At 72.2% G+C, this 115,343-nt stretch carries 80 protein-coding genes, 2 pseudogenes and 3 riboswitches (1 of these 85 running past the window's edge); of the genes and pseudogenes, 22 read left to right on the top strand and 60 right to left on the bottom strand.

The features are described 5' to 3' along the window. From ACFYOU_RS22040 to ACFYOU_RS21940, 21 genes and pseudogenes are all read right to left on the bottom strand, one after another. A protein-coding gene (locus tag ACFYOU_RS22040) for a glutamate-1-semialdehyde 2,1-aminomutase (RefSeq protein ID WP_391307806.1) crosses the window boundary here: on the bottom strand, positions 1-267 show its 5' portion. It extends 1,059 nt beyond the left edge of the window; 267 of the gene's 1,326 nt are visible here — the first part of the coding sequence; its start codon is at positions 265-267; its stop codon lies off the left edge, out of view. A 7-nt stretch (positions 268-274) separates the two neighbouring features. Continuing rightward, positions 275-826, bottom strand: coding sequence for a dTDP-4-dehydrorhamnose 3,5-epimerase (rfbC, locus tag ACFYOU_RS22035; RefSeq protein WP_389769784.1), 552 nt, complete (start codon positions 824-826; stop codon positions 275-277). Beyond that, positions 823-2,085: a polysaccharide pyruvyl transferase family protein gene (locus ACFYOU_RS22030; RefSeq protein ID WP_391307804.1), complete on the bottom strand. Its 1,263-nt coding sequence runs from the start codon at positions 2,083-2,085 to the stop codon at positions 823-825. The genes rfbC and ACFYOU_RS22030 overlap by 4 nt, the downstream gene beginning before the upstream one ends. Further along, positions 2,082-3,038: a glycosyltransferase gene (locus tag ACFYOU_RS22025; protein WP_391307802.1), complete on the bottom strand. Its 957-nt coding sequence runs from the start codon at positions 3,036-3,038 to the stop codon at positions 2,082-2,084. Before ACFYOU_RS22025 ends, ACFYOU_RS22030 begins: the two co-directional genes overlap by 4 nt. Continuing rightward, a pseudogene (locus ACFYOU_RS22020) lies at positions 3,035-4,350 on the bottom strand (hypothetical protein). Before ACFYOU_RS22020 ends, ACFYOU_RS22025 begins: the two are co-directional and overlap by 4 nt. After that, positions 4,347-5,627, bottom strand: coding sequence for a DUF4910 domain-containing protein (locus tag ACFYOU_RS22015; RefSeq protein ID WP_391307801.1), 1,281 nt, complete (start codon positions 5,625-5,627; stop codon positions 4,347-4,349). Before ACFYOU_RS22015 ends, ACFYOU_RS22020 begins: the two are co-directional and overlap by 4 nt. Next, complete coding sequence (locus ACFYOU_RS22010) at positions 5,624-6,649, bottom strand: NAD-dependent epimerase/dehydratase family protein (protein ID WP_391307799.1); 1,026 nt, start codon at positions 6,647-6,649, stop codon at positions 5,624-5,626. The genes ACFYOU_RS22015 and ACFYOU_RS22010 overlap by 4 nt, the downstream gene beginning before the upstream one ends. 3 nt (positions 6,650-6,652) lie before the next feature. Beyond that, entirely contained in the window at positions 6,653-7,300 is a 648-nt protein-coding gene (locus ACFYOU_RS22005) for a PIG-L family deacetylase (RefSeq protein ID WP_391307797.1), read from the bottom strand. Continuing rightward, entirely contained in the window at positions 7,297-8,124 is an 828-nt protein-coding gene (locus ACFYOU_RS22000) for a glucose-1-phosphate cytidylyltransferase (protein WP_389769799.1), read from the bottom strand. Before ACFYOU_RS22000 ends, ACFYOU_RS22005 begins: the two co-directional genes overlap by 4 nt. 13 nt (positions 8,125-8,137) lie before the next feature. Further along, positions 8,138-9,373, bottom strand: coding sequence for a class I SAM-dependent methyltransferase (locus ACFYOU_RS21995; protein WP_389769801.1), 1,236 nt, complete (start codon positions 9,371-9,373; stop codon positions 8,138-8,140). Then, entirely contained in the window at positions 9,370-10,644 is a 1,275-nt protein-coding gene (locus ACFYOU_RS21990) for a glycosyltransferase (RefSeq protein WP_391307795.1), read from the bottom strand. The genes ACFYOU_RS21995 and ACFYOU_RS21990 overlap by 4 nt, the downstream gene beginning before the upstream one ends. A 2-nt stretch (positions 10,645-10,646) precedes the next feature. Further along, positions 10,647-11,939: an O-antigen ligase domain-containing protein gene (locus ACFYOU_RS21985; RefSeq protein WP_391308027.1), complete on the bottom strand. Its 1,293-nt coding sequence runs from the start codon at positions 11,937-11,939 to the stop codon at positions 10,647-10,649. Position 11,940: 1 nt separating this feature from the next. Then, complete coding sequence (locus ACFYOU_RS21980) at positions 11,941-13,419, bottom strand: right-handed parallel beta-helix repeat-containing protein (protein WP_391308026.1); 1,479 nt, start codon at positions 13,417-13,419, stop codon at positions 11,941-11,943. 43 nt (positions 13,420-13,462) lie between these two features. Beyond that, the gene (locus ACFYOU_RS21975) at positions 13,463-15,412 is read right to left on the bottom strand and encodes a heparinase II/III family protein (protein ID WP_391307793.1); all 1,950 of its coding nucleotides are present in this window, start codon (positions 15,410-15,412) and stop codon (positions 13,463-13,465) included. Further along, positions 15,409-17,598 carry a Gfo/Idh/MocA family oxidoreductase gene (locus tag ACFYOU_RS21970; RefSeq protein ID WP_391307791.1) on the bottom strand — a complete coding sequence of 730 codons (2,190 nt, stop codon included), beginning with the start codon at positions 17,596-17,598 and terminating at the stop codon, positions 15,409-15,411. The genes ACFYOU_RS21975 and ACFYOU_RS21970 overlap by 4 nt, the downstream gene beginning before the upstream one ends. 90 nt (positions 17,599-17,688) lie before the next feature. Then, positions 17,689-19,608 carry an asparagine synthase (glutamine-hydrolyzing) gene (gene asnB / locus ACFYOU_RS21965; protein WP_391307790.1) on the bottom strand — a complete coding sequence of 640 codons (1,920 nt, stop codon included), beginning with the start codon at positions 19,606-19,608 and terminating at the stop codon, positions 17,689-17,691. 2 nt (positions 19,609-19,610) lie between these two features. Next, entirely contained in the window at positions 19,611-21,140 is a 1,530-nt protein-coding gene (locus ACFYOU_RS21960) for a Wzz/FepE/Etk N-terminal domain-containing protein (protein ID WP_391307787.1), read from the bottom strand. After that, on the bottom strand, positions 21,137-22,537 hold the full coding sequence (locus ACFYOU_RS21955; RefSeq protein ID WP_391307785.1) for a Wzz/FepE/Etk N-terminal domain-containing protein: 1,401 nt from the start codon (positions 22,535-22,537) through the stop codon (positions 21,137-21,139). The genes ACFYOU_RS21960 and ACFYOU_RS21955 overlap by 4 nt, the downstream gene beginning before the upstream one ends. After that, positions 22,534-23,814, bottom strand: coding sequence for a glycosyltransferase (locus ACFYOU_RS21950; RefSeq protein ID WP_391307784.1), 1,281 nt, complete (start codon positions 23,812-23,814; stop codon positions 22,534-22,536). The genes ACFYOU_RS21955 and ACFYOU_RS21950 overlap by 4 nt, the downstream gene beginning before the upstream one ends. Then, complete coding sequence (locus tag ACFYOU_RS21945) at positions 23,804-25,123, bottom strand: nucleotide sugar dehydrogenase (RefSeq protein WP_391307782.1); 1,320 nt, start codon at positions 25,121-25,123, stop codon at positions 23,804-23,806. Before ACFYOU_RS21945 ends, ACFYOU_RS21950 begins: the two co-directional genes overlap by 11 nt. Before the next feature lie 82 nt (positions 25,124-25,205). Next, complete coding sequence (locus tag ACFYOU_RS21940) at positions 25,206-26,684, bottom strand: exopolysaccharide biosynthesis polyprenyl glycosylphosphotransferase (protein ID WP_391307780.1); 1,479 nt, start codon at positions 26,682-26,684, stop codon at positions 25,206-25,208. A gap of 1,285 nt (positions 26,685-27,969) precedes the next feature. Here ACFYOU_RS21940 and ACFYOU_RS21935 point away from each other — a divergent pair. Continuing rightward, positions 27,970-28,941, top strand: a complete 972-nt coding sequence (locus ACFYOU_RS21935; RefSeq protein WP_391307778.1) for an NAD(P)-dependent oxidoreductase — start codon at positions 27,970-27,972, stop codon at positions 28,939-28,941. A gap of 115 nt (positions 28,942-29,056) precedes the next feature. Here ACFYOU_RS21935 and ACFYOU_RS21930 read toward each other — a convergent pair whose 3' ends face one another. The 4 genes from ACFYOU_RS21930 to ACFYOU_RS21915 form a co-directional block, all read right to left on the bottom strand. Further along, the gene (locus ACFYOU_RS21930) at positions 29,057-29,257 is read right to left on the bottom strand and encodes a hypothetical protein (protein WP_391307776.1); all 201 of its coding nucleotides are present in this window, start codon (positions 29,255-29,257) and stop codon (positions 29,057-29,059) included. Between the two features lie 50 nt (positions 29,258-29,307). Then, complete coding sequence (locus ACFYOU_RS21925; protein WP_391307774.1) at positions 29,308-30,663, bottom strand: MFS transporter; 1,356 nt, start codon at positions 30,661-30,663, stop codon at positions 29,308-29,310. Between the two features lie 109 nt (positions 30,664-30,772). After that, positions 30,773-31,123, bottom strand: coding sequence for an ArsR/SmtB family transcription factor (locus ACFYOU_RS21920; protein ID WP_385495437.1), 351 nt, complete (start codon positions 31,121-31,123; stop codon positions 30,773-30,775). A 130-nt stretch (positions 31,124-31,253) separates the two neighbouring features. Continuing rightward, positions 31,254-32,666 (bottom strand): hypothetical protein, encoded by a 1,413-nt coding sequence (locus ACFYOU_RS21915; protein WP_391307772.1) that lies wholly within the window; start codon positions 32,664-32,666, stop codon positions 31,254-31,256. A gap of 128 nt (positions 32,667-32,794) precedes the next feature. Continuing rightward, positions 32,795-32,874: riboswitch (cobalamin riboswitch) on the bottom strand. 106 nt (positions 32,875-32,980) lie between these two features. Next, positions 32,981-33,109, top strand: a riboswitch (cobalamin riboswitch). 114 nt (positions 33,110-33,223) lie between these two features. On the opposite strand from ACFYOU_RS21915, the gene ACFYOU_RS21910 reads away from it, so the two are divergent. From ACFYOU_RS21910 to ACFYOU_RS21890, 5 genes are read left to right on the top strand one after another with little or no spacing between them, the layout of a single operon-like run. Then, entirely contained in the window at positions 33,224-36,001 is a 2,778-nt protein-coding gene (locus ACFYOU_RS21910) for a prenyltransferase/squalene oxidase repeat-containing protein (RefSeq protein WP_391307770.1), read from the top strand. Then, positions 35,998-36,969 (top strand): hypothetical protein, encoded by a 972-nt coding sequence (locus tag ACFYOU_RS21905; RefSeq protein WP_391307769.1) that lies wholly within the window; start codon positions 35,998-36,000, stop codon positions 36,967-36,969. The genes ACFYOU_RS21910 and ACFYOU_RS21905 overlap by 4 nt, the downstream gene beginning before the upstream one ends. A 29-nt stretch (positions 36,970-36,998) precedes the next feature. Beyond that, a complete protein-coding gene (locus ACFYOU_RS21900; protein ID WP_391307767.1) occupies positions 36,999-38,162 on the top strand; it encodes a CbiQ family ECF transporter T component in 1,164 nt (387 codons plus the stop codon). Further along, entirely contained in the window at positions 38,159-39,805 is a 1,647-nt protein-coding gene (locus tag ACFYOU_RS21895) for an ATP-binding cassette domain-containing protein (protein WP_391307765.1), read from the top strand. The genes ACFYOU_RS21900 and ACFYOU_RS21895 overlap by 4 nt, the downstream gene beginning before the upstream one ends. Continuing rightward, positions 39,802-40,680 (top strand): ECF transporter S component, encoded by an 879-nt coding sequence (locus ACFYOU_RS21890; protein WP_391307763.1) that lies wholly within the window; start codon positions 39,802-39,804, stop codon positions 40,678-40,680. The genes ACFYOU_RS21895 and ACFYOU_RS21890 overlap by 4 nt, the downstream gene beginning before the upstream one ends. Before the next feature lie 64 nt (positions 40,681-40,744). Here ACFYOU_RS21890 and metE read toward each other — a convergent pair whose 3' ends face one another. Beyond that, positions 40,745-43,069, bottom strand: a complete 2,325-nt coding sequence (metE, locus tag ACFYOU_RS21885; protein ID WP_391307761.1) for a 5-methyltetrahydropteroyltriglutamate--homocysteine S-methyltransferase — start codon at positions 43,067-43,069, stop codon at positions 40,745-40,747. A 187-nt stretch (positions 43,070-43,256) separates the two neighbouring features. Continuing rightward, positions 43,257-43,476, bottom strand: a riboswitch (cobalamin riboswitch). 135 nt (positions 43,477-43,611) lie between these two features. On the opposite strand from metE, the gene ACFYOU_RS21880 reads away from it, so the two are divergent. Beyond that, positions 43,612-43,971, top strand: coding sequence for a tetratricopeptide repeat protein (locus ACFYOU_RS21880; protein WP_391307759.1), 360 nt, complete (start codon positions 43,612-43,614; stop codon positions 43,969-43,971). A 91-nt stretch (positions 43,972-44,062) separates the two neighbouring features. Here ACFYOU_RS21880 and ACFYOU_RS21875 read toward each other — a convergent pair whose 3' ends face one another. From ACFYOU_RS21875 to ACFYOU_RS21865, 3 genes are all read right to left on the bottom strand, one after another. Then, complete coding sequence (locus ACFYOU_RS21875) at positions 44,063-45,361, bottom strand: MFS transporter (protein WP_391307757.1); 1,299 nt, start codon at positions 45,359-45,361, stop codon at positions 44,063-44,065. Continuing rightward, entirely contained in the window at positions 45,358-46,056 is a 699-nt protein-coding gene (locus ACFYOU_RS21870; protein ID WP_391307756.1) for a helix-turn-helix domain-containing protein, read from the bottom strand. The genes ACFYOU_RS21875 and ACFYOU_RS21870 overlap by 4 nt, the downstream gene beginning before the upstream one ends. Before the next feature lie 394 nt (positions 46,057-46,450). After that, the gene (locus ACFYOU_RS21865; RefSeq protein ID WP_391307754.1) at positions 46,451-46,975 is read right to left on the bottom strand and encodes a MarR family transcriptional regulator; all 525 of its coding nucleotides are present in this window, start codon (positions 46,973-46,975) and stop codon (positions 46,451-46,453) included. Positions 46,976-47,126: 151 nt separating this feature from the next. Here ACFYOU_RS21865 and ACFYOU_RS21860 point away from each other — a divergent pair, with 151 nt between their 5' ends. Beyond that, on the top strand, positions 47,127-48,806 hold the full coding sequence (locus ACFYOU_RS21860; RefSeq protein ID WP_391307752.1) for a DHA2 family efflux MFS transporter permease subunit: 1,680 nt from the start codon (positions 47,127-47,129) through the stop codon (positions 48,804-48,806). 86 nt (positions 48,807-48,892) lie between these two features. Here the strand turns inward: ACFYOU_RS21860 and ACFYOU_RS21855 are convergent, their stop codons facing one another. Next, entirely contained in the window at positions 48,893-49,324 is a 432-nt protein-coding gene (locus ACFYOU_RS21855; RefSeq protein WP_391307750.1) for a DUF4440 domain-containing protein, read from the bottom strand. Positions 49,325-49,693: 369 nt separating this feature from the next. On the opposite strand from ACFYOU_RS21855, the gene ACFYOU_RS21850 reads away from it, so the two are divergent. Continuing rightward, the gene (locus ACFYOU_RS21850; protein WP_391307748.1) at positions 49,694-49,969 is read left to right on the top strand and encodes a hypothetical protein; all 276 of its coding nucleotides are present in this window, start codon (positions 49,694-49,696) and stop codon (positions 49,967-49,969) included. Between the two features lie 81 nt (positions 49,970-50,050). Here the strand turns inward: ACFYOU_RS21850 and ACFYOU_RS21845 are convergent, their stop codons facing one another. Further along, positions 50,051-50,728, bottom strand: a complete 678-nt coding sequence (locus tag ACFYOU_RS21845; RefSeq protein WP_391307746.1) for a methyltransferase domain-containing protein — start codon at positions 50,726-50,728, stop codon at positions 50,051-50,053. Positions 50,729-50,901: 173 nt separating this feature from the next. On the opposite strand from ACFYOU_RS21845, the gene ACFYOU_RS21840 reads away from it, so the two are divergent. From ACFYOU_RS21840 to ACFYOU_RS21830, 3 genes are all read left to right on the top strand, one after another. Continuing rightward, complete coding sequence (locus ACFYOU_RS21840) at positions 50,902-52,317, top strand: hypothetical protein (protein ID WP_391307745.1); 1,416 nt, start codon at positions 50,902-50,904, stop codon at positions 52,315-52,317. A gap of 94 nt (positions 52,318-52,411) precedes the next feature. Continuing rightward, positions 52,412-53,674, top strand: coding sequence for an AAA family ATPase (locus ACFYOU_RS21835; RefSeq protein ID WP_391307743.1), 1,263 nt, complete (start codon positions 52,412-52,414; stop codon positions 53,672-53,674). After that, a complete protein-coding gene (locus tag ACFYOU_RS21830; RefSeq protein WP_391307742.1) occupies positions 53,671-54,927 on the top strand; it encodes a VWA-like domain-containing protein in 1,257 nt (418 codons plus the stop codon). The genes ACFYOU_RS21835 and ACFYOU_RS21830 overlap by 4 nt, the downstream gene beginning before the upstream one ends. A gap of 277 nt (positions 54,928-55,204) precedes the next feature. Here ACFYOU_RS21830 and ACFYOU_RS21825 read toward each other — a convergent pair whose 3' ends face one another. Continuing rightward, the gene (locus tag ACFYOU_RS21825; RefSeq protein WP_391307740.1) at positions 55,205-56,650 is read right to left on the bottom strand and encodes an FG-GAP-like repeat-containing protein; all 1,446 of its coding nucleotides are present in this window, start codon (positions 56,648-56,650) and stop codon (positions 55,205-55,207) included. 331 nt (positions 56,651-56,981) lie between these two features. Here ACFYOU_RS21825 and ACFYOU_RS21820 point away from each other — a divergent pair, with 331 nt between their 5' ends. After that, positions 56,982-57,533: a TIGR03086 family metal-binding protein gene (locus ACFYOU_RS21820; protein WP_391307738.1), complete on the top strand. Its 552-nt coding sequence runs from the start codon at positions 56,982-56,984 to the stop codon at positions 57,531-57,533. A gap of 54 nt (positions 57,534-57,587) precedes the next feature. On the opposite strand, the gene ACFYOU_RS21815 is transcribed toward ACFYOU_RS21820, so the two are convergent. The 6 genes from ACFYOU_RS21815 to ACFYOU_RS21790 all read right to left on the bottom strand — a co-directional run bounded on the left by ACFYOU_RS21815 (position 57,588) and on the right by ACFYOU_RS21790 (position 76,827). Then, on the bottom strand, positions 57,588-58,859 hold the full coding sequence (locus ACFYOU_RS21815; RefSeq protein ID WP_391307736.1) for a DUF5933 domain-containing protein: 1,272 nt from the start codon (positions 58,857-58,859) through the stop codon (positions 57,588-57,590). A 422-nt stretch (positions 58,860-59,281) separates the two neighbouring features. After that, positions 59,282-62,653 (bottom strand): S8 family serine peptidase, encoded by a 3,372-nt coding sequence (locus ACFYOU_RS21810; protein ID WP_391307735.1) that lies wholly within the window; start codon positions 62,651-62,653, stop codon positions 59,282-59,284. A 262-nt stretch (positions 62,654-62,915) separates the two neighbouring features. Beyond that, positions 62,916-64,019, bottom strand: coding sequence for a pyrimidine utilization protein A (gene rutA, locus ACFYOU_RS21805; RefSeq protein ID WP_391307733.1), 1,104 nt, complete (start codon positions 64,017-64,019; stop codon positions 62,916-62,918). 185 nt (positions 64,020-64,204) lie between these two features. Continuing rightward, positions 64,205-70,105, bottom strand: a complete 5,901-nt coding sequence (locus tag ACFYOU_RS21800) for an amino acid adenylation domain-containing protein (RefSeq protein ID WP_391307731.1) — start codon at positions 70,103-70,105, stop codon at positions 64,205-64,207. Next, entirely contained in the window at positions 70,105-73,230 is a 3,126-nt protein-coding gene (locus ACFYOU_RS21795; protein ID WP_391307729.1) for an amino acid adenylation domain-containing protein, read from the bottom strand. Before ACFYOU_RS21795 ends, ACFYOU_RS21800 begins: the two co-directional genes overlap by 1 nt. A gap of 417 nt (positions 73,231-73,647) precedes the next feature. Beyond that, positions 73,648-76,827: an AMP-binding protein gene (locus tag ACFYOU_RS21790; RefSeq protein ID WP_391307727.1), complete on the bottom strand. Its 3,180-nt coding sequence runs from the start codon at positions 76,825-76,827 to the stop codon at positions 73,648-73,650. Positions 76,828-77,365: 538 nt separating this feature from the next. Between ACFYOU_RS21790 and ACFYOU_RS21785 the strand changes: the two genes are divergently transcribed. Then, positions 77,366-78,433, top strand: coding sequence for a polysaccharide deacetylase family protein (locus ACFYOU_RS21785; protein ID WP_391307726.1), 1,068 nt, complete (start codon positions 77,366-77,368; stop codon positions 78,431-78,433). A 131-nt stretch (positions 78,434-78,564) separates the two neighbouring features. Beyond that, positions 78,565-79,089: a hypothetical protein gene (locus ACFYOU_RS21780; protein ID WP_391307724.1), complete on the top strand. Its 525-nt coding sequence runs from the start codon at positions 78,565-78,567 to the stop codon at positions 79,087-79,089. Between the two features lie 43 nt (positions 79,090-79,132). On the opposite strand, the gene ACFYOU_RS21775 is transcribed toward ACFYOU_RS21780, so the two are convergent. The 11 genes from ACFYOU_RS21775 to ACFYOU_RS21725 all read right to left on the bottom strand — a co-directional run bounded on the left by ACFYOU_RS21775 (position 79,133) and on the right by ACFYOU_RS21725 (position 90,982). After that, on the bottom strand, positions 79,133-79,912 hold the full coding sequence (locus tag ACFYOU_RS21775) for an ATP-binding cassette domain-containing protein (protein ID WP_391307722.1): 780 nt from the start codon (positions 79,910-79,912) through the stop codon (positions 79,133-79,135). Then, on the bottom strand, positions 79,909-80,709 hold the full coding sequence (locus ACFYOU_RS21770) for an ATP-binding cassette domain-containing protein (protein WP_391307720.1): 801 nt from the start codon (positions 80,707-80,709) through the stop codon (positions 79,909-79,911). The genes ACFYOU_RS21775 and ACFYOU_RS21770 overlap by 4 nt, the downstream gene beginning before the upstream one ends. Further along, positions 80,706-81,614: an ABC transporter permease subunit gene (locus tag ACFYOU_RS21765; RefSeq protein ID WP_391307718.1), complete on the bottom strand. Its 909-nt coding sequence runs from the start codon at positions 81,612-81,614 to the stop codon at positions 80,706-80,708. Before ACFYOU_RS21765 ends, ACFYOU_RS21770 begins: the two co-directional genes overlap by 4 nt. After that, entirely contained in the window at positions 81,611-82,576 is a 966-nt protein-coding gene (locus ACFYOU_RS21760) for an ABC transporter permease subunit (protein ID WP_391307716.1), read from the bottom strand. The genes ACFYOU_RS21765 and ACFYOU_RS21760 overlap by 4 nt, the downstream gene beginning before the upstream one ends. Next, positions 82,576-84,099 (bottom strand): ABC transporter substrate-binding protein, encoded by a 1,524-nt coding sequence (locus tag ACFYOU_RS21755; RefSeq protein ID WP_391307715.1) that lies wholly within the window; start codon positions 84,097-84,099, stop codon positions 82,576-82,578. Before ACFYOU_RS21755 ends, ACFYOU_RS21760 begins: the two co-directional genes overlap by 1 nt. A gap of 50 nt (positions 84,100-84,149) precedes the next feature. Then, positions 84,150-84,890: a DUF1684 domain-containing protein gene (locus tag ACFYOU_RS21750; RefSeq protein ID WP_391307713.1), complete on the bottom strand. Its 741-nt coding sequence runs from the start codon at positions 84,888-84,890 to the stop codon at positions 84,150-84,152. 591 nt (positions 84,891-85,481) lie between these two features. Continuing rightward, on the bottom strand, positions 85,482-85,754 hold the full coding sequence (locus ACFYOU_RS21745; protein ID WP_391307711.1) for a hypothetical protein: 273 nt from the start codon (positions 85,752-85,754) through the stop codon (positions 85,482-85,484). Between the two features lie 227 nt (positions 85,755-85,981). Further along, complete coding sequence (locus ACFYOU_RS21740; RefSeq protein ID WP_391307709.1) at positions 85,982-87,532, bottom strand: ATP-binding cassette domain-containing protein; 1,551 nt, start codon at positions 87,530-87,532, stop codon at positions 85,982-85,984. After that, entirely contained in the window at positions 87,529-88,431 is a 903-nt protein-coding gene (locus ACFYOU_RS21735) for an ABC transporter permease subunit (RefSeq protein ID WP_391307708.1), read from the bottom strand. The genes ACFYOU_RS21740 and ACFYOU_RS21735 overlap by 4 nt, the downstream gene beginning before the upstream one ends. After that, positions 88,428-89,447 (bottom strand): ABC transporter permease subunit, encoded by a 1,020-nt coding sequence (locus ACFYOU_RS21730; protein ID WP_391307706.1) that lies wholly within the window; start codon positions 89,445-89,447, stop codon positions 88,428-88,430. The genes ACFYOU_RS21735 and ACFYOU_RS21730 overlap by 4 nt, the downstream gene beginning before the upstream one ends. Then, a complete protein-coding gene (locus tag ACFYOU_RS21725; RefSeq protein ID WP_391307705.1) occupies positions 89,432-90,982 on the bottom strand; it encodes an ABC transporter substrate-binding protein in 1,551 nt (516 codons plus the stop codon). Before ACFYOU_RS21725 ends, ACFYOU_RS21730 begins: the two co-directional genes overlap by 16 nt. Before the next feature lie 234 nt (positions 90,983-91,216). Between ACFYOU_RS21725 and ACFYOU_RS21720 the strand changes: the two genes are divergently transcribed. Both ACFYOU_RS21720 and ACFYOU_RS21715 read left to right on the top strand, forming a co-directional pair. Next, a complete protein-coding gene (locus tag ACFYOU_RS21720) occupies positions 91,217-91,486 on the top strand; it encodes a hypothetical protein (protein WP_391307703.1) in 270 nt (89 codons plus the stop codon). A gap of 4 nt (positions 91,487-91,490) precedes the next feature. Next, positions 91,491-92,888: an MATE family efflux transporter gene (locus ACFYOU_RS21715; RefSeq protein WP_391307701.1), complete on the top strand. Its 1,398-nt coding sequence runs from the start codon at positions 91,491-91,493 to the stop codon at positions 92,886-92,888. A gap of 80 nt (positions 92,889-92,968) precedes the next feature. Here the strand turns inward: ACFYOU_RS21715 and ACFYOU_RS21710 are convergent, their stop codons facing one another. Further along, entirely contained in the window at positions 92,969-95,719 is a 2,751-nt protein-coding gene (locus ACFYOU_RS21710) for a hypothetical protein (protein WP_391307699.1), read from the bottom strand. 825 nt (positions 95,720-96,544) lie between these two features. Here ACFYOU_RS21710 and ACFYOU_RS21705 point away from each other — a divergent pair. Continuing rightward, positions 96,545-97,096, top strand: a complete 552-nt coding sequence (locus ACFYOU_RS21705) for an RICIN domain-containing protein (RefSeq protein ID WP_391307697.1) — start codon at positions 96,545-96,547, stop codon at positions 97,094-97,096. Positions 97,097-97,141: 45 nt separating this feature from the next. Here the strand turns inward: ACFYOU_RS21705 and ACFYOU_RS21700 are convergent, their stop codons facing one another. From ACFYOU_RS21700 to ACFYOU_RS21685, 4 genes are read right to left on the bottom strand one after another with little or no spacing between them, the layout of a single operon-like run. Continuing rightward, complete coding sequence (locus ACFYOU_RS21700) at positions 97,142-98,773, bottom strand: FAD-dependent oxidoreductase (protein WP_391307695.1); 1,632 nt, start codon at positions 98,771-98,773, stop codon at positions 97,142-97,144. Next, positions 98,770-100,269 (bottom strand): glycerol kinase GlpK, encoded by a 1,500-nt coding sequence (locus tag ACFYOU_RS21695; RefSeq protein WP_391307693.1) that lies wholly within the window; start codon positions 100,267-100,269, stop codon positions 98,770-98,772. Before ACFYOU_RS21695 ends, ACFYOU_RS21700 begins: the two co-directional genes overlap by 4 nt. 58 nt (positions 100,270-100,327) lie before the next feature. Further along, on the bottom strand, positions 100,328-101,725 hold the full coding sequence (locus tag ACFYOU_RS21690; RefSeq protein ID WP_391307691.1) for an FAD-binding protein: 1,398 nt from the start codon (positions 101,723-101,725) through the stop codon (positions 100,328-100,330). Positions 101,726-101,766: 41 nt separating this feature from the next. Next, entirely contained in the window at positions 101,767-102,675 is a 909-nt protein-coding gene (locus tag ACFYOU_RS21685; protein WP_391307689.1) for a hypothetical protein, read from the bottom strand. A 204-nt stretch (positions 102,676-102,879) separates the two neighbouring features. On the opposite strand from ACFYOU_RS21685, the gene ACFYOU_RS21680 reads away from it, so the two are divergent. The 3 genes from ACFYOU_RS21680 (at position 102,880) to ACFYOU_RS21670 (ending at position 105,513) form a co-directional block, all read left to right on the top strand. Further along, positions 102,880-103,827: a YhfZ family protein gene (locus ACFYOU_RS21680; RefSeq protein WP_391307687.1), complete on the top strand. Its 948-nt coding sequence runs from the start codon at positions 102,880-102,882 to the stop codon at positions 103,825-103,827. 105 nt (positions 103,828-103,932) lie between these two features. Further along, positions 103,933-104,058 (top strand): hypothetical protein, encoded by a 126-nt coding sequence (locus ACFYOU_RS21675; protein ID WP_391307686.1) that lies wholly within the window; start codon positions 103,933-103,935, stop codon positions 104,056-104,058. A 132-nt stretch (positions 104,059-104,190) separates the two neighbouring features. Next, complete coding sequence (locus ACFYOU_RS21670; RefSeq protein WP_391307684.1) at positions 104,191-105,513, top strand: glycosyl hydrolase family 18 protein; 1,323 nt, start codon at positions 104,191-104,193, stop codon at positions 105,511-105,513. 1,433 nt (positions 105,514-106,946) lie between these two features. On the opposite strand, the gene ACFYOU_RS21665 is transcribed toward ACFYOU_RS21670, so the two are convergent. Both ACFYOU_RS21665 and ACFYOU_RS21660 read right to left on the bottom strand, forming a co-directional pair. Beyond that, on the bottom strand, positions 106,947-107,456 hold the full coding sequence (locus ACFYOU_RS21665) for a hypothetical protein (protein ID WP_391307682.1): 510 nt from the start codon (positions 107,454-107,456) through the stop codon (positions 106,947-106,949). Between the two features lie 410 nt (positions 107,457-107,866). After that, the gene (locus ACFYOU_RS21660) at positions 107,867-109,000 is read right to left on the bottom strand and encodes an alkene reductase (protein ID WP_391307680.1); all 1,134 of its coding nucleotides are present in this window, start codon (positions 108,998-109,000) and stop codon (positions 107,867-107,869) included. A gap of 196 nt (positions 109,001-109,196) precedes the next feature. On the opposite strand from ACFYOU_RS21660, the gene ACFYOU_RS21655 reads away from it, so the two are divergent. Then, positions 109,197-110,135, top strand: a complete 939-nt coding sequence (locus tag ACFYOU_RS21655; protein ID WP_391307678.1) for a LysR substrate-binding domain-containing protein — start codon at positions 109,197-109,199, stop codon at positions 110,133-110,135. A gap of 417 nt (positions 110,136-110,552) precedes the next feature. Here the strand turns inward: ACFYOU_RS21655 and ACFYOU_RS21650 are convergent, their stop codons facing one another. From ACFYOU_RS21650 to ACFYOU_RS21635, 4 genes and pseudogenes are all read right to left on the bottom strand, one after another. Then, the gene (locus ACFYOU_RS21650) at positions 110,553-110,963 is read right to left on the bottom strand and encodes a hypothetical protein (protein WP_391307676.1); all 411 of its coding nucleotides are present in this window, start codon (positions 110,961-110,963) and stop codon (positions 110,553-110,555) included. A gap of 93 nt (positions 110,964-111,056) precedes the next feature. Beyond that, positions 111,057-111,419 (bottom strand): hypothetical protein, encoded by a 363-nt coding sequence (locus ACFYOU_RS21645; protein ID WP_391307674.1) that lies wholly within the window; start codon positions 111,417-111,419, stop codon positions 111,057-111,059. Continuing rightward, positions 111,406-111,918, bottom strand: coding sequence for an Imm50 family immunity protein (locus tag ACFYOU_RS21640; RefSeq protein ID WP_391307672.1), 513 nt, complete (start codon positions 111,916-111,918; stop codon positions 111,406-111,408). Before ACFYOU_RS21640 ends, ACFYOU_RS21645 begins: the two co-directional genes overlap by 14 nt. Beyond that, a pseudogene (locus ACFYOU_RS21635) lies at positions 111,908-115,249 on the bottom strand (RHS repeat-associated core domain-containing protein); the annotation flags it as partial. The pseudogene ACFYOU_RS21635 and the gene ACFYOU_RS21640, both read right to left, overlap by 11 nt. Positions 115,250-115,343: the final 94 nt, after the last annotated feature.

The following is a 115,343-nucleotide window of genomic DNA, read 5'->3' as shown; positions in this document are numbered from 1 at the left end:
GCGGTCGAGTTGCCGTCGCACCGCCTCGATGACGCGCGGGTGGGCGTGGCCGAGGCTGACCGACCGCAGTCCGGAGCCGTACTCGACGTAGCGGTTGCCGTCGACGTCCCACACATGGGCACCGCGGCCGTGGCTGATGACCGGGGCCAGGTCCTCGGGGTACTGGTCGTCGCCCTTGGCGTAGGTGTGCGCGCCCCCGGGGACCAGGGCGTGCAGTCGTTCGTTCGCCCGTCGTGACCGGGGCAGGGGGAACTTCTCGGTGTCCACGTCGACTTCACTTCTCCCCGTGCTTCAGGGCCTCGGCGAGGCTCGGTGCCTTCCGGTCCCGCTCGGACATCGACGTGGCCGGCAGTGGCCAGGGAATCGCGAGCTCGGGGTCGTCGAAGGCGATCGTGACGTCCTCGGCGGGGTCGTGCGGGCGGTCGATCCGGTAGGAGACGTCGGCGGTTTCGGTCAGTGCCTGGAAGCCGTGTGCGCACCCCGCCGGGACGTACAGGGTCTGCTGGGTCTCGCCGGACAGGGTGAAGAAGGCGCGGTTGCGGTAGGTCGGGGAGTCCGCCCGCAGGTCCACGACGACGTCGAAGACCTCCCCGTACGAGCAGCGCACCAGTTTGGCTTCACCGGCTCCGGAGCGCAGGTGCAGTCCGCGCAACACCCCCCGGACCGAGCGGGAGACGCTGTCCTGGACGAAGGAGTCCGGGTCGAGGCCCACCGAGCGGGCCACGTCGGCGTCGAAGGTGCGGCAGAAGAAGCCGCGTTCGTCGGCGTACGACGGGGACGCGAACAGGTACGCGCCGGCGATCGCCGGGATTCCGGTCGCCTTCATGGAGTCTCCCGCAGGGCGTGGGTGTGGGTGGGGTCGGGTGCCGGGAACAGGGCCGCGGTCAGGGCGGTGAACTGGTGTTCAAGGAGCCGGGTGGCGACGAGGTTCCGCTCGGTGAGGGTGCGCCGTAGCTCCGCCGCGTTCCGTTCCAGCGCCCGGAACTGGGCGAGCAGCCGGTCGGCGTCGACCTCACGGGCCGGGTGGCAGTACGCGTCCAGGCCCATCCGGGCCATCAGCGCCTCGCTCTTGGCCGCGTAGCTGAGGGCGAGCGTCGGCGTGCCGACCTTCAGCGCGCAGACCAGGTTGTGGTACCGGGTGGCCACCACGGCGTCGGCGGCCGCCGTCTCCTTCATCAGGTCGGCGAGCGAGGACGCCCCGGCGGCGGTGACCAGGGGTGAGTCCACCGCCTCGCGGATCGCGGCGACCACGGCGTCGTCGATGCCGTCGCCGGTGAGCAGGCGGACCGGCCGGCCGTCCTCGACCAGTGCGCGGACGAAGCGGATCGTCCCGTCGAGGTAGCGCCGGTGGATCTCCTCGGCGCGGGCGCGGTCGTCGTTGCCGCCGTGGAAGGCCATGACGCCGACGCAGACGGGCCGCGGCCGCTCGGCGTCTGCGTCTGCGTCTGTGTCGGCTGGGTGGTCGTCCGGTGGCGTCGGCAGGGCGAACGCGAGGTCGGGGTAGATCTCGTCGCGCGCGGTGTCCACGCCCATCGCCCGCATCGCGTCGCGGGACGGGGCGTCCCGGTACGAGCGGTAGGCGGCCAGGCGCGCCGACCAGCGCACCAGGGCCCGGGTGGGGCGCCCGCTGATCGGTCCGGCGCCGACGCTGACCAGGGCGACCCGGGTGCCGAACAGCCGGCCGGTCGCGCAGAGCAGGAACAGCGCGTACGGGAAGCCCCACGGCCTCAGCGGCAGGGTGGCCTCCAGGACGCCCATGCCCGGCACGATCACCACGTCGTGGCGGCGCACCCAGGCGGCGGTGCGGACGACGTCGACGAGTTTACCGAGGCCCTTGCCGGCGATCGCGCCGCCGCGCGACGCGGTCCGGTACTCCCCGCGGTACCAGTGCAGTCGGGTCGCGGGGATGCCGTACCGGGCCGTGACGGCCGCGGGGCCGCCGCACAGTGCGTCCACGGTCGCGTCCGGGTGCTCGGCACGGAGGTAACCGAGTACGGCCTCCAGGGACCCGTCGTTGCCGAGGTTGCCGGAGCCGAGCAGGCCGAACACCCCGACGCGCACCGGGGTCCCGTTCCGGGGCTTCATGGCCGCCCGCCGTCACGGCCGGCGACGAGGGCGTCCACGGAGACGGTGAGCCGGGCCGGGTCGACCGGGGCGCGGTCCTCGACCCGCTCGCCGGCGCCCGGCCGGACCCGGCTGGTCATCCAGGCGACCAGGTGGCGGTAGCAGGCGCGCCGGTCGGCCGGGGACAACGGGGCCCGGCGGACGGCCGCGACGAAGCCCCAGACGTACTCGGCGAGCAGGCGGGGCGTCGGGTGCAGCGGGCCCGCCCGGCGCGGGTCCAGGTTGACGCAGCGGGAGCGCTTGCTCGGGTTGGCCCGTTCGGCGCGGGTGGGGTGGTCGCGGCGGAAGTACAGCAGCTCCGGCACCTGGTGGAAGGGCCCGTGCAGGGTGATTTCGGCAACGAAGGTGCGGTCGGCGTGGTGGTAGCTGTCGTGCGGCTTCACCCGGCGCAGCACCTCGGCCCGCATCACCCCGTAGAAGTCGTCGCCCCCGGGCTCGAACAGCAGGCTGCGGAAGCGCTCCGGCGGGTGCGGCGAGTCGGTGGCGAGCCCGTACGCGTAGGGGACCTTCAGTTGGCCGTCGCCGTCGATGACGGCTTGGCCGCTGTGCGCGAGGATCACGTCCGGCCGTTCGTCCAGTGCCTGGACGCAGCTCCGCAGCAGGTCCCGGGCGTACAGGTCGTCGTGCGAGGCCCATTTGAAGAGTTCGCCGCGGCACTCGGTGAACACGCGGTTGTGGTTGGGTGCGGCGCCGATGTTCCGGGGCAGGCGCAGGTACCGGATGCGGGAGTCCTGCGCGGCGTACCGGCGGCAGACGTCCTGGGTCCCGTCGGTCGAGGCGTTGTCGGAGATGACCAGCTCGAAGTCCTCGTAGGTCTGGCCGAGCAGGGCTTCGAGCGATTCGGCGAGGTACTCCTCGCCGTTGTACACGGGCAGGCCGATGCTCAGGCGCGGCACGCGGCGTGGTGCGGTCATGGGGTCCTCACTTCGCGGATGGGTTCTGGTGGTGCTCGCGCAGGGCGGACCGCAGGTGCAGCCACCACACGGCCGAGCCGCTGACGGTCGCGGCGGCCACGCCCCAGGCGGAGCCGACGGTGCCGGCCGCGGCCGCCCCGCCGAGCCCGCCGCTGACGTAGCAGGCGGAGGCGATGAGTTGGCTGCGCAGGCTGCGCCGGGCCGCGGCGAGGGCGCGCAGTCCGGCCGCAGCGCCGACGCCGAGGCCGGCGCCGGCGACGCCGAGCGTGGCCGGGACGATGAGCTCCGAGGCGGGGTGCCAGACGCCGCCGAGCACGAGCGCGCCGAACCGGTCCGGCACCAGCAGCAGCGCGGCGCCCCAGAGCAGGGCGGCGGCGGCCTGCCCGCCGCCGAGGAGGAAGCAGAAGCGGCCCAGTCGGTGCGGGGCGCGCCGCAGCACCCGGGCCGCCTCCGCGACGGTGACCAGGGACAGTCCCATCAGCACGGCGAGGAACGGGCCGAGGAGGAGTTCGGCGCCCCGGACCACGCCGACCGCGCTGACCCCGACGATCGCGCCGAGCCCGTACGCCCGCAGTTGGGCCGCGCCGCTGACGCTGACGTTCTCGACGAGGTAGCGGTAGCCGAGGTCGCGGTGTTCCCGGACCCATGCGCGCGCTCCGGTCAGCCGGGGTCGGATGCCGGACTGGAGGCAGCCGTACGACGCGGCCACGGAGGCGGACGCGCCCCAGGCGAGCACGAAGGCGGCGACGCTGCCCACCTGGGCCGCCACAACCATGGCGGGCACGAGTGCGACGCCCCCGAGCAGGTCGTTCACGAACGCCTTGTGCCCGGTGCCGGCGGCGAAGAAGGAGTACCGCCAGGCGTCCTGGAGCAGCAGTCCCGGCAGGACGAGGCCGAGGGCGGCGAACGCGGGGCCCACCCGGCCGCCGAGGCCCAGCCCGACCGCCAGGGACACCGCGCCGACTACGGCGCCGACGGCGAGCGCGGCGCCGGAGGACCGGGCGGCCGCCGCGCGCCAGGACGCGTCCGGCACGCCGCTGAAGCGCACCACGAGCGGGTCGGTGGCCAGCCCGCGGGAGACGCTGAGCAGTACGCCGTAGGTGACCCAGGCCAGGCTGAACACACCGAACGCGGCCAGCCCCAGGGAGCGGGCGACGTAGATCCCCACCGCGAAGTTGGTGAGGCTGCAGACCGCCTGGTCGGCGAGTCCCCAGGACAGTCGGCCGGCCAGGGCCCGGCCGGTCCTCGGGGCGGGTCCGGCCGGGGCCGTCGGGGTCGTCGCCTCCTCCTTTCCCTTGCTCATCGGCGTCATGCCTTGATCAGTCCGGCGCCGTGCAGGGCGTCGGCCGCGCCGGCGACGGTGTCGAAGGGCAGCCCGGAGCGTTCGGCGACGTCCAGCAGGCTGTGTGTGCCGTCGGAGAGGTTGAGCACCCAGAGCATGGCCATCTGGGCCTGCTTCGCGTCGCTGCGCCCGCCGAGCGCGTCGTAGAGTCCGCGCCGGCCCAACTGGGGTTCGCCGTAGGGGTTGAGGTTGAGGTAGCGCCGGTTGCGGTCCAGCAGGGCGAACGCCTCGCGGCAGACGGCGAGCGTGTCCGCCATCGCCTCCGGGGAGACGAAGGCGGGGTCGTCCGCCGAGGTGTGGTACTCGGGGTAGCCGGCGTACGGGGTGCGGGTGAGCGAACCCACGCCGAGGTCGAACCCGGGTGAGCAGAACTGCCGCTCGTCGTATCCGTACGGGGTGAACTCGGTGATCCGGTGGGGGCGTTCGGAGGTGCGGAGCACATGGCGCAGCACCCGGTCGATCTCCGCGTCGCCGCGTCTGCTCTGCTTGTACGTCAGCTGGCCCCGGTCGCCGGCGCAGGCGAGCACCAGTCCGTGTTCGACCCGTCCCCCGGGTTTCGGCTCCGTGTTGCGGGCCAGCCAGGTGATCGCGCCGATGGTGCCGGGCGCGAACAGGAACCGGTACGTGTACCAGGGCGTGCGCTCCGCCAGGGCCCGTGCCAGGAACGTCGCCACCGCGATGCCGGCCAGGTTGTCGTTGGCGAGCGACGGGTGGCAGACGTGGCAGGAGACGATCACCTCGTCCGGCACCTGTCCCGGGACCACGTGTTCGGCGTAGGTGAGGTGGCCGTCGGCGAGGGTGGAGTCGATGTGCACCTCGTAGTCGCCGTCCGGCAGCGCGTCCAGGGTCTCCTGGGCGAGGCAGAACCCCCAGTCCGGCCGGTAGTAGCTGGTGCGGTACGGCACCCACGTCGGATGGTCGGGCAGGGTGTGCAGGTGGGCCCGGAGTTCGGCGAGCGGCAGGGTCGTCGACACCGGCAGGCTGTAGCCGAGCACGTGCAGGCTGGACGCGGCGAAGTCGACGACCCGGTTGCCGGCGGGGTCGGCGATGTACGCGTCCCGGATGTTCCACTCCTGCGGCACCGTCCAGTCGAGCACCTGCGTCCCGGTCGGCACCTCGTGCACCGTGAGCGGAAGGTACTCGCCGACGATGTCCAGGGTGGCGCGCACCCCGTCGCCGGTGATGCTCCGGCACAGCGGGTACAGCCGCTCCACCAGTGCGTGCATCTGTTCGCCGGTCGTGGTCATCGGCTCCGCCGCAGGGTGTCGTCGACGGTGCCGGCCTCGGAGGCCGCTCGCAGCACGGCGAGCCGGGTGAAGCGTCGTTCGAAGCCCTCCCGGGTCAGTCCGTGCTTGCGGTAGGCGTCGGCGAGTTCGAGGGCGCCCTGTTTCACCGTCCACTCGCAGTCGAAGCCGGGGATCGCGGCGCGGAAGCGGGAGAAGTCGACGCGGTAGGACCGCGGGTCGGCCCCGGTCTCCCCGGTGATCACCACCCGGGCGTCGGACACCGCCTCGGCGACCTGCTCGGCGATCTCGGCGACCGTGACGTTGTTGGTCTCGCTGCCGATGTTGAACGCCCGGTCGTGCACCGCATCGCGGGGCGCGACCAGTGCCGCGGCGAAGGCCCGCGCGATGTCGACGGCGTGCACCAGCGGACGCCAGGGGGTGCCGTCGGAGAGCACCAGCACCTCGCCGGACAGGAGTGCGTGGCCGACCAGGTTGTTCAGCACGATGTCGGCGCGCAGCCGCGGTGAGTACCCGAAGGCGGTGGCGTTGCGCAGGTACACCGGGCTGAAGTCGTCGTCGGACAGGGCGTGCAGGTCGTCCTCGACGCGCACCTTGGACTCGGCGTACGGGGTCACCGGGCGCAGCGGGGCGTCCTCGGTCACCAGCTCGCCCCCGCCGGCGGCGCCGTAGACGGAGCAGGTCGACGCGTACAGGAAGCGCCGCACTCCGGCGTCGCGGGCGAGTCGGGCCAGCCGTACGGACGCGTGGTGGTTGATGTCGTAGGTGAGGTCCGGGGCCAGGGCTCCCAGCGGGTCGTTGGACAGTGCGGCCAGGTGGATCACCGCGTCCACCCCGGCCACGTGGTCGGCCGTGACGTCGCGCAGGTCCACCCGGTGCCCCGGCGGGTCCGCGGGCGGCGGGCCCAGCACGCAGTCGGCGAAGAGGCCGGCGTCCAGCCCGACGACCTCGTGGCCCGCGGCGGTGAGGATCGGGGCCATCACGGTGCCCAGGTAGCCCTGGTGTCCGGTCAGCAGCACGCGCAAGGTTCATTCCCCCAGGTCGAGAGTGAGTTTGGTGACGGCGAACGCCTCGGCGTAGCGCGTGTGGCATTCGATGCCGCGGATCCGTGCCAGCCCGAGGAACGCCTCGCGGTCGTACCAGGGCCGGTGTCGTTGCGAGGGGTAGTGCTCTTGGAGCAGCCGCACCTTCCGTTCGGCGATCTCCGGTGTCAGCGGCTGGTACCCCACCGGGCGGCCGAGGTCGCCGTCCCACTTGACGATCTCGTAGCCGAGGACGAGGTGGTCGCGGAACGCGGTGGACGCCAGCTTCGCCAGGCCGCGGTGGTCCTGGTGCGCGTCTTCGGTGCGCGGGGCCAGGACCAGGTCCGGGTCGGTCTGGGTGCGCAGGTGCTCGACCGCGGCCTTGGCCTCGTCCCACCGGGCCGGCAGCCGGCCGTCGGGCAGCTTGAGCACGGTCAGGTGGAGGTCGGCGCCCGGGCAGAAGGCGGCGAGCGCGGCCTGCTCCTCCTGCTCGCGTTCGCTGCCCCCGCCGGAGAGCACCAGTGCGTCGACGCGGATGCCCGGCCGGGCGAGGCACGTCGTCAGCAGGGTGCCGCCGGCGCCGATGGCGATGTCGTCGCAGTGCGCGCCCAGGGCGACGATCCGGTCCAACGGCCCGGTCCCGAGCCGGATCACGCGGTCCTCACCCGGGCGCCGCCGCGGCCGCCGGGCGGGTGCGGCCCGCCGTCCCGTTCCCACACGGCCCACGGGCGCTCGCCCCGGGCGTAGGAGGCGTCGAGCGCGGCGCGTTCCTTGACGGTGTCGGTCGGCTTCCAGAAGCCGCGGTGCTGGTAGGCCAGCAGCCGCCCGCGTTTGGCGAGCCCGGCGCATCCGTCGGCGACCAGGTCCCCGTTCTCCGGGATGTGGTCGAAGACCTCCTGACGGAGCACGAAGTAGCCGCCGTTCTCCCACAGCGGCAGTTCGCTGACCGCGGTGATGCCTCCCACCAGGCCGTCCTCGCCCAACTCCACGCAGTGGAACGAGGACTGGGGCGGCACCACCGTCATCGACGCGCCGGCGTCGCGCCGGGCGAACTGCTCGATCATCTCGGGCAACGGGGCGTCGGTGAGCACGTCGGCGTAGTTGGCGAGGAACATCTCGTCGCCGTCCAGGTGGGGCCGTACCCGGCGCAGCCGCTCCCCGATCGGCGACTCGATGCCGGTCTGCACGAACGTGATCGTCCAGCTGGCGATGTCGGTGGACAGCAGTTCGGTCTGTCCGCCGCGCAGCACGAAGTCGTTGGACGTCGTCTCCTCGTAGTGGAGGAAGAAGTCCTTGATGTGGTGGGCCCCGTAGCCGAGGCAGAGGATGAACTCCGTGTGGCCGAAGTGGGCGTAGTAGCGCATGACGTGCCAGATCAGCGGTCGGGGGCCGACCATCGCCATCGGCTTGGGTATGTCGTCGGACGCTCCGCTGCGCATGCGCAGCCCGTAGCCGCCGCAGAACAGTACGACCTTCATGCTGCGATCTCCTTCACGACGCGACCTCGACGATGTTCAGTTCCGGGATGGGGAAGACCAGCCGGCCGCCCCAGGCGTGCACGAAGGACAGTTGCTCGACCAGTTCGGCCCGCAGGTTCCAGGGGAGGACGAGCACGTAGTCCGGTCGGTCGACGGCGATCTGTTCGGGCGGCAGGATCGGGATGCGGGTGCCCGGGGTGAACCTGCCGTGTTTGTAGGGGTTGCGGTCGACGGTGTACGGGAGCAGGTCGGGCCGGATGCCGCAGTGGTTGAGCAGCGTGTTGCCCTTGCCCGGGGCGCCGTAGCCGACGACCGTCTCGCCGCGTTCGGCCGCGTCGACGAGGAAGCGCAGGAGGTCGCGGCGCACCTTGGCCACCCGGGCGGAGAACTCGGTGTACCCGGACAGTTCCTGGAGCCCGGCGGCCTTCTCCCGGTCCAGTGCGTCGGCGACCCGGCGGCTCGGTTCGCCGGCCGCCTCGGCCGGTCGGGCCCACAGGCGGACGGAGCCGCCGTGCGTGGGCAGCAACTCGACGTCCACGAGGGTGAGTCCACCGCTCGCCAGCGCCCGGATCGCGGAGGCGACCGTGTAGTACTGGAAGTGCTCGTGGTAGATCGTGTCGTACTGGTTCTCCTCGATCAGGGTCAGCAGGTGCTGCACTTCGATGGAGACCCAGCCGTCGTCGGCGACCAGGGCGCGCAGCCCCCGGGTGAAGCCGACCACGTCGGGGATGTGCGCGTACACGTTGTTGGCCACCACCAGGTCCGCCGGACCGTGCTCGGCGCGGACGGTGGCGCCGGTGGTCGGGCTGAGGAACTCCGTGAGCGTGGGCACCCCCGCTTCCCGCGCCGCGGCGCCGACGTTCACCGACGGTTCGATGCCCAGGCAGCGGACGTCCCGGTCCACCAGGTGCTTCAGCAGGTACCCGTCGTTGCTGGCGACCTCGACCACGAAGGCGTCGGAGCCGAGGTCGAGCCGCTGGACGGCGTCGCTGACGAAGGTGCGGGCGTGCTCCACCCAGGAGGTCGAGTAGGAGGAGAAGTACGCGTACTGGGTGAACGTGTCCTCCGGGGTGATCAGCGGAGGGATCTGTGCGAGCCAACAGTCGGTGCAGACCCGCAGGTGCAGCGGGTACGTCGGTTCCGGTTGGTCCAGTTGGTCCGCGGCGAGGAAGCTCTCGCACGGCGGGGTCGCGCCGAGGTCGACGACGCTGACCGTCGCCGCCGAACCGCAGAGTCGGCATCCTGTCATCTACTGCCCCCATCCCTGCCCGCGCGGGTGTCCCGCTGCGAGCCGGTGCTGTCGTCCCCAACCGGCGGCGGGCCGTCCCCGCCGCCGGACCGTCCCGCGATCGCGGTGCGGTATCCGTCCACCAGGCGCTCCAGCCCGACGGTCGGGCTGAAACCCTGTTCGTAGCGGCGCCGGGCCGCCCGGCCCAGCTCCCGGTTGCGGGCCGGCTCGGTCGCGATCCGGCGCAGGCAGGACGCGAGCGAAGCGGGCTCGCCCGGCTGGTGCAGCAGCCCGGTCACCCCGTCCTCGACGAGTTCGACGAAGGCGCCGTGGCCGGCGGCGACCGCCGGGACGCCCGCCGCCATCGCCTCCACGACCACCAGGCCGAACGCCTCCAGCCAGGTCGAAGGGGCCACCACGGCGACCGACCGGGCGATGGCCTGCCGGCACTGGGCCGGGTCGTACAGGCCGACGTACCGCACGTCGTCGCGGCCCGCCGCCCAGGCGCTCACCTCCTGCTCCAGGGGCCCCGCGCCGGCGATCACGAGCGGTACGCCCACGCCGCCGTCCGCGGCGATCCGGTCCCATGCGGCCATGAGGGGCCGCACGCCCTTGGTCTCGGCGAGCCGGCCGAGGTAGAGCAGGTGTTCGCCGTCGCCCGACCGGCGGGCGTCCGGGTCGGGCACGAAGTTGTGCTTCACCGCCAGCCGCTCGGGCGGCATGCCGGAGCGCACCAGGACGTCGCGCTGTGCCGCGGAGATGCAGAAGAACCGCTCCACGCCGGACCACCACCGCCGTCGGTTGGCCGACAGGCTGATCGCGAGCGGTACCGTCGCCAGCCGGGAGTTGCGGTAGCAGCCGTGCCGCACGGCGGGCAGCGGCGCCCGGCCGATGCACTCGGTGCACGGTCGGCCGTTGCGTTGCAGGGTGCCGGGCGGGCAGACCTGGGTGTAGTTGTGGAGGGTGGCGACGGCGGGTACGTCGGCGTCGGCGCAGGCGGCCAGTACCGCGGGCGACAGGAGCGGGAAGACGTTGTGGACGTGCACCACGTCCGGCCGCCCGGCGCGCAGTCGGGCGGCCAACTCCGAGCGGACCGACGGGTTCCACGGCACCAGCAGCGGCAGCGCGGCCTTGCCCGGCAGGGACCGGGCGGCGATGTCGTCGCTGCGCCGCTCGAACAGCTCGACCCGGTGGCCGGCGGCGCGCAGCAGCGCCACCTCCTGGTCGACGACGTTGTTCTCCCCGCTCGGCTGCGCCGAGGAGTAGCGGTTGTGCACCACGAGGACGTGCATGCTCAGTTCACCTCCGGTTCCCGGGTCCCTCGCGGGCGGAGCCGCCGCGGGGGTCCGGGGGTCGTGGGCGGGGTGGTCGCGGCGGGTGCCGCCAGCAGGGAGGCGGCCACCGCCAGGTGCAGCAGGTAGGGCGAGGCGTCGCCCAGCCCGGCTTCGGTGTACGAGGCGATGGCGCAGTAGGCGATCAGGAAGATCGCGCACGCCCGCGGCAACGACGGTGGCCGCAGCAGCGCCACGCCGCCCAGCACGAGGAAGATCGCCGCCACGACCGCGGTGCCGGTCAGGCCCTGCTCGTGGTAGACGGCCAGCCAGCTGTTGTCGATCGGCAGCCCGCCGAAGGACTTGTCGCCCAGGCCCACGCCGAACAGGTGCTCGGAGGCCGTCCGGGGGGCTGCCAGCAGGGCGTCCCAGACCTTGGCGCGACCGGTGAGGTTGGAGAAGTTCTCCTGGCTCTGGCCGCGCAGGAACCAGGCCTGGAGCGCGGAGCTGAGCGCCAGCGCGGCCACCGCGGCGCAGAGCACCGCCCAGGCGAGGAACCGGCGGGCGGCGGCGCTGGTCAGGACGAGCGAGCTCACCGCCAGGGCCAGCCCGACGAGCAGGCCGAGGGTGGCCGTGCGGGTGTGGGTCAGGGCGAGCAGGACCAGGGAGGGCACGATGACCACCACCGCGCTGGTCCGGTCGGTCCGGCGGCCCAGGAGGAGCAGCGCGGTGAGTCCGATGATCACCGCGGCGTACTGTCCGATCTGTGGCGGGGTGAGCGGCCACAGCGCGCCGACCAGCCGCCCGCCGTAGAGTTCGGGCACGGCCGCGCCCGGGGAGACGGCCGCGCCGGCGGCCACCGATCCGAGTACGGCGAAGTACATCCGGACGTGGTGCCGGACGAAGGCGGTACCGCCGTCCCACCAGCGGCTCAGGAGCCACAGGGTGCCGACGAAGAGCGCCAGCCGGGCGCAGCGGAACAGCGCGCCGAACCCGGATTCCAGGTGCACGCTGGAGATCACGCTCGGCACCAGCAGCAGGGTGAGCAGGAAGACGTAGGCGCTGGGCCGGACGCGCAGCCGGAGGTTGAGTGCCAGCGCCAGGGCGAAGGCGGCGACCAGTGCGCCCATGGTGACGAGTTGGATGAGGGAGCGGGGCAGCGGGACGATGGTCTTCGCCCCGGCGGAACCGAGCGTGTTGAGGACCAGCAGCCCCCAGACCAGCCCGACGGCCTTGGGCGTGCCGGCGGGGCGCGGTTCGGCGTCGGGCCGGGTGCCCGTGGTCTCCCGGTCACCGTCGTGCGGGTGTCCGCCCATCTCAACCACCGGCCCGTGGGTCGAGGGTGCTGCCGGTGTCCTGGTGGTAGGGGGTGCCCTGCCACTGCCCGAAGTCGAGCACCCGGCTCGGGTCGTGGGCGACGAACTTCCACGGGCCGACGTAGACGTTGTCGTGCCAGCGGTTGCGCTGCTTGTGGGTGATCGCTTCGGCCACCCGTTCGCCCTGGTACGGCGACCAGTCGGGATAGGTGCCGTAGTTGGCGAGCACCGCCATGCGGTCGCACTTCACCGTGCACCCGACGACGGAGGTGTCCAGCACGAAGCGGTTGTGGTGGACGTCCACGCGCTGGGTCCTCCACCGGCAGTCGGTGTAGAGGGGTGCGGTGGCGATCCCGGGCCGGGCGCAGCGGTCGGGCTGCCGCACCAGCAGCGTGCAGGTGCCGGAGGAGGTGTTGGCCGGGCTGTTGCAGAACCGGTCGGCGTTCTCCCACAGGGTGATTCCGGACCAGTTGTCCTCCAGCACGTTCCGGTAGATCTCGATCTTGTCGGTGCGGGCCCGCACCCGTGGTTCGCCGCCGGACTCGGACAGGTAGACGGTGGCGAACGGGAAGCTGTCGCCGCGGTCGGCGTACCTGCGGCCCTCGACCCAGTTGTTGCGCCGGATCGTGTTCTCCCGGATGACCGCGTTGTAGCTGATCTCGTAGATCAGTGCGGCGCCGTCGTTGGCTTCGAGCACGTTGCCCTCGATGCGGAAGTCGTTGTTGTTGGTGTCCGCCCACAGCCCGGCGCCGCGGTTGTCGTGCACCCAGTTGCCGCGTACGTCGGCGCCGTCGACCGCCCAGAACTTGATGCCCGCGGTGCAGCCGCAGCCGGGCCGTCGCCGTTCCCAGTCGTCGGTGTTGTTGGCCACGATCTCGTTGCCCTCGACCAGCAGCCCGCTGAGCCGTCCGCCGGCCTGGTACGCGTTCATGCCGTACTGGCCGTTGCCGCGCAGACAGCTGGCGCGCACCCGCTGGCGGTCGCCGGCCATCAGTCCGGCGCCGGAGTTGTACTGGATCTTCGCGTGTTCGATCACCCATCCGTCGGCCGAGTCGTGGTTGACCACGCCCTCGTTGTGCGGTGCGACGAAACCCTGCACGGTCAGGTGGCGGAGGGTGACGTCGGGCGCGGAGCCGCCGAACGCGTACTGGTTGGTCTTGCGGCCGTCGAGCACCGCGCCGGGCGCGCCGAGGTAGCGGTTGCCCTTCTTGGGGATGACCTGGGAGTAGCGCTCCGGGGGGAGTCGGTGCGTGCCCGGTCGCAGCCAGAAGGTGGTGCCTCGGGGGTGGCTGCGGGTCTTCGCGGCCAGGTCACCCACGACCGCGGGGTCGACGGTCACCGCGCCCGGGGGCGCCGTCGCCGGGCCGGCCGTGGGCTCGGCGCACACCCGGGCCGGGGGCGTGGCGGGTGCGACGGTCGGCTCCGCCCGGGCTTCCTGCGTGCCCGCGCAGCCGGTCGCCAACAGGGCCAGCGTCGCCATGGGCGACGCCCACGTCCGCCAGGTGATCCCCACGCGCCCTCCCCTAGTCGCGGAACCTGAGTACGGTGGTGAACCCCTGCGCGCCGTCGGCGGATCCGGTGCCGAGCAGCACGGTGGTGGGTTCCTTGCGTCCGAAGCCGGCGGAGTACCAGCCCAGGGGCGGGTCGCTCGCGCCGCGGTGCGCCCGCCAGGTCAGCTGTTCCGGTAGGTCGAGCGCCGCGGAGCGGTCCTCGCCGTCCCGGGTCCAGGTGAGGTGGGCCCGGTTCCCCACCAGGTCCGCGGTGATCGTCGGCCCGAGGTGGAACGCCAACTGCGCGGCGCGGCGCGGGCCGCGCACCTCGTCGATGACGCGCAGTTCCCGGGTCTGTGCGGTCAGCTCCACGCGGCGGCGGTGCACGGAGCGCGGGTAGCCGTGGTGTTCGGCGCACCAGCGGCTCACCCGCTCGTCGGTCGTGTCCACGGCCAGGACGCGGCTGCGGGCGTGCCGGGTCCACAGGAAGGGGCCGCCGGAGACGGACTGGTCACCGCCGTCCAGTTGCAGGGTGTTGTGGCCCAGGGTCGAGCGGAAGTACTGCCGCCACTCGGGTTGCCCGTGGTAGCAGAACGTCCCGGGGTCGGCGAGCACGTCGACCCCGTCGTGGCGGACCTCCACGGCGAGGGCGTCCGCGTGGGCGTGCGCGGCGATGGACAGGAAGCCGTGCGGACCGCCGTCGCAGCGGCACCAGATCTCCCCGGGGCCGCGCAGGACGGTCAGGCCGGCGTCGGCGAAGTGGGCCGGTCGGCTCGTCGGGCGGGTGACGGCCGGTGCCGCGGGTCGGACGAGGGCGGCCAGCAGCGGGGTGCGCACACTGGTGGCGGTCACGTCCGGCCACCAGTCGAGGCGCCCGAACACGGCGTCCCCGGTGGCCAGCAGCGAGGCCCAGCGGTCGGTGCCGGCGCCGTCCACGACGAGACCGTGCCCGTCGTCGGCGTCCCCCTGGCGGGGCGGCCGCAGTCGGTCGTCGACGACGGCGGCCAGCGCGTCGGTCATGCGCAGCAGCACCAGCCGGACGGACGCGGGGACCGGCACTGCGGCGGCGTCCGCCTCGGCCACCGCGGCCAGGCCGAGTTCCAGGACGAGTCCGTGGTACTCGGTGGCCAGCTCGCGGTTGAGGCCGGAGCGGAAGGTGTTGCTGCGCAGGTGCCGCTCCAGGGACCGCAGAGCGTCGGCCCGCCACCGTGCGGAGGAGGGGAACCAGCCGAACGCGCAGGCCGCGGCGAACTGTCCGGCGGCCTCGGCGATGACGTGGTTGTTCGCCGAGGAGCCCCGGCTGGGGAAGGCGGCCAGCCAGCGCTGGTGGTGCCAGATCTGGTGCAGGGCCGCCGGGTTGCCCTCGAACAGCCCGGGCGCACCCGACCAGCCGTCGAGCAGCCGGCGGATCCACACCCAGGACAGCAGCCTGATGCCCAGTTCGATGCCGCTGATCCAGTGCACCCCGTGCAGCGGCGGGTTCGCCGCCCACCAGGACCGCAGGTGCTCGGCCACGCGCTCGGCGTACCGCTCGTCCCCGGTGACGGCGTAGGCGGCGGCGAGCACCGTGAGGTACTGGTGCCGGGACGGCTCCCAGATCTGCTTGACGTCCCCGATGGCGTCCTCGTCGCGGTAGGGCACGTCGAAGGCGTGGACCCCGGGGGCCCGGCGTCCGGTCTTGGGGTCGTACCACCAGTCCGGGTCGACCAGGTCGTCGCGTTCCACCCCGAAGTACTCGACCCGCCCGGCCATCAACCGGTCCGCCGCGGCGACCAGACGTTTCGCGGCGTCCGGGGGCACTGCGGTGGTCGCCCGGGCGGGCAGCAGCGCGGTGAACCGGGCGCCGGTCACGCTCGGGGCGTCCGGCAGCGGTGACCGCCACCGCCGTCTGCGCACCGCGTCACCGAGCCGACCGCCGACCTCCTGCGGTCCCATCCGGGACAACCGTCGCAGGTACCAGCCCACGGACGTGCTCCGGGTCATCGCGTCCTCGTCAAGGTCACCGGGGCGCCGCTGACCAGGCCGGTCTGCACGGCGAGGGTGGCTGCCGTGGTGGCGACCAGCGACTCCAGCGGCACCGGCATCGGCCCGCCGGTGCGCACGGCCTTGAGAAACGCGTCCAGTTCGGCGCGTTGGCCCTTGTCCCGGGTGTGGGACAGCCGCGGGCTGCTCCACCGCTTGCGGCCGTGCACCGAGGCGCGGACGAAGTCGTCGAACCGCAGCACCTTGCCGTCCGCGATCAGGTCCAGCGTCTCCTTGGGGAAGCCGGGTGAGCCGGTGGTGACGTAGCTGAGGGTGGCGGTGGAGCCGCCCGGGTAGCGCAGCACGATCTGGAGGTCCTCGTTGCCGGGCGTGGCGACCGCGTACACCGAGGTCGGGTCGGCCCCGAGCAGCCAGCTGACGGTGTCGATGAAGTGACCGCCCTCGCCGGCGAACCGGGAGCCCTGGCTGTCTTGTTGGAGGTACCAGCTGCCGTGCTGCAACCGGCCGGCGTTGACCAGGTAGCGGACGTTCGCCGGGCCGCTCCGGGTGCCGAACCGCTTGCGGGCCTGCCGCAGCAGTGGCGCGAACCGCCGGTTGAAGCCCACTTGCAGCCGGTCGTTGCCGGACTCGTCCACCGCCGCGAGCACGCCGGCCAGTTCGTCCTCGGTGAGCGCCAAGGGCTTCTCCACGAAGACCGCCTTGCCGGCCAGCAGCGCCCTGCGGGTGAGTTCGGCGTGCGAGTTGTGCCGGGTGACCACGAACACCGCGTCCACGGAGGGGTCTTCGAGTACGGCGTCGAGCTCGGTGGTCGCTTCGGCGAAGCCGAACTTCCGCTTCGCGTTGACCGCGGACAGCGCCGTCGTGGTGACGACGGTGGACAGCTCGACGCCGTCGCGCCGGGCCAGGTGCGGCAGCAGCATCGACGTCGCGTAGTTGCCCGCGCCGACGAACGCCAGCCGCACCGGCGAGGTGGCGGACCGGGTCGGGGTGGACGCCCCGCCGCTGCGTCGCACCGTGGGCACGGCCACCGCCGGTGCTTCCGCTTCGATCGGGTGTTCCGCGGCGTCGGGGTAGCGGAACAGCACGGCCACGGCCTTCAGTTCGCCGTCCTTCAGGCGCTGGTAGGTCTTGACGGCGTCGTCGAAGTCGGCGATGTGGGAGATCAGGGGGTCGGTGTCGACGCGGCCGCGGGCCAGGAGGTCCAGGAAGCACGCCAGGTTGCGCCGCTCGGTCCAGCGCACGTAGCCGATCGGGTAGTCCCGCCCTTCGAGTTCGTACTCCGGGTCGTAGCGCCCGGGGCCGTACGAGCGGGAGAACCGGACGTCGAGTTCCTTCTCGTAGTACGCGTTCCACGGCAGGTCCAGGCGGCACTTGCCGATGTCGACGACCCGGCCGCGGTCCCGACTGAGTCGGGCGGCCAGTTCGACGGGCTGGTTGCTGCTGCCGCCCGCGGCCAGGTACACCTGGTCCACGCCGTGACCGTCGGTGAGTTCGGCGACGGAGCTCTCCACGGCCGCGGACCCGGGGTCGCCGCAGGCCGCGGCGCCGAGGCGGGCGGCGAGTGCGCAGCGCACCGGGTCGGGGTCGACGCCGATGACGCGGACCCCCGAGGCGGTCAGCAGTTGCACCACCAACTGCCCGATCAGTCCGAGGCCGATGACCAGGGCCACGTCACCGAGCTGCGGCTCGCCGCGGCGGACGCCCTGCAAGGCGATCGACCCGACGGTGCCGAAGGCCGCGTGGCGCGGTGCGAGGCCGTCCGGCACCGGGGTGTACAGGTTCTTCGGCACCCAGTTCAGTTCGGCGTGCAGCGCGTGTTCGTTGCCGGCGCAGGCCACCAGGTCGCCGACCGCCACGTCGTCGATGCCGGCGCCGACCTGCTCGACCACCCCGCACAGCGAGTAGCCGAGCGGCGTGTAGGAGTCCAGTTGGTTGATCACCTTGCGGTAGGTGGCGGACATCCCGTTGGTGGCGACGCTCTGCATGACCTTCGCCACCTGGTCCGGTCGGGAGCGGGCCTTGCCCAGCATCGACATGCCGGCCTCGGACACCTTCATGAGCTCGGTCCCGGTGGAGATCAGCGAGTAGGCGCTGCGGACCAGCACACCGTTCGGCTTGCACCCCGGCACCGGCACGTCGAGCAGCGCCAGTTCGCCGCTCTTGTAGTTCTGCACAACCTGCTTCACCCGAACTCCTCTTGTTTCTACGCCGTCACGCCGTCTAGCCCTGTATCCGTCTAGCCCTGCATCCGTGTAGCCGTACAGCCGTGTGTTCGTTCAGCTCCGGCCGGAGCCGGAGGTCGCGCCGCGGTACCAGTACTCAAGGGTCAGCACGTGCCACAGGTGTTTGGAGAAGTCCTGGTGCCCGGCGGCGTCCTCGGCGACGAGCCGGGCCAGCGCCTCGCGGCGCAGGAACCCGGAGCGGACGAGCACCCCGTCGTTCACCACCTCGCGGACCAGCGGCGCCAGATCGCGGCTCATCCAGGCCCGCAACGGGGCGCTGAACAGGCCCTTGGGCCGGTACACGATCTCCCGGGGCAGGATCGAGGAGGCCGCCTCCTTGAGGACGGCCTTGCCCTGACGTCCGACGATCTTGCGGTCACCGGGCACGGCGAACGCCGCCTTGACCACCTCGACGTCCACGTACGGGACCCGCACCTCGGTCGACGCGGCCATGCTCGACCGGTCGGTGTAGGCGAGGTTCAGGCCCGGCAGGAACATCCGGGCGTCGCCCAGGCACATGCGGTTGACGAAGTCGTCGAGGTCGTTGTCCCGGTAGACGTCCGCGTGTTCGGTCAGCACGTCGTCGACCGTCCCCGCGAGGTCCGGATCGATCAGGTCGAGCAACTCGGCCCGGTCGTACATGGTGTAGCTGCGCCGGAACGCGGTCTCCTCCGGCAGATCGGCGAAGGAGAGGAACCGCTTCGCGAAGCGCACCGACCGGTACCCCCGGCGGGACGTGGCGACCGGCAGCCGGTCCACGGCCGCGGACAGCCCCCGCCGCAGGGGCCGCGGAACGCGCTGGTAGCGCACCGCGAGCAGGTTGGCCAGGTGTTTGCGGTACCCGGCGAACAGCTCGTCGGCGCCCATGCCCGAGAGCATCACCTTGACCCCGGCCTCACGGGCGGCCGAACAGATCAGGAAGGTGTTGATCGCGGCCGGGTCTCCGATCGGCTCGTCCAGGTGGTACGTCATCTGCGGCAACAGGTCGAGCACGTTCGGAGCGATCTCGATCTCGTGCAGGTCGACGCCGAACCGCTCGGCCACCTGACGGGCGTAGCGCAGGTCGTCGGGCATCGCCTCGAACTTGGCGTCCTCGGCGCGGAACCCGATCGTGTAGGCGGAGATCCCGGGTCGGTGCCGGGCCGCCAGCGCGGTCAGATAGCTGGAGTCCAACCCGCCGGAGAGGAAGGTCGCCACCGGTACGTCGGAGAGCAGGTGCCGCCGGTTGGACTCCTCGACGACCGCGGCCAGATCCGGCTGGTCGCCGCCGCGGGCCTGCTCCCGGGCCTCGGCGGCGACGTCGCGGAGGTTCCAGTACCGGCCGCGCTCCACCCGGCCGTCGGGCCGGATCCGCAGCCAGCTCCCCGGCGGCAGCTTCTCCGCTTCGCGGTAGGCGCAGCGCGAGTCCGGCACCCAGTAGTAGAGCAGCGAGGCCACCAGTGCCGCGTGGTCCACTTCCAGCGAGCCACCGGTCACGGCGGCGAGCGCCTTGAGTTCGGAGGCGAACACCAGGCCCGGGCCGCGCCGGAGCAGGAACAGCGGTTTGATGCCGAGCTGGTCGCGGGCGAGCACCAGCTCACCGGTGCGCTCGTCGAAGACCGCGAAGGCGAACATGCCGCGCAGCCGCGGCAGGCAGTCCGTGCCCCAGCGCCGCCACGCCTCCAGCAGCACCTCGGTGTCGGAGGTGCCGCGGAAGCGCGCCCCGGCCGCGGTCAGCTCGGTCCGGAGTTCGGGCGCGTTGTACAGCTCGCCGTTGTAGGTGAGGGCGAGGCCGTCGGAGACCATCGGTTGGGCGCCGGTCTCGGACAGGTCGATGACGGCCAGCCGACGGTGCCCGAGGTGGACGTCACCGCCGCCGGCGGGGTGGCTGTACCGGCCCGCCCCGTCCGGTCCGCGGTGGGCGAGGACATCGGTGAGCCGGTCGGTGACGACCTTCCCGTCCGGCCACGCGTAGGTGCCTGCGATGCCACACATGTCTACCGCGCCTCCTGGTCGTTGTCCGGGACCAGTGCGGCCGGTTTCGACGGCCGCTCCGTCCGCGGCTGGCCGGTCCCGTTCTGCCGGGCCAGCCGCTCGTCGTGGCCGCGCAGTGCGGTGTGCAGCCCGTCCCACAGCGTGCCGTCGGTGCGGTCGCGCGGATCGGGGTCGATCAGCACCACGCCGATCACCTCGATGTGTTGGTCGGCGAGTTGCCGCGCCACGGTGTGCAGCCAGGCGGCGCTGCCGTGCCCGGCCCGCACGACGAGCACGGTCCGGCCGCCGAGGTGCCGCAGGTCGGTCCACGCCGTGCCGGGCGCGACCGAACCGACGCCGAGCCGGCGCGCCAGGGGCGGCACGGCCTCGGCGCCCTCGCCGCTGACGACGGTCGGACCTCCTGGTTTCCTGCTGCTGGGGGCGAGCTGCGGGCCGGGCAGCCCGTCGACGACGACCACCTGTCCGTCCGCCGTGAGTGCCGTGGCGACGTCCAGGGCGATCGCGCCGGTGCTGCGCGCACAGCCCAGTTCCAGCAACGACACGGGTTCCGCGGAGCCCCGCACGGTGCGGGCCAGGGTCGTGGCGAGCCGTTCGCGGGCCACCCGGGTCCGACGGCGCTGCCACCGCCCGGCCGGCCGACGGGGCACCCGGCGCAGTTCCGCGATGACCGAGGCGCCCAGGTTCGCCGCGATGTCCCGGCGGAGCACGGGACGGTCCGCCACCACCGCGCCGACCGCGGCCAGTGCGAGTCCGGCGAAGAGCCCGAGGACGAGTCCGATCACGGCGTTGGTGACCGCGGTCCTGGGCAGGGAGTGGGGCACCGCGCGCGGTGCGTCCACGATCTGCGTGCCGGCGACGAGCCGGGGCGTGCCGGTGCGCGCATCGGCGGCCCGCTGGTCGAAGTCGGCGATCCGCGAGTTGAGTTCGGCCCGGCGGGCGTAGAGCGATTCGATGCTCGCCGACGCCTTCGGGTCGCTGCCCTGCGTGCGCTCTCCGATGGCCTCGTTGACCTGGGCGAGCTCGTCGCGCATGCGGTCGCGCTGGTCGAGCAGGGCCTTGGCCTCGGCCTTCGCGGTTCCCCACATCCGCTTCACGTGGTCCGCGACGAACGCTTCGGCCAAGGCCCCGGCCCGGGCCACCGCTTGCGCGTCGCTGTCCCCCGTCACTTCGATCTGGAGCAGGTTGTTGGTCAAGCCGGTCCCCCGGTACTCCTGCATGAAGTCGGCGGGTTTTTCCGGGGACTTGAGGATGCGCAGCGCCTGGCCGGCGATCCGTGTGGTCTGGAGGAGCGCGACGTCGGTACGGATCAGCGTGCCGGTGTCGTTCGGCTGGTCGTCCTGATGGGCGACCAGCACCTTGGTCGTGGCGGTCGGCGGCGGCTGCATGAGGACCGCCAGTGCCGCGCCGGCCAGCAGCCCCAGGAGTGCCACGGAGCACCAGAGGCGGCGGCGTCTGCGCACGGCCACCACCAACGACTGGAGGTCCAGCAACGGCGCGCTCGCCGAGGGCTCCGCGGTCGTGTGCGGTGTCATGCGGAACCCCCCGTCGCCCGGCCGTGGGCCGCGAGGGCGCCGGCGGCGTCGTCCGGGGTGCGCTCGGCCGGCTGCGCGGGGCGGGCCCGCACCGCGTCGGCGAGGACGATGCCGATGACTTCGTGGCCGCCGTCCGCACACGCCCCGGCGATGCCGGTGAGCTCTCCCGCGGTCCAGTGGCCCGTGCTGAGCACGACCAGGGCTCCGGACTCGGTGTCGCGGTCCGGCACCACCGGCCGGGCCACCGACACGTCCACCACCCGCAGTCCGGGGTGCCCGGTCGTCGACGAGTGCGGGGCAGGATCGTCCTCGGCCTCGGTGACGAGCTGCGCGGCGGCCCGGCGGGCGATCTCGTCGCCCTCCGGTACGACCACCAGCACGCTCCGGGAGCCCGGTAGCAGTCGGTCCCGGAGGCGAGCGCGCACCCGTCCGTAGCGGATCCGGCGGCCGGTCTCGTCGCCGGAGGTCTGCGGGGTCGGCGCGTCCCACGGCGTGTCGAGGCGCAGGAGCCGGCGGATCCGGGCCCGCGGGCCTCGGCCCTCCGGTCGGCGCGCGGGCCCTTCGGCGGGTACGTCGACGGTGCCCAGCAGCATGGAGCCGAGCGCCGCGCTGATCTCGTGTTCGGTGCGCAGCCGGCGGTCCACCCGCGCGGCGGCGAGGTGGCCGATGACCCCGAGCAGGAGGAACAGCAGTGCCCCGGCGGCGATGAGCTGGGGCCGCGTCGGCGGCACCTCTGCGGTCGGTCGGGCCGCCGGCCCCATCACGACCATGCCGGCCTGGTTGCTCGCCGGGTCGGCCTGGTCCAGCTTCTTCATGGCCTCCTCCAGCGCGAGACGCAGCTTTTCGAGCGCGGTGCGGGCCTGCACGCTCTCCACGGTCCGCCCCGGATCGGTCGCATCGGCCAGGTCGCTGATGCGGCGGTTGGTCTCCACCACCTTCTGCCGCAGGGCCTCGGGCCCGGTGGCCGCTTCGGACTCGGGGCCGTCGCCCGCGATGCGGGCGACGAACGTGACGAACTGCTGGGCCATCCGGTCGGAGAGCTGCTGCGCCCGCTCCGGGGCGTCGGCCGTGCCCGAGATCGTGATGATGTTCCCGTCGGCCGCCTCGGCGCTCACCCGGTCCCGTAGCTCGCTGGCGCTGACGTCCGTCCAGCCGAGGGTGGCGGCCGCCCGGTCGACCACCGCGGAACTGGTCGCGATCTCCACCTGGGTGAGCAGTTCGCGTTCCTCCCACTGCCCCGGCAGCAGCACCGAGGCCGAGGCCGTGTAGCGCGGCGGGAACAGCACCGAGGTGCCGTAGCCGACGAGGGCGCCCAGCAGGGCGAGGAGGGTGAGGAGCCGCCAGCGCCGACGGAGAATCCGCCCGATGGTGACCAGGCGTATCGCTTCATCGCTCAACGACGCGGCCTCTTCCCTGTGCGTGTCGTGGTGCCCGACGGCACCGAGGTGCGGTCACGGCCGGTGGCGGCGTAGGCGGCGAGCAGCGACGCTTGGGAGTTCCGCCAGGAGAGTTCCCCGCTGATGCGTTCCTGGCCGGTCTTGCCCATCCGGGCCCGTTTCTCCGGATCGTCCAACAGCTGCGCGATGAGCTCGGCGAAGGCGGCCTCGTCGTTGGCGGGCGCGTAGACGGCGGCGTCACCGGCGGAGACCCGTGCCTCCCGGAGGTCGAACGAGACGATGGGGCGACCCATCGCCATGTACTCCAGGACCTTGTTCATGGTCGAGACGTCGTTGAGCGGATTGCGCGGGTCGGGTGAGAGGCACACGTCCGCGGTGGACAGGTAGCGCACCAGGTCGGCGTCGGGAATGCGCCCGGTGAACTGCACCTGCTCGTGCAGCCCGAGCCGTCGGGACAGTTCCACCATCGCGTCGAAGGCGTCGCCGGAGCCGACGAACACGGCGTGCCAGTCGGTCCGCCCGAGTTCGTCACGCAGCTTCGCCAGGGCCCGCAGGGCGTAGTCGACGCCGTCCTGGGGGCCCATGACGCCGAGGTAGCACAGCAGATGGGGCTTGCCGTGCTTCAGCTCCGGCTCGGGCGGTACCGGTCGGAACCGGTCGGTCTCGGGTGCGCTGCGCACCACGAACACGTCCTGCGGCCGCTGGCCGCCGCGGCGGATCGCGACGTCCCGGTAGCTCTCGTTGGTGGCGAGCACGACGTCCGCGGCCCGGTAGGTGAACCGTTCCAGCGCGCACACCGCCCGGTAGAGCAGGTCCTCACCGCGGTCGAACCGGGAGAGGTACAGCTCGGGCACCAGGTCGTGCTGGTCGAAGACGAACCGCGCGCCGCGGCGTTTGAGCCACAGGGCCGGTAGGAACAACAGGTCGGGCGGGTTGCAGGCGTGGACCACGTCGACCGGGCCGACCTTGCGGGCGAGCCGGGCCGTGTGCCACAGCGCCGATCCGTACTCCCGCAGGTAGCCGGCCGGTCCGCCGGTGGCCGCGCGCAACGGGTAGCGGTGGATGCGCACCCCGTCGATCTCCACTTCCGGCTCGGTGTCCCGTTTGCTTCCCCGCGGGCAGATGACGTGCACCGTCCAGCCCGCGTCGCGCAGCGTCTTGCACTCCTGCCACACCCGCCGGTCGAACGGCACCGACAGGTTCTCCACCAGGATCAGCGCGCGCCGGTCGGACCGGTCGCCGCTGGTGGTGCCGTCGAACGATGTGTCACCAAGCAAGGCCCACGTACCCCGGTTCGGCCCGGCGCGCATCGGCGTCGGGAAGATGGATGAGATCGATCAGTACCGGACCCTCGCCGCCGTGCGGCAGCGCCGACAGCACGGCCGGCTCCCTGGTCCCGACCAGGCACACCTCGGCGTGTTCGAGCACCTCGTCGACGGAGTCCGCGAGCAGCTGCGCGAGGTGCGGCAGCCGGGTCTCGATGTACTCGCGGTTCGCGCCCAGCAGCCGGGAGAGGCTGACGTTGGCGTCGTGGATGCGCAGGTCGTAGCCCTTGCCGAAGAGGCGTTCCGCCAGCTCGACGAGCGGGCTCTCGCGGAGGTCGTCGGTGCCGGGTTTGAAGGACAGCCCGAACAGGCCGACCCGGCGTTTCCCGGTGCGTTCGACCAGCTCCACCGCGCGTTGCAGATGGGCGGAGTTGGAGGGCAGCACATTGGCGAGGATGGGCACCGCGACATCGGCCCGCTGCGCCGCGTGGACCAGGCTGCGGAGGTCCTTCGGCAGGCAGGACCCTCCGAAGGCGAAGCCGGGCCGTAGGTAGGCGGGGCTGATGTTCAGTTTGTGGTCGGCCAGGAACACGTCCATCACCTGGTGCGAGTCCACCCCGAGCGCCTGGCACACCGCGCCCAGCTCGTTCGCGAAGCCGATCTTGAGGCCGTGGAACGCGTTGTCCGCGTACTTGATCGCCTCGGCCGTCGGGACCGGTACCCGGAACACCTCGCCGGGCAACCCCTCGTACAGTGCCGCCACCGTGTCGCCGCTCGCCGGGTCGAGCTCGCCGATGACGGTCTTGGGCGGGTCGAAGAAGTCCCGCACGCTCGTGCCCTCGCGCAGGAACTCCGGGTTGACCGCGACCCCGAAGTCCGCCCCGGCCGTGCCGCCGACGTACTTCTCCAGGATCGGTACCAGCAGGTCGAGGCAGGTGCCCGGGAGCATGGTGCTGCGGAACACGACGGTGTGCCGCCCGCCGCCCTCGGCCAGCACGGCGCCGATCTGCTCGGTGACCCGCTCCAAGTACGTGGTGCACAGGCTGCCGTTGGGCTCCGACGGCGTCCCCACGCAGACCAGCGACACCTCGGTGTCGTTGATCGCTTCGCGGACGTCGTCGGTGGCGCGTAACGCTCCGCTGCGCACGACCTCGGCGATGAGTTCGCCGATCCGTTCCTCGACCACCGGGGCCTTGCCGTCGTTGACCAGGTCGACCTTGACCTGGTTCACGTCCACCCCGATGACCTCGTGGCCCATGCTGGCCAGGCACGCGGCCGACACGCAGCCCACGTAGCCGAGCCCGAAAACACTGACCCTCATGACTCGTCCCTCCCCTCGGGCAGGCCCTTCGGGCCTGCGGTCCGCACGTCTTCGGGCCCCTTGAGCCGCAGTTCCCCGCACATCAGTAGGCCCCCCGCCCGTAGGCCACCGCACGGAGCGTCTTCCACAAGATCACCGTGTCCAGGGCGAGCGACCAGTCCTCGACGTACCGCAGGTCCAGTCGGACGGCCTCCTCCCACGGCAGGTCGCTGCGCCCGCTGATCTGCCACAGGCCGGTGAGGCCGGGCTTGACCAGGAGCCGTCGCCGGATGTCCGGGCCGTAGGCAGCGGACTCCTCCGGCAGCGGGGGGCGCGGGCCGACGAGCGACATCGACCCGGTGAGCACGTTGAAGAGTTGCGGAAGCTCGTCGACCGAGTACCGGCGCAGCACTGCTCCCAGTCGGGTCACCCGCGGATCGCGGCGGAGCTTGAACAGCACGCCGGCGCCCTCGTTGCGGTCGGCCAGTTCGGCTCGGGCCCCGTCGGCCCCGGCGACCATGGTGCGGAACTTGAGGATCGTGAACTCGCGTCCGTCCTTGCCCACCCGGCGCTGCCGGTAGAACGCCCCGCCGCGGCTGTCCATCAGGACGAGCAGCCCGACCAGCACCATCAGCGGCGCGAACAGGACCAGCAGCAGCGCCGCGCCCAGCCGGTCGACGACCGCCTTGACCGCCCGGCTGCCTCCGGTGAAGGTCGGCATGCTGACCCGTAGCAGCGGGATCCCGAGCACCGCGTCGACGTGCAGCCGCGGGCCGGCCACCTCCATCAGTACGGGGGCCACGACCATCTCGGCATCGCTGCCTTCGAGGTTCCACGCCAGGCGCTGCAACCGGTCCGGTGACCAGTGCGCGTCCGGTGTGACCGCGACGACGCGGTAGCCGTCGCGGCGGACGTGGTTGGCGACGTCCGCCAGTCGGCCGACGACGGGCACTCCGTCCAGCTGGTCGCCTTCGAGCCCGCGGCCGTCCGTCGTGCACACCCCGTCCACCCGCCAGCCGAGGTGCGGGAACCTGCGGGCCCGGGAGATCAGGTCGCGCACGGTGGCCGGGCTTCCGGCGGCGAGCACCGGTCGCAGACACCGTCCTTCCTTGCGCCGTTTGTGCAACCGGAGGCGGAGCAGGTACCGCGCGGTCATGGTGACGAGCGCGATCGCGGGGATCGCGACGAAGATCCAGAGTTTGATGTTGCGCGAGGTGAGGGCGATGCCGCCGAGCGCCAGGACGACGGCCGCTGTGAACAGGGAGCGTCCCAGGCGGCGGAACTCCTCGGCGCCCTGGCCGAGTACGGCCGGTGCCCAGGCACGGCTCACCGCGAGCGCTCCCAGCACCAGCAACTCGGTGCCGAAGGCGAGGATGCCCCACTTCTCGTGCCAGTTGGCCGCGTCGCGGGCACCGAAGAAGTTGCCGATCGCCGCCACGACGAAAGCGGTGGCCACGGTGTCGCTGGTGATCACGGTACGGCGGTACCGCTCCTCCCAGTCGATCGCGGGTTGACTGATTGCCCCGTTCGCCAGGCGCCCGCGCGCCGACGGAAACGGGTCGACTAACTCCCCCTGCTGCACAGAACCCCCCAGGTCGCCAGCGGTTCGCCGTCTTCGCCTAAGACTGTTCCTCGCCACGGAGGGGCCCGCCCCCCGCGCCGCACCGTTCCTCCCCCCGGGAGGCTCCGCCCCCCGCGCATGACATCTCGGCTCTTTCAGCGTTACTTGAACGACTCACCCTGGCCACGGCGGACCCATCCGTTCCGCCGAGCCCTTTTCGAGGTGCGCGGAATCCCGCCGGGAAACCTCGACCGCTCCCCGCAGCCGAGGACCCCTCGCGGGCTCCAAGAATTGATCACCCCCGCGACCAGCGCGGGAGCCGCAACTGCTAGCTGTCCGTGGCGCCCCACCTATAGATCATTTAACGGAGTCCTCGCGTCCGATCAGCTGAAGCACGGTCAATCTAGACCATCGGGGCGACTATGGAGAGGGGATGTGTGGAATTCGTGCTCAACCTTTGAGCCCCGAGACACCGGCCGGCCATCTTCCACGGGTGCGTCGACGGCGAAGAAATACCGGTTGACCTGTACTGATAGGCATTCTCCAGGGTGTCGCCACGGGCATTTCCAGGGCTTCACAACACTGACATCCGGGCCGTCGGAAGGGCCCCTCACGCCGTCCGGCGGCGACTCCCGGCGGGGCCACCCGCCGCCGGCCGGGCGGGGACGGCGAACCACAACAGGCTTTTGAAGGCGGCCAGTTCGCCGGGCTTCAAGATGGTGATCTTGCGCGACTCCGCGACGAACCCGGGTCAGGACGGTCCTGCGCCACACTTTGCTTGATCCATCTCCGGTGTCCGGCCGAGCCGAACCGCACGGAGCGTCCACTCGTGAACGGTCAAACGACCGACACGTCATCGTTCAGACAGGGCGAGGGAACCGTGAATTTCCGCACGACCGGGTCGCCGCACCATTCCCGGGCGCGAAACCGACGGCTGAAAGACCACGTCGACACCAGGCGAATGCGGACACCGCTGAAGCCCGGGTGATCAAGGATTCGCCCGTACCGACACAACAGGTCAGGTCCCGATAACAGGAGTTCGGTCGGAAAGGAACCGGAGCACGCCTTTGAGACAGATTCGCCCGCCGGGGTTTCACGCCAACGGCGGGGCGTACGGAATTCGATACCGAGGGGGATTCGACCGGCGGGCCGTCCGCGGCGGGTGGGAGCCGGCCACGGGTCCGTCGACGCGAACGCCTCGGCGCACGGCCCTTCGGGCACGGCTTCAGCAGGGCGGACCCGCCAGGTACTGTCGGCGCACACCGGCCCCGGTCGAGGGGGCCGGGCTTCCTGGAGAGGGCTTGCCGTGACGAAGCTGCGCTGCGTGGTGCTGGACGACTATCAGGGCGTCGCCCGTTCCCTGGCCGACTGGACGAGGATCGCTCCCCAGGTGGAGACGGAGTTCCTGGACACGCACATCACCTCGACCGACGCCCTGGTCGAAGCGCTGGAGCACAGCGAGATCGTCGTGGCCATGCGTGAGCGGACCCCGTTCCCCGCCGCCCTCTTCGCCCGGTTGCCCCGGCTCCGGCTGCTGGTGACCTCGGGGATGCGCAATGCGGCCATCGATCTGGAAGCGGCTGCCCGGCACGGGGTCACCGTGTGCGGCACGGCCAGCAATTCGGAGCCGCCGACCGAGCTGACCTGGGCGTTGATCCTGGGCCTGGCACGACAGACGGTGCCCGAGAACGCAGCGCTGCGTTCGGGCGGGCCGTGGCAGCACACGGTGGGGGCCGACCTCCACGGCAGTCGCCTCGGGCTGCTGGGACTGGGCAAGATCGGCCGCAAGGTGGCACGCATCGGCGCCGCGTTCGGCATGGAGGTGGTGGCGTGGAGCCAGAACCTCACCCCGGAGCTAGCGGCCGAGGGCGGGGCGGTCGCCGCGGCCTCCAAGGAGGAGTTGCTGGAGACCAGCGACTTCGTCTCGGTGCACCTGGTGCTCAGCGACCGCACCCGGGGGCTGATCGGCGAGGCGGAGCTGCGCCGGATGCGTGACAGCGCCTACCTGGTCAACACCTCACGGGCGGCGATCGTCGACCAGACGGCACTGTTGCGGGCGCTCCAGGAGGGGTGGATCGCCGGAGCGGGCACCGATGTCTTCGAGACGGAACCCCTGCCGCTGGACGATCCGTTGCGCACGGCACCCCGTCTGCTCGCACTGCCGCATCTGGGCTACGTGACCCGTCGCAACTACGCGGGGTACTTCGGCCAGGCCGTCGAGGACATCGAGGCGTTCCTCGCGGAGAAGCCGGTGCGGGTACTGGCCGGGGGGCGTTAGCGCTCCGACCGACGGGGGTCCGCGGCGAACCCCGCGGGGCGGGCCGCGTCGACCAAGCCGGAGGCGACCCGTCCGAGGGGCCGCAGCCGCGCGACGTCGATGCGGCCGGTGGTCGTCAGCAGTTCCTCGGCGACGTGGAGGGCGACGACCTCACCCCGGTGAGGTCCATCTGCCGGGCCCGGGCGACGGAGACGGTGTTGACGACGAACTCCCCGGTCGTCCTGATGTTGCGCAGGGTGTCCTTCGCTCCCCCGCCCGGGGCGGCTTCGATGGTGAGCGCCAGCCTCGGCGGTTCGGTCGAGCTGGAACCCGTCATGCGGATCCGCGCCTCGTCCCTCACCTCACCGGGGGCCTGACCCCGGCGCGTCAGATCCCGACCCGCGTCCGGCGCGGCCAGCTGTGGTGGTGACCGTCGATGACGTAGTGGTGGTCGTGCTGCCAACCGTCGGCGCAGGGGCGGGCGTCGACGAGGTGCGGGTGACCGGCGGGGAGGTCCGGGTGGACGTGCCTGAGCCGTGCGGGGTCCCGGGCGGGCCAGATCGCGAGGGCGCACCCTGCGGCGCCCAGCGCGAGGACGGCGAGCACCGTGGTGGTGACCGGGAGGCCCGCGGCCGCACCCAGCCAGCCGGCGAGGGGGTACGTCAGCAGCCAGCACGCGTGGGAGAGGGAGAACTGGGCGGCGAAGGCCGCGGGCAGGTCCGTGTCGGAGGTGGACCGGCGTATCAACCGGCCGGCGGGGGTCAGGACGAGGGAGCAGGCCGCGCCGATCGCGGTCCAGGCCGCCAGGAGCAGGGGCCAGGACCAGGCGTCCGGCCGCGCGGCGCCGACCGCCACGACGGCGACCAGGGCGACCGGGAGGGCGAAGGCGGCCGGCAGCATCACCGTGCGGTCGGTGCGGTGACGCAGCAGCCGGGGCAGGATCAGCGCGGCGAGGACGGAGCCCGTGCCGTAGGCGCCCAGGGCGAGGGGTACGGCGCCGGCGGGGCGCTGGAGGTGGTCCCGGACCAGGACGACGGTGTGCACGAGGACGACGGATCCGGCGGCGGCGACCGCGAGGTCGAGGGCGATCAGGGCCCGTAGCCGGGGGGTGGCCCGGAAGAGTCGGGTGCCGGAGGTCGCCCGGGCGGCCGAGCCCCCGCGTTCGACGGGTTGCGGTGCGGGCAGGGCGGTCGAGACGACGAGGAGCGCGGAGGCCACGAATCCCGCAGCGGTGCCGGCGAACAGCCAGTCGTAGGGGATGAGGGTGAGCAGCGCCGCCGCGAGCACCGGGCTCAACAGGCTCTCCCCGTCGTAGGCGAGGCGGGACATCGACAGGGCCCGGGTGTAGTCGCGCTCGTCGGGCAGCACCTCGGGGACGGTGGCCTGGAAGGTCGGGGTGAAGGCGGCCGAAGCCGCTTGGAGGAGGAAGACCAGGACGTACACCTGCCAGACCGTCGAGACGAACGGCAGGCTCAGGGCGACCCCGGCCCGGGTGAGGTCCGTGGAGACCAGCAGGGCGCGGCGGGGTACCCGGTGGGCGAGTGCGCCGACGACGGGGGCGATCGTGACGTAGGCGATCATCTTGATCGCCAGCGCCGTCCCGAGCACGGTCGACGCCCGGTCCCCGGCGAAGTCGTACGCGAGCAGGGCGAGTGCGACGGTGGCGAGCCCCGTGCCGACCAGGGCGACGACCTGTGCGGTGAACAGACGGCGGTAGGTGCGGTTGCGCAGCACGGACAGCATGAGGTCCCGTCCCGTTCGGCGGGTGGGTGCGACCGGTTCATCGTAGCCAATGGGTGCGCACCTATGCACCTATTGGTGAAAGGCGGCCCGCAGGCGACGCGGGTGGCGGTCAGTCGTGGGGCGGCAGCGCACCGATCTGGTGGTCGGCGACGTTCAGGGCCTCGTCCACCAGTCGCCGCAGATGCCCGTGGCGCAGGGCGTACACGACGCGACGGCCGTCCTTGCGGGCGGTGACCAGTCCGGCCAGTCGGAGTTTGGCCAGGTGCTGGCTGACGGAAGGCCGGGCGGCCCCGCATGCCTGGGTGAGCGTGGTGACATCGGCTTCGCCGCGGCCGAGCCGCTCCAGCAGTGCCAGTCGGGTCCGGTCCGCGAGCAGGGCGAGGACGGACGCGGCGACGTCGAGCCGCTCGGCCGACTGCTGCGCATGGTGTGCACCTGCTGGGTGCGTGCCCTTGCTCATGCGCCCATCGTAGGGCGGGGCGCACCCGATCAGTGCATCCGTGCGTACGGATCGCTGTTCCATGGGTGGCCCGGGGAGGCGGTCCGACGGTACGGGCCCGTGGAGGTGACGGGCCCGTACCGGTTCGGGGTCAGGCTCCCCAGCGCAGGGCGACGGTGTCCCCGACACCGATCGTCCGGCCGCGGGAGGCGGCGGCGAAGGCGGAGCCGTCCACACTGACCTTCCAGGTCTGGGAACCGCTGTTGGACGTGCCGTTGAGGGAGGTGATCGTGCCGGTGCCCGACGACGGGGTCACCCCGGTCACACAGCCCGACGGGGTCGCCGAGGTGGCGGCCGCGTCCAGTACGTCGCCGAGGGTGGCCGTGGCGGCCGTGGGGGTGAAGGCGACGGAGCACACCTTCAGGTTCCCCATTCCGTCATCGACGGTGAGGGCGAGTTCGGTGGCCGTACCGGGGGCGAAGGCGCTCGCGGCCACCCACTTCGGGGCGCCCGCGGTGACCGGGGTGGGCGGGGCGGCGGTGAAGCCGCCGCCGGCGACGGCACGGAGGGCGTCGATGGAGGCGTAGGCGGAGGGGACGGTGTCGGTGGACTTGTACTTGAAACCGCCACCGGGGTTGTACTGCTGGGCTATCAGGAAGTCCACCGGGGTCTTGCCCAGGGTGGTGAGGAAGTCGCCGGTCTGCGGGTTGATGCCGCAGGCGTTGAGCCCGGCGACGGCCCATCCGTTGGAGTTGGTGTTGACTCCGTACAGGGCGTTGAACGCGCCGTTGGCCGCGACCAGTTTGCTCTTGAGGAACGCCTTCGCCTGGACGACGTCGGCGTCCGTGTTCGGCACTCCCGCGGCGCAGAGCGCGGCCATCGAAGCGCCGGTCATGTCGATGTCGCCGGGGGCGCTGAGGCGGGTGGGGTTGCCCTCGGCCTTCTGGAAGTCCCAGCCGCCGTCGTGGTGTTGGTTGGCGCGGATACGGGTGACGACCTTGTCGAGGAGCGCCTGGGGGACGCGCCGCACCCCGGTCTGCGTCTTGGCCCCGGCCAGGGCCAGCCCGGCGAAGACGGTGCCGTTGTAGGTGGCCGAGGGGCCGAAGTAGCCGGCCTCGGCGTTCTGCCAGTAGCCGTAGACGTCGGCGATCAGGTTCCGCGAGGCGGACACCCGGGCCGGGTCGATGCCCGCCGCGTAGGCGTTGAGGGTGGCGCGCTCGTAGTCGGTGACGACCGGGGTGGCGGACGGCCAGCCGGCCGTGGAGAGCAGGGTGCGGTAGACGGTGCGGGCGTTCTTCGTCGTGTCACCGCCGGGCGCCACGTCGACGACCGCGGTCCCGGCCGCGGCGAAGGCGCTGAAGGCCCATTCGTTGGACAGCCCGGTGCCCGCGTAGGAACCGTCCGCGGCCTGGAGCGACTTGAGGTAGGCGACGCCGTTGGTCTTGGAGGTGGCGATCTGGGCGGGCGTCGAGGTCGCTGCCGCGGGGAGGGCGGTCAGGGCGAAGGCCCCGAGGGCGGCGGGAACGGCCAGCGCGAGGCGGCGGGTGGTCGGGGGACGGGACATGGCCTGCTCCTGTGGTGGACCGGGGACACCGGCCGGGCGCACCGCGCCGCGGGGACACGTGGCGGCGCTGGCGGGTTCGGGCCGTCGTCCCCTCGCGTGGTACGGCTTCGAAGGTGACGTCACCGCATGGGCATTCGGGCTCGGGTGCGGCACCGTGCCGCCCCACACCGCTGCGCGTCAGCCCCGGTCTCGCACCGGGTTCCCCCATGTGGCAGCCCTGGACGCTACCCGAGGGAGCACGCGCGCACCAGATGGGGAGCTTGAGCAACAGCGCACGTTCAGCGGGTAGTTCATGCCTCCTTGACGGTTTCTTCGGCCGCGTGTTCCAATCCGGCTGATACGCACTGCACTTCAGGGGAAGCCGGTCGAAATCCGGCGCTGACCCGCAACCGTGGGCCCGGTGACACCGGGCGAGCCGGACTGCCTGGAGCGCCAGATCTCAGCGAGAAGCGCCGTCGCGGACTACGGCGTGGTCGACCGGCACGTCGGTGACGCCCAGGCGTCCCTGCGGGCCCTTCAGCCACGTCTGGCCGCCCGGATGACACGGGGGAGCTCGGGTGGACAGGGACAAGCGGAGACGGTTCGCGGGGCTGGCCGCCCTGCTGTCGGCCGTGCTCCTGTTCGGCGGAACCAGTGCCGTGCTCGTCACCGCCTCCCCGGTGCTCGCCGACCCGATCGACCGGTGCACCGCCAGCAGGGGAGCCGTGGTCGCCGTGGACTTCGGCCCCTTCGGCGGCACGGTCGAGCGGGGCTGCGACACCACGCCGACCACCGGCTACGAGCTGCTGCACGAGGCGGGTTTCAGCACGGCCGGCACCGGCCACGACGGCGATGCGTTCATCTGCCGCATCGGCCACGGCTCGTTCCACTCCGGCACCCCGTACCCGACTCCCGCCACCGAGGACTGCGTCCTCACCCCGCAGGCCACCGCGTACTGGTCGTACTGGGTCGCCTCCCCCGACGAGGAGGACTGGAAGTACAGCCAGTACGGGGCGATGGACCGCAAGCCCAACGCGGGTGACGTGGACGCCTGGGTCTTCGGCGGCACCGACGTCGGCGGCACCACCGGCCGGCCGACGTTCACCCCCGACGAGGTGCGGGCGGGCGGCGGCACACCGGGTCCAGGGCCCGAGGAGCCGAACGTCCCGCCGGCCGAAGTGGACCTCGCCCAGGCCGCCGCCTGGGTCCGGGCCGCACTGACCGACGGGGAACGGGTGGTGGACGAGGGCGCCGAAACCCCCAACCACTTCCTGACCACGGAGGCCGCGTACGCGCTGGCCACCCGGGGCAAGAGCCGGGCGCTGACCAAGGTGACCGCGTTCCTCCGTGCCCAGACCGGCGCCTACGCCTACGCCGCGGGACGGGACGGGGCACCGGACGCCACGGCCGCCGCCCGGCTCGCCCTGCTCGCCGCCGTCACCGAGGGCGACCCGCGTGACTTCGGCGGACACGACCTCGTCGGCGATCTGGCGGACCACGTCTGTCCTGCCGGCGGGCAGCCCGGCTGCACCGCCGAGGGCGACTTCCGCAACGCGTCCTACACCGACGGGCAGGCCCTGGGGGTGCTCGCCCTGCTGCGGGGCGGCGTGCGGCCCCCGACCGCGACGCTGACCCGACTCACCCGGCTCCAGTGCCGGGACGGCAGTTTCACCAGTGTCCTGATCGGCCCCGGGGAGAACTGCGAGGGCGACCCCCTCGCCACGGGCCTCGCCGTGCTGGCCCTGCACCAGGCGGGCGGTCACCGGGCGGTGGTGGCGAAGGCCCGCGACCACCTGCGGAAGGCCCAGCTGAGCAACGGCGCGTTCCCCGGCTACACCGGTGGCACCACGGGCAGCGTGATCGGCACCGGCTACGCCGCCCAGGCGCTACGGGTCCTCGGCGAGAAAGTGCGCGCCGACGCCGCCGTGTCCTGGCTGGCCGGGCAGCAACTCGCCGACGGGGGCTTCGGTTTCGAGGAGGGCGCGACGGACCCGGTGTTCTACGCGACCGGGGTGGCCGTCCTGGCGGGGGCGGACACCAGCCTGGCCTCGCTGACCACGAAGAAGCCCGATCGCCCGCAGCCCCCGAGCACCACTCCCCCGGCCTCACCGCCCGCCTCGCCGCCCGCCTCGGGCCACGGTCGGGGCCCGGACCTGAAGAAGGGGGTCGCGTACCTCACCGACGCGGCCCGACTGCGACAGGGCCACTACTACGACATCGGCGCCGGGTCGACGCGGGCGGACTTCGGACTCACCATCGACGGCGCTTACGCACTCGCCGCGACCGGTCACGACGACGACGCGTTGCGCGGCATCGTCGACTTCCTCGACCAGGGGGGCGAGGACGGCGAGGGACGCACCGTCCACGACTGGACCAAGGTGGGCACCCGGTACGCCGGAGGCGGTTCCCTCGGCAAGACCGCCGTCCTCGCCCAGGCCGTCGGCCGCGACCCGCGCGACTTCGGCGGACAGGACCTGATCGCGGGGCTGGCGACGGCCGTCTGCCGGGGTCCCAGTACCGCGCCGGACCGCAGTTGCGCGGCGAAGGGCGCGTACACCTACGCCCCGTCCGTCTTCGCCCACGCGCTGGCGGTGATGGCCCAGATGCGGGCCGGGGAGGAGGGTGCGGCGTCCGACCCCGTCGCCTATCTCAAGAGCCTCCAGCACGACTCCGGCGCCTTCCCCAGTCTGGTGCCGGCGACCGGGGACTCCGATGTGGACTCCACCGCCATCGCCGCGATGGCCCTGGACCTCGTCGGGGACGACGAGGCCGATGCGGCCGTCGACCGGGCGCTGCGCTGGATCGCCGCGCAGCAACTCGACGACGGCGGCTTCCCCGGCGCTGCCGGGAACTCGGTCAACTCCGCCGCCCTCGCGGTGCAGGGCCTGTCCCTGGACGCCCCGGGGTACGAGCGGCAGATCGCCGGGGCCCGGAAGTTCCTGGCCGCACAGCAGAACCCCGACGGGGGGTTCAACGTTGCCGAGGACGGCCAGCGGGGCTCTGACCTGCGGGCTTCGACCCAGGCCGTCGGCGGCTCCACCGGCGTCTCCTTCGGCGTGCTGACCCGCGATCTGACCGGCACCCGACCGCAGCCCGACGCCACTCCCACGCCTACTCCCACGCCCTCCGCGTCGGCGTCCACACCGGCGATCGTCACGCCGGGCAGCGCGGGCGGAAGCCCTGCGGGCACCGGGGGCGCCGGCGCTTCGGGGGGCGGCTCCGGAGGCGGGTTGGCCTCCACCGGAGGCGGGGTCGCGGTACTCGCCGCCGGCGCCGCAACGCTCGTCCTGGCGGGCTGCGCGGTGACCGCCGCGGTCCGCCACCGCAGCAGGGCCCTACGAGGGGGACAGTCGTGACCAGGACCGCCGCACGCGTGGCACGGACCGCCGCAGCCCTGGGCACGGCAGGCGCCCTCCTCGGGGGCACCACGGGTCCCGTGTCCGCGGCCCCCCAGCCGATGGGTCGGTGCACCACCTCCTCCGGCGTGGTGCTGGCCGTCGACTTCAGCAGGTGGGGCGGCCCGGTGTACCGCTCCTGCGGCACCACCCCGACGACCGGGTACGCACTGCTCAACCAGGGCGGTTGGCGCACCAGCGGGACGGGCCACGACGGTCCGGCGTTCATCTGCCGGATCGGGTACAGCGGCCACCGGGGCGGCAAGCAGTTCCCGCCGCCGGACCAGGACGACTGCGTGCTCACCCCGCCCGCCTCCGCGTACTGGTCGTACTGGCACGCGGACCCCGGGGAGAACACCTGGGAGTACAGCCAGCTCGGTGCCATGCTCTACCGGCCGAAGCCGGGCAGCGTCGACCTGTGGATCTTCGGCGGCACCGACATCGAGGGCACCAGGGGCCGTCCGACCGTCACCCCCGACCAGGTGCGGGCCCGCAACACCGAGCCGACCGGGGGCGGCAAGCCCACCGGGACGCCGCCCCCGCGCACGGCGGACCCCCTGCCGCCCGGCACCGACACCGGCCCCACCCCGACCCGGACCCGATCCGCTGCGCCGCCGCCCCGCACCACTCCCCCGCCGACCGGGGAGGCTCCCTCCCCCACCCGTTCGGCCGAGCCCTCCGCGTCCCCGCCCCCGCGCACCTCCCCGAGCGCTCCGTCGACGTCGCCGTCACCCACGCCGTCCGTTTCCTCGGCGCCGGCCCGGGCGGGCGGCGGGCCGAGCCCCGCGCAAGTGGTCGAGGCGGCCCCGGCGGCGGACGCCGCCCATGACTCCGGCTCCTTCGCCCCCGCCGCGGCCGCCGGCGGACTGGTCCTCCTCCTCGTCGGTGCGGCCGTGTTCGCGGCCAAACGCCGCAAGCGCACGGAGTAGGCGCCCCGGTGGCTCCCTCCCCTTCCCCCGTGGCGCCTCCGTCCGCGCCCGCGCCCCGGACGGACCCGGGTGGACGTCGGCTGCCGCGTGCCCTGCACCCGGTGGCCTGGTGGATCTGGGCGCTCGCCCTCGCCACCGCCGTCAGCCGCACCAACAACCCCCTGTTGCTGTTCCTCGTCCTGGCGGTGCTCGGTTACGTCGTCACCGCGCGCCGTACCGAGGCGCCCTGGGCCCGCGGTTTCGTCTACTACCTGTACCTCGCGCTGTTCGTCGTGGCGATCCGGGTGGTCTTCCGCGCGGTGTTCGCCACCGGGATCACCCCGCACGACCACTTCCTGTTCTCGCTGCCGCGCGTGCCGACCCCCGACTGGTACGCCGGCATCGAGATCGGCGGACCGGTCTCCTTGGAGGCCCTGCTCTCCGCGGCCACCGACGGACTGCGGCTCGCCTGCATGCTGTGCTGCATCGGGGCGGCCAACACCCTCGCCAATCCCAAGCGCGCCCTGCGCGTGCTGCCCGGCGCCCTGTACGAACTCGGGGTCGCCGTGACCGTCTCCCTCAGCGTCGCCCCGCAACTCGTGCAGAGCGTGCAGCGGGTCCACCGGGCCCGGCGGCTGCGCGCCGGGCGCACCAAGGGTCTCGGCGCCCTGCGCGGCATCGTGGTCCCGGTGCTCGAAGACGCGCTGGAACGTTCCCTGCGGCTCGCCGCCGCGATGGACTCGCGCGGCTACGGCAGGGCCGGCACGGCCACCCGTGCCACCCGGCGGATCACCGGGGCGCTGATGCTCACCGGCATGTGCGGTCTGTGCGCCGGGGCCTACGGTCTCCTCGACGCCACCGCGCCCCGGCTCCTCGGCACGCCCACGATGGTGGCGGGCGCGCTCCTGTGCGTCGCGGGGCTGCGCCTGGGCGGGCGCAGGATCACCCGGACCACCTACCGCCCGGACCCGTGGCGGTTCGCGGAGTGGGCGGTCGCCGGTTGCGGGGTGGTGTCGGCGGTCGTCCTCTTCAGCAACGCCGGCTTCCACGCCGCCGACCTCAACCCGTCGATCTACCCGCTGAGTTGGCCCACCCTGCCGCTGGTGCCGACCGCCGCGATCCTGCTCGCCGGCGCCGCCGGCTTCCTCTCGCCACCGCCCCGGGCTCCCGCCCCTGCGTCCGTCCCTCCCCCGCGCACCGAGGCGGTCACGTGATCACCTTCGACCAGGTCAGCGTCCAGTACGAGGACCGGGCCGACCCCGTACTGCGGGAGGTCGACCTGACGGTGGAGGAGGGCGAACTGTGCCTGGTCGTCGGGCACACCGGGGTGGGCAAGTCGACGCTCCTGGGAGCCGTCAACGGCCTGGTGCCGCACTTCACCGGGGGCACCCTGTACGGCCGGGTCACCGTCGACGGCCGTGACACCGCCGACCATCCGCCCCGTGAGCTCGCCGATGTGGTGGGCGTGGTGGGTCAGGACCCGCTCGACGGGTTCGTCACCGACACCGTGGAGGAGGAACTCGCCTACGCCATGGAACAACTGGCGGTCCCGCCGGCCACGATGCGCAAACGGGTGGAGGAGACCCTCGACCTGCTCGGCCTCGCCGACCTCCGGCACCGGGCGCTGTACGAACTCTCCGGCGGCCAACAGCAGCGCGTCGCCATCGGTTCCGTCCTCACCGCGCATCCCCGGGTCCTCGTGCTCGACGAGCCCACCTCCGCCCTCGATCCGTCGGCGGCCGAGGAGGTCCTGGCCTCCGTGACCCGCCTCGTCCACGACCTCGGGGTGACCGTCCTCATCGCGGAACACCGTCTCGAACGCGTCGTCCAGTACGCCGACCGGGTCATCCACCTGCCCGGCGACGGCAAGGTGGTCAGCGGCCGGCCCGCCGAGGTCTTCCGCACCTCGTCCATCGCCCCGCCGATCGTGGAACTGGGGCGGGCCGCCGGCTGGTCCCCGCTGCCGCTGTCCGTCCGGGACGCCCGCCGCGCGGCCGCTGCGCTGCGCGCACGGCTCGACCGGACGCCGCCGTCGCCGGCGAGGGGGCGCACGCCGGACGCGGGCGAACCGCTGCTGACGGCACGTCGGGTCACGGTCAGCTACCAGCGCGTTCCCGCGGTCCGTGAGGTCGACCTCGATCTGCACCGCGGGGTCGTCACCGCCCTGATGGGCCGCAACGGCTCGGGCAAGTCCTCGTTGCTGTGGGCGCTCCAGGGCTCGGGGCCCCGGGCGGGCGGGACCGTCCGGGTCGGGAACGACGGAGCGGGGAAGGCCGACGACCCCCGTGACCTGTCGGCGGCCGACGCCCGTCGACTGGTCGGGCTGGTCCCCCAGACGCCCACCGACCTGCTGTACCTGGAGAGCGTCAAGCAGGAACTCGACCAGGCCGACACGGAATCCCTCGGCGCGGGCACGAACCGCCCGGCCCGCGCGGTCCTCGACCGGCTCGCGCCCGGGATCGACGACGCCACGCACCCGCGCGACCTCTCCGAAGGGCAGAAGCTCGCCCTGGTCCTGGCGATCCAACTCACCGCGGCACCGCGGGTCGTACTGCTCGACGAGCCGACGCGGGGACTCGACTACCGGGCCAAGAGCCAACTGATCCGCATCGTCGACGAGCTCGCCGCCGAGGGGCGCACCGTGGTGGTCTCCACCCACGACGTGGAGTTCGTGGCCCGGGCCGCCGACCGGGTCGTGGTGATGGCCGAGGGCGAGGTCGTCGCCGACGGGCCCACCCCGGAGGTCATCGTCGCCTCCCCCGTCTTCGCCCCCCAGGTCGCGAAGATCCTCGCGCCGCTCCCCTACCTCACCGTCGCGCAGGTCGCGGGGGCGCTCACCGGCGGGGCGGGTTCATGACCCTCCCCGCCGCCACGACCGCGATCCGCATCCGGCCCCGCGCCGCGGTGGTCATCACCCTGGCGGCCCTCCTCGGCGTGGTCGCGTTCTTCTGGCCCTTCCTCGTCGCCCCCGGTGCCTTCGCCTCGCACTACGCGCCGCCCCTGATCTTCGGGGTGCTGCTCGTCCTGGTGCTGAGCGTGGTGATCTCGGAGATGGCCGAGGGCGGCATCAGCTCCAAGGCCCTCGCCATGCTCGGGGTGCTCTCCGCCGTGAACGCCGCCCTGCGTCCGCTCGGTGCGGGCACCGCCGGCATCGAGACGGTGTTCTTCGTCCTCGTCCTGGCGGGCCGCGTCTACGGGCCCGGGTTCGGCTTCGCGCTGGGCTGCACCTCGCTGTTCGCGTCCGCCCTGATCACCGGGGGCGTCGGCCCGTGGATGCCGTACCAGATGTTCGGCTGCGCCTTCGTGGGCCTGCTCGCGGGGCTCCTGCCGAGGGCCACCGGACGGCAGGAGGTGCTGTTGCTCGCCGTCTACGGCTCCTTCTCCGGCTACCTCTTCGGCTTCCTGCTCAACCTGTCCTTCTGGCCGTTCTCCCTGGACCCGGGCAGTTCGATCGCCTATCTGCCCGGTCTCCCCTTCACCGAGCAGTGGCAGCGCTACGTCGCCTTCGACCTCGCGACGTCGCTGGGCTGGGACACCGGGCGGGCCGTCACCAACTTCGTGTGCATCGTCCTCGCGGGTCCGGCGGTGCTGACGGTGTTCCGTCGAGCGGCCCGCAAGGCCCGCTTCCAGGCCCCGGTGCGCTTCGCCGCGCCCCGCGACGGTGCGCCGCCGGACTCCCCGCCGCCCGGGTCCGGGTCCGGGGCGGGAGCGGGGCAGGACGGACCGGTCTGAGCGTCCTGGGCTGGGGTGGGGGAACCTCGGTCGGGGGCGGGGTGTCCGCCCCCGACCGGTGGCGTCAGGCGTTGTGGGACGTGAGACCGGAGCGGACCTCGCGGGCTGCGGCGACCAGGTTCTCCAGGGAGGCCCGGGTCTCGGGCCAGCCGCGGGTCTTCAGTCCGCAGTCGGGGTTGACCCAGAGACGTTCGGCCGGGATGGCCTCCAGCCCCTTGCGCAGCAGGGTGACCGCTTCCTCCGCGCTGGGCACCCGCGGGGAGTGGATGTCGTAGACGCCGGGTCCCGCCTCGCGCGGGTAGCCGTGGGCGGCGAGTTCACGTGCGACCTGCATGTGGGAACGCGCTGCCTCCAGGCTGATGACGTCGGCGTCGAGGTCGTCGATCGCCTGGACGATGTCACCGAACTCGGCGTAGCACATGTGGGTGTGGATCTGGGTGGCCGGTCGAACCCCGCTGGTGGTGAGGCGGAACGACTCCGTGGCCCAGTCGAGGTAGTCAGCGTGGTCGGCGGAGCGCAGCGGCAGGGTCTCGCGGAGTGCGGGTTCGTCGACCTGGATGACGGAGGTCCCGGCGGCTTCGAGGTCGTCGACCTCGTCGCGCAGGGCGAGGGCGACCTGACGGGCGGTGTCGCCGAGGGGCTGGTCGTCGCGGACGAAGGACCAGGCGAGCATGGTGACCGGCCCGGTCAGCATGCCCTTGACGGGCCGCTCGGTGAGCGACTGGGCGTAGGCGGTCCAGCGCACGGTCATCGGCTCGGGGCGGGAGATGTCCCCGGCCAGCACCGGCGGCCGGACGTAACGGGTGCCGTAGGACTGGACCCAGCCGTGTTGGGTGGCGAGGTAGCCGGTGAGCTGCTCGGCGAAGTACTGCACCATGTCGTTGCGTTCGGGCTCGCCGTGCACCAGCACGTCGATGCCCGCCTTCTCCTGGAAGGCGATGACCTCCCGGATCTCGTCCTTGATGCGCTCCTCGTACCCGGCGGTGTCGAGGCGTCGCGCCCGTAGGTCGGCGCGGGCGGTACGGAGTTCGCCTGTCTGCGGGAAGGAGCCGATGGTGGTGGTGGGCAGCAGTGGCAGGCCCAGGTGGGACCGCTGGGCGGCGGTGCGTTCGGCGTAGGGCAGGGAGCGGCGGCCGTCGGCGTCGGTGACGGCGGCGGTGCGGGCCCGGACCGCCGGGTCGTGGGTGAGGGGGGATCCGGCGCGGGAGGCCAGGTCGGCCCGGTTGGCCGCGAGTTCGGCGGTGATGGCGCCGGTGCCCTGGGCGAGCCCCTTGGCCAGGGTGACGATCTCGGTGGTCTTCTGCTGGGCGAAGGCGAGCCAGCGGGCGATCTGCGGGTCGACGTCCCGTTCGGCGGTGGCGTCCAGCGGGACGTGGAGCAGGGAGCAGGAGGCGGCCACGTCCACCCGGTCGGCGAGGCCGAGCAGGGTGCCGAGGGTGGCGAGGGACTTCTCGTAGTCGTTGATCCAGATGTTGCGGCCGTTGACGACCCCCGCGACCAGGCGCTTGGCCCGCAGGCCACCGACGGCGGCGAGGTCGTCGAGGTTTCCGGCGGCGCGCTCCGTGAAGTCGAGGGCGAGGCCCTCGACGGGGGCCTTGGCGAGGACGGGCAGGGCGTCGCCGAGGCGGTCGAAGTACGAGGCGACCAGCAGCTTGGGCCGTGCGGTGAGTCCGCCGAGGTCACGGTAGGCGCGGGCGGCGGCGTTCAGGTCGGCCGGGGTGCGGTCCTGGACCAGGGCGGGTTCGTCGAGTTGGACCCACTCGGCGCCGGCGGCACGCAGGTCGGCGAGGACCTCGGCGTACACGGGCAGCAGCCGGTCGAGCAGGGTCAGCGGTTCGAAGTCGGGGGCGACGCCGGGGGCGGGCTTGGCCAGCAGCAGATAGGTGACGGGGCCGACGAGGACCGGGCGGGCGGTGAGCCCGAGGGCGAGGGCCTCCTCCAGTTCCAAGACCTGCTTGGTCGAGTCGGCCCGGAAGACGGTGTCGGGGCCGAGTTCGGGGACCAGGTAGTGGTAGTTGGTGTCGAACCACTTGGTCATCTCCAGCGGTGCGACGTCCTGGGTGCCGCGCGCCATGGCGAAGTAGCCGTCGAGCGGGTCCGCCGTAAGGGCACCGCGGTGCCGTGCGGGGACGGCGCCGACCATGACGCTGGTGTCCAGCACGTGGTCGTAGTACGAGAAGTCACCGGTCGGCACTTCGTGGACGCCGGCGTCGGCCAGTCGTCGCCAGTTCGTCCGACGGAGTTCGGCGGCGGTCCGGCGGAGGGCGTCGGCGGTGACGCGGCCCTTCCAGTAACCCTCCACGGCCTTCTTCAGTTCCCGGTGCTGGCCCTGGCGGGGGTAGCCGTACACGGTGGCTCGTGCTGCCGCGGCTGCGGGCTGGGCTGTCACGGAACTCTCCTTCGCGAGATGTGTCCTGAGGATCCCGGGGACGGGACGAGGACGCGAAGGGTCGACAGACCTGACGGGTCCGGTGGTGCGCGCGGGGCGCAGCGGTCCGTCTGGTGTGCACTCCTCGGACGGGTGTCCGAGGTTCCTCCGACCCGCCCACGAGGTCACCGGGATGCCGTGCGCGATCGGTCGGGCACGGGCAGCGGGCAGGTCTTCGGACTCGCGGGCACGTCCGTCGGGACGGACACCTACTGGCCGTCGCTTCCCAGATCCGTTGGCCGGATCCAGTGCGTATGACGGCGGTCGTTCCCACTCACCGCTGCGGGGCAGTCCCGGATTCCCACCGGGTTCCCTCTTGCGACGCGTCTGTCTGGCGGACAGGGCGAACCAGCTGCGTCGATCAGCTTAGAGGGACCTTCCGGGTTCGGACAGTGCCGCCCACATTCCGGATGGTGAGGTGAGACGTCCGCCGGCCCGCGGACTCGGGGAATATCCACCCGTCCGACCCGGTTGGGGCGGGTGTCACATCGTCCAAGGAGGTCATGGTGAGCACGGCGTACTACGAGTTCGGCACGGCGGCGGAGCGCTGGGACCGGGCCCGCATGTTCTTCGACTCCAAGGAGTACCTGACGGCCGCGCGCATCCTGGTCGGTCTGGTCGAGGAGGAGCCGGAGCAGGTCGCCCCGCGTCTGTTGCTCGCCCGTGCCTACTACCACTCCGCCCAGCTGGGTCGGGCGGAGGAGCAGCTCCGCGCGGTCCTGGAGCGGGACCCCGTCGAGGGGTACGCGCGGCTGATGCTGGGCCGGACGCTGGAGCGTCAGGGGCGCGACGCCGAGGCGGCACCGCAGCTGCGGATGGCGGCTGCGTTCGCCGGTGAGTTCTCGCCGACCGACGGCGTCTGAATCCGGACGCACCCGTCGCCCGGGCGGGTCGCGACGCGACGCGTGCCGGTCGTGGTGCGGCGGCGGGGACAGTACCTGGTGCGGCGCGCGGTCAGAGTTGCGCGCGCCGCACCGGCGCGGTGAGCGACAGCGCCACCGCGGCCGTGCAGACGGCCCCGCAGCCGAGGAAGAACGCACCGATGCCCCACCGTGCGGTGACGACACCCGCCAGGGGGTAGAGGGCGGGCGCGAGTCCGAGGGTGCCCAAGGTGGTGACGGAGGTGATCCGCCCGAGGTACCGCGGTTCGGTGGCCCGTTGCACCAGCGCGTGCGCGAGGGTTCCCGCGGTACCGGACGCCGCACCCACCAGGCCGCACCACAGCAGCGCGGTCGACGTGGTCTGCGTCCGGCCCAACGCCGCCACGGCCACCCCGCTGAGCAGGAGCGCCACGGCCATGACGGCGGGCGCGCGGGGAACCCGGGACACGGTGGCCAACGTCAGCCCCGTCGCCGCCCCGCCGATGCTGAACGCCGCGAGGAGGCCGCCCAGTTCGGCGGGCCCCCAGCCCCGGTCCTGGGTGAACAGGACGAGGCCGGCGGCGAGCGGGCCGCTGAAGCACATGTCACCGAGGGCGAGGACGGTGACCAGGCGCGCCAACCTCCGGTCACCGCGCAGCAGTTGCCACCCCTCACGGAGGTCGTCCCGGAAGGTCGTGGCCGGACGGTCCCGGCCTGAACGTCCCGCCGGCCCGCCGGCCGGGGGCGGCGCCAGTGGTGCGATGCGCACGAGGACGATCAGCACCAGCGACACGACGAACAGCACCCCCGCCACCGCGAACCCGGCCGCCGCGCCGCCCGCGCCCACCACGGCCGCCGCGATCAGCGGGCCCACCGCGTTCGCCAGTCGCACGGCGAGCCCCCGCAGGGCCTGCACCCGCGCCAGTTGGGCGACCGGGGCGATGCGCGGGGGCAGCGCGCCGACCGCGGGCATGAACACGGCGTCGACGATGCCGAAGGCCAGGGCGAGCAGGCACAGGGACCACAGTCCGGGCCCGGCGATCCAGGTCACCCCGGCGACCGCGGCGACCGTCGCGGTGCGGACGGCGTCGCTGGCGATGAGGACGCGGCGGGGTCCGAACCGGTCGGCCAGCACGCCGCCGCCCAGCATCAGGACGGCTCGGGGCGCGGCGCCCACCGCCAGGACCAGGCCCACCTGGGCGGCGCCCGCGACCCGTGAGGCCGCCCAGGTGAGGACGAAGTAGTAGGCGACGTCGCCGGTCACCGATGCGGTGTACGCACCGAGCCAGCGCAGCACGTTGGCGTCGCGGTAGACGGGTCGCCCGTCCCGTTCCGCTTCGGCCGGGGTTCCTGGTTCCGGTCGTGCGCGGACGTGACCGGATCCGTCGCTCACCCGGCTCCTTCCGTTCCCGTCGCCCCGCCCCTCGCTCCGCCCGTCGATTCGTCCGTCGAGCTGGCACCGCGCGCGGTCGTCGTACGGGGCCCTCCGGAGGTGGCGTAGATCTGTACGTGGGCGGCGACCGGCCCCGCGGCTCCCGCCCCGTCGGCTTCGGTGCGGCGGGCGTCGCCCCGGGCCCCGTACCGTGCGATCACCTCCGCCAGTTCGTGCTGCATCCGACGGGCCTCGTCCGGCGTCAGCCACAGCTGGTGGTCGGTGAAGGCCACCGCCCCGAACCAGGGATCGGGCAGCGCGGGCACCGTCTCGGTGGCCACCCGGCGCAGGGTCTCGCTCTGGGCGAGGGCGACGGCCTGGACGTAGGCGCGTTGGCCCGTTCCGTCGGCACCGGTGCGGGCGGGGTCGTGTTCGGTCGTGGTGTGCCGCGGTCGCCACCACCGCTCCCGCTTGCTGCCCCGCTCCCGGTCCTCCTCGATGAGTCCGCCGGCCGCGAGCCTGCGCAGGTGGTAGCTGGCCGCACCCGAGTCCAGGTCGAAGTGGCGGGCGAGCTGTCGTCCGGTGGCGGGCCCGTGCCACCGCAGACGGGTGAGCAGGGCGACGCGAACGGGATGGGCGAGGACGCGCAGGGCCCGGGGGTCGAGGGACAGGTCCAGCACGGATCGATCGGGGTCGGGTGCCGCCGTGTCGTTCATGAAGGACACGATAGGTGCGAAGAACTCTTCGCGAAAGACTGTTCGCGAAGAGTTCTTCGCATCCGAGGGGCCGTTCCGGAGGGGCTGACCGTGATGCCGGTCGACCCCACCCGCCCCGGGCTCGGCCGCACCCCGGAGGACGACGAGCGCCTGACCGGCCGGGACGCGCCGCACCCGCTCCCGACGGCGGAGGCGGACGCGCCGCACCGGCGCCAGAGCGCGTACGAGGCGTCCGAGCGGGAGGGCCCCGCACCGTCACCGGAGCGGACCCGGAGACGCCGCCGTTGCTTTCCGAGGACCGGCACGACAGCCGGCCCTCGGACTGCACCACCCACCGACCGAGGGCCTGTTGCACCGTCGCGCGGAGCGGTTGGTGGCCGACGAGTTCGGGGCGTCAGGCGTCGTCGGGGCGGGGGGCGGGACCCCGACCCGGCTGGTACTCGTCGGCGAGCAGCGCCCCCATGGCGTCGCAGAGGTGCCCCACGAAGTCCTCGAACTGGCGCAGTTGCTCGGGCGGGTACTGCGCCATGGCCTCCGTCATCCGCTCCGTGTAGGCCGTGAAGAACCGTTCGGCGCGCGGGCGGATGCGGGGGCTCGACCGCAGGGTGACGACCCTGCGGTCGGAGTGCTCCCGGGTACGGACGACGCACCCGGCCGCTTCGAGCCGGTTGAGCAGGATGGTCGTCGCCCCGGACGACAGCGACACCCGTTCGCTCAGCCGGGCGGGCGACAGGGGGGTGCCCTTGTCCTCGGCGTAGAGGATCTCCGCGAGTGCCGCGGCGTCGGTGGAGTGGAGCCCCAGCCAGGACGCGAACCGCCGGGTGAACTCCGTGTAGTTCGCCCCGAAGGCCCGCAACCCCTCCATGAGGCGGTCGCGCTGCTCCTCAAGGTCCACGGACTCCGGCCTCTCGATGGACATGCGTCGTTTCCGATCCGTTCCGATGACCCCGACAGCACGGTGCGCGCCGTCAGCGCGGCCAACCGCTCGATTGACAACCTACCCCGGCGAAACTACCTTTGCCACAAAGTTAGTTAGCTTTACCGCAAAGGTAACTCCAAGTGGGGGAAGAATGACCGAACGTACGGAGTCGGCGGGTGGCGGGGTGCCGTCCGTGGGCGCGGAGCCGCCCTCCCGGCGGCAGTGGCTCGGGCTGATCGCCGTGTCCCTGGGCGTGGCCCTGATCGTCGTGGACATCACGATCGTCAATGTGATCCTGGCCCCGATCATCGACGACCTCCAGGTCACCTCGATCGAGGCCCAGTGGGTGCAGGAGTCGTACGCGATCGTCTTCGCCGCGCTGCTGTTGGTCACCGGTCGGCTGACCGATCTGCACGGCGCGCGGCGGGTGTTCCTCGTGGGTCTCGCCGTCTTCGGCCTGACCAGTGTGGCCGCAGCGCTCGCCCCCAACGGCGGACTGCTGATCCTCGCCCGTTTCCTCCAGGGCATCGGCGGGGCCATGATGCTCCCCTCGTCGTTGACGCTGGTGAACGCGACCTTCACCGGTCGGGCGCGCGGCCAGGCGTTCGCCGTCTGGGGCTCGACCATCGGCGCGGCGGCGGCCGTGGGGCCGGTCCTGGGCGGCTGGCTCGCGGATCTGTCCTGGCGCTGGGCCTTCGGCATCAACGTGCCGCTGGTGGCCCTGGTCGCCCTCGGCGTCCTGCGCTACTTCGCCGCCTCACCGCGCACCCGTGGGCGGGTCGACGTACCGAGCGGCGTGCTGTCCGCGGTCGCGCTGGGGCTCCTGGCGTTCGCCCTCATCGAGGGCCGTACCCACGGCTGGCTGCTCACCACGGAGCCCCTCGTCGTCGGCGGGGCCTCCTGGAGCGGGGGGCCGTCCCCCGTCTTCGTCGCGTTCGTCGTGTCCGTGCTGACCGGCCTGGCGTTCTGGCGGCGCCAACGGGCCCTGTGGCAGCGCGACAGCGAACCGCTGATGGACGTGCGACTGTTCGCCATCCCGTCGTTCCGCAACGGGAACGCCGTCACCCTGATCGTGGGTCTCGGCGAGTTCGGCATCATCGCGGTGCTTCCCCTGTGGTTGCAGTTCACCCTCGACTACACCGCGTTCCAGGCGGGCCTGTCCCTGGTGGCGATCGCGGTGGGCAGCTTCTTCGCGAGCGGGGCCAGCTTCTCGATGTCCGCGTCCGCCCTCACCCTGGTGCGGATCGGGCTGGCGTTGGAGGCGGTGGGGATGGCGGTGCTGGGGCTGGTCGCCTCCGTCGACGCACCCTGGTGGCCCGTCGCCTTCGCCCTCTTCGTGTACGGGATCGGGGTCGGTTTCGCCACCGCCCAGGTGACCAACATCGTGCTGGTGGACGTCCCCGCGCACAGCGCCGGGCAGGGGTCGGGCATCCAGAGCGCGGCGCGCGAACTGGGCGCCGCGCTGGGCATCGCGGTGCTCACCACGCTGTTCTTCAGCACCCTCACGTCCGGGCTGCGCGATCGGCTCACCGACGCGGGGACGCCGACGGCGGAGGCGGACCGGCTCAGCGGTGCCGTCACGGACAGCGCGGGGTCAGCGATCCCCGCACTCGCGGACGACCCCCGGACCGTCGGCGCCGCGCGGGCCGCACGCGAGGCGATGACCTCCGGGGTGGAGATCGCCAGCTACCTCTGTGCCGGGCTGCTCGTCCTGGCCCTCGCGGCCACGGCGTTCGTCGCCCCGAAGCGGGAGCGGGCCGGGGCGGCCGGCCCGGCCGCGACGGAACCGACCGACGCGGAGCCGGCCCGGGCCGAACGGGGCGGGCACTGACCGGGGCGACGGACCGGGAGGAGAGGCCGGGGCGGTAGGGGGCGCCACGGGGCCCGCGCGTTCACGCGCGGGCTCCGTCCGCGGCGTCAGCGGAGGTTGTCGCCCCACCCTCCCTGGATCATGGTCTGGAAGGCCCACTGACCGTCCCGCTTGACCAGGACGTCGGCGTACCGCAACTGCTGGGTGGCACCGCCCGCCGTCATCGTCGAGTCGGTGAAGACGACGGCCATCGCGGGACTCAGGAAGACCGGGGTGCGAACGGACTCGAAGGTGATGTCATCGGACCCCTCTCCCATCACGTGCGTCATGGTGTCGATGAACTGCTTGCGGTCCCACTGGGCCGAGGCGCCCTCGCCCGCGGAGTCGTCGCTGACGAGGTTCAGGGGGAAGACGGCGAGGTCCGCCATCCGCTCGACGTCCCGTCGCGCCGCGGCCGCATCGTACTCCGCGAACCAGGCCTGGACACCGGCGTGGTCGGCGGCGGTCGGGGTGTATCCGGCGTCGGGAAGCTGGGTCACGCGCATTCCTCCAGGGAGTTGATCACAAGTGCTGACCTGATCAAAGTAGACCCGCCGACATTCATTAGTCAAACTTGATTACTTGAATGTGGCGCAGCTCACCGCCTTGCGTCGGGAGCAGGTGGGCGGCGCCACCGCCGCCGGTGGTGGGGGCCGGCGCGTGAAACGATGGCGGCATGGCACCACAGTCCAGCCCGGAGGAACGCGGCCGCTACGGGCGGCGCCACCCGCGGCCCGGCCTCACCACGGCCTCCGTGGTGGCGGCCGAACACCTGTAGCCGCTCCTGGGGCAGCACCACCGACTACCGCTGTTTCTCCGGCTACGGCCCGGACCGCGGTCCGGGCCGACCGTCCTGGTCGTCCTACGCCGTGCCGGCCGCCCTGCTCGGCAAGCGGTTGAGCATGACGGTGACCGCCCGGCGCACCGGTCACCCCGCGGGGACGGCCACCTCCGCGGCGGTCACCGTGGCCAAGGGCAGCGCGCCCAAGGCCACCAGGTCGCCCACGATCTCCGGCACGGCCGAGGTGGGCAGGAAGCTGACGGCCCGGCCGGGGACGTGGACGCCCGCGGCGACCTCCTTCGGTTACCGGTGGTACGCGAACGGCCGGGCGATCTCCGGCGCGACGAAGTCCACGCTCACCTGAAGGACCGAACCGGGTGTCGTCGTGCCCCGTCACCGCACGTGCGGTGACGGGGCACGCGTCCGTCTCCGGCCGGCGGCCCCCCTACGCCTGCCGCCGCGGCCCCGCCGTCTCGGCGCCCGTCGTCCTCGCCCGCTTCTCGAAGACCAACTGGCTCCAGTGCACGCCGTCCCGACCGAGACGGTCCTCGCCGCCACCCCGGTGGAGCAGGAAGAGCCCGTGTGCGGCGGCGAGTTCGACCGTCTCCGCCGCCGGCACGTCGAACATCCGCCGGTCGTGCGGCGGCTCCCCGTGCCGCAAGGTGATCACCAGGCGTCCGCCCTCGGTGAGCAGTTCGCCCAGCCGGGCCATGGCCGGCGGCCGTTCGTCGCGGTCCAGATGCATCCACACGGCCGAGAGGAGCAGCAGCCCGAAGGGGCCCTGCACGGAGGCCAGTTCCGGCAGTGCGTCCGCCAGCCAGACGATCTCCTCCGGATGCAGACGCACCGCGGTCTCCCGCATCGCCGGCACCGGTTCGACCGCCGTGACCGCGAAGCCCAGCCGGGCCAGTGCGGCGGCGTCCCGTCCGCTGCCCGCTCCGATGTCGGCGACCGCGGCGGGCGGCACGGGCAGGAACGGCACCACGTCCTCGTACAGGGCCGGGAAGCTCAGGCCCTCGTACCGTGCGGCCAGTTCCGCCGCGTGCTGCTCGTAGTACCGCTGCGCACCGGACCGTGGCTGCGCCCGCGGTGCGTCCGGCTCAGCGAAGTCCCTGAAGTCCATGCCGGAACCCTACGGCCCGCCCCGGACGGGGTCAGTCGTGCGCGGTTGCGGCGGCCGTGGCAGGGGCCGGCGGAAAAGACCTGGAAGACCACGGCCGGGAGGGGTAGCCTGCCGCCGATGACTACTCCTTCCCTCCGCAGATTGGGGGCCCCGTCCGCGCAAGGTGAGTGCTGATGCTCACCGAGACCGCCGACCGGGTTGCCCGCTTGTCCCTGTGGCTGCGCGTGCGCGAGTTCGCCGTGCCACCGTCCATGATCGAAATCGCGACCGTCCGTCGTTCCGTCGGGGACTGGGCGGGGGCGTGCGCCGCCGCTGGCGTCGACGTCGATCTCGACCTCCGCTCCACTGCCCGCACGCACGGCCGGGAGCTCGCGTCCCGGGTCCGGACGGACCTGCGGGCACTCGCACCCGACCTGTTGCGCTGGCACCTACCGAGGGTCGCCCCCGACGGGCTGCTCCGCCCGGGGCTGACCGTCGGCCTCGCCCGGTACGACACGGAAGACGGTGACGACCGCCGACGGGTGCACCTCGTGGCCCGTACTCCCCCGGCCTGGGCGGACGGGGGCCAACGCATCAGCCTCGCACTGTGGGACGGGTCCCCGCACGGGGCCGGCGCCCACCCCCGGCCCCGTCCCAGCCGCCGGTTCCGGCTGGACCTGCACCGTCATCTGTGGGACGCGCGCCGAACGGGCGAGCTGCGGTTCCGGTCCGGCGCCGACCGCCCACCCTCCCCGGTCAGTGAGCCCTCCCCCGTCCGGCAGTTGGAGCACGGGCACGCACCGTTGCCGGAGGTCGTGGAACAGCACTGCGCCGTCGACCGGTGGGCCGCCGAGGCGGGCGTCCTGCTCCGCTCCGAAGGTCGGAGCACCGGTACCGTCACCGTGCGGCTGCGGGCACGGCACCGGCTCGTCCTCGGGGTGGACGGCGAGCGGGACGGCCCCGGGCCACCGGCACTCCGGGTGGTCGGCGGGCAGCGTGACGGCAGCGTCTCCGCGTTTCCGGTGCTGCCCCACGCGGCCACCTGGGTGCTCCCCGATCTGGAACTGCTGCGCAGCGGCTCCCTCGACGCCGACCGGCTGCACCCGCTGGTCGCCGCCGCGTTGGCCCCCGACGCCCGACCGTCCGGTCCCGTCCGACCGCCGGACCGGTCGGCGCGCTCCCGTGTGGTGGAGTGCCGGGGAGCTCGGCACCGACTCGGCCTCGTCAATGGCGTGTTGACGCCGTTGGACCACGGAGCCGTCGAGCTGCGGCGTGAGGAACTGCTCCTCGCGCTGACCGGGACGCCGCTGCCCTGTCTACGGGCCGTCGACGAGGCCCACCGGCACCCGGAGCGCCTCACGGACATCCGGGAGCGACTGAACCACGGGGACACCGCCGGTGCGCTGGCCGTCGTCGAAGAGCTCCTGGGTCCGGCCGCGCTGCTGCGGACCGGCGCGCTGCGGGACGCGCTGGAGGAGGCCGTCCAACGGCGGATCTCCTACGGCCTGTTCCGGGCGGGACTCGCCGAACCGGGCCCCCGTCAGCTCCGGCCGGGTCCGGACCGCCCCCGTGACCACCGTTCACATCCGCGTCACACGACCGCTCGCTGACCCGAGGCGTCTCGCCCTCGCGCCCCCGTTCCACCCCGCTTTCACGCGCTTCCGCATGCTTCCGCACTCGACGAATCCCCCAAGGTGATCAGACATGCCCGTGTTCGCTCCGTCCGTTCCATCCGTTCCATCCGCCGACCCGGTCCCTGCCGGCGGTCTCGGCACCGCCGATGAACTCCTGAGTCTGCTGCGCGCCACCACCACCGAGCCACGGCCCGACGACCAGTTGGAGGCGCTGACCCTGGCAGTCGCCGCCGACCTGCCGGTGCTGCTGTGGGGTGAGCCGGGCATCGGCAAGACCGCGGCCCTGACCCAACTCGCCGATGCCCTCGACCTCCCGCTGACCACGGTGATCGCCAGCGTGCACGAGCCGTCCGACTTCTCTGGGCTGCCCGTGCTCGGGGACGACCCCGCGGAGCAGGGGGTTCCGATGGCCCCGCCGGACTGGGCCGTGCGCCTGGTGCGGGCCGGCCGGGGCCTGCTGTTCCTGGACGAACTGTCGACCGCGCCCCCGGCCGTTCAAGCCGCTCTGCTCCGTCTCGTGCTCGAACGCCGCATCGGGGCGCTGCGGCTGCCGTCCGGGGTCCGGATCGTCGCGGCGGCCAACCCGCGGTCCTCGGCGGCGGACGGCTGGGAGCTGAGCGCACCGCTGGCCAACCGGTTCGTGCACCTCCAGTGGACGCATGACCCCGAGGTCGTCGTCCGCGGTCTCGGCGGGACCTGGCCGCTGGCGGCCTTGCCCCGCCTCGAACCGTCCGCCCTGGCCGGGGCGGTGGCCTTCGCACGTCGTGCGGTGTGCGGGTTCCTCGCCGCACGGCCCGGGCTCGTACACCGCCTCCCCGGCAACGAGACCCGTCGGGGCGGCCCCTGGCCCTCCCCCCGGAGCTGGGACATGACCCTGTGCCTGATCGCCTTCGCGACGGCCGCCGGGTCCTCCCGAGAGGTGCTTTCCGCACTGGTCAGGGGCACCGTGGGGGACGGTCCGGGGCTGGAGTTGCTGGCCTTCCTGGACCGGATGGACCTGCCGGACCCCGAGGAACTCCTCGCCGATCCGACGGGTGCGGTCCTGCCCGAGCGGGGCGACCTGCGCCAGGCCGTGCTCGACGGTGTGGTGGCGGCCGTCCGCGCCCGCCCCGAGAAGTCGCGTTGGGACGCCGCCTGGGTCCTGCTGGGTCGGGCGGTGGAGACCGGTCCCCCGGACCTCGTGGTCGTGCCCGCCACCACCCTGGCCACGCTGCGCCGCGAGGACTGGGACGTACCGGCGTCGATCGAACGGCTCGCCGGAGTGGTCGGCCTCGCCCGGCGTGCGGACGACGTGGCGGTCCGCTCCGCGACCGGAGCGCAGGCAGGGCGGTGAACGCGAACCCGTTCCCGGGCCTGGACCGGGAGAAGCTGTTCGCCGCGCGGCTGCACGCCGTCCGGGTCCGGCCCTATCTGGCGACCGCTCTGTTCGCCCTGCACCCCGTGGAGTCACGGCGGGTGCCGACGATGGCCGTCGACGCGTACTGGCGCTGCTACGTCTCACCGGCGTTCGTGGCACGGACGCCGGTGGAGGACCTGGCGGCGGTGTGGGTGCATGAGGTGTCCCATCTGCTGCGCGATCACCACGGGCGCAGCTCCCGGATCGCCCGGCAGGAAGGGCTGACCGGACCGGGGGACCGGCTCCGCATGAACATCGCCGCGGACTGTGAGATCAACGACGACGTCTTCGGCGACGGGCTGGTCCGGCCGAAGGGCGCCGTCCAGCCGGGACCCCTGGGCCTCCAGCCGGGCAAACTCATGGAGGACTACCTGCGGCTGTTCCGGATCGGACCGCTCGCTCCGGAGCTGGCCTGGCTGGACTGCGGCAGCGGCGCCGACGGGCGCGAACGGGAGTGGGACCTGGGGCCCGAGGGGGCGCACGGACTCAGCACCCAGGAGCGGGACGCGGTCCGGTTCCGGGTGGCCCGGGGCATCAACGGCCGTCCGGGCGACACCCCGAAGGGATGGCGACGGTGGGCGGAGGAGGTGTTCCACCCGCCGCAGCCGTGGCGGGAGTTGCTGGGGGCCGCGGTCCGCGCCGCGGCCTCCGGCTCGGGCGGCGGCCAGGACTACTCCTACGGTCGTCCCGCACGGCGCTCCCCCGGGGTGCCCGGCGTCGTCCTGCCGAGTCTGCGGCGCAGACCGCCCCGGGTCGCCGTCGTCATCGACACCTCGGGGTCCGTGAGCGACACCGAACTGGGGAGCGCGCTCCTGGAGGTCACCGCGATCTCCCGGGCCGTGGGCGGGCGCCGCGACCTCGTCACCGTGGTCCCGTGCGACGCCGCCGCCCGGATCGCGCACCCGCTGTGCAAGGCCGAAGGCGTCCCCTTGGTGGGCGGCGGCGGTACGGATCTGCGCGCGGGGTTCGCCCGGGCGCTCCGTGCCGGGCCGCGGCCGGACGTCGTGGTGGTCCTCACCGACGGCCACACGCCCTGGCCGGACGGCCGGCCGCCGTGTCGGACGGTCGTGGGGCTCTTCGCCCGTTCGGCCACGGGGTCGTGGAGCGAGGACGATCCCCACCACGTGCCCGACTCACCGCCCGCGTGGGCGCGCGTGGTCACCATCGGGTCCACCCCGGCGACCCGCTGAGGGTTCCTCCCGGACGCGCCCGTCGAGGTGACGTCCGCGCAGGACGGGGCGGCGGGGCGGTTCGCGGTGCAGGACATCCGGACCCGCCGGTACGGGGGACGCGCCGCGCGTCGTCCCGACCGCGCGCGGTGGAGGGCGGGTCCTGCCGGATCGCCGTCCGTGGTGTCACGCTGCCGCGCCTGCCGTGGTCAGGACCCCGTGCGCCGACCGGTGTTCCGGAAGCCGCACGGGGTGGCCCGCGGGGTCCCCGCGGGCGCTGCCGACCTCTGCGCGGGTCTCAGCCCGCGAGGACCTCACCGAAGTACGACAGTCCGGTGGCTCCACCGACCGTACCGGCGCCGAACGACGTCGACCCGGTGGCCGTGATGGAGCTCCGCCCGGCCGGGAAGAGCCACACCGAGCCCGCGCCGTCGTTCTCGGCGAAGGCGCCGACCACCAGTTCGGCGCGACGGTTCCCGTCGCTGTCCACGAGCTTGACGGACGCCCCGAACTGGTCGTGGGACTCGCCGGTGCCGGGCACCCCCGCCGTGTTCTGCGTGAAGGTCTTGGCGCCGCTGCCGGTCAGTCCGCCGGTGGAGCCGTGCAGCACGGTGACGGAGCCCGTGGCCTTCCGGCTCCCGGTGGCCTCACCGGTCGCGCCGACGGCGACGTCGGCGTGGCCGTCGCCGTTGGTGTCACCGGCCGACAGGCTCCAGCCGAAACGGTCTCCCGGCGTGGCGCTGCCGGGGACACCGGCGGTGTCCTGGGTGATGCGCACCGGGGTGCGGGTCGACAGGCCGGCGGCGCTGCCGTAGGTCACGGTGATCGCTCCGCCGCGTCCGCCGTGGGGTTCGTCGGCGGCCTTCTCCATGAAGTTGCCGGTGACGATGTCGCCGTAACCGTCCTTGTTCACATCGGCGATGACCGCCTCGTACCCGCCGGCGACCTTGCCCGAGGACTTGAGGCCGGTCGTGGACCCCTTGTAGAGGACGCTGCGGGTCGGGAACTGGTCACCGCTCTGCTGCTGGCCCATGACCAGGAGGTCGGTCGCGCGGTCCCCGTTGACGTTCCCCGCGACGATCTTGTCGGCGCTGACCCCGGTCTGCCGCGAGGTGTCGATGCCGGTCCGGCCCGCCGCCTTGCCGGAGCGGGAGATCGGCCCCTTGAAGACGTTCAGCCCGGTGCTGGAATTGCTGAGGGCGGCCAGGTCGACCCGCCCGTCCCCGTCGAAGTCCCCGGTCGCGACGTCCCAACCGATCGCTGCGCGGTGGGTGGGCAGCGGCGACGACAGGTCGACGCCCGACGACAGACCGCGCGAGCCGCCCCAGACGACGGTGACGACGCCGAAGGAGTCCGTGTTGCCGACGCGTTCCCGGTGCACGCCGACCACCAGGTCGGTGTGACCGTCACCGTCGAGGTCACCCGTGGTGAGACGGTCACCGAAGTGGTCGTCCTTCTCCGGCACACCCGGAACGCCCGGGGTGGCCTGGCTGATGAGGGCGCGCTTGGACGTGTCGAGGCCGTTCTTGGTGCCGTAGACCACGGCCACGTATCCGGCTCCCGCCCGTCCGTCGACCTTGCCCAGGGGCGCGGCGATCGCAAGGTCACGGTATCCGTCGCCGTTGAAGTCGCCCGGCAGCCCGGACGGCGCGGCAACGGCGCTGCCTCCGGTGGCGAGCAGGAGCCCGCCGACGAGAGCGGCCGACGCCGTGGTCGACAGGGCGGCGCGGAGGTGATGTCGCATAGGTGTCTTCTTCTTCCTGCGGCACGGTGGACGTAGAAATCGCCCAGCCGAATCGGTGTTGTCGGACCGATCACCTGCGGGCGGGGGCTGGCCCTGACGGACCTCCTGTACCGTGCACGGATCGTCCGGCGCAGGTGTGACGCCCGAAGGGGCCCGGAGGTTGTACGGCTCCGACGAACTGCGGAACGCCACTCACCGGCCCGTTTCCGCGCCGCGCTTTCGTCATCCGGGGGCGCCGGGAGGGTACGCACGGGGATGATCATTCGTGGAAGGGCACGGCGGGGGCTGCGCGCGCGGCCCCAGGTACGTGACCGGGGAGAGGGAGAACCACATGGAATCCAGCATCCGAGACCTGTACGGGCGCATCGCGGACCGGTTCGGCGACCTGATCGAGAACTGTCCACCGGGGAAGTGGGACCAGCCCTCCCCGTGTCCCGGGTGGTCCGCCCGGGACGTCGCCGCGCACGTCGTCTCCAACCATCGCAGGGCCGTTGCCGGACTGGACGGGTCGGCCTACCGCGCGCCGGGTCGGGACGACGACCTGCTCCTGGCGTGGCGTGCGGCTTCCGCCGCCGTCCGGGCCGGTCTACGTGACCGGGCAACGGCCGGCGTACTGCTGGGCGAAGAGTTCGGCGGGATCCCCTTCGCGGAGTTCGTGAAACGCATGGCGTGTGCCGACACCTTGGTCCACACCTGGGACCTCGCCCGAGCGACGGGGCAGGGCGAGGCCCTGGACGCCGAAGGCGTGTCGGTCGCCCTGGCCGTGTTGCTCCCCGAGGACGACGACATCCGCCTGCCCGGGGCCTTCGGCACGAAGGTCCCTTCGGCCACCGGCGCGGACCCGCAGACCCGTCTGTTGAACTTCCTGGGCCGAAGGCCCTGACGACCCTGATTGCACGGAGGTGCCGGCCCCGTCGGGGGCCGGCACCGACCCGGCTCACACCAGTTCGAAGCGCTGGTTCGGCTGCCGCGTGGGGGCGGGCTTCGCGTCCCACGCCTTGGTGGTCCGCATGTAGAGGTAGATCACCGAGATCATCGCCAGGATGAGGAGGGGGCCGAACACCCACGGGTAGGTGGCCATCTCCATCGACAGGTACCGGTACGAGATCAGGAACGCGGTGAAGACCGTGGCACCGTAGGTGACCAGCAGGACGCCCGCCCGGTCCCAGCCGCGGTCGAGCGCACGCAGCGCCGCCTCGATGGTGAGGGTGAACACCACACCGGCCACGAGGTCGACACCGTAGTGGTAGCCGAATCCCAGCGTCGCGCTGAGCGTGGCGATCAGCCAGATCGTGCCTCCGAGCCGCAACAGGCGCGGCCCCTTCCGGGAGTGGAGGAAGATCGCGACGGCCCACGCCGTGTGCAGGCTCGGCATGCAGTTGCGCGGGGTGATCTCGTCGAAGGGCATGTGTTGGGGCGTGGTGAGACTCGGCGAGGTGTCCGGCCACAGGTTCGCCACCGCCCAGTGCCCGCCGTCGGCGCCGTAGGCGAAGATCGGCCCCACCACGGGGAAGATCATGTAGATGCCGGGGCCGAGCAGTCCGATGACCAGGAAGGTGCGCACCAGGTGGTGACCCGGGAACCGGCCTTCGGCGGCCACGTGACGCAGCTGGTACACGGCGAAGACGACCGCGGCGACCGCGAGCTTCACATAGACCCAGTCCAGGACGTTGGCGCCGACCGGGCCGGTGGCGTTGACCAGTCGGCCCACCCACCACGACGGGTTGCCCAGCGCGTGATCGGCGGTCGCCACGTACTGGTCGAGCACCTCGGGGCGGGTCTTCGACGTGATCAGCAGCCAGGTGTCACCGGTCTTCCGGCCGGCCACCAGCAGCAGGCCCAGCCCGACGCCCTTCAGCAGGAAGACGCGCTCCGGGCCGGTGCGACGCACCACCGCGATGACCGCCCAGCCGATGACCACCCACAACGCGCCGTTGCCGTACCCCTGCTCGGCGCCGAGCGGCCACCGCACGAGCGCGAAGACGACGTCGATGCCGACCGCGATCCCGGCGGAGATGAACCGCTGCCGCCAGGGGAGCACCACCATCATCAACGCCATGCTGGCGTACAGCAGGGGCCCGGACGCGGGGCGGAGCACCACTTCCCGTGCCTGGTGGACGATCGGCCCCGGCAGGTCGTACCGACGCGCGGCGATCTCCAGTGCGACCAGGAACGCGAGGGCCACCACACTCGCCGTGGCCCACAGCACCACCCGCGGTTGACGCCATGCAGCGAACCCAGCCCTGGAACCTATTCGTGAGAAAAACTGCGATATTACACGTATCAACTGTTTGGCCGATTTGTTATTGGATTCGATGGGAAGGTCGTTCTCCGCGCCGGGCGGCACGTTCCAAGTGGGGTCGGGGGGCAGGACGATCACCGATAATCCGGTCATGTTATCGAATCGGCTCGGGTGGTCCCGGTTGCCGACCTGGTCCGCTACCGAGCGTCCCGCCCCCGTCGCCGGCAGGCACGGCCACCGGGCCCGGCATCGGCCCACCTCGCTCCCGCGGGCGGCGAGGTGGGCGGGCGAACCGCCGCCGAAGAGGTCGTCCGCTCTCTTCCCCTCCGACGGGGAAGGTCCCCCCGCCCGGTTCACGGGCGGGGGGACCTTCTTGCGCGCGCCGGTGGTTACTTGCCGCGGTACGCGTCGTACACGGTCACGCTGGCCTTGCCGCCCCGGGTGTCGGCGACCTCGCCGCGCAGGGCGACCGTCTGCCCCCGGGCGGGGTTCTTGACGGTGATCTTCCCCTTGGCGACGGGCGTCTGCTGCCAGGTCGTACCGCCGTCGTAGGAGACGGAGACGGCCAGGGACTTCAGCCCCGCGCCCGCCGCGGGCCCCTGCACCGTCACCGGGTAGGTCACCGTACGGTCCGCCGCAACGGTGCCGTCCAGGTCGACCCGGGCGCCGAACCGCACGGTGGACAGGCCGGTGCGCGTCTCCCCGTCCGTCGGCGGCTTCGCGCTGCGGAAGGTCCAGGAGCCGTCGATGCGGGTGCCGACGGCGGAGACCGCCTGGTCCCGCGTGGCCGAGGTGCTCAGGGTGTACTCGGCGTCGTCGGCGCCGACCGCGTAGGACTTCCAGGTCTCCGGTGTGTTGCCCACCTCCCCGATCTTGGTGGTGCCCTGGTGGAGCGTGGTCTTCGCCGAGGAGTACCAGGACTGGCCGACGTTGCCCCGGCCGTCGGAGAACAGCGGCACGAACGCCGTGAGCCTGTTCCCCTCCCGGAAGACACCGGTCCGTTCGTGCATCAGCGGGGAGTGCACGGCGGAGCCGAGGGTCATCCGGTGGCTCGTGCCCGGGCGGAACTCCCGCTCCGGGGCGGTGTACTCGATCTCCTCCGACCCGTGGACGTCGAGGTGCTGCGACCCGGACAGGGACCAGAGGTTCGCCTTCCCGTCCGTGGCCAGATGGTGGGTCCGGGAGCCGGGGAGGGCGAAGGAGTACGCGGAGTTGAAGTCGAACCGGTCCTTCCCGCCCAGCGCCGTCGTGTGCCCGTTCTTCCCCTGGACGGAGGCCCCGAGGGTCGCGGTGACCTTGGCGAAGTCGTCGGCCTCGAACCTCTTGGTGTAGCCGGTGAAGAGCCGCTCCACCTCGCCGCCGGCGGCGAGGCCGTACTGGGTCGCGGCATCGCGTTCCCGCTGGGCGTAGAGGGCGGACCTGAGCTTGACGCCGGTGGGTCGCTCCGGGCCCAACTGGGCCGTGCGGAAGTCGTCGAAGGTGGTGAAGCTGTTGATGTCCTCCAGGGACCGTTCACCCATGCTGATGGAGTGCGTCGCCCAGGCGGCGGTCATCCGGGCCTGGGGGTCCGGAACCGTCATCACGACGGGCTCGGCGGCCCGGGCATCGACGGTCAAGGCGGTGTTCTTCGTCAACGCCAGGCGGGGGTGGACCAGTTGGTCCATGCCACCGGTCTCCTGGTAGAGGCTGGCCTGGAGCGCGTAGTCCCCGCGCGGCAGGCGGAGCTTGGCGGTGCTGCCCTCGCGCAGGGTGACGGAGACGTCGCCCGCGCCGGAGAGCTGGCGCAGGCGCGTGAAGAAGTTCGCGTTGGGCGTTCCGTCACGGCCCACGAAGTCGAGGCTCAGGTCGTACGACTCGACCTCGCGGTCCACGGACGCCGTGGTGCGCACGCTCTGGCCGCCGCCGGTCGCGGTGACGACGGCGGTGTAGATGCCGTTGACGTCTCCGCCGATCCGGGTGTCCGCGGTGAAGGGCACGGTGACGGTGCCGCCCGCGGGAAGGGTGACCTGGTGCGTCCCGAGGGTGAAGAAGCCGGCGGGGGCGGGGGCGCCCAGGAGGTCGAGCCCCTTGACCGTCAGGTCGAGGGTGATCTCCCGGGTGCCGTGGTTGCGGTAGGTGAGGTGTTTGGCGACGGGCTGGTCATCGGTGTGCGGCCACTGCTGCCGGCCGAAGGAGAGGCTTGACTCGTCGGCGGTCACGGTCTGTTCGACGGCGCGGTCGGCCGTCAGCCGGCCGGCCCCCTGCTGGAACACGGAGTACCCGCCGTCCTGGGCGGATCCGGTCAGCGCGGCCTTGAGCCGTTCGCCCGACCAGCCGGGGTGCCGCTGCTTGAGCAGTGCTGCGGCGCCCGCCACGTGCGGCGCCGCCATGGACGTGCCGCCGATGGAGAAGTAGCCGGCCGGGTTCTCGCCGACCTGCCCGGCGATGTGGCTACCGGGGGCCGACGCCGCGGTGATGCCCACACCGGGAGCGGTGATGTCCGGTTTGATCGCGCCGTCGTGCAGCGGACCGACACTGGAGAAGAGGGCGATCCGGTCCGCGTCGTCCACGGCGCCAACGGTGAGGGCGGCTTCCGCACTGCCCGGGGAACCGACGGAACCCGGAGTCGGTCCTTCGTTGCTGGCGGAGACGGTGAAGAGGACGCCCTTCTCCTTCGACACCCGGTTGATGTGGGCTTCGAGCGGGGTGACCTCCGGGGTGTCACCCGAGCCGAAGCTCATGCTGACGATGTCGGCGCCCCGTCCCACGGCCCAGTCGACGGCGGCGATGGCCCCCGACTCCATGGTCCCCATGTCGTTCATGATCTTGCCGTTGAGGATCTTGGCCCCGGGGGCGACCCCCTGGTACGTGCCGCCGGACTTGGCACCGGTGCCGGCCGCGATCGAGGCGATGTGCGTGCCGTGCCCGTGCCGATCCTTGGTGTCCGGGGAGGAGGTGAAGTTCGCCGCCCCGATCACCTGCGTCGCCAGGTCCGGATGGGTTTCGTCGACCCCGCTGTCCAGAACCGCGATGGTGACGCCCTTGCCGTCGTACCCGGACCGCCACGCCTTCGGGGCACCGATGCGGCCCACGCTCGTGTCCAGGTTCGCGGTGTGCACCGCGTCCAGCCAGACCCGCTCGATCCCCGGGGCGCTCCCGCCGGCCCGAGCGCTCCCGCCTCCGCCTCCGCCTCCCGTTCCGGCTCCGGCTCCGGCTCCGGCTCCGGCTCCGGTGAGGACGGCCCACAACCCGCCCGCGTCCTGCTTCGGGACGGTCACCGCGTCCGCGTTGATCGACGGCAGCGTGCGCGCCAACTCCGCGTCGGTACGGACTCCCGTACGGGCTGTGGCCGCTGACGCGCCCTCGTACTCGACGATGGCCTTCAGGCCGTCGCGGTAGGCCCGTCGACCCTCGGGGCTGCTGAGCGCGGTGACGTCGAAGAGCCGCCGGTCCAGCTTTCCGGCGGTGATCAGTCGCTCGGCATCGGCCGGAACGGCGTAGGTGCTCCCCCGCTCGGTCCAACTCCGCACGGACACCTTCTCGCGGCCTTCGCCCCGTTCGACGGAGACGACCCGGTCCCGGGCGTCCACGCCGACCCGGTCCCCGGTGATCAGGGTGACCCATCGGAGTCCGGCACCGGCACTGCCGGTGGCCGTGCCGCTCCCGACGGACCCGGTGTCCGCGAAGGCCGTCGTACTGGTCGTTCCGGCGACGAGTGCCGTCGCCACCAGGGCCGAGGTGACGGTGATCGCACCGCGCCCCGGGCGTTTGTTGGAGAACAAGACTGACTCCCTGCACTGCGGGGTCGGGGGGTGAGGGGCCGGGGACGGCCCCCGCTCGCCGCTCCCGGCGGAGAAGAGAGGGAAGATCCGAAACCCGTTGTCCTCGACCTCGCTGATGGCCGAAACTCGACCTTCAGCGCTCCTCTCCGAGCAAGGCCCCACCACGCTGCGACCTGACGGGAGTTCAGGCCGCCCGCCGGAACGGCGGTCGTCGCACGGCGGTCCGCACTGCGCTCGGCACCCCGGCCGCCTTCAGCGACGACTACGCGCTCCCGCCTCCCCCGGGCAGCCGCCCCGGGACGGAGGTTCGGGACTTCATGAGTGGCTGGATCCGCGTGCCGAAGTCCTCGACTCCTTCGAGGAATTCGTCGAAGACGAGGATGACCCCCTTGACGCCGTGGACCTCGCCGAGCTCGTCGAGCATGCGCGCGACGGTCGCGTAGGACCCCACGAGGGTTCCCATGTTGAGGTTCACGGCGCCCTCGGGAAGCGCCACGATCTTCGCGGTCGAGGAACCGTCGGCGGACCCGTCCGTCGCCGTCTGCTCCACCACGTAGCCCAGCGCCGCGAGGTCGGCGTTGTCGTGGTAGTCCTGCCACTTCGCCTGCGCGGCTCCGTCCGTCTCATCCGCGATGATCATGAACAGCGCGAACGCTCCGACGTCACGGCCGGCCGTGCGTGCGTGGTCGGCGAGGGTGGCGGTGGATTCGGAGAGTGCCCGGGGAGTGTTGACGCCGCTGCCCAGGATGAAGTTGCCGTCAGCGTGCTCGGCGGCGAACTTCATCCCCGTGCTGCTCTGCCCGGCGGCCAGGAGGCTGATGTGTCCGCTCGCCGGGCGCGGCGACAGGACGCAGTCGTCCATCGTGTAGAACTCGCCCGTGAAGTTGCTCTTGCCCTCGCTCCACAACTGCCGCAGCACGGTGACGTATTCGGTGGCCCGGGCGTAGCGGTTGGTGAAGTGTTCGTCCCCGGGCCACAGGCCCATCTGCGCGTACTCGGCGGGCGCCCAGCCGGTGACGATGTTGACGCCGGCCCGGCCCGGGGCGACCGAGTCGATGGTCACGGCCATCCGCGCGGCCATCGCCGGGGGCAGGGCGAGGACGGGTGCGGAGGCGTAGAGCCTGATCCGCTCCGTCACGGCGGCGAGGGCCGCCGTCAGGGTGAACGACTCCAGGCAGTGGTCCCAGAACTCCGTCTCGCCGCCGAAACCCCTGAGTTTGATCATCGTCAACGCGAAGTCCAGTCCGTGCTCCTCCGCCCGCTGCACGATGGTCTTGTTCAGTTCGAAGGTCGGCATGTACTGCGGAGAGCTCTTCGAGATGAGCCAGCCGTTGTTGCCGATGGGGAGGAAGACCCCGATGTCCATGCCGCTCCTCTGCCCGCAGGACAGGCAACCACCAGGCCGATTCCCGCCCTTACCGTCATCCCCGTGTGGTCGATCCTGCCCACGGCACCGTGCGGTACACGCGGCACACGGGGTACGGGGTCGGCCACCGATCGGCAGCCGACCCCGTACCCGTCGTCCTCGTGCCTCGTGCCCCGGTCGTCCGCTCAGTCGGTCCGCGCGGGGCGGGCCTCGACCGCGGGGGCGGCAGGGCGGTCGGAGGTGAGGGCGGCCAGGCCCACCAGGTCGTCCGCCTGTGCGTCCGGCACCTCCCGGTCGAACCGGGCCAACACCCGCACCCGCAGCGAAACCGCCCCCAGGAGCAGGATCGCGACCCCGAGCAGCACGTAGAGCAGCCCGATCCCCCGGCCGTCACCCGTACCGAGGACGGCACCCGCGGTGTCGGCGAGGCCACCGCCGGCGGCCATCAGCGGCTCCAGGTAGTGGCTGCCGAACGGCGCGATCAACAGGAAGCCCACCGGCAGCGTGGACCAGGCGACTAGCTGGTTCAGCGCCATCACCCGGCCGTGGAACCGCTGCGGCACCTTGACCTGAATGATCGTCAGATAGATCCCGTTGAGCAGCGAGAGGGACGCGGACATGCCGAACACCCCGGCGCAGACCACCAGCAGTTCGGGCCGCAGCCCGGTCAGGACGCTGAAGAACGCGAGCACCGGAATCACGAGCAGCATGCCGCGCATCCGACGGTGACGGGGCCCGCCCCAGACGCCCATCGCCAGCCCGCCGGTGATCGCGCCGATGCCGCCCGCGAGGGAGACCGTGGCCACCGTGCCGAGTCCGGAGAAGCCGAGCACCAGCGGCGGGACGAGTTGGAAGAGGACCGGCAGGAAGAGGTTGAGCACGGCGAAGAAGAGCAGCATCGCCCGGAATCCCGGCCTGCGCCAGACCAGCCGGAACCCGGCCGTGACCTCCTGCTTCAGGGTTTCGCGCCGTCGGGCGGCCAGCGTGCGCGGGAAGCGGACGACCAGCAGGATCGTCGCCGCCACCACGTAGCTGACCACGTCGATCAGCAGCACGCCGCCCAGGCCGACGGCGGCGAGCAGGCCGACCGCCGCGAGCGGTGCGACCACCTGGGCGATGCCGCCGGAGATCTGTACGACGCCGTTGGCGTGGCCCAGGTAGCGCTTCGGGACGAGCTGCGGGATCGCCGACTGGAAGGCGAGCCGTTGTCCGGTGAGGGAGACGGAGAGGATCGCCATCAGCACCCCGACGTGCCAGGGCCGCAGGGTCCCGAACACGTGGAGCAGCGCCAGGACCGCCTCCGACGTGCCGCAGACCAGGGTCGAGGCCAGCATCACCCGGCGGCGGTCGACACGGTCGACCAGGCTGCCGAGGACCGGGGCGGCCAGCAGGCCCGGCACGATGCCGAGGACGGCGAAGAGGCCGAACCAGGCGACCGAGTCCGTCGACAGGTAGATCCACAGCGGCAGGGCGAACTCGGTCAACGCCGAACCGGTCTGCGAGACCGTCTGGGAGGCGGCGACGGCCACGAAGCGGCGCGTGTCGCGGCGGGTCGCCGGGGCGGTGGGAGGCTGGGCGGTGGCGCGCGCGTGGTGGACTCCGTCCAGCCACCAGGTGGCGCGCGCGGGACGGCGGTCGCGGGTGAGGGCGGCGGAGTCGGGCTCCGGAGCGCCGGTGCTCGCCGTGGTGTCCGAGGCCGTGACCGCCGGGTGGACCGTGGTGACGATCTCGGCCAGTTCCGCGGCGCGGTGCTTGAGGAAGTAGTGGCCGCCCTCGTCGAGTACGGCGACCGCGGTGGTGGAGCCGACGAAGCCCCACTCCCGGAACCGCTCGCGGTGGAACTCGGTACCGGGGTCGGCGGAGCCGATCACCGAGACCACCGGGGACGCCAACGCGGGCGCGGGCCGCGCGAGTTGTTCGGTGAAGTACGCCTCGGCCGCGCGGGAGTCCTCCCGTACGTTGCGGACGATCGTGGCCAGTTGCTCGGGGTCCAGGCCCTCCAGGTCGGCGCCCATGGAGCGGAGCCAGTTCAGGTGGAGCCGTCCGCTGCGCCGCCGGTCGAGCACGGAGAAGCGGGCGAGCAGCCCGAGCAGGCCCTCGGTGGGCCGGGCGAAGGGGAAGATCCCGCCCAGGTAGACGGCGGTGGGCTCGCGTCCGGCGGCCTGCAACCGGTGCGCCAGCTCGACGGCGAGGGCCGCGCCCACCCCGCAGTGCCCGTACACGGCGACCGGGCCGGTCACCCCGTTCAGCACCTCCTCGGCGCAGCGCCGGGCCACTTCTTCCAGCGGCAGCGACTCCTCGGACATGCCGAGGTCGTGCCCGGGGACGGCGACGGCGTGCAGGGCGACGCCGGGCGGCAGGGCGTCCGCGAGCGGCTGGTACACGACGGCGCTACCGCCGCCGTACGGCAGGCAGACCAGGGAGAGCGTGACGCGCTCCACGGGTTGACGGGCAGTCAGTTCGTGGAGGAGGCGACTCGGTCCGCGCTCGGAGTCGGACCGGTCGGCCAGGGCGGCGAGCGCGGCGACGGTCCGCTCCCGGAAGACGTCCATGAGGGTGATCCGGGCCTCGGCGCCGAGGAGCTTGCGCAGGGCGGCCACCATCCGCATGGCGAGCAGGGAGTGGCCGCCGAGGTCGAAGAAGTCGTCGTGCGCGCCGACGCGTTCCAGCCCGAGGAGGCCGGCCCAGCAGGCGGCCACGGCCTCCTCGGTGGGGGTAGCGGGAGCCGTCCAGACGGCGCCCTCCGCGGGGCCGGGCGCGCCGGGTTCGGGCAGGGCACGCCGGTCGACCTTGCCGTGGGCCTGCCGGGGCAGGTCGGGCAGGATCACGAAGCGGGAGGGGACGAGGTAGTCGGGCAGCTTCTCGGCCAGCAGCCGGCGTAGTTCGGCGACCGGTGGCGGGGTGCCCTCCGCGGTGGGGACGAGGTAGCCGACGAGGACGAGTTCCCCGGCCGGGCCCCGGGCCGCGGCGACGGCCTGGGCGACGTCGGGGAGCCGGGCCAGATGGGCCTCCACCTCGCCGAGTTCGACCCGGTAGCCACGGATCTTGACCTGGTGGTCGTCGCGGCCCAGGAACTCGATGGTGCCGTCACCGCGGTGCCGGGCGAGGTCTCCGGTGCGGTACATCCGGGGTGTGACGTCTCCCCCGGCGGCCTCGGGTCTCCGCGTCGCCCCGGGTCTTTCGGGTTCCTCCGTTCCCCCGGGTCTCCCGGACCGCTCGTTGCGCTCAGGTCTCCCGGATCGTTCGGCATCCGGTGCGGCGCCCGTGCGGGGGGCCGCGGCGAACGGGTCGGCGAGGAAGCGTGCGGCCGTCAGTTCCGGTAGGCCCAGGTAGCCGCGGGCCAGTCGGTCGCCGCCGATCCACAACTCCCCCGGCACCCCGGCGGGCACCGGCTGCCGCCGGGCGTCGAGCAGGTACACCCGCGCGCCCGGCAGCGGACGCCCGATGGGGGTGGTGGGTCCGGCCGCGGGCCTCACCGGGTCCACGAGGTGGGTGGTCGCGCCCACGGTGGCCTCGGTCGGTCCGTAGTGGTTGATCACCCGGCAGCCGGTACGGGATCCCGCCGCCGCGAGCCCCCGCGCCCACTCCCAGCCGGACGCCTCGCCACCGAGGACGAGCAGTCGTCGGGGCAGCAGCTGCGCCGGGTCGTCCACCTCGGCGCTGAGCGCGGCCAGATGGGAGGGGGTGAGCTTGACGCAGTCGATGGTCCGCTCGGCGAGGTAGGCGGCCAACTCCGGGCCGGGGGTGCGCGGCGGCAGCAGGTGCAGGCTGCCGCCGGTGGTCAGCGAGAGGTAGAGGGTGGTGAGGCCGAAGTCGAAGGCGAGCGACTGGAGCAGGGCGTAGCGGGCGCCGTCCGGCAGTCCGGCCTCGGCGAAGCGCTGGCGTACGCCGGCCAGGTAGGTGAGCACCTGGCGGTGCTGCACGGCCACGCCCTTGGGGGTGCCGGTGGAGCCCGAGGTGTAGATGACGTAGGCGAGGTGGTCGGGTCCCGCGCCTACGCCTTCGCCGAGCGGGGTGTCGGGGACGGCGGCGAGCCGGTCCGCGAGTCCGTCGAGCAGCAGGACGGGTGCGTCGGACGCGGTCAGCAGGGAGCGCCGGACGGAGGTGGTGACGAGGGCGACCGGCGCGGAGTCGGTCAGCATGTGGGCGAGGCGTTCACGAGGCTGCTCGGGGTCGAGCGGTACGTACGCGGCGCCGGACTTCAGCACGGCGAGCAGGGAGACGGCCTGGTCGAGGCCCTGGTCGAGGCAGACGCCGACGAGCCGGTCGGGTCCGGCGCCGGTGGTGCGCAGCAGTCGTGCCAACCGGTTGGCCCGGGAGTCGAGTTCACGGTAGGTGAGGGTGTTGCCCTCGTGGACGAGGGCGACCTCGTCCGGGGTGCGGACCGCCTGGGCGGCGACGGCGTCGGCGAGGGTCGCGGCGGCCGGGCGGGCGGTGCCGGAGTCGTTCCACTCGTGGAGCACCCGGTCGCGTTCGCCGGGGGTGAGGAGGTCGAGGGCGTCGACGGGGGTGTCCGGGTCGGCGGCGGCCCGGGCCAGGACGCGTTGCCAGTGTCCGGCGAGCCGGGCGACGGTGTCGGCGTCCCAGAGGTCGGTGCGGTAGGTGAGGAAGGCGTCGAGTCCGGCCTCCGGTTCGGCGGGCTCGGTGCAGTACAGCCCGAGGTCGAGGTGGACGCCGCTGCCCTCGAAGGGGAAGGTCCGCCATTCCAGGTCGTGCGGGTGGACGGTCTGGGCGCGGTGGTTCTGGAGGGCGAAGGAGACCTGGAAGAGCGGCGGACGACCGAGGTCGCGCGGCAGGTCCAGGGCCTCGACCAGCCGCTGAGCCGGGGTCTCGCGGTGCTGTTGGGCCCCGAGGGCGGCGGTGCGGACGCGGTCGAGGACGACTCCGAAGGCGGGTCCGGTGCCGTCGGCGGCGGTGTCGGGCCCCGGCTCGGGCGCTGTGAGGTCGGCCCGGATCGGCAGCATCGTGCTGAACAGGCCGATCAGGCCCTCGGTGGCTTCGGTGGGGCGCCCCGCGAACGGCGTGCCGACGGCGAAGTCCCGCTGTCCCGACCAGCGGCCGAGCACCACGTGGAAGGCAGCGAGCAGGGTCATGAAGAGGGTGGCGCCCCGGGCCCGGGAGAGCGCGCGTACGGCGCGGTAGGTGTCGGCGTCGAGCCGGAAGGTGTGGGTCGCTCCGCCGGGGCCGGGCAGGGCGGGGCGCGGGCGGTCGGTGGGGAGCTCCAGCGGTGGCACCCCGGTCATGGTCCGGCACCAGTACCGCAGGTCGGCGGCGGCTTGCGGCAGGTCCTGGCGCGCGCGCTGCCAGTGGGCGAAGTCGCCGTAGCGGACGGGCAGCGGGGGTGGGGCGGGGGCGGCGCCCCGGGCCAGTTCCTCGTAGCCGGTGAGGAGTTCGTCCAGGAGCACCCCGGCGGACCAGCCGTCGCCGACGAGGTGGTGCTGGCAGATCACGAGCACGTGGTCGTCGTCGGCGAGGCGCAGCAGGAGGGCCCGTAGCAGGGGTCCGTCCGTGAGGTCGAAGGGGCGCGCGACCTCGGCTTCGACGGCGGCGCGGGCGGCGGCCTCCCGCTCCTCGGCGGGGAGCCCGGCCAGGTCGCGCGCGAGCCAGGGCACGGTGAAGGCGTCGGCGGGCGTGACGCGTACCTGGGGGGCGCCGTCCTCGTCGACGGGGAAGGAGCTGCGGAGGGTGTCGTGGCGGACGGCGATCAGGCGCAGCGCCTCGGCGAGGGGTTCGGCCCGGAGCGGGCCGCGCAGTCGTCCGGCGGTGGGCAGGACGTAGGCGGCGGTGCCGGGGGTCAGTTGCTCGACGAACCAGAGGCGCTCCTGGGCGAGGGACAGCGGCTGGGGTCCGTCGTCGGGGCGTGCCGGGATCCCGGTGGGCCGGGCGGCTGCGACGGCGGCGCGTTCCCGCAGCCGTCGGGCGAGCAGGGCGCGTTGATCGCCGCTGAGCGTGCGCCGGGGCGTGCGGGCCGCCGTGACGGGCGGTGCGGTTGCCGTGGTCGCGGTGCCCCGTGCCGTGGAGTCGGGGGGCGGGGAGTGCAGGGCTTCGGTGGCGTGCAGGGGGTCCGTGGAGTGCAGGGGGTCCATCACGCTTCCTCCGCCAGCAGTTCGAACACGACCGCGTCGGTCACCGTGGTCACCGTGGTGGGTTCCTCGTAGAAGACGTCCAGCGGTACGTCGACCCCGAGGCGGTCCCGGATGCGGGCCGCGACCTGGGTGATGGTCAGGGAGTGTGCTCCGAGGTCGATGACGTCGTCGTGCGGGCCGATGGCGGGCAGGTCCAGCACTTCGCACCAGATGGCGGCGATCTGGGTGGCCAACTCCTCCCATCCGTCGTCCGGGGCCGCGGTGTCGTCCGGTGAGGCGGTGTCCGGCACGGACTCCGTGCTGCCCCGGGCCGGTTCGGGCAGGGCCGCCCGGTCGGTCTTGCCGTTGGGGGTGAGGGGCAGGGCCGACAGCGGGTGGACGACGCCGGGGACCATCACGTCCGGCAGGGTCCGGGACAGGAAGGAGCGCAGTTCGGGGCCGGTCGGTACGGGGACGTCCGGGTGCCACACCGGGTACGCGACGAGCATCCGGCCGGTCGGGTCGCCCTCGTCGCCGCGGACGGAGACGGCGGCCGCTGCCACGGCGGGGTGTTCCTGGAGGCGGGCCTCGATCTCGCCGAGTTCGATCCGGTGTCCGCGCAGCTTGATCTGGTGGTCGCGACGGCCGAGGCAGTCGAGCGCGCCGTCGGGCCGGACCCTCGCGAGGTCGCCGGTCCGGTAGTGGCGGGCGCCGGTGACCGGGTCGGTGACGAAACGTTCGGCGGTGCGCTCGGGCAGGCCCCGGTAGCCGCGGGCCAACCCCGCCCCGCCCAGGGCCAGTTCGCCGGTGACTCCGTGCGCTACGGGGTGTCCGGCCGGGTCGATCACGAGGGCGGTGGTGCCGGCGATGGGTCGGCCGATGGTGACCTCGTCGGGCGCGGGCGGCACTTCGGTGGCGGTGGACCAGATGGTCGTCTCGGTCGGCCCGTAGACGTTCCAGAGCCGTGCGACGCGGGCCCGCAGCCGGCGGGCGAGCGCGAGGGGCAGGGCCTCGCCGCCGCTGAGGGCGGTGAGGGCGGGGGCGTCGAGCCCGCCGTCCAGCAGGAGCCGCCAGCCCGAGGGGGTGGCCTGGGCGTGGGTGACGCCGTGCCGCTCGACCAGGGCGGCGAGGGCGGCGCCGTCGCGGGTCTCCGTCTCGCGTGCGATCACCACCCGGCCGCCGGTGATCAGCGGCAGCAGCAGTTCGAGGGCGGAGATGTCGAAGGAGAGCGAGGTGACGGCGAGCCAGACGTCGTCGGGACCGGCGGCCAGGGTGTCGCGGAAGGCCAGCAGGAGGTGGGCGAGGGCACGGTGCGGGACCTCGACGCCCTTGGGGTGTCCGGTGGAGCCGGAGGTGTAGATGAGGTAGGCGAGGTCGTCGGGGGTGGGAGCCGGCAGGGGTGCGCGGTGGTGCCCGTCGGTCCCGTCGGGCGCGTTGCCCGTGAAGAGGTCGTCGAGCAGGAGGGTGTTGCCGTGCCCTTCGACCAGGTGGGCGGTGCTCCGCTGGGCGAGCGCGAGCGGGGTGTCGGCGTCGGCGAGCACCAGGGCGATGCGCTGCGCCGGGTAGGACGGGTCGACGGGCAGGTAGGCGCCTCCGGCGAGGGTGACGGCGAGCACGGCGGTCACCATCTCGGCGGAGCGCTCCGCGCAGACGGCGACCACGGTGCCGGGGGTGACGCCGGCAGCGGTGAGCCGCCGGGCGAGGCCGGTGGCGGCGGTCGCCAGTTCCGCGTAGCTCAGGGTCCGTTCGCCCACCGTGACGGCGGGCCGTGCGGCGTGTGCGGCGAAGGAGCGGGAGAGCAGCGCGGGCAGGGTGGAGCCGAGGGCGTCGGGGGCGGGATCGGGTCCGCGCAACGGGGTGCGTTCGGTCTCGTCCAGCAGCGGCAGGTCGGCGAGCGTGGTGCCGGGGGCGGCGGCGATCGAGGCGAGCAGCCGGCGCAGATGGGCACCGACGCGGTCGGCCCGGACGGGGGACGGCAGGTCCGTACGGTGCACCAGCAGGACGCGGAGCCGGTCCGGACCGTCGAGGAGGTGGAACCGCAGGGCGCCGCGCGCGGTGCCGGGGAAGATCGTCCAGTCGGTGGTGGCCCGTACGCCCGGGAAGGCGACGGGGGCGATCCGGCGGCGGTAGGTGACGATGACGGGGGCGAGGGAGAGGCCGGGCGCGACGCCCCGGACGGCTCGGGACAGGGGGACCCGTCGGTGCGGGTAGCAGCCGCGCAGTTCGGCGCGGACCGTGCGGGCGAACTCGCCGAAGGGGGTGCTCGGTTCGGGGGTGGTGACCACGGGCAGCTCGTTGGCGTGCATGCCGATCCGGTCGGCGGTGCCCGGGGTGCGGGTGCCGAGGCCGACGGTGACGGCGGGGCGCTCGTTCCCGTACCGCAGGAGGAGGGTGTGCACGGCGGCGAGGAGCAGTTCGAAGAGGGTGACGCCGAGTTTTTCGGCGGTGTCGGCGAGGTCGGCACGGAGTACGGGGTCGAGGTCGAAGTCCACGGCCGTGCCCGGACCGACGCCGTCGGGGCCGTCGGGGCCGGTGTCGAGGCCCGGCAGCAGCACCGTGGGCCCGGGCAGCGGGCGGTCGGCCCAGTGTGCGGACGCTGCGGCGATCGCCCGGGCGTCGGGTTCGGGGAGGTCGGCGGCGCCGGCGAGCGGGGGGCCGTCGGCGGCCGACCCGGTCGGGGCGGGGCCGTGGCCGGTGCGGTGGGCGTAGCAGGCCGCCAGGTCGGTCAGGAACACGTCGGTGGAGGTGCCGTCGAAGGCGATGTGGTGGGCGACGACCAGCAGGGTGGCGCGGTTCGGGTCCGTGCGCAGCAGGGTGAACCGTACGGGGGGTCCCACCGCCAGGTCGAACGGTTCCGCACTCCCGGCGGCCAACTCGCCGGGCAGCCGTTCGGGCGTGGTGTCGCGGACGGTGAGCGTGGGCGCCGGGCCGGCGGCGAGGAGGGGTACGCCGTCCTCCTCGCGGACGGTCAGGGCGAGGGCGGGGTGGCGGCCGACCACGTCGGCGCAGGCGGCGGCGAGGGCGACGGGGTCCAAGGCGCCTTCGAAGTGGACGGCGAAGGGCATGTGGTGGACGGAGCCGAGCGGGGTGATCCGCTCGTTGATCCAGATGCCCTGCTGGGCGGCGCTGGCGCGGGTGCTGGTCACAGGTCTTCCTCGGTCTTATCGGCATCGGGGACGGGTGGTGCGACTGGAGCGGGGTGAGCGGTGGAGCAGGGTGAGCGGTGGAGCGGTGGGTACGTGCGCGCGGGGCGTGGTGGGGCTCCCGCTCCCGCCCGGCACGGGTGCATGCGGGGGGGTGGGGCAGGGCGGGGCGCGGGCGCGGGGACAGGGCCCGGCGTCGACGCTGACGGCGGGCGGTGCGCGGGCAGGGACGGGCTGCGGTCGTCGGCGAGCGACGGTGCTCGACGGCCGGGTCAGGGCGGGGTGGTGTGACGGTCGGGACGGATGACGTCAGAGCAGGACGGAGGTCGGGACGGGGTGCGGGGAGGCATGACGTCGGTCAGGACGGGCGGGGCCCCGAGCAGGGTGCCGATCGAAGCGTGGCGGTGGTCGGCGCAGGCGTCAGGAACCGGCGGCCGCGGTCAGGGCCGCACGGAAGTCGTCGGCCAGCGAGCCGATCACCGGCTCCTCGAAGGCGAGCGCGTTGTACTGGATCCAACAGTCCAGCGACCCGTCCGGCTGCTCGACCACGGTCAGTTCGGGCACTCCGAGGTCCCCGCCGGGCAACGGCCAGGGCACGGTGGTGCCGCGCGGCAGCTCCCACGGCTCGCAGCGCAGACCGGGCAGATGGGCTTCGGCGGCCCAGCTCTCGTACCGCAGCCAGGCCGGGAACGCCACCACGTGCGGTTTGAACTCGGCGTACGGGTACATCTGGTGGTCGAGCGCCCCCGTCACGGCCCGTCGGACCCGCTCGGCGAGTTCGGCGAAGCCGGGGCCGCCGGAACAGTCCACGCGCACCAGCAGCGACTGCACCAGACAGCCGACGGCCTGCTGCGCCTCGGCCCTGGGCCGCCCGGGGACCGGGGTCATGAGCACCAGGTCGGGGCTGTCGGCGCGGGAGGTGAGCAGTCCGCTCCACAGGGCGGCGACGGCCATGAACGGCGTGACGCCGAGCGCGCCCGCCCGCTCCCGCAGCCGTCCGGCGGGTCCGGTCGCGATGGTGAAGGGGTGCGCGACGGTGTGCACGCGGTCGACGGGGCGCCGCCCCGGGAAGGGGTCGAGTGCGGACGGGGCGCCGGCGAGCGCGGTGGCGAAGTGGCGGCGGCCGCTCTCCCAACGGTCGTTGGCCCAGTTCACCAACTCCGGGTAGGACAGTTCGGGTTCGGGGAGTCGGGGAGTGCGGCCCCGGCGCAGGGCGTCGTAGGCGAGGCTGAGTTCGCGCAGCAGGACGCCGATCGACCAGCCGTCGGCGACCATGTGGTGCACGGCGAGCACCATGACGTGCTCTTCGGGACCGCGGGAGACGACGAGCAGCCGGACCGTCGGGTCGGCGGCCAGGTCGGTGAGCCGGTCCCGCTCGGCGATGAGCAGGGCGTTGACCTCCTCGTCGGTGGCGTCGGGGGCGTCCATCAGGGTGATGCGGGTGTGGGGCGCCTCTGCGAGCACGGTGCGGACCAGGCCGCGCACGTCGCCGGGCGCGGGGACGAACCGCGTGCGGAGGGCGGGGTGGCGTCGTACGAGCAGGGACAGGGCGGGGTCGAGCAGCTGGCGGTCCAGCGGGCTGGTGATGCGGAAGAAGGCGGTGACCGCGCCGACGTCGCGGCCGTCCTCCTCGGCCATCCAGGCGAGGAAGTCCTCCTGTTGGCTGGTGAGCGGGACCTCGTGGTGCTGGGCCCGTAGGGCGCGTAGGTAGGGCGGGGGTTCCGGGGCGGGCGCGCCGCTCCCGGGGCGGTCGGCGGGGGTGCCCGGGTCCGGGGTCCGTTCCCGGGCCGTCTCCTCGTCCAGCCAGGCGGCCTGGGCGCGCAGTGAGGGGCGGCCGAAGACGAGGTCGGCACCGGCGTCGACGCCGAACCGGTCGGTGACGGTGGTGGCGAGGTGCACGGCGCGGAAGGAGTCGCCGCCGAGGGCGAAGAACTCGTCGGCCACGTCGTGTACCGGGCGGCCCAGCACCTCCTGCCAGATCGTGGCGAGGCGCAGTTCGGTGGGGGTGCCGGGGGGCCGAACGGTGACCGCGGCCCCGGCATCCGTGGCCGCCGTGCCCGTCGTGTGCTCCTCGTCCGTGGCGAAGAGCGGGCGCAGCCGGCGTTTGACCACCTTGCCGGAGGCGTTGCGCGGCAGGTCGTCGGCGAGCAGGACGCGCACGGGCAGTTCGGCGCGGGCGAGGCGGGTACTGAGGAAGAGTCGCAGCGCGTCGAGGTCCAGACCATTGGCGGTGGGAACCACGACGGCGACCGGTACGGACCCCATGACCGGGTGTGGTACGCCCAGCGCCGCCGCGTCCGCGACGTCCGGGTGTTCGTGCAGCGCGTCCTCGATGCGGAGGGTGGAGACCTTGAGCGCGCCGGACTTGATGACGTCGCTCTCGCGGTCCACCAGGTGCAGATAGCCGTCCTGGTCCAGGCGCCCGAGGTCGCCCATCCGCACCCAGCCGTCGCGGAACACGGTGGTGCCGGCGGCCGGGTCACCGGCGTACGAGCGCGGGGGTCCGGGCTGGCGCAGCCAGATCTCGCCCGTCTCACCGGACGGGACGGGGTTGCCGTCCGGGGTGAGGATCCGCAGGTCCCGGGGGTCGGTGGGGCGGCCCACCGCTCCGGGCGGGGCCTGGCCGACGACGGCGGAGAGTTGCGCGGGAGCGGCCTCGGACGAGGTGTAGACGTTGACGACGGTGGCCTTCGGCAGGGCCTGGTCGAGGGCTTGGGCGACGGGAGCGGGGAGCGCGGCGGCGGAGGAGCTGAGCAGCAGGACGCCGGAGAGGTCGTGGCGGTCGGGCACACCGGAGTTGAGCAGTTCGATCGCCATCGACGGGACGAGGAAGACGGTGCCGACGTCCAGTTCCTCGATGGCCCGGCCGAACTCCTCGGCGTCGAAGCGCGGGAGGACCACGGTGGTGGGCGCGCCGGTGAGGGCGCTGATGAGCATCACCTGACCGGCGTTGGTGCCGATGGGGAAGGAGTGCAGGGCGTGGTGTGAGTGGGCGTAGGGCCGAGGGCGGGGGTGGAGGCGTTGGCCGGCGGTGAGGTTGGCGTGGGAGGCGCGTACGCCCTTGGAGTCGCCGGTGGTGCCGGAGGTGCCGACGACCTGGGCGAGGTCGCCCGGGGCGGGGCCGGTACGCCTGCGGCCGAGCGCATCGCCGGGGCCGGTGGGGGCGTTCGCGGCCGCTTCGACGTCGGCCAGCGTCAGGTCCGTTCCGCCCAGGGCGGCGCCCAACGGCGGCAGTTCGGCCCCGCGCAGGACCGTGGTGGCGCCGCAGGTCGTGGCGAGCCGTACCGCCTCCGGTTCGGCCAGGTCGGCGCGGAGCGGCAGGGCCGCCGCCCCGGCGTAGTGGACGGCGAGGATCGCGACCGCGTAGGCGTCCCACTCGCGGTCGGTGAAGCGCAGGGCCACGAGTTCGCCGGGCCGGACGGCGCCCTCCAGCTCCCGGGCGGCCCGGACGGCCCGCTCGCGCCAGTCCCCGTAGGTCAGCGTGCCGCCGCCGCGGACCTGGATCGCGACGCGGTCGGGCTGTTTCGCGGCCCGGGCATCGAGCAGGTCGGGAACGGTCAACGGTGCGGGCTGGGCGTTGATGATGTCCTCCAAGAGCATGGTCCCCGGGGGAGGTTGGTCCGGGAATGCGATGACACAGGAGACGTTCACGGGCATGGCGCGCAGATGTTGCCCTTGGATATGGTCTGGACCTTCGGCAGGGCATGCGAACAATAGCGTGCCGGTGTCGCACTTGTGTCGCAATGATGGAGAGTTCGTGGACATCGGTGGGCGTCGGGCCCGTTGGCCGACCTCGCCGGAATCTGAGCACAGCAACAAAACCCCTCGTCAGAGGGGGTGCACCAGCCAACTCCGCCCAGAGCCGGAGCCAGGAATCCTGGTCGACTCCGGCCATCGCCCCATCCGCACCACCAGGATCCCCCGTCCCACCGGAAGCCGGGATCCCCAACCGTGCCCGCCTGCAACGACGTTCCACATCCGTCCGTCCGCGCAGCCGGCTCCGATCCCGGCCCCCTGCGTACGCACCCCCGTACACGCACCCGTTCGCCCGCCCGTAGGCCCGTCCGGGCCGTGCGGCGGAACGGGCGCGTCGGGGCCGGTCCGTCCGTCCGATCCCATCCCCGAGGAGGAAGAACGCATGCTGTACGCGGGAATCGCCTGGTCAGCCGACGGCTACGACGTGGAAGTCATCGACGCCGAAGGGACCCGGGTGACAGCCCCGACCCACTGGGGTGCGGAGCGCGTACCGGAGTTGACCGCCTGGCTCGGGGCGCCCGGCCCGACGTCCGCGCCGCCCCGCGCCGTCGTCGTGGAGAGCACCAACGGCCTGGTGGACGGCCTCTTCACGGCGGCCGGCCTGCCGGTGTACCGTGCCGACCCCTGGGTGCTTCCCGAGCGGCCCGACTTCGGCTCCGTAGCGGCGCGGGCCCTCGCCGAGCGGGCGAGGACCGACCTCGCCTCGCTCTCCCCGCTGACGGCGGAGGGCGGCGGCCAGACCGGTCGGGACGACGACTACCACGGCGGCATCCGGCGCAGCACCGCCCACGAGGCGGAACTCACCCGGGCGGGGCGCTGGTTCCGTCACGGACCGCGCGACCGCCGCGAGATCGCCCTGACCTTCGACGACGGCCCCGACCCGGTCTTCACCGGCCAGGTGCTCGACATCCTGGCCCGCTACGGCGTGCACGCCACCTTCTTCTGCGTGGGCCTGCACGTGAACGCGCTTCCGGACGAGGTGCGGCGGATCGTGGACGCGGGGCACGGCCTCGGCAACCACACCTGGTCGCACCCGTTCCTGCCCGATTTGACTCCCCGTCAGTTCCGGCTCCAACTGGAGCGGACCGACGAGGCGTTCGACCGCGCGGTGGGCCGGGTCCCGGTGGTCTTCCGGCCGCCGTACGGCGCGCGCACCCCGGAGACCCTGGGCGAACTCCTGTCCGGCGGGCCCGCCCTGGCCCTGTGGGACGTCGACTCCTGGGACTGGGCCCGCCCGGGCCCCGAGAAGATCGCCCGTACGGTGCTGGACCACGCCGGGCCGGGCTCCCTGATCCTGATGCACGACGGCGGCGGCGACCGCCGCCAGAGCGTGGCCGCCCTGCCGGCCGTGATCGAGGGGTTGTTGGAGCAGGACCTGCGCTTCGTGGCGGCGGACGCGCTGATGGGCGGGGCCGCGGCGCAGAACGCGGGCGCGCCCCCCGCGCTCTGAGGTGACGACCCGGTGGGGGCCGCTCCTTGGGGTGGCCCCCACCGCGGGGATCACCCACGCGCCCCGCCCGGAGTTCGTCCTATCCTGTCCGCCGTCCCACTCCGGGACGTGCCCGACGGAAGGACGGCCGCGTGCCGCACGTGTACGAGATCATGTTGGACGCCGAGTTGGAGCAGGCGTTCGACGTGTGGTCCAGCTATCTGGACGCCCGCACCGGCGAGGACCCCGAGGTCCGTGCACGACTGGGCGCCACGTTGCGGACGGCCCGCGCGGCAGCCGCCGAGGGCGACCGCCCGTCCGCGCGCGCCCTGGTGGCGGAGATGCACGACGCCGCCCGCGACGCCGGCCTGCCCTGGGCACCCGTGTCGTGCGATCCCCGTACGGCGGACCGGCGGGCCCGTGACTACGCCAAGGACGGACGGCGACGGGTGCTTCCCGTGCACCTGCGCGAGGACCTCGACAGCATCGCGATCCACCTGCGGGTCACGGGCCGCCGTCTGCGGGCCGCCCCCGATCTCGACGACGCCACCCGCGAGGACATCCGCTACGTCTCGGCCCGCGCCGGGATGGCCCTCGACCTCGCGCACCTCACGGCAGCGCGACGCGAACTCGAACGCCTCCAAGCGATCGCGCGCCGCTGTGGCGTGCAGCCCTGAGGGTCGGGCGACCGCGACGGCCGCGCCACCGTGCTCGTCCCCGCTACGCCGGCAAGCGCGGCACGCTCGACATCAGACGCTGCGTGTACGGGTGCTGCGGCGCCCCCAGCACCTGGTCCGTCGTCCCCTCCTCCACCACGCGCCCCTTCTCCAGCACCGCCGTACGCTCGCACAGCGACGCCACCACCGACAGGTCGTGGGAGACCATCACCAGCGTCAGACCGCGCTCCTCGCGCAGTTCGTGGAGGAGGTCCACGACCTTGACGCGGGTGGTGACGTCCAGCGCGCTGACGGGCTCGTCGGCGAGGAGCACCCGCGGTTCGCACACCGTCGCGCGGGCGATCGCGATCCGCTGCCGCTGACCGCCGGAGAACTCGTGCGGGTAGCGGTCGGCCGCGTCCGCGGGCAGACCGACCGCGGCCAGCGCGGCGGCCACCTTGGGCGCCGCCGTGCGGGGGTCGTCCAGGCCGAGCGAGCGCAGCGGCTCGGCCACGGTGTAGCCGATGCGCCGGCGCGGGTCGAGCGAGGAGTACGGGTCCTGGAAGACGCACTGCACGCCGCGCCGGAAGCGCCGCATCAGTTCGCGGTCACGCAGGCGCAGCTCGGCACCGTCGAAGCGGACCGTGCCCGCGGTGGGGCGGGCGAGCCCGAGCAGCAGCCTGAGCAGCGTGGTCTTGCCGGTTCCCGACTCGCCGACGAGCGCGAGGCTGTCCCCGGGGGCGACGGCGAGGTGGACGTCGCTCACGACGGGCGAGGCGCCGCCCCGGTACGCGTAGGAGACGCCGTCCAGCTCCAGCAGCGGCCCGGTCCCGGTGGGGGTCATGACGTCCTCCGTCGGTCCAGGGCGTGCTCCAGTTGGCGTGCGCTGTCCACCAGGGACGCGGTGTACGGGTCGCGGGGTGCGTGCACCACGTCGTGCACGGTGCCCTCCTCGACCGCCCGGCCGTCCTTGAGGACGATGACCCGCTCCGAGGTCCGCGCCACCACCGCGAGGTCGTGGCTGATGAACAGCAGCGCCATCGCCCGTTCCCGGACCAGCGCGTCGAGCAGGTCGAGCAGGTCGGACTGGACGGTGACGTCGAGCGCGGTCGTCGGCTCGTCGGCGATGAGGAGTCGGGGGTCGCAGGCCAGGGCCATCGCGAGGGCGACCCGCTGTCGCTGACCGCCGGAGATCTCGTGGGGGAAGGAGCGGGCCAGCCGTTCGGGTTCGGGGAGCCGGACCTGACTGAGGGCTTCGAGGACGGCCCGGCGCAGCGCGGCGCCCTTGAGACCGCGGTGGCGGGCGAGGGGTTCGGCGATCTGACGGCCGACGCGCATCAGCGGGTCGAGCGCGGTCAGGGGCTCCTGGAAGACGATCGCGGCCTCTTTGCCGCGTACCGCGGTGAGTTCCCTCTCGGTGGCGCCCACGACCTGGGTGCCGGCCAGTTCGACGCTGCCGGTGGCCGTCATGCCCTCGGGCAGCAGGCCGAGGGCGGCGAGCGAGGTCAGCGACTTGCCGGACCCCGACTCGCCGATCAGGCCGAGGCGCTCGCCGGGGGCGATGCCCAGGGACAGGTGGTCCACGAGCGTGCGTCCGTCAGCGGTGCGGATGACCAGGTCGCGGATGGCGAGGATGCTCATGCGGACCTCTCGCGGGTGGTCGGGTCGAGGGTGTCGCGCAGCCCGTCGGCGATCAGGTTGACGCCGATGACGAGGACGACCAGGAGGATGCCGGGGGCGAGCGCGCCGATCGGGGCGGTGGTGAAGGTGGCCTGGGCCTCCAGCAGCAGCCGGCCCCAGGACGCGTTGGGCGGTGGCGCGCCGAGCCCGAGGTAGGACAGGCCCGCTTCGGCGAGCACCGCCAGTCCGAACTGGAGCGCCAGGTTCACCGCGAGGGTGGGCCAGATGTTGGGCAGGACGTGGCCGGTCACGATCCGGCCCCAGGAGGTGCCGGAGGTGCGGGCGGCGGTGATGTAGTCCTGCGCCAGGACCCGTTTGACCAGGATGCGCACGAGCCGGGCGACGACCGCGCTCTGCGCCAGGCCGATGGCGAGGACCGCCGAGCCGAGGGTGCCGGAGCGGGCGGCCACGACGAGCATCGCGAGCAGCAGGGTCGGGAAGGCGATCAGGATGTCGAGGAAGGCGGAGAGGCTGTCGTCCAGCCAGCCCTGGGCGAAGGCGGCGAGCACGCCGAGCACCAGCCCGAGGGTCGCGGCGATCAGGACGGACCCGAGGCCGGCCTGGAAGGCGATCGTGGCGCCGTTCATCACCTGGGTCAGCAGGTCACGGCCGAGCTTGTCGGTGCCAAGGAGGTGGTCCCCGTCGGGCCCGGCGAGCCGTCCGCCGGAGGTGTCGTCGGTGGCGTACGGGAGCCACCAGAGGGCGACGAGGGCGAGCAGGGCGATCGAGCCGGCCAGCGCGCAGCCGACGATCAGGGTGTACGAGCGCCGGGTGGTGCGGCGCTCGGTCCCGGTCTCGGCGCGCCCGGGCCCGGGGGTCGTCCCGGGCCGGGCGGCGCTCGTGGTCACGGGTTCGAGGGACGTCACCGGGGGCCTCCCGACAGTCCGGCGCGCAGGCGCGGGTCGACGATCCGTTGGACGAGGTCCGCGGCGAAGCCGATCAGCAGGACCGCGAGGGTGGACACGAACAGCACGCCCTGGATGACGGGGTAGTCGTGCTGGGTGATGCCGGTGGTCAGCAGGGAGCCGAGCCCCGGCAGGGCGAAGACGGACTCCACGACGACCGCGCCCAGCAGCGTGGAGGCCAGCTCGATGCCGAGGACGGAGATGACCGGTACGGAGGCGTTGCGCAGCCCGTGGCGCCACATCGCGCCGCCGAAGGAGGACCCCAGTGCGCGTGCGGTGCGCAGGTGGTCGCTGCCGAGGACGTCGAGGGCCGCGGAGCGCACGTACCGGATCAGGGACGCGCTCATCACCAGGGCGATGGTGATCACCGGGAGGACGAGCGAGCGGACCGCTTCGCCGGGCTGGGCCCAGCCGTCGGGCGGAAAGCCGCCGGCGGGGAACCAGCGGGCGTTCACCGCGAGGACCACGATCAGGATCATGCCGAGCCAGAACACCGGTATGGCGATGCCGAGTTGGGAAACCCCGTTGAGCAGGGCGCCGTACCAGGTGCGCCGCTTGTGGGCGGCGAGGAAACCGGCCGGTACGGCGATCAGTACGGCCAGTACGAACGCGGCGAGGGTGAGCGGGAGGGTGACCCTGAGGCGGGTGGTGACCTCGGGCCCCACCGGCAGCGAGCTGACGAAGGAGGTTCCGAGGTCACCGCGGGCCAACTGGCCGATCCAGTGGACGAACTGTTCCGGCAGCGGACGGTCCGAACCGATCGACGCGCGGGCGGCGGCGATCTGCTCGTCGGTGGCTCCGACGGCGGTCAGCGCGTTGGCCGGGTCGCCCGGGAGCATCCGCAGCAGGACGAAGAGCACCACGCTCGCCAGGGCCAGCGAGACCAGCAGGAAGGCGAAGCGTCGCAGGACGTAGCGCGCCATCAGCCCTTCTTGATGTCGTAGGCGTAGAACTGCGAGTTCAGACCGTTGAGCGGGTAGCCGGAGATCCGGGTGTTGGCCACCACGATCTGCGGGTAGAGGTAGAGCCAGTCGCTGGCCGCGTCTTCGGCGGTCTTGCGGTTGACCTTCTTCAGCAGTGCGGTCTGCTCGGCGGCGGTGGAGGACTGCTCGGCCTTCTCGACCCAGGCGGTGACCTGTGGGTCGTCGTAGCCCCAGTAGAAGTCCGGGTTTCCGTACCAGACCAGGTCGCGGTCGTTGACGTGCTCCTGGAGCGTGGCCTGGAAGTCCCGGTTCTTGTAGACCTTGGTGTACCACTCGTCCGGGGTGATCGTGTTGATCTTGACGGTGATGCCGACCTTGGCGAGCTGGGAGGTGATGAAGGTGGCGGCCGTGGGGTGCGGGTCGTAGTTGGGGGTGTCGAGGGTGAGGCTGAAGCCCTTGGGGTAGCCGGCGTCGGCGAGCAGCTTCTTGGCGCGCTCGGGGTCGTGGGCGTCGATGGCGGTCAGGTCCTCGTACCACGGGTCGGTGGGCGGGACCATGGAACCGATCAGCTTGCCGTGGCCGCCCCAGACGGACTCCAGCAGCTTCTTGTCGTCGATGGCGAAGGAGACCGCCTGACGGACCCGGGTGTCGTTGAAGGGCTTGGCCTTGTCGTTGAACGCGAGCAGCAGCTTGGTGGTGGAGTTGCCCTCGGTGACCTTGTAGCTGGAGTTGTTCTCGAACTGGTCGAGGGCGTCGGGCGACTGCTCGCTGGTGACCACGTCGACGGCGTTGGTCAGCAGGGCGTTGTTGAGTGCGGTCGCGTCCTTGAAGTAGCGGAAGACGACCTTCTTGTTGGCGGCCGCGTCGCTCCAGTAGTCGGCGAAGCGGTCCAGGCTCAGGGCGGAGCCGCGGGTCCACCGGTCGAGCCGGTAGGGGCCGGTGCCGTCCTCGCTCTGCTTGAGGTCCTTCGCCTCGGAGCTGACGATCCACACGTAGGTGAGGTTGTAGACGAAGGAGATCGACTTCTGGGAGAGCTTGACGGTGACCGTGCGCGGGTCGGGGGTGGCGATCGACTTCACCACGGAGAGGTTCTTCTTCCGCGCCGACTGGGAGTCGGGGGCGAGCACGCGTTCCAGGCTGTGCTTGACGTCCTGGCTGGTGAGCTTCTTGCCGCTGTGGAAGGTGACGCCGTCGCGGAGGGTGAAGGTGTAGGTCAGGCCGTCGGTGCTGATCCGGTGGGACTCGGCGAGGAGCGGTTCCACCTTGCCGCCGTCGGTGAGCTTGAACAGCCCTTCGTAGACGTTGCCGTGGAGGGCTTCGGTGACGCCCTGTCCGCCGCCGCCGGTGTTGTCGAGGTTCTGCGGCTCGTAGAGGGACCCGATGTTCACGGTGGCGTTCGGGTCGTGCTTGCCGCCGGAGGTGGTGCCGGTGGAGTCGCCGGCGCAGGCGGTGAGGGTGAGGGCGAGGACCGCGGCGGTCGCGGCGGAGAGGGCGGAGGAGGTGCGAAGGCTCTTCGTGTTCATGGCAGAGAGTGCGCTTTCGTGCTGCGGCGGTCGGAGGTGCCGGGGTCGGATCAGTGCTGTGCGGGGACGCCGTCGCGGAAGACGGGACGCTTCTCACCGGCCGCTACGGGCAGGTGGATGCGGTTCTGCCGCGGCGGCATCGGACAGTTGTACTGATCGGAGAATCCACAGGGCGGCACGAAGGCCCGGTTGAAGTCGAGGCGGACGGTGTCCTGGCCGGTGCGGTCCACGAAGAGGAAACGACCGGCTCCGTAGGTGCTCTGTCCGTTGGTGGGGTCACCGAAGACCAGCAGCAGCACGCCGTCGTCGTCGAAGGCGTTGAGGGTGTAGTCGCGGCCGTCGACGGTCAGCCGGATGTCGCCGGGCACGACCAGGTCGCGGGTGCCGCCGTTGTCCCGGATGTGCTCGAAGGCGACCTTCCGGGCCCCGGTGACGGGGGTGTACGTGGCGTCCAGCACCCACGCCGGGTCGTAGGGGAAGACCTCGGTGTGCGCGAAGGCGCGGATCGCGGGGGCGTCGGCGTCCCAGAAGCGCAGCCCGCGCTCGGGCTCACCGGTGACGAGGTCGGTGCGCTCGACTGTGGTGACCGTGACGGTCGCCGGCTGCCCGGCACGCTCGGCCACCGGGTCGGGGAGCTGGCCCGCGGGGAGCCAACGCGTCTCGACGAGGGCGAGGTTGCCGGTCGCGGAGGTGACCGCGCGCCGCCGCTCGGCACACCACGCCTCCCACTCCCGCACGGGATCGCGGGTGGGGCGCAGGGGAACGGCGGGGTGGGACACGGCAGCACTCATTCACATAGATGTTCGACGGAATCACGCCCAAACATCACAGAGCGTGAGGTTCAACCCAAACTTTGATCTTTATCTTCCATAAGGCGGACTAATGTCAAGTGATGACACATAGCGAGACGGAGTGTGAAACGGGGTGCGGAGCGGTACGGGTCGGCAACAGCGCGCCGAAGGGGAGCGAGCCCTCGCCCAACACCCTCTGACCAGGGGCTACTTGGTGCGGGGTCGACTCCCGGTGCACGCGGCGAGGGGCAGCGGGCCACGGTCCGCAGCCGTCGGCTTCTGAGACGGTCGCCACACTCGGGCGCCGCACCCGCCCTCCTCGTCGGGCCTGCTCGCCGGCGTTGCGGGCAAGCCGCACCTCGGCCCGTTCGACGCCGATTCCCCCGGTGCGCGTCCTTGGCCACTTCGACGTCGGCGGATCCGACCGAACCCGGTAGAGCCAGTTGCGCGGGGCGCGGGGCCGGGGAGCGAGCCGCGGGGCGCGGGGACGGGGGACGGGGTCACTCCCCACCGTCGTACCGGACCGGGGTTCGGGGGAACGCGCCGTGCCGCCCGGAGCCGGGCGGCACGGCGGGCACCGGAACCGGAAGGTCAGCCGCGTCGGACCCACAGCTCGTAGTCCGGGGCACTGCCACAGGAGTACTCCAACGCGTGCCCGACCCGGACCAGGGCCTGCCCCGTGTAGTGACAGTTCGTCGCGGAGTAGTACGAGCCGTAGTTCAGCCAGACCGACCGGGCGGCGGCGGGCGCGGCTGGCGCCGAGGGCACGGCGGGTGCCGCCTGGGCGGCGGGTGCGGCGATCAACGCGGCGCCCGCCAGGGTCGCCGCCACGGCCGCGACGGAGAACGTTCTGCGAATCGACATGGTGGGTGAGCTCTCCTTAACTTCCCCATGGTGCGCCGGGGCCCCCGCCCCGGCTGCGCTGAAGCTTGTCCCGGTGGGCTCCGGCGATCAACGGGAAGCACACGTTCCACGACGAATTGGCCGATCCGCTGACCTTGGCCGAATCCCGGTGCACATCACAGCGAACCGGGCATCGCGCTGACCGGACGCCCCCGACCGACCGTGCGGCTCAAGGTGATCAAGCGTGATCAGGGCATCACGGTGCGGCCGGGTCGCGCACGGTCGGAGTCCCCCTTCGCATCGCGGAGGTCGAGTGGTTCGGTCAGCGATCCTCCCGTGGGCCCGGAGCGGATGACCCTGCCTTCCGCGAGGACGAGCATCGTGTCCGTACGCGTCGCCAGCAGGCGCAGGTCGTGGCTGATGTGGACGATCGACAGACCACGTTCCCCGCGGAGCCCTTCCAGCAGGTCCATGATGGCCTCGGCGGTGGAGGCGTCCAGCGCGGAGGTCACCTCGTCGCACAGGAGAACGTCCGGATCCGCCGCCAGGGCCCGGGCGATGGAGGCGCGCTGGCGCTGGCCGCCGGAGAGTTCCGATGGATAGCGGTCGGTGAAGGCGGCGGGGAGGCCGACGTCGGCCAGCAGTTCCCGTACGCGGTCGGCGGTCGCGGCCCGGCCGGCGGTCCGGCGGTGCAGCCGCAAGGGGCGGCCGATGGCGGACCCGAGGGGGCGGGCGGGATTGAGCGTGCCCAGGGGGTCCTGCGGAACGAACTGAAGGCGGCGGCGCTGCTCCCGGCTGCGTCCCGAAACGGTGGGCGCGAGGAGGGCGCCGGACAGGGCCACCGTGCCGGCGGTGGGCCGGTGAAGTCCCGCGATCGCCCGGACCAGGGTGGTCTTGCCCGAGCCGGAGGCCCCGGCGATCCCCGCGACCGTTCCGGGAGCGAGGCTGAACCCGACGTCGTGCAGGACGGGCACATCGGCCCCGCGGCGGCGGAACGCGGCGTGCAATCCGGTGACGGAGAGCACGGGGGCGTCGGCGGCCGGAGCGATCCGGTCGACGGGCCGGGCCGGTGAGCCGAGCCGGCGGCTCACGGCCGGGGAGAGGTTCACGACCTCGTCCGCGAGCCGGGCGACGAGGTCGCCGTCATGACAGGACAGCGCGACGGCGAGCCGGTGGCTGCGGGCGAGGTGGCGCAGCATGTCGGCGATCTCGTCCCGCAGCGCCGGGTCGAGGCCGGCGGTCGGCTCGTCCAGGAGGAGGACCGACGGGTGGCGGGCGAGGGCACGCGCGAGGGCGACCCGGCGCTGCTGGCCGCCGGAGAGCTCACCGGGGCGGCGGGAGAGGAAGGCGCGGTCTCCGGGGAGGCGGACCTCCTCCAGTAGGGCGACGAGCGCCGCCGTGTCGCGGTCCCGGGCGGTCTCGGCGAGGAGTCCGCGCACTCTCATCCGGGGGTTGAGCCCGGTCGCGGGGTCCTGGCCGACGTAGGCGAGCCGGTGGCGGCGCAGGGCGCGCAGGGCATCGGGGCCGAGGTCCAGGACGTCCCGGCCGTCGATCTCCACCCGGCCTGCGGTCCGACGGGCCCCGTGCGGCAGTGCCCCGGCGATCGCGCGCAGCAGGGTGGTCTTGCCGCTCCCGGAGGCCCCGGTGAGGGCGGTGACCCGGCCGGGGACGAGGCGGAGGGTGCCCCCGTCGAGGAGGAGCCGGCCGTTCGACGCCGTGATGGTCAGCCCGGCGACGTCGACGGTGACTTCGCGCTCGGGGGTCCGGCCCTCGGGGTACCACTGCGGAGTGTGGTTCACCGGGTGTTCACCGCTTTCCGGCCGCTCCTCGGGACGAGCGCGGAGGCAGCGAGGTTGACGCTCATGGCCAGCAGGCCGATCGCGATGCTGGGGGCCAGGACGGCCCAGGGGTTGAGGACGATCCCGGCGGCGTTCTCGCGGATCATCAGGGCCCAGTCCGCGGCCGGGGGCTGGGGTCCGACCTGGAGGAAACCCGCGGTCGCGACGAGGTAGACGGCGGCGACGAAGCGCAGCCCGAAGAGGGCGAGGAGGGTGGCGCGGAGGTTGGGCAGCACGTCCCGGACGGCGAGGTGCCACAGGCGTTCTCCGCCGACGGCGGCGGCCTCGATGTAACCGGAGGCCGCGATGGGTGCCGCCGCACCGGTGACGAGGCGGACGGCGTAGGGCACGCCCATCACGACGGCAGCGGTGATCACCGCGAGGCGTCCGCCGTCCGGCCAGGAGAGCGCGATGAGGAGGATCCCGAGCACGGCGGGGAGCAGCATGAGGACATCGGCGGTGCGTTCGACGATCCTGCCGACGGTGGGGCGGAGGGCGGCGACGGTGCCGAGCAGCGCGGAGAGGGCGGTGACGAGGAGAGCGACGAGGAGGGAGGTGACGATGAGTTCGCGGCCGCCCGCGAGGAGGCGGCTGAGGACGTCCCGGCCGAGTTGGTCCCCGCCGAGGGGCGCGTCACTGACGGGTCCGGCGTACGGGGCCGCGACGGGGACGTCGATGGCGTGGGGGGCGAGGGAGGGGCCGGCAACGGCCACGAGGAGAAGGAGGAGCGCGGGCGCGGTGCGGAGCAGGACGCCGATGGGCACGGGCCGAGGGCGCGGGGTGGTCGCGGACGCTCCCGGTGCCGGGTCCGGACTTCGGCCGGTGCTCCGGTCGGGGCCCTTGGGGTGGTCAGCGGTCATGTGCGTGCTCCGGAGGCCCAGGCGCGGATCAGGTCGGCGGCCAGCAGGACGAGGGTGATGACGGTCCCGGTGACGGCCACGACGGCGGCGATGAGGGGGCTGTCGCGGTCGGTGACGGCGCCGGCGAGGACGGATCCGATGCCCGGGTAGTTGAAGACGGTCTCCACCACGACCGCGCCGCCGAGGAGCATGCCGGTGGAGGTGGCGATGCCCGCCGTGATGGTGGGCAGTGCGCCGGGCAGCAGGTGGTGGGTGAGGACGCGGCGCCGGGACAGCCCGTCGAGCACGGCGGTCTCCACGTGCGGGGCGTCGGCCTCGTCGGCGAGGGCCGCGCGCACGATCCGGGTGTTCCAGCCGATCTGGGGGATCGCCAGCGCCAGGACGGGCAGGACCATCATGTCCCAGGAGGCGGGGGCGCCGTCCGCCCCCACGAGGGTGACGGCGGGGAGCCAGCCGGTCCACAGGGAGAGGGTCAGGAGCAGGGCGACCGCGACCACGAACTCGGGCAGGGCGAGCACGCCGGTCGCGGTGGCGGAGACCGTGCGGTCGACGGCCCCGCCGGGGCGCAGCGCGGCCCAGCACCCCAGGGCGATCGAGACGAGCAGGGTGATGAGCAGCGCCGTGCCGCCGAGCAGCAGGGTGTTGGGGAAGGGACGGGAGAGGAGGTCGGCGATGGATTCGCCCCGGGCGGAGACGCCGAGTTCCCCGGTGGGCAGTCCGGTCATCCAGTCGGCGAAGCGCTCGTGGACGGGGCGGTCGAGGCCGAGCAGGACCCGCCGGGCGTCGATGTCGGCGCTGCTCTCGCCGCGTTCGGAGGTGGCGTTCGCGGCGTCGCCCGGCAGCAGTTCCACGGCGGCGAAGACGGCGGCGAGCAGCACGGCGAGCAGCAGCAGCCGACGGGCGAGGACCCCGCCGAGCCACAGGGTGCCGTACAGGCCCCGGCGCAGGTGGGTGCCTGCGCCGGGGCCTGGTCCGGCGGCGCCGTCGGGGCCGCTCGCGGTCAGCGGGCCAGCCATGTCCGCTCCAGCTGGACCCGTCCGTAGCCGGGCAGCTCAGGGAGGTCGCGGACGGCGGCGGTGGCGAGGTCGATGCCCTCGGCGACGCCCCAGAGCAGATAGCCGGAGTGCTCGTGCTCCAGGAGTTGGAGCCGGCGCAGGGCCCGGGTGCGGTCGGCGGGGTTCCGGGTGCCGATGGCCTTGCGGTAGGCGGTGTCGAAGTCGGCGTTCTCCCAGGCGGCTTCGTTCTGGGCGGCCTCGGAGACCATGGTCTTGCTGGCGAGGAAGACGACGGAGTCGTTGGTGCCCCAGTAGGTGGTGTAGAGGTCGCCCTTGAGCCAGGTCTTCTCGTAGAAGGCGGCGGATTCCTGCTTGACGACCTCGATCCGGACGTCGGCCTCACGGACCTGGGTGGCGAAGAGGGTGGCGGACTCGGCGAGTCCGGGGACGTCCTCGGTGGTGACGAGCCGGTAGGTCTTCGCGGTGTCGAAGTCCGCCTCCTTCAGCAGGGCCCTGGCCCGCTGGAGGTCGCGGGTGCGCTGCGGGATGTCCCGGGCGTAGGCGGGGTCTCCGGTGCCGAGGACGTCGTTGCCGACGCTGCCGTAGCCGGAGAGGACCTGGTCGACCATGGCCTTGCGGTCGACGGCGAGGCGTAGGGCTTCGCGGACCCTGCGGTCGGCGAACGGTCCGGACCCGGCGCGCATCACGATGGGCATGGCCATGTCGTCGGGGCGGCGGACGATCCGTATGTCCTTGCGCTTCTCGGCGGTACGGGCGGCGACGGCGCCGGCGTTGGAGGCGAGGTCGATCTGCCCGGCGAGCAGGGCGTTGGCCATCGCCTGCGGGGACTCGAAGATCTTGACCTCGATGGCGTCGAGGAGGACCTCGCCGCCGTGCCACTTCTCGTTGCGTACGAGTCGGGCGTTGCCGGACCGGTACCAGTCGAGGCGGAAGGGGCCGGTGCCGGGGGCCTTCTCCAGCTCGCCCTCCGGGGTGTCCTTCTTGAGGACGAAGGTGGACAGCCGGGTGAGGAGGGGGAGTTCGGCGTTGGGGTAGTCGGAGACGAGAACGATCGTTTCGCCGTCGGCGGTGATGTTCGAGGCCTTGATGCCGGGGAGTCGGGAGGCGCCGGCGGGGGTGCCGCGGAGTCTGCGCAGCGACCAGACGACGTCCTCGGCGGTGACGGGGGTGCCGTCGTGGAAGGTGGCGCCGGAGGCCAGGGTGAAGCGCCAGGTCTTCAAGTCGGCGGAGGGCTTCCAGGTGCTGGCGAGCCGGGGCGCGGTGTTGCTGTCGCCGCTCCCGGGAGTGGTGAGGGTGTCGTACAGGAGGGCGATGATCAGATAGTCGCTCTCGTTGGCCTGGGTGCCGTGGGGGTCGCGGGTGACGGCGTTGACGCGACCGAGGGCGCCGACCCGTAGCGTGCCGCCCTTCGCGGGCTTGCCCCCGTCCGTGGCGGGCCGGCCGGCGGGGGCGCTCCCGTCCGAACAGGCGGCGAGGAGCGCCGTCGCGCCCGTCGCCCCACTGGCCAGCAGCGCTTGTCGCCTGGTCACGTTCACGTACAGCCTCTATCCACTTCGGAGGAAGAACCACGACATCTTAGGCTTGCCTATCCTTATGACAACCCGCATCGCAAAGTGACGGATCATCAGCACGTCGTCCCGGTCGAGCGTGAGCGCGCACCACCTTCCCAGAACTCCGCTCACCACAGCGCTGGTTGTGCACCCCGGAGGCGATTCCCAGGGGAGCCGAAAGGGGCTCGTTTCGCCCGACTCCAGCGCTACGGTCCATGGTTGGTCGGATACCGCCCGAACAACGGCATCGGTGCGGCCGGTGCCGGCGGAACGCTCGGCGGCACCGTCGGCGGGGTCGCCCGCGAGGAGCTCACTCCGCTCGACTCGCCCTCACCCGGAACGATTATGGTCACACTGATCAACGACGGTGGAGAGACGTACCTCGACACGGTCCCCGACGACGACCGGATGCGTGCCCCCGACCTGCTCTGCCCGGAGCCCGGGCGGGAGACCGACGAACGGCTCACCACACTCCGCAGGAACCGATGACCTCATGCTGACCACCCTCCTCCGCGACAGCCGCGCCCTCGCGACACTCGCCGTCCCGCTGGTCCTCACCCAGCTCGCCCAGGTCGCCATCGGCACCACGTCCACCGTGATGATGGGTCTTCTCGGCACGCGCGAGCTGGCAGCCGGCGGCCTCGCCCTGGTGGTCTTCAACCAGATCCGCACCATGGGCGTCGGCCTGATCACCTCCGTCGGCAACCAGATCGCAGCGGCGACGGCCCGGGCGGAGAAGAACGGCGAGGACTCCTCCGGGGCGGCTCACGACGAGGTGCGCGCCATCGTCCGGGCGAGCCTTGCGGTGGCCACGCTCGCCGGACTCGGCGGGGGCGTCCTGATGGTCCTGATCGGCCGATCCCTGACCCGGCTCGGCCAGGACGCGGCCGTCGTCCCCCTCGTCCAGGACCTGCTGCTCGTCCTCGCCCCCGGTCTGCTGCCCTGTCTGTGGTTCCAGGCGATACGGCAGTTCACCATCGGGATGCGACGCCCGCAGGGCTTGCTCCGGATCACGCTCGCCTCCGTCGCCGTCAACGCGGGACTGGCCTGGGTCCTCATGCACGGCATCGGGTTCCTGCCCGAACTGGGCCTCAACGGCATCGGCATCGCGAGCTCACTCGTCCATCTGTTTTCCTTCCTCGCCCTGTACGCCTCCGCCCGGCGCGACCCCGAGCTCGCGCCGATGCTCACGCTGAACGTCGCCCGGGCCGATCCCGCCACCGTCCGCAGGCTGGTCCGCCTCGGCGTCCCGATCGCCGCGACCTACGGATCCGAAGCCGGTTTCTTCTCGGTCACCGCGCTCCTCGCGGGTTCCTTCGGCCCTGCCGCCCTCGCCGCGCACACCGCCGTCAACCAGCTCGTCTACATCGTCTTCCAGGTCGCGGTCGGCCTCTCCCACGCCGCGTCCCTCCACGTCAGCCGCGAACTCGCCCTCGACCGTGTCGACCACGCCCGCCGGATCAAGAACACCGCCCTTGCCTGCGCCGCCGCCGTCATGACCGCCGTCGGCCTCGTCTATCTCGCCCTCCCCGGGCTGGTCCTCGCCCCCTTCCTGGACTCCGACGCGGACCGTGCCGTCAGCATCGCCACGGACCTGCTGGTCGTCACCGCCTTCCTCCAGTTCTTCGACTGCGCCCAGAACATCGGCATCGGCCTGCTGCGCGGCCTCGACGACACCAGGAGCGGCTTCCGGATCACCCTCGTCGGCTACTGGGCCGTGGGCCTGCCCGCCGCCTGGCTCCTCTCCCACACCCTGGAACTGGACACCCTCGGCATCTGGCTCGGCCTGCTCACCGGCCTCGCCACCACCGCGGTCCTGCTGCTGCGCCGCTACTCCACCTCGCTGTCGCAGCGGGCCGGCATCCCCGCAACCAGCCCCGCGTCACCGTGACCCCGAGGTGATGACGGTCCGCCGCGACGACTCGTCCGTCCTCGCCCGCCCCTCGCTCGGTCAGGGGGCGGGCTCGGACCTCAGGAGTCCTGGTGCTCGCCGGCGGTCTCGCGGATCCGGGCGCGGGTCGTGTCGGCCTGTTCCTGGATGCGCTGCTGCACGGGGGCGGGGACGCCCTGGTCGTGGAAGTGGGTGACGAGGGTGTCGAGGGTGGCCTCCGCACGTTCGAGGTCGCCGGCCTTGGCGTGGACGGTGGCGAGGCGGCGGAAGGCGGCGTTGAGGGTCAGGTTGTCCAGGCCGGTGTCCTGGTCGGTACGGGAGACGGTGACCGCTTCGGTGAGTTGGGCGACGGCGGTCTTGGTGTCGGGCTGACGGACCTGGAGGCGTCCCTCTCCGATGGTCTGGAAGTGGCGTCCGGCGTTGGCGCCCCGCGCGAGGCGGGCGTAGGCGGCGAGCGGGTGGTCGCCGTGGCGTTCGACGAGCTCCTGGAGGGCGTCGTTCCCGGTGGTGAGGTGGGGCGCGTCGGAGCCGAGGAAGGCCAGCAGGGTGCCCTGGTCGTCGCCGGTGAGGAGTTCGCCGACCTCCTGGTCCGCGCGGTCGAGCGGGGTACGGACCCGGACGGTGCGGGTGGGCGAGACGGTGCGGGCGCCGTCGAGGCCGGTGTGCACGGCGGTGATCTTGTAGAGGCCGGGTTCGGCGAAGTACAGGCCGTCGCTGCCGTAGCCGAGGTAGGCGGTCTCGTAGACGGCCGGGTTCGCCTCGGTGAGGGTGAGGGTCCGCTCCTGGGGGCCGTGTCCCGTGCAGGCGCGGGCGATCGGCCGGAACACCCGGGTACGGCCGTACGGATCGGTGATGACGATCGTGGTCCGCTCGCCCTTCGGGCCGATCGCCTCGGCCACGGTGACGTCCCCTCGTATCCCGGTGCGGGAGAGCCTCAATTCGGCCATGACCGGTTCGCCGTAGCCGAAGAACCGCTTCCCGCCCAGCGACAGGGACAGGCCCGGGTCCTCGCCGGTGCCCGGCAGCGTGAACGCCTGTGCGGTGGCGCTGAGGTCGAGTGCGGCGTTGGTGATGGCGTTGTCGCCGCCGGGGACGATGTGGCGGTAGAAGCCGTGCCGCAGGTGGCGCAGTTCGTTGTCGCTGAAGCCGTACGGGAAGTCCTGCCAGAAGTGCTCCGGCCGCCGGTCGCCGTTGGCGTACACCGACGGGTAGTTCATCCAGGACAGTTCGCCGAAACCGTTGTTCGGCCCCAGCGGGGCGGGCGGGACGGCCAGGTTCTTCTCCCAGGAGTGGAGCATGTTGAAGACGTGCCCGAGCTCGTGGACGTAGGTGAACAGCTCCATCGAGGTGTTCAGCGCGTTGTAGTCCCGCAGGGCGTTGGAGAAGACGGCCACGCCCTGGCGCTGCCTGCCGACCTGGTCGAACATGATCCCGGCGACGCTGTCGTGGTAGGAGTGGTAGGTGGCGACGAAGGCCCAGATCTTCCACTGCTCGGAGTCCCGGTGGAGGCTGAAGTTGGCCTCCATGGCGGCGTGCAGCTCGGCCTCCGACCACTTCAGATCGGCTCCCGAACTGTCGGCGACCACATTGACCTGGCCCGCGTTCTTGAGTTCGATGCCCGCCTCGGCGTAGGCGGAGGCGAGGGTCAGCACCCGGTTGCGGTAGCCGCGCGGGACGGCGGCCCCGCGGGAGGTGTCGTAGCTCTGGAAGACCTGGGTGCCCGCCATGGCGTCGGTCTCCAGCTCGACCGAGCGCAGCGCCGGACCCACGTAGGAGCAGGACAGCTGCAGGGTCGTGCTGTTGTCGCGCGCCAGCAGGGCGAAGTGGGCCGTGGACAGGGGACTGTTCACGGCGACCCGGGACGTCTGGAACACGACGTTCGTCCATGGCGAGTTGTTCGCCCAGGAGAGGCCCGTGGCGCTCACGTTGACCAGGCCGTACCCCGACACGACCAACAGCTCGGTGGTGGTGCGGAAGGAGTCGGTCCAGGTGTTGCCGGTGAACAGGTCGCCGCTGATGACGCCCAGGGGCCGCTCGCCCTCCATGTCGACGCGCACCTCGACCCGCTGGTTGCCGAGGGTGCCGGTCCAGCGGCCGGTGAACGGGCGGTGGGCCGTGCGGTAGTGCTCGGGGAGCGCGGCCAGTCCGGGCACACCGAGCCGGTCCAGCGCGCCGGAGGCCAGGACCCCGGTCTTCCAGTTCAACAGGACCCCCTGGGCGCCCTTGATCAGCAGACTCTGCCGGGTGCCGTCCGCCGCGGGCTTGTACGGGGCCACGTGGTCCAGGCCGGAACGGAAGTCCTCCGGCAGCGCGGCCCAGCCCGCGCACCCCGACGCGTCCGGCCCGTCGGTGATCAGCGCCTCGCGCACCACCCCGGTGGACCAGTTCAGGGTGAGGACCCGCCCGCCCTTGAAGAAGTACGTCTGCCGTGAGCCGTCCGCCGCGTTCGGCGCCTGGAACAGGACGTCGACCTGGGAGCGGTAACCGGTCGGGAGCGCCGTGCCCCAGTTGGCCAGCGTCGTCCACGGCCCCTCGCTCAGGACCCGCCCGCCCTGCTCCCAGTCGTACCAGGTGTAGGTGTTGCCGTAGAAGAAGAGGCTCTGTTGCGGCTCCCCCGGCCGGGACAGCAGCAGAGCGCCGAGCGCCGCACCCCGGTTCGGGAAGTTGTACAACTGGGGCGCCAGCCCGGTGAGCCAGTCCGAGCCGATCCGCTGCTGCTCGTTCACCAGGGCACCCTCCATGCCCTGCGAGAACAGCAGCCGCCACTCACTGCCCGCCGGGGCCGCCAGCACCCAGCTGAAGCCCGTCGCCTTGTAACGCATGAACCCCATGACCCGTACTCCTCCCAGAGAAGGTGAATCCTGCGGAACCGGCCGATCGACATGCGTCGCTCACTTCCCGCACCGCCCGAAGGTGAGCAGGGACCAGTCGTCGGCCTCGGCCTTCGCGGGTGGTCCCGGTGCGGATGGGGCAGCTGTGGGTCTTCATGAGCTTGGCCCACGGTCCTCGTGGACCGTCCGCGCTCGGGCAGTGGCCTCCCCCGGGGCAAGAGCGAGTGCCGCACGGGGAGGAACAGCCGCTGTCTGGAGAGCGGGTAAAGGAACGGTCATGCCGAGCCGGGCACAGTCGACCACACGGCGCCGTTACCGGAAATCGAACAGACAGCCCCCATGCGGTCGTACAGAGACGGAATGGCGCATACCCCCCTTATTTGGGTACGCCTACGCCCTTGCGTTCCCGGACTGACCCCTCCGCTGCGAGCAGCCGAGGGAACGATCGCCCCCGCACCCCGCGTACCCGAGTTCAGCAGCCCGGACGGTGCGCGCCGCCCCACCGGCGACGTCCGTGCTCACGAAGGCGTGGAACTCCACGCAGAACGGGCCGCTGCCCCGCCCGCTCGAAACGGAACCCCTGCGTCGCCCCCCAGAACGACCGGAACCCACCGGTCGCGGAAAGGCCCCTCGCATCCGCGCCGTCGCCACCCGCTCCCCCGCCCTGCACGTGGCGCCCGGGCACCGGACGACGTGGCCGGTTTGCCGTTCTGTACGCCGTGGCCGCACGGTCCCTACGGTGGAGCCGGTCCACCACGTCCCGGGCGCCCGACCCGCACCCCGTCGGGCCCGTGCGGACGACCTGCGACAGAGCGGAGAATCAGGATGCCGACGATCCGTGACCGCGAAACGAGGTTCACCGTCCCGGACGGGGAGGTGTTCATCCATCTGGCCGGGCGGCCCGATCTGGTGTGGGACATGGCCGGCGCCTCCCAGCAGGCGGGTGGGAGGGCCCTGTTGTGGCAGCGCCACGGCGGCGCCAACCAGAGGTGGCGGGTGACCACCTTCTTCGACCAGGAGGACAACCCCTACACCTGGTTCCGGATCACCAATGTCCACAGCGGCATGGCCCTGGTCCACCGGGAGGCGGACAACGCCTTCGTCCAGCAGCCCGCCGGCCAGCCGCTCTCCGACGAAGGCTGGGCACAGTGCTGGGCCATGGGGCACCCGGGCTTCGCCGGGTCGAGCTACGACCCCTCCAAGCCCTCCCAACCGCACCCCACCGGCTCCGACGGCATCCGCGTGCGCTTCAAAGGGAACTACAAGTCCGGCGGCGTGGTGACCATCGCCGCCCCTGAAGCGTCCGGGACGCATCTCTCCTCCACCGAGAACTGGGCCGACTTCGAGACCGGTTGGAGGTTCGTCGCCGCCTCCTGATGCGCGACGCCTCCCAGGGCCCGGGCCCGTGAGGCATCCGGGACGTCAGAGCGTTCGTGATCCCCGGTTGCGTTCGACCCAGCGCCGGTAGTCGGTCTGCTGTGTCGCGCGCTGTCGTGGTGTCCAGCCGTGGGCGGCGTCGAGCGTGTCCGACACCTGGTCGATCACGGAGGTGCCGCCGTCGCCGGACCAGAAGAAGGAACCGGTCCGGCGCACCAGGACGTCCGCCACGGTCATGGCCATCTCGCGGTGCACTGCATGGTCGATCTCCGCCCGGGTGAGTACGGAGTCGCCGATGGTGACGCCGTCCTTCTCGTTCCGGGCCACCGCGCCGGCCAGTTCGCGGGCGTTGCCGCCGTAGCGGCGCAGCCATCGTTCTCCGGTCTCCGGCGCGACGGGTGCCGAGGCCAGGTCCTGCCGGGCGCGGAAGATCTCCCCGGCTGCGCCGCCGGAGATCGGGACGCGGCCGGTGGTGGACGGGGGCAGTCCGCGGATTCCGTGCCGGTCACGCAGTTGTCCGGCGACGAGGTCGACGATCTGCGCGCCCATGAGCCGGGCGGTGGTCAGTTTGCCGCCCGCGGCGGTGATCATGCCGCCGGGACCCGTCGTGAGGGTGTGCTCGCGGGAGGCGGCCGAGTTGGAGGTGCCCGGGGCGGGTGCGATCAGGGGGCGCAGTCCGGCCCAGGAGGCGACGATGTGACTGGTGTCGACCTTGGCTCCCGGCAAGGTGTGGTTGGCGGCTTCCAGGAGGTACGCGAAGTCCTGCTCGTCCCCCACGACGTCGTCGAGGGAGCCGGTGAAGTCGGTGTCGGTGGTGCCCACGTAGACGTGCCGGCCGTCGCCGGCGGGGGTGGGCCATACGACGCGGTCGTCGGAGGGGGAGCGCAGGAACACGGCGGTGCCGAGCGGGAAGTCCTCGGTGCGCAGCACGATGTGCACGCCCTTGGTGGGCCGCAGGGTGGGGTGCTCGGGCGTCCGTTCCAGTCCCAGGACGCGGTCGACCCAGGGGCCCGCGGCGTTGACGACGACCCTGGCGCGGACGGTGAGGTGTTCGCCGGTGAGCCGGTCGGTGAGTTCGGCGCCCGCGACGCGGCCGTGTTCCCGGACCAGTCCGGTGACCTCGCGGTGGTTGGCGAGCAGGGCTCCGGCCCGGGACGCCGATCTGAGGACGTCGAGGACCAGCCGGGCGTCGTCGGTGAGGGCGTCGTGGTAGAGGCCGCCGCCCTTGAGTCCGTGCGGGTTGAGGTGCGGTTCGCGCTGGAGTACGGCTTGACGGCCGAGCATGCGGTGTCGTCGTTGGAGCGGAGCGCGGGAGAAGGCGTCGTAGAAGGTGAGGCCCAGGTTGAGCAGGGCGCGGCCCTCGGGGTAGCCGTCGTAGACCAGGTACAGGAAGGGTTGGAGGTCGGCCAGGTGCGGGGCGATCCGCATCATGACCTCGCGTTCGCGGACCGATTCGTTGACCATCCGGAACTGGTGGGTCTGGAGGTATCGCAGGCCGCCGTGGATGAGCTTCGAGGACCGGCTGGAGGTGCCGGAGGCGAAGTCGTCGCGGTCGACGAGGACCACGGAGAGTCCGCGCAGGGCCGCGTCCCGGGCCACGGAAGCGCCGGTGATGCCTCCGCCGATGACGAGGAGGTCGGCTTCGGTCGGCAGATCGGCTGCGGTGAAGCGTTTCACGGCTGGACCGCCCATCCCTTGGCGCGCTCGACGGCTCGCTGCCACTGGGCGTAGTTGGCGTCGCGGGACGCGTGGTCCATCGACGGGGTGAAGACGGCGTCGTCGTCGGTGCCCCGGAAGCAGTCCTGGGGGTCGGACCAGATCCCGGCGGCGAGGCCGGCCAGATAGGCGGCGCCGGAGGCGGTCGCCTCGACGTTGGAGGGGCGGTGGACGGTGGCGCCGAGCATGTCCGCCTGGAACTGGAGCAGGAAGTCGTTGGCGGAGGCTCCGCCGTCGGCACGCAGCGTGGTGACGGCCCGGCCGGACTCCTCGGACATGAGCTCGATGAAGTCCTTGATGGAGTAGACGATTCCCTCCAGTGCGGCGCGCGCGAGGTGACCCCGGGTGGTTCCGGGGGTGAGGCCGATGAGGAGGCCACGGGCGCTGGAGTCCCAGGAGGGGGCGCCGAGTCCGGTCAGTGCCGGGACGAAGAAGACGCCGTTGTTGTCCTGGACGCCGCGGGCCAGGTCCTCGGTCTCGGCCGCGCTGGTGAGCAGTCGGGCTCCGTCCCGCAGCCACTGGACCGCGGAGCCGGTGACCGGGGCGTAGCCCTCCAGCCCGTAGGTGGTGACGCCGTTGCGGCGCCAGCCGATGATGGTGCTGAGCCCGTGCCGGGAGATGACGGGTGCGGTGCCGGTGTTCACGTCGAGGAAGGTGCCGGTGCCGTGGGTGGTCTTGGCGTCACCGGGACGGACGCAGCCCTGCCCGAAGAGGGCGGCGGACTGGTCGGCGACGGCCGCGGTGATGGGGATCTCGGCGCCGATGACCGCGGCGTCGGTGGTTCCGATGAGCCCGGAGTCGTCGACGACCTCGGGGAAGAGGCTCAGCGGGAGCCCGAGGGCGCCGAGCCACTCCCGGTACCAGGAGTCGGTGAGCAGGTCGTACGCGCCGGTGACGGCGGCGTTCGAGGCGCTGATGGCGTGCACCGCGCCGCCGGTGAGGCGGTGGACGAGCCAGGAGTCGACGGTTCCGAAGGCGAGTTCCCCGGCTTCGGCCCGACGGGCGAGGTCGCGGTCGTTCTCCAACATCCAGCACAGGGACAGGGAGGAGTAGACCGGCGCGAGGGTCCAGCCGGTGCGGGCCTGCACGGTCCTCCCCCACTCGGGCCGGAGGCCGGCGGCCATGGCGGCGGTGCGCAGGTCCTGCCAGACGATGGCCGGGGCGACGGCCTCGCCCGTGGTCCGGTCCCACAGGACCGTCGTGGCACGCTGGTTGGTGATGCCGACCGCGGACAGTGCGGCCGGCTCGGTGTCGTCGAGGCGCAGCGCCTCGGCGATGCGGGCCGAGGTGAGCTGCCAGATCTCCTCGGGGTCGTGCTCCACCCGGTCCGCCGCCGGGTGGTGCTGGGTGAACTCGCTGTAGGCACGGCTGCGGATGGTGCCGGTGCCGTCGAACACCAGGGCACGGGTGCCGGTGGTGCCCTCGTCGATGACGAGGAGACGGGATGCGGTGGTCATCGTTGAGCTCCAGTCCTGGGAGTGCGCCGCCGCCGGGGCGGCGATGGGTGTACGGGGCTCAGAGACCGAGCTTTCCCGGGTTGAGGACGGCTTCGGGGTCCAGCGCCCGCTTGAGCTTGCGCAGGACGAGGTGGGACGGGCCCAGTGAACGGCGCGCGTACGGGGAGCGGGCCAGGCCGCCGCCGTGGTGGTGGGAGAGTTCGGCGCCGTGCTCCAGGCAGACCGCCATGGCGGTCGACCAGATCGTCTCCAGCCGTTCGGTGGCGGCGTCGTCGTCCTCCGCGTGGCCGAGGAGGATGAGGTACATCGACGTGCCCTGGGTGTACACGTGGGAGAAGTGGGCCAGGACTTCGTCCGCGAGGGGGGCGAGGGCCTCCTTCATCGCGTCGTACAGGCCCTCGATGTGCCGCCAGGTGTGGGCGACCTCGATGGTCTCGGCGTAACCGCCGGGGGTCTTGAGGTACTTCTCGACGGTGGAGAAGTCGAAGCGGCGGCCCATCCAGGCGGCCGTCGGTTCCGGGCCGATCGCTGTCGCGCCGTGGACGGTGGCGATGTCGGTGAGGGTCCGGAGCTCGGCGGCCGAGACGGCCGGCTCGCCCTCGGTGCCGGCGAACAGGACCGGGTGGCTGATCGTCGGGTCGGCCATGGCGTGGCGGGCTTCGTCGGTGTCGTACAGGCGCAGCAGGAACGGCCGCAGTCCTACGGCGGCCTGTGCGCGCATCACGGCGAGGCCCGCGGCGACGTCCGGGAGGCGGAAGGCTTCCAGCCGCTGGTCGGACGGGATGGGGATGATCTTGTAGGTCACCTGGGTGATCACGCCGAGTGTCCCTTCGGAACCGAGGAACAACTGCCGCAGGTCGGGGCCCATGGCCGCCCTGGGCGACGCCTTGAGCTCGGCCGTCTCCCCGGTGGCCAGCACCACGCGGTAGCCGACGACCAGGTCCTCGATCCCTCCGTAGCGGGAGGAGAACTGGCCGGTGGCGAGGGTGGCGAGCCACCCTCCGACCGAGGAACGGTACAGGGACTGCGGGGAGAAACGGGTGGTCCAGCCCGCCGCGTTGAGCGCGTCCTCCAGTTCGCCGCCGTTGTTGCCCGCGGGAGCCGTCACCGTCATGTCGATCTCGTCGACGACATGGGGGCCGACCAGTCCGGACACGTCCAGGACGATGCCACCGCGGGTCGGCAGCGGCTGACCGGTCACCGAGGAGCCCAGGGCACGGGTCGTCACCGGGGTGCCCGTGTCGCCCGCGGCGCGCAGCACGGTCACGACGTCCTGTTCGGTGCGGGCCCGGACGACCACCTGCGCCGGGTACGGGTGCTCGCCCTGGAGGTCCCATTTGGTGGAGACCGGCCAGGTGTCGTGGCTGGTGGCGGCCAGGACCGCCGGGTCCGTGCTCACCGCGTCGGTTCCGAGGGCCTCGGTGAGCAGGTCCACCACGGTGGAGATGTCAGACACGTTTCGTCCTTCTGTTGATGAGTGGTTCCCGTACCGCGTCGTCACGTCAGCATGGCTGCCGAGGTGAGGGCGACCGGGGTCATGACGGCGATGGCCACCGCCGGGGGGTCTATGTGGGTGTCGCCGTGGATGAGGAACAGCCGCGAGGCCACCTCGCCCACCAGCGCGGTCACCAGGCCGGCCAGGGCTCCGATCCACACCGAGGAGAAGGCGAGGCCGGCCGCGGCGGCGACGGCGGTGATGTGATGGGTCACCGGCACGGCGACCGGCGTGGCCAGGAAGACCAGGGAGAGGGCGGAGACGCCGAAGGCGAGGACACCGGCCGCGACGCCGAGGGACGGGTGGGTCTTCGCCAGTGCGACCGCCGACCAGGCGGCGAGGAATCCGACACCGAGGCCGAGCAGGCCGCTCATCAGCGGTGTCTCCTGCCACTTGAGCCATACCGCCTGTTCCGTGGTCCGCAGCCGGGCTCTCAGGCCGGTGGCCTCTGTTCTGCCGAACAGCCCGGTGCGGCCGAAGACCAGCCGGACGACGATCGCGGAGACGACCACGGTGATGGCCGTGGTGTTGGTGTAGGTGAGCATCCAGTCGCTCTGGTTCAGGGCGCTCTGCGCGACCAGACCGAAGACGCCGAAGGCCGCGCCGACGACCAGGGTCAGGGGGTCCGCCGTGCCGACCATTCCGGACACGATGTCGCGTCCGGTGTCGGCCTTGCCGCGGCGGGCCGCGTAGGCGACCGCGGCGATCGCGCCGGCGAAGGCGATGTGCGGGCCGAACCACTCCCCCAGAGCGACATGTTCGAGGAACCAGGGGTTCCCGGCGCCGATGACGGCAGCGGTGCCGATCAGGATCATCAGTCCGCACAGCACGAACGCCGCCAGCGCGCCGACGGCCGCGGCGAACAGGCCACCCGCCGCGGCGGCGGCGATCGATTCCAGCGTGAGGTTCATCCGTGTTCCCTCCGCAAGGCGACGCTCACCCCGCGCCGCTCCCAGAATACTCCATTTTCGGAGTACTCGAATTTTGGAGTGACCGTACGGCGGTCCCGCAGACCTGTCAATGGGGTCCTGTAACGTGATCCACCGGCGACGTCCGGGCGGCCCGGATCGCGGGGAGGGCGCCGCGGCACCCGACAGCGGAAGAAGGAGCCACCTGTGAGCGACCGGACCGGGCCCCTCACCCCTCCGGCGGCACAGCGGCCGCTGGACCAGGCCGTGAAGGCGATCGTCGTCGACGCGCTCCGGGCCGGCGTCGGAGCATCACTGCCGACCAACAGCCACTACCTGCACGCGCTGGGCGCCAGCGCAGGAACGGTCCAGCGCGCACTGAAGCTGCTTGCGGACCAGCAGGCGCTCACCGTCACTTCACGGGGCCATCTCGGACGCACCGTGGACGCGCTCGACATCGGCGCCGCCTGGCACCTGGCGGGGCTGACGCCGCTGAGGCTGCTCTTCCCGCCCGGGGGGCCGGTGGAGATCGACGTCCTCACCGAGTCCCTCGCAGGTGAACTCACCGCACTGGGCGTCCCCCACACCGTGCACCACCAACGGGGTGGCGCCCGCCGCATCGACGCCATCGTCGCCGGGGAGTACGACCTCGCGGTCGTCTCGGCGGGCACGCTCGGCGACGCGAACCGACGGCTGGGGGCGGCACCCACCCTCGTTCTGCCCCCCGGCACCTACTACGCGCCGCGCCGACTCGTCGCCGTCACGAGGACGGGCGCCGCACAGCCCGCTCCCGGCGCGCGGGTCGCCATCGACCACGACTCACCCGACCACGTCCTGCTGACCGAATCCGCCTACCCGCCCGGCCAGGGATACGTCTACGTTCCCTGCAAGTTCCCCGAGGTTCCCGCAGCGGTACTGCGCGGACAGGTCGAGGTCGGCATCTGGCACCTCAGCCACACGGTCATCCCCCTCGACCTGGCCGGGCTCAGCTGTACCGACCTCGAGGACCTGCCCACCGCCACGGCATGGCAGGACCTGTCCGCCGCCGCTCTCGTCGGGTGGCCGCAACGCGCCGAACTCACCGCCGTCCTGGCGGCGATCAGCCTGCCCACCCTCCCCCAGGCGCAACAACGACAACTCCACGAGGAACCCTGACGACCGCCCCGCCCACCGACGAACCGTTCGCCGGACCGTCCGGCGCGATGGGCGGTCCATCGGCGCCGACGGAAGGGGCAACCACCGCTTCATCCTCCTTCACCGGTGTCACCGGTCACCGCGGGCTCGGTCGAGTTCGACGCGATGGTCCGCATCGGCACCCCCGGTGAGGCGGTCCACTACCGCAACGGCGGCATTTCGCAGTACGTGCTGCACATCCCGATCGACTGACGTCACATCAATTCCCAAGCAGCCCAGGCTACTTCGCGCGGTTCGGCCTCTTGTGCGCACCTCCCGGATGGACTAGACCTCTTCTCGCGATCGGTACAGATCATCTGACCCCACTCAGACAAGGCCACCAGTATGTTCAGACGCACCTCCGCGTTCCTGGCGACGGCTCTGCTCGCCTCGCTCGTCGCGGTCCCCGCGACCGCTCACGCCGATGACGACGACAGCCGCCGGCTGCCCGGCCACCGCGTGGCCTACTTCCCCGGGTGGAGCGTCTACGGCGGCTTCTCCGCCAAGAAGGTCCAGGACTCGGGCCAGGCGTCGAAGCTGACCGTGATCAACTACGCCTTCGGCAACATCTCCCCCGAGGGCACCTGCTTCGAGGACAACCTGGCCGACCAGGCCGACGCCTGGGCCGACTACCAGCGCCCGATCGGCGCGGCCGACTCGGTGGACGGCGTCGCCGACGCCTGGGACCAGCCGCTGAAAGGCAGCTTCAACCAGCTGCGGAAGCTGAAGGCGAAGAACCCCCATCTGAAGGCCGTGATCTCGATCGGCGGCTGGGGCTGGTCCAAGTACTTCTCGGACGTGGCCGCCACTGACGCCGCGCGCAAGAAGTTCGTGTCCTCCTGCGTCGACCTCTACATCAAGGGCAACCTGCCGCAGCTGGGCTCGCTGGAGGGCGGCCCGGGCAGCGGCGCGGGCGTCTTCGACGGCATCGACCTCGACTGGGAGCACCCGGGCGGTGACGGTCTGCCGGACAACTCGGTGCGCCCCGAGGACGGCCGCAACTTCACCCTGCTGCTGGCCGAGTTCCGGCGGCAGCTGGACGCGCTGGGCGACGGCGAGCGGGGGCGCCACCTCCTGACGGCGGCCGTCGCCGCCAACACCGACATCGCGGACCGGCTGGAGCTGCCGAAGGTCGCCCGCCAGGTGGACTACCTGAACCTGATGACCTACACCATGCACGGCTCCTGGGAGCCGCAGGGCCCGACCAACCACCAGGCGAACCTCTACACCGACCCGGCCGACCCCTCCGGCGTCGACTACAGCTACAGCGCGGACCGGGTGGTGCGGCACTACCTGGCCGGCGGCCTGCCGGCCCGCAAGGCGGTGCTCGGGGTGCCGTCCTGGGGCTACGGCTGGACGGGAGTGCCCGCCGGGTCGAAGAACGGCCTCTACCAGCCCGCCACCGGCATGTCCCCCCGCGGAGGCGGCCAACTGCCCTACAAGGCCATCAAGGACCTGCCGGGCACCGTGCACACCGACCGCAAGCACGGCGCGGCCTGGAAGTACGACGGCACCGAGTTCTGGACGTACGACACTCCGGCCGCCGCTGCCCAGAAGGCCCGCTACACCCGGCGGAACGGCCTCGGCGGCGTGATGGTCTGGTCCTTGGACGGGGATGACGCCCAGGGCTCGCTGATCGCTGCACTGGACCGCGGTCTGCGGCGCTGACCTGCGGTTGCGACGCGGTGGCGGGCGGGGCGACCCGGCCGCCACCGGGTGCGGCGGCGGAACACACGGACTCCTCTGCCCAGCCGACAGCAGCCCCTTGAACCACCGACGCGCACCCAACAACCGGGCATCCCTGCTGCGAGTGCATGATCAGTGAACCCCGGAACCGCCCAGCCCCTCGCCGCGGCGACGGAGCCTTGTCCGGTCACCGTCGGTTTGGGCCGCGCCTGCTTGTCAGGGCGGTGGTGAGCCAGGATCCCCGGCGGAAGTGGACGCCCATGCCGACGGGAGGCCTTCAGAGCAGACGACCGCGATGAACTCAGACGCGTCCGTGCAGGATGATGACCACGGGAATGGCCAGCGCAAGAACCCCGAGGGCCCCGAACGGCAGCAATCCGATTCGTTCACCCTGCTTCGGCGCTCCAAGGAAGTAGGACAGGACGGGCTTCGGCAACTGCGGGAGGGGCCAGTTCCCACGCAGGCCAGCTGACGGAGCACGGTGCCGACCACCGCCGCCTGGTACCTGCCCCACAGGCGCTGAGGTACTGCCCGTAGATTCTTTTCCTGTCGGCCGCGATCTGGTTCCCCGCGACGTCGGGGGTGCTCCCCAGTTCAGGTGAGACCGGTCGAACCGGATCTCGTGCTCCCCGCGTACCGCGGGGGTGTCGTCCCGGGCATGCGGCCGACCGGAACGGCCGCCGTCATCCGACGGTGGCCGTTCGACACCTCCCCCGGATGTCCTGGTGGTCGGCTTCGTAAAGGTCGCGGCCCGCGGCGGCGCGAATCCACCTTGGGCCGATCGCAGGGGCAGCTGCTGCCCGATATCCGGTTCGACCGGTCTCACCTCGGTCGCGACCATTCTGGTCGCGACCGGTCTCACCTCAACTGTTTGGGGGCATGTCGCTCAGTGGGCACATGCCACGAATCCGGCCCTCCGCCGTACGGAGGAAGTACTGACCGGAGCGTGCAGCAAGACTCCCCCCTGGTCAAGAGCCCGACATCCATGCGGCCAAGAATCCCTCCCGCATCCCCGCCGGTGTGCGCTCAACCCCGGTAAGCCGCCAGCAACCAGACGTAAAGGACACACCCTAGCCGCCACGCCACAGGCATCAGCAGGACCCCGGGCGGGAACACGGTGCCCACGACCGGCCGACGCGGGAACCGCGACGGCCGACCGGCGCGACGGAGCTCCCGCATCGGCAGCAGCGGCTCGATCACCGCCCACTGGACATCCGTCAATGACGAGTCACAGGAACCCTGGCGGCCTTCGCCGGGGTCGGCCACCGGGAGCGGTCCCGCGGCCGTGGACGACACCGGGTGTCGGTACCGGCCGCGGTCAGGGCGCCGGCCCGGTGGGCCGCGGCGATTCCGGCGACAACGACCGCCGCACTCCAGAGCCGGTCGAGATCCGGCGGAGTTCCTGAGCCGGTGGTTCAGGAAGCGTGTCGCCCCGAGCCATCGGTGTCGACGGCAGCGGCGTCACTCACGTCCTCCACCCTCAGAGGCCGTTGTCCGCTGAATGCGATCACGAGACCGAAGGGTTCGCAGACGGGCAAACGCCCCTCGGCGAAACGCAGGTGCCACTCGTCGGCGTAGAAGTTGAGTTGTGGAGCATCCAGAGGAAAATCCGCGTCCGGCACGCTGCGGTAGGACTCCGATTCCGCTTCGGTGAGGCCGAAGAATTCCGGTTCTGCCTCCAACGCCTCCCGCACGAAGCGGAGCCCCGTCTCCAGGTAGTGATCGAGTCTGCCGAGTACCTCTCCGACCAGGACAAGATCGACCGCGTCGATATCATCGGTGCCTTCGAGCAGAAGGTTGACCTCGACGAGGCCACCGTACAGCGCGCTCTCCGGCACCTGTTCCACGCTCCAGACCCTCAGTTCATCGGGTCCCCGTTCGAAGCGCAGCCGTCCGATGCCGCTACGGAAGACGGTCGAGGACACGGTTACCCCATCTCACGGAATTCAGGGCGCGGGCCGCCATGCCCAGCCTTCCGCCACACGGAGAAGGCACTGACCAGTGCATGCAGTAGCCCTCACTCCTCGTCAAGTACCACGGCACGCTGCAGCGGGTGAACGCTCCGGACGCACGGCACCTTTACATGTCCGCAGAGTGCCACAGCGAGAGCCGCCCCCGCACAATCCTTCGTTCCCCGGGCCGCCAAGGGATCACCGCGTCGCCTCGGCGGCGGAAGACTGAGAGCGACTATCCCTGTCTGTACGCCTCCAGCAACCGCCGCAAAGGACACACCGTAGCCGAACCGCGCCGGTCTCCCACGAGGACCACCGATCAGACGCACTCGCCTCCCCATGGGCGACCTCCGGCGAGCCCACTCCCCAGTTTGATGTCCGCCTCAGGACCCGGTGTCGCCGTGCCAGTTGACCATCGGGTAGTCGAGATAGCCGTTCACGTCGCCCGAGTAGTAGGTGACCGGGTCCCCGACCGTCAGATCCCGGTTCATCGCGAAGCGGGCGACGAGGTCGGGGTTGGCGATGAAGTGCCTGGCGAACGAGACCGCGTCCGCGATGCCCGCCTCGATGACCGCGTTCCCGGAGCCGTGGTCGAAACCGAGGTTGGCGATCAGGGGGCCGTCGAACAGTCGTCGGTAGCGGGCGAAAGCCTCGAAGTCGGGGGCGTCGTCCGAAGCGGCGGGCTGCCGTCCCTGGAGGTGCAGATACGTCACGGGCCGGTCGCGCAGCTCCGTCACCAGTTCGTCGTAGTCCGCGAGGGTCCGGTCGTCGGGGGTGAACAGCTCGCCGACATTCCAGTAGGGCGAGAGCCGAACACCGGTGCCGCGACCGTCCCACGGCTCGGCGACGGCATCGATGATCTCCAACAGCAGGCGTCGCCGCCCGGCGGGGTTCCTGCCGTAGGAGTCGGTGCGGCGGTTCAGTCGGGGATTGAGGAACTGCGGTATGAGGAAGGGACCGACGGCATGGACCTCGACCCCGTCGAACCCCGCGCGCCGTGCGTTCGCCGCGGCCGAGCGGTAGTCGGTGATGGTGCGCTCGATGTCCGCAACGCTCATCTCGCGGGGCACGACTGTCTTCTGGAAGCCGTTCGCCGTAAAGGACCGCTCCCGAGGGTCGACTGCGGACGGCCCGGCGGGCAGCTCTCCCCGGAGGTGATCGGGGTGCGATACGGCCCCGCTGTGCCAGAGCTGGAGCACGATACGGCCGCCGAGCGCGTGGACGACATCGGTGACCCGCTGCCACCCGGCGATCTGCTCCTCACTGTAGACGCCGGGGACGTTGGCGAAGCCGATGGCCTGCTCGCAGACCCAGGTCCCTTCGGTGATGATCAGCCCGGCGGCGGCCCGCTGGGCGTAGTACGCGGCGTGCAGTTCCGTCGGCACCAGCCCTTCGTTGGCCGCACGAGCACGGGTGGCCGAGGCCATCACCACCCGGTTGGGCAGCACGAGGTTCCCGAAGTCCGCACGCCGCAGCAGCGGTTGGTCGAGGGCGGTCGACTGAACGGTGTTCGTCATGGACTTCTCCGCATCATGGGTCTCTCCTGCCGTCGAGGCGGATTCCGGGCCCGGGACCGCACGTAACATCTCCCCCGCCTCCTGGCGGGGTGAGTCACTACTCGTATCCCCGAATCACTCTCGGTTCTCGGCTCTTGGCATCACTCTCGACGAGACCGGCGTTTGCATCCAATACCTGCTTCTATAACCTGGCGGCATGGATGTCGACACCCGGCTGTTGCGCTCCTTCGCCGCCGTAGCGGCGGAGGGGACCCTCACCCGTGCCGCAGAACGGCTGTTCGTGTCCCAACCGGCGCTGACGAAACAGATCAGGCAACTGGAGACCCAGCTCGGCGTCACGCTGTTCACTCGGTCCCGGGCCGGCATGGCCCTCACCGAGCCGGGCCGGGCACTGCTGGCACGTGTACCCGCGCTGCTGGCCGACTGGGACCGCGCGGCGCGGGAGACGAAGAGCACGGCCGCCCGAGCGGCCCGCGTGCTTCGGGTCGGCTTCGTGGCCAGCGCCGCCAACGAAGCCACTCAGCAGATCATCGCGTCGTTCGCACGTCGTCGGCCGGGCTGGAGGGTCGACATGCGGCAGGCCGCGTGGTCGAACCCGACAGCCGGACTCGCCGGTTCGGACGTCGATGCCGCTCTGCTGCGGCTGCCCTTCCCCTGCCAGGACACCCTGCGCGTGGAGGTGCTGTTCACCGAGGACCGCTGGGTCGCGCTTCCCACGGCCCACCCGTTCGCCACGCGGGACCTGATCCCCTTCCGGGACCTGTGGGAGGAGCCGTTCGTGGCAGCCCCACCGGAAACAGGCCGGTGGCGGGAGTACTGGCTGGCCACCGACGAACGCGAGGGCAGCCCGGTCCGCATCGGTGCCGTCGTCGACCAGCCCGACGACTGGCTCAGCGCGATCGCCAACGGCTACGGCATCGCACTCACCCCCGAATCCTCAGCCCGCTTTTACGTCCGCCCCGGCATCACCTACCGTCCCGTCAGCGGTGTCAGCCCCAGCCAGGTCGCCGTGGCCTGGGCACCCGTCGACGACACCAACCCGGTCGTCCAGGACTTCGTCCACTGCTGTCTGGACGAAGGACTGGACGAAGGACCAACGGACCGAGGACACGATCGCCCTGGCCGGAGTGGGTGAGCATCCCCTCGCCACTGGTCTCGCGCATGCGACGATCGGCGGCCCCTCGGTGTACGCCGTCAACCAGCCGGGCTTCCCTCCTGCCCAGGAGGAGTCGGGCCGGGGCCTCCGCCACCGAGTGGGGCACGGGAGGGACACCTCTTCCCGGCCGGCACCTGGCTACCCTGCCTGTATTCCTCCAGCAACCGCCGTAAAGGACTCACCGTAGCGGGCGGACCGAGCTTCCCGTAGGGGCGGGATCAACAGCCGAGCCGGGTGAGCACGCGACCGGTTGGGTGCGCGTGCACGCAAGGACGGCCTGAACGGCCAGCGCGGTGCTGGTGCGGGTGGCCGAGATCGTCTGGAGCAGTACTTCGTAGCTGGTCAGCGGCTGTCCGCACAGGCTGGGGCCGTCGGGCACTTGACTGCCGGATACGTTCACGCCAGCTGCTCGCGACACAAGTGCATGAAGTAGTCGTCGATGTCGATAACGTCGTCCTGGGTCAAGGGCGGAGGCTCGCCGTTCCCGTCGTCCACATGACGGACGAACGCGTCGCCGGGGCTCGCACCGTACGTCTCGACGTAGTCTGCGGCGCCACCGCGCCAGTAGTAGGTCCCGTCGGTGAGGATGCCGCTGCCGCCAGAGGTGCCGAACCGGTCCTTGAGGATGTCGGTCGTGTACTCCAAGATCGCCAACACGACATGCCCTCTGCGCAGATACGAGGCGACACGGGCCCGATCCTCTTCGCGCAGCGCGTCCGTCTGCCCTGCAATTTCGTCCTTGTGCCGGGCGTACTCCTGCCGGCTCGCGAGCGAACTCAGGATGCCCGGTGGCTGCACTTCACGCATGTTTGCTTGTTCCTCGTCTCTCCGCGAGAGTCCATCGGCCTGCGGGTCGTTTGACGATCGGAAGTCCTTGCCGCCCGTCGGTGAAAGTGCCGCTCAGCCGTTCGACGCTGCAACGAAATTACGCGTACTCGACAGGGTGGCGTCGGCGGCGCGGAACCGCAACGACGATCCGTCGGAGGAAGCGGACACCCGGACTGTCCCGTCGATCGCTCTTTCGACGTGGACGTCCTTCTTTCCTGGGGCACCCCACCCCCGCACGCGCACATCCCGTACATCATGAAAGCGCAGAAAGAACTCGACGCCCTCGCTGCTGTGCACACGGGAGAATCCGAGGGTGACGGAGCAGCCTCGTTCGTCGAAGTGAACGTAGAAGAGGTCGCTGCTGCTCAGGACGTCGTGCGCGCACAGCGTCGGGAGCGCTGGGCTGCTCTCGGCAGCACTCTCAGAGGCGTTCATAGAAGGTCTTCTCACTCGGGTCGGGAACAGTGGTGTGGAGCTTGGCGTCGAGTCTGCTGCGGAAATGGTGAGGCCCACTGTCCGTGCCTTCCGGACCGGCTCGGAATCCGCTGATGTGGCCGACGAGCACATCCGTACTGCCGGTGAAGCGGAGGAAGTCGGGCTTCCCACCGTGCGACACCGCGACGCGCATCCTGTGCCCGCTCTCACTGAGCACCGCCAGTTCGAAGGAGACGAGCGGTCCGGGCTCCCAGGCGTCCAGCTCCAGATCCTCTACAGCGAGGAACTGGAGCTGTCCCTGCACCGTGTCGACGTCCGCCGCTGCCCATTCCTCCGGCAGCGGCAAGGGCGGAGCGGGCAGGTCCAGCCGCAGCGTCACGGTCGGGCCGTGCCAGTCCAGGTGGACGGACCGGAGTCTGACGGAGCTCAGATCCAGGGGGGCCGAGCCGTAGAGCGGGGCGAGAACCTCGCGGTTCCGGGGCGAGAGACTAGCGGTCATAGTAATAGTGTTCCTCGCACCCGGGGACCTGGCCGTTCCGGGTGTTCTCGAACGGGCGCACATGGACATGTGCGGGCTGATATCCGGGCTCTCCCGGCTTCTGGTGGCCGAACCAGTGGTCCTGGTAAACGATCAGGTCATTCCCATTGGGATGTTCGAACACCTCCTCACGGTAGTAGATCGGCTGGTGGTTCTCGTCCAGCAGCTGCTTTCCACCCTGCCACTCCGGAGTGGTGGCGGGGACATGCGTTCTGACTTCGAGAGGAGGAGTTCCCTCTGGAATGCCGGCGTCTCGAAGGGCATCCCGCTTCGCTCCCTCCAGATCCCGGCCGACCGGCTTGTCTCGAAGATAGTCGTCCGGGGCCAGGCCCAGCGGGTCGCACGAGGTGCTCGGGGTGGCGACATACGTCGCGGCATTGGGCGCGGGAGCAAGGCCGAGCGGGTCCGTGCTGAGATAGCGGGCCGTCTCCGGGTCGTAGTGCCGGAAGTAGTTGTAGTGGAGGCCTGTCTCGGGGTCGAAGTACTGGCCGGGGAAGCGGAGCGGCGTGTAGGTGATCGCGCTGGTGTTCCAGCTCGTCGTACCCCAGAGTGTCGTGCGCGTGCGCCAGGCGATCTCACCTCGTTCGTCGATGAGTTCGCGTGGGGTGCCGACGAGGTCGGTGACCATGGCGAAGAAGCGGGAGTCGATCTCAGTCTGAGGGGTGTCAGTCGCGGTGATGCGTTCGGTCTGGGTGATGGGGTGCAGGCCGCGGTGGTCCCAGGTGAGGGTGATCGAGTTCGGTACGTCCGTCGAGGCGTGCGTCTGCTCGCACAGAGTTCGACCATCCCAGGTGAACGTGGTGCGCTCGCTGACCGACGTGCCGTCTGGGGCCATGCGGAGTTTGGCTGTACGGCGACCGAGGGCGTCGTAGGTGTAGCGCCACACTGTGCCATCGGGCGTGGTGACCTGGGCGAGGCGGTCTTCCGGGTCCCATGCGTAGCGCCAGGTGGCGGGTTTGTGGGAGAGGCGGGGCTTTTGGCGGAGGGTGACGCGGCCGAGGGCGTCGTGTTCGTAGCGGACTCCACCGGCTCGGGTGATGCGGGTGCCGGTGTAGGTGCGGTCGCCGGTGGCTTCGTGGCCGGGGTGGGCGGCCGGCCAGGAGGCTGCTGTCTGGTTGCCTGCCTCGTCGTAGGCATAGGTCTCCGACCAGTTGCCCGCATGGATGGCGGTGACACGGCCTGCCGCATCGAGGTCGAAGGTGCGTGGGCCGCCGAGGTGCTCGTCGAGGGCGGTGAGGTTACCGTCCGCGCGGTAGGTGTAGGCCCGGCATTGCAGGGTCTCGCCGTCTGAGGTCGCTGTCTGGGTGGTCAGGCGGCCCATGGGGTCGTAGGTGTGGGCCAGGGTGAGGAAGCCGCCGACTACCCGGGTGAGTTCGCGGCCTGCGTCGTCGTAGGTGATGTCGACGGGCCGGCCGGAGACGACCAAGTCCACCCGGCGCCCCGCCGCGTCGTGGGACCAGGTGGTTCGGGCTCCGGTGGGGGTGGTACGGCCAGTGCGGCGGCCGAGTTCGTCCACGGTGTAGGTGACGGTGCGGCCGTCGACAGTCTCGGTACGGACGCGGCCGTACTGGTCCCGCAAGATCGTCAGTCGGGTGCCGTCGGGACCCATCGCCTCGGCCAGTTGGTCGGTGAAGTCGTAGGCGAACGTCGTGACCTGGCCGGCAGCGTCCTTGCGGGTGGGACGGCCCAACGGGTCGCGCTCGAACGTCGTCGTCTCGTCGAGTGCGTTCGTGCGGGAGAGGAGACGGTCTGCTGCGTCGTAGGTGTAGGTGAGGGTGCGGTCGTCGAAGTCGGTTTCGGATATGAGCCGGCCGGCCCGGTCGTAGGTGTAGTCCCAGGTCAGGCCCTGGGGGTTGGTGACGCGGGTGAGGCAGAGTTCGGCGTCGTGGGTGAACTCGTGGCGGACGCCGTCGGGAGTGGTGCGGGCGGTGAGGAGGTCGAAGTGGGTGTACTCGAAGTGGGTGGTGCCGCCGATGGGGTCGGTGTGGGTGGTGCAGTTGCCCTCGCCGTCGTAGGTCCAGGTCTCGCTGGTTCCGTCGGGTGCGGTGCGGCGGGCGAGTTGGCCCTCGACTGTCCACTCCAGGCGGGTGGTCAGGCCGGTGGAATCGGTCATCGCCGTCGGGCGGCCGAAGGCGTCCCGCTCGTAGCGGGTGACGGCGCCGAGCGGGTCCGTGATCTCGACCGGCAGGCCGGCGGGGTCGCAGTGGACGGTCGTGACATGGCCGAGGGGGTCGGTGACGGAGGTGAGGCGGCCTGCGTCGTCGTGTGTGAAGCGGGTGGTGTGGCCCGCTGGGGTGGTGCTGGTGAGGCGATTGCCGCAGGTGTCGTAAGTGTGACGGGTGGTGTTCCCGTCCGTGCCACGGATACGGGTGAGGCGGTTGAAGTCGCCGTACTCGGCCATGACCTCGCGGCCGTCTGCGCGGGTCACCGAGATGACGTTGCCCGTGTCGTCGTACCTGCACCTGGTGATGTGCCCCAGCGGATCGGTGCGGGTCAGCACCCGTCCGAAGCGGTCCCGTGTGAACCGCGTGACATGCCCCAGCGGGTCCGTCTCGGCGACCACCTGGTTCGCGGCGTCGATCAGATAGCGGCGGGTGTGGCCGTCGCCCGTGGTCGTGGTCGTGATGCGGTGGCCGGTCGTCGGGTCCCGTTCGTCGTAGGTGAGGTGGAGCGTCATGTGGCCGGCTTCGCCGCCTTCGGCGATGCAGCGGTCCTGGTCGTCGTACTCGTAGGTGTAGGAGCGGTCGTTGCTGTCGGTCCAGGAGGTGACCCGGCCGCGGTCGTCGTAGGTGAACGTGAGGGGTAGGCCGGAGGAGTTGAAGACCTGGGTCAGGTCACCGGACTCGGAGTAGGTGTAGCGCTTGATCTCCTGGTCGGTGCCGTCGGGGGCGGCGCCGGCCAGGTTCAGGGTGGTGACGCGGTTGTCTTCGGTGGTGAGGGTAATGCGGTGGCCGCCGGAGGAGGTGATGGCGAGGGGGGTGCCTTCGGGAGTGTGCTCGAAGGTGATCCGGTTGCCGTTGCGGTCGTCGATCTGTTCCAGTACGGACCGGTCGGCGGTCTGGTTGGTGAAGTGCCAGGTGCGGCCCGTGTGTGGGTCGGTGATCGTGTAGCCCTCGTCGACGCGGTCCAGGGGCCAGCGGTGGGGGCCGGTGGTGGGAAGGGTGGGGACGCCGGGGGCGGGGTGGGGGTAGGTGAGGAGCAGGCCGTCTTCGGTGACGAAGATGACGCCTTCGGCGTCGATTTCCAGGCGTTGGTCGAGGGTGGAGGTCCAGGAGGGGCCGAACCAGTGGCCTAGGCCGTTTCTTTCGGATCACCTGGCCGACCAGATGTGGATGGCGGCGAGGTGGAGTCCGGCGAGGTAGATGGTGGCGGTCTTGTCGTAGCGG

This window comes from Streptomyces sp. NPDC005955, from assembly GCF_042871255.1.
In the GTDB taxonomy this organism is placed as follows: domain Bacteria; phylum Actinomycetota; class Actinomycetes; order Streptomycetales; family Streptomycetaceae; genus Streptomyces.
Note: the sequence above shows the minus strand (reverse complement) of the source record. Positions and strands in the feature narration are given on the sequence as shown.

Coding starts and splice junctions, on each gene's coding strand:
- ACFYOU_RS21880 (WP_391307759.1), top strand. CDS start 43,612: ATGGTGAGCACGGCGTACTACGAGTTCGGCACGGCGGCGGAGCGCTGG.
- ACFYOU_RS21975 (WP_391307793.1), bottom strand. CDS start 15,412: ATGACCCGGAGCACGTCCGTGGGCTGGTACCTGCGACGGTTGTCCCGG.
- ACFYOU_RS21840 (WP_391307745.1), top strand. CDS start 50,902: ATGCTCACCGAGACCGCCGACCGGGTTGCCCGCTTGTCCCTGTGGCTG.
- ACFYOU_RS21820 (WP_391307738.1), top strand. CDS start 56,982: ATGGAATCCAGCATCCGAGACCTGTACGGGCGCATCGCGGACCGGTTC.
- ACFYOU_RS21845 (WP_391307746.1), bottom strand. CDS start 50,728: ATGGACTTCAGGGACTTCGCTGAGCCGGACGCACCGCGGGCGCAGCCA.
- ACFYOU_RS21710 (WP_391307699.1), bottom strand. CDS start 95,719: ATGGGGTTCATGCGTTACAAGGCGACGGGCTTCAGCTGGGTGCTGGCG.
- ACFYOU_RS22030 (WP_391307804.1), bottom strand. CDS start 2,085: ATGAAGCCCCGGAACGGGACCCCGGTGCGCGTCGGGGTGTTCGGCCTG.
- ACFYOU_RS22025 (WP_391307802.1), bottom strand. CDS start 3,038: ATGACCGCACCACGCCGCGTGCCGCGCCTGAGCATCGGCCTGCCCGTG.
- ACFYOU_RS21730 (WP_391307706.1), bottom strand. CDS start 89,447: ATGGCTGGCCCGCTGACCGCGAGCGGCCCCGACGGCGCCGCCGGACCA.
- ACFYOU_RS21990 (WP_391307795.1), bottom strand. CDS start 10,644: ATGCACGTCCTCGTGGTGCACAACCGCTACTCCTCGGCGCAGCCGAGC.
- ACFYOU_RS21870 (WP_391307756.1), bottom strand. CDS start 46,056: ATGAACGACACGGCGGCACCCGACCCCGATCGATCCGTGCTGGACCTG.
- ACFYOU_RS21985 (WP_391308027.1), bottom strand. CDS start 11,939: ATGGGCGGACACCCGCACGACGGTGACCGGGAGACCACGGGCACCCGG.
- ACFYOU_RS21655 (WP_391307678.1), top strand. CDS start 109,197: ATGGATGTCGACACCCGGCTGTTGCGCTCCTTCGCCGCCGTAGCGGCG.
- ACFYOU_RS21925 (WP_391307774.1), bottom strand. CDS start 30,663: ATGCTGTCCGTGCTGCGCAACCGCACCTACCGCCGTCTGTTCACCGCA.
- ACFYOU_RS21920 (WP_385495437.1), bottom strand. CDS start 31,123: ATGAGCAAGGGCACGCACCCAGCAGGTGCACACCATGCGCAGCAGTCG.
- ACFYOU_RS21945 (WP_391307782.1), bottom strand. CDS start 25,123: ATGAGGGTCAGTGTTTTCGGGCTCGGCTACGTGGGCTGCGTGTCGGCC.
- ACFYOU_RS21685 (WP_391307689.1), bottom strand. CDS start 102,675: ATGAACCTCACGCTGGAATCGATCGCCGCCGCCGCGGCGGGTGGCCTG.
- ACFYOU_RS21770 (WP_391307720.1), bottom strand. CDS start 80,709: ATGAGCATCCTCGCCATCCGCGACCTGGTCATCCGCACCGCTGACGGA.
- ACFYOU_RS21670 (WP_391307684.1), top strand. CDS start 104,191: ATGTTCAGACGCACCTCCGCGTTCCTGGCGACGGCTCTGCTCGCCTCG.
- ACFYOU_RS21890 (WP_391307763.1), top strand. CDS start 39,802: ATGACCCTCCCCGCCGCCACGACCGCGATCCGCATCCGGCCCCGCGCC.
- ACFYOU_RS21835 (WP_391307743.1), top strand. CDS start 52,412: ATGCCCGTGTTCGCTCCGTCCGTTCCATCCGTTCCATCCGCCGACCCG.
- ACFYOU_RS21930 (WP_391307776.1), bottom strand. CDS start 29,257: ATGACGGGTTCCAGCTCGACCGAACCGCCGAGGCTGGCGCTCACCATC.
- ACFYOU_RS21715 (WP_391307701.1), top strand. CDS start 91,491: ATGCTGACCACCCTCCTCCGCGACAGCCGCGCCCTCGCGACACTCGCC.
- ACFYOU_RS21705 (WP_391307697.1), top strand. CDS start 96,545: ATGCCGACGATCCGTGACCGCGAAACGAGGTTCACCGTCCCGGACGGG.
- ACFYOU_RS21645 (WP_391307674.1), bottom strand. CDS start 111,419: ATGAACGCCTCTGAGAGTGCTGCCGAGAGCAGCCCAGCGCTCCCGACG.
- ACFYOU_RS21750 (WP_391307713.1), bottom strand. CDS start 84,890: ATGAGTGCTGCCGTGTCCCACCCCGCCGTTCCCCTGCGCCCCACCCGC.
- ACFYOU_RS22015 (WP_391307801.1), bottom strand. CDS start 5,627: ATGACCACGACCGGCGAACAGATGCACGCACTGGTGGAGCGGCTGTAC.
- ACFYOU_RS21735 (WP_391307708.1), bottom strand. CDS start 88,431: ATGACCGCTGACCACCCCAAGGGCCCCGACCGGAGCACCGGCCGAAGT.
- ACFYOU_RS21695 (WP_391307693.1), bottom strand. CDS start 100,269: ATGACCACCGCATCCCGTCTCCTCGTCATCGACGAGGGCACCACCGGC.
- ACFYOU_RS21960 (WP_391307787.1), bottom strand. CDS start 21,140: ATGACACCGCACACGACCGCGGAGCCCTCGGCGAGCGCGCCGTTGCTG.
- ACFYOU_RS21775 (WP_391307722.1), bottom strand. CDS start 79,912: ATGACCCCCACCGGGACCGGGCCGCTGCTGGAGCTGGACGGCGTCTCC.
- rutA (WP_391307733.1), bottom strand. CDS start 64,019: ATGGACATCGGGGTCTTCCTCCCCATCGGCAACAACGGCTGGCTCATC.
- ACFYOU_RS22000 (WP_389769799.1), bottom strand. CDS start 8,124: ATGAAGGTCGTACTGTTCTGCGGCGGCTACGGGCTGCGCATGCGCAGC.
- ACFYOU_RS21650 (WP_391307676.1), bottom strand. CDS start 110,963: ATGCGTGAAGTGCAGCCACCGGGCATCCTGAGTTCGCTCGCGAGCCGG.
- rfbC (WP_389769784.1), bottom strand. CDS start 826: ATGAAGGCGACCGGAATCCCGGCGATCGCCGGCGCGTACCTGTTCGCG.
- ACFYOU_RS21745 (WP_391307711.1), bottom strand. CDS start 85,754: ATGTCGATTCGCAGAACGTTCTCCGTCGCGGCCGTGGCGGCGACCCTG.
- ACFYOU_RS21995 (WP_389769801.1), bottom strand. CDS start 9,373: ATGACAGGATGCCGACTCTGCGGTTCGGCGGCGACGGTCAGCGTCGTC.
- asnB (WP_391307790.1), bottom strand. CDS start 19,608: ATGTGTGGCATCGCAGGCACCTACGCGTGGCCGGACGGGAAGGTCGTC.
- ACFYOU_RS21825 (WP_391307740.1), bottom strand. CDS start 56,650: ATGCGACATCACCTCCGCGCCGCCCTGTCGACCACGGCGTCGGCCGCT.
- ACFYOU_RS21865 (WP_391307754.1), bottom strand. CDS start 46,975: ATGTCCATCGAGAGGCCGGAGTCCGTGGACCTTGAGGAGCAGCGCGAC.
- ACFYOU_RS21790 (WP_391307727.1), bottom strand. CDS start 76,827: ATGCTCTTGGAGGACATCATCAACGCCCAGCCCGCACCGTTGACCGTT.
- ACFYOU_RS21785 (WP_391307726.1), top strand. CDS start 77,366: ATGCTGTACGCGGGAATCGCCTGGTCAGCCGACGGCTACGACGTGGAA.
- ACFYOU_RS21800 (WP_391307731.1), bottom strand. CDS start 70,105: ATGGACCCCCTGCACTCCACGGACCCCCTGCACGCCACCGAAGCCCTG.
- ACFYOU_RS21915 (WP_391307772.1), bottom strand. CDS start 32,666: ATGTCCCGTCCCCCGACCACCCGCCGCCTCGCGCTGGCCGTTCCCGCC.
- ACFYOU_RS21660 (WP_391307680.1), bottom strand. CDS start 109,000: ATGACGAACACCGTTCAGTCGACCGCCCTCGACCAACCGCTGCTGCGG.
- ACFYOU_RS21640 (WP_391307672.1), bottom strand. CDS start 111,918: ATGACCGCTAGTCTCTCGCCCCGGAACCGCGAGGTTCTCGCCCCGCTC.
- ACFYOU_RS21980 (WP_391308026.1), bottom strand. CDS start 13,419: ATGGCGACGCTGGCCCTGTTGGCGACCGGCTGCGCGGGCACGCAGGAA.
- ACFYOU_RS21755 (WP_391307715.1), bottom strand. CDS start 84,099: ATGAACACGAAGAGCCTTCGCACCTCCTCCGCCCTCTCCGCCGCGACC.
- ACFYOU_RS21760 (WP_391307716.1), bottom strand. CDS start 82,576: ATGGCGCGCTACGTCCTGCGACGCTTCGCCTTCCTGCTGGTCTCGCTG.
- ACFYOU_RS21860 (WP_391307752.1), top strand. CDS start 47,127: ATGACCGAACGTACGGAGTCGGCGGGTGGCGGGGTGCCGTCCGTGGGC.